The organism is Micromonospora sp. CA-248260 (genome assembly GCF_050942205.1).
In the GTDB taxonomy this organism is placed as follows: domain Bacteria; phylum Actinomycetota; class Actinomycetes; order Mycobacteriales; family Micromonosporaceae; genus Micromonospora; species Micromonospora antibiotica.
Genome location: NZ_CP192021.1, coordinates 5675001 through 5787182 on the forward strand (window position 1 = coordinate 5675001; position 112182 = coordinate 5787182).

Consider the following 112182-nt stretch of genomic DNA (forward strand, 5'->3'; position numbering starts at 1 on the left):
TCGCCGGGGTACTGCTGAGCTGACCCGACACACACCCCGCCCCGGACCCGGCGGATCGTTAACCGGCAGCCGCACCGCAGCGAGGCACCGCCGGACCAACAGGGCCAGAACAGGCCGGTGCTCGTCGACCAGGTCGGTCGGCGACCGGTCCAGATGCCAGCAGGCGCAGGGCGGCGTCGCCGGGGCGTCGAGGTCGGTCAGAGACGACGGTTCGCCAGGCTGGGCAGCTCGGCCCGGATCGTGCGCAGCCGATCGAGGTCCAGGTCGACCACGGTCAGGCCCGGCCCGTCCGGCACCTGGCCGAGGACCGTGCCCCACGGGTCGATCACCATGCTGCGCCCGAAACAGGTCCGACCCGGCTCGTGGTCGCCGGTCTGCCCGGCCGCGGCCACGAAACACTGGTTCTCGATCGCCCGGGCCCGCAGCAGGACCTCCCAGTGGTCCCGCCCGGTGTGCATCATGAACGCCGCCGGAACGACCAGCAGATGCGCGCCCCCCTCGACGGCGAGCCGCCGGTAGAGCTCCGGGAAACGCAGGTCATAACAGATGGACAGGCCCACCCGCAGCCCTTCCACGTCGACCACCACCGGCTCGTGTCCCGGCGCCACCGTGGCGGATTCCCGGTAGGACACCCGGCCGGGGATCTCCACGTCGTACAGATGGATCTTTCGGTAGCTGGCGGCCAGCCTGCCGGACCGGTCGAAGACCAGCGAGGTGTTCCAGGTGTGCGCCGGGTCCGGCCCGACCTCGTGGAAGGAACCGGCGACCAGCCAGATCCCCAGCCGGCCGGCTACCTCGGCGAAGAAGGTCCCCACCGCGCCGTCGGCCCCCTCCGCCGCCGGCATCCCGTCGGACCGGCCGAGATAGTCGACGTACTCGGGAAGGACCGCCAGGTCGGCACCGGCCGCCGCGGCCCTGACCAGCAGGGCCTCGGCGGCGGCCAGGTTGGCCGCCCGGTCGTCGCGGGCGTTGAGCTGGCAGACGGCGACGCGCATGATGCCAGGGTACGGGCGGACGGCGACCCGGGACAGCGGACAGCCTGCGGCGGACAGCGGACGCGCACGGCAGACCCGGACAGCGGGCCGGCGCTGCGACCCACCACACCGGCGAAGACCGCTCCCGGTCCCCCGTGAACGCCCACAGCACGGCGGTGGGCGGACGGCACACGCCGTGGCTCCCCCGGGCACCACGTGGGGCGTCCCCGGCCGGTGGTGACCGGCTACAGCCCGTCAGCGACGCCGCCCAGCAGTTCGGCGGCTGTTGCCCCGCCGTTGCCCGGCGGGGCAACAGCGGCGACATGCCCGTGCCGGCGACGACAGCCAGCAGGCCGGGGCAGGTAGCGAAAACCGGGGGCAGACCCGGACCCGTCACGCGCAGAAGCACGGCCCGGGACAGCGGCCGTGCTTCCGACGGTGTTCGGGGAGGGGTCGGTCAGGCCGACTTCTCCTCGCGGTCGCGGCGGGCCCGGCGGCCGGTGAACTCGCGCGGGACGATGGTCGGGTTGACGTTCTCCAGGACGGCCTCGCGGGTGATCAGCACCCGGGCGGCGTCGGGGTTGCTCGGCACCTCGTACATCACGGAGAGGAGGACCTCTTCCATGATGGCGCGCAGACCCCGGGCACCGGTGCCCCGGAGCATGGCCTGGTCGGCGATCGCCTCCAACGCCGGCGGCTCGAACTCCAGCTCGACGCCGTCCAGCTCGAAGAGCCGCTGGTATTGCCGCACGAGGGCGTTACGCGGCTCGGTGAGGATGCGCACCAGGGCGGAGCGGTCCAGGCTGCGGACGTTGGTGATCACCGGCAGTCGGCCGATGAACTCGGGGATCAGCCCGAACTTGAGCATGTCCTCCGGCATCACCTGGCTGAAGATGTCGTCGGTGGAGCGCTCCGAGACCGACCGGAGCCGAGCGCCGAAGCCGGTGCCGCCGGAACCGGTGCGGGACTCGATGATCTGGTCGAGGCCGGCGAAGGCACCACCGCAGATGAACAGCACGTTGGTGGTGTCGATCTGGATGAACTCCTGGTGGGGGTGCTTGCGTCCGCCCTGCGGCGGCACGTTGGACACCGTGCCCTCAAGCATCTTGAGCAGCGCCTGCTGCACCCCTTCGCCGGAGACGTCCCGGGTGATCGACGGGTTCTCCGACTTACGGGCGATCTTGTCGACCTCGTCGATGTAGATGATGCCGGTCTCGGCGCGCTTGATGTCGTAGTCGGCGGCCTGGATCAGCTTGAGCAGGATGTTCTCCACGTCCTCGCCGACGTAGCCCGCCTCGGTCAGCGCCGTGGCGTCCGCGATCGCGAAGGGGACGTTCAGCATCCGGGCCAGGGTCTGCGCGAGGTGTGTCTTACCGCAGCCGGTGGGGCCGAGCAGCAGGATGTTGGACTTGGCCAGCTCGACCGCGTCGTTGCCGGAGCCCGGCGCGTTGGCCGCCTCGGCCTGGATGCGCTTGTAGTGGTTGTAGACCGCGACCGCGAGCGCCTTCTTGGCCTGGTCCTGGCCGACGACGTAGTTGTCGAGGAACTGGCAGATCTCCATCGGCTTGGGAAGCTCTTCCCACTTCACCTCGCCGGACTCGGCCAGCTCCTCTTCGATGATCTCGTTGCAGAGGTCGATGCACTCGTCGCAGATGTAGACACCTGGCCCCGCGATGAGCTTCTTGACCTGCTTCTGCGACTTGCCGCAGAACGAGCACTTCAGTAGGTCGCCGCCGTCACCGATCCGTGCCACCTACGTTCTCCCTGCACTCGTCGACCGGAACCCGGCCCTGAACCGCGGGCGCCGGGGCACCCGTCCGTGGTGAAATCCGTTCCGCCGGTCCGACCCGGCCACGCCGTACGGACCCGACGTTACCCGCTGGCGGGGGTTTCTCCGACCCCCAAAACGGGTGTGTCAGAGGCCGGTCGGGAACTCCTCGCCCCGACCGACCTCCGATCAGCAGTGCTCAGCGGGCCGCGTTGGAGGCCAGCAGACCCTTCTTGCGGCTGGTCAGGATCGTGTCGACCAGCCCGTACTCCTTGGACTCCTCGGCCGTCATGATCTTGTCACGGTCGATGTCCTTGCGAACCTGCTCGATCGGCCGGTTGCAGTGCCGGGAGAGCATGTCCTCCAGCTGGGTACGCATCCGCAGGATCTCCCGGGCCTGGATCTCGATGTCCGAGCCCTGCCCGTAGCCGCCCTCGGTGGCCGGCTGGTGGATGATGATCCGCGAGTTGGGCAGCGCCATCCGCTTACCGGGGGTGCCCGCCGACAGCAGCACCGCCGCCGCGCTGGCCGCCTGACCCAGGCAGACCGTGGAGATGTCCGGCCGGACGTACTGCATGGTGTCGTAGATCGCCGTCATGGCGGTGAACGAACCACCGGGCGAGTTGATGTACATGATGATGTCGCGGTCCGGGTCGGTGCCCTCGAGCGTCAGCAGCTGCGCCATCACGTCGTTGGCCGACGCGTCGTCGACCTGGACGCCGAGGAAGATGATCCGGTCCTCGAAGAGCTTGTTGTACGGGTTGGACTCCTTGACCCCGTACGAGGTGCGCTCGACGAACGACGGCAGGACGTAACGGTTGTGCACGGCCGCGAACTGGGGCGGCAGGCTCAGATCGGTCATCGTCAGCTCCTCAGCTCAGGGTCCCGGCGCCATCCGGAACCTGCGTGGCCCCGATGATCACCTTGTCGATGAAGCCGTAGTCCATGGCCTCCTGGGCGGTGAACCAGCGGTCCCGGTCCGAGTCGGCCTCGATCTGCGCCTGGCTCTGGCCGGTGTGGTGGGCGACCCGCTCCTGGAACATCCGCTTGGTGTAGAGCATCTGCTCGGCCTGGATCGCGATGTCCGACGCGGTGCCGCCGAGGCCACCGGACGGCTGGTGCATCATGATCCGCGCGTGCGGCAGGGCGTACCGCTTGCCCTTGGTGCCCGCGCAGAGCAGCAGCTGACCCATCGAGGCGGCCATACCCATCGCCACGGTCGACACGTCGTTGTCGATGTACTGCATGGTGTCGTAGATCGCCATGCCGGAGTAGACCGAGCCACCCGGCGAGTTGATCCAGAGGAAGATGTCGCGGTCCGGGTCCTCCGCCGCGAGCAGCAGCAGCTGGGCGCAGATGCGGTTGGCGACCTGGTCGTTCACCTCACTGCCGAGGAAGATGATGCGCTCCTTGAGCAACCGGTTGTAGACCGAGTCGTCGAGGTTGCCAATGGTGTCGCCACCTCGGGCTTCGATCGCCCGGAGCGGCTTCGCTGGGATGTGCATGTCGGTCATGGCAGCCCTTCGCTCTCCGTACCGTCGTACCCGACATTAACCGCTCCACCGGGTGATCGACTCCCGGTCGCGGCACTGTTCGCTCTCAGCGCAGCTGGCTCGGGACGTACCCGCAGAAGTGGTTCGGCCGCCGTTCGCCGCAACGGGCGGACGGCGGCCGACCGGGTCGGATCAGTGCTCGTGGTCGTGGTCGTGCGCCTGCTCGCTCTCGGCCCGCAGCGCATCGAGGGTGACCTCGTTGCCGGCGGTGTCCTTGATCTTGATCTTCTCCATCACGGAGGCGAGCGCCTTGCCGCGCCGCACGTCACCGAAGACGGCGGCGGCAGCGCCGGAGCGGACCAGCTGGTCGTAGTACTGCTGCGGGGCCATCCCGGCGCGCTGCGCCCGGTGGACGATCTCGTGGCCGAACTCGTCGTCGGAGACCTGGGTGTCCTCGGCGTCGGCCAGGGTGTCCAGCAGCAGCTGGATCTTGACACCCTCGGTCGCCGCCTCGGCCAGCTCGGCGTCGATCTGCTCCTCGGTCTTCTCCTCGGCGGCGAGGTACTCCTCCATCGAGGCGCCGATCCGCTCCAGCTGGTCGACCATCGCCTGCTTGCGGCTCTCGACCTCCTCGCGGACGATGCCCTCCGGCGCCGGCACCTCGGCGGCGGCGACCAGCTGCTCCAGGGCCTTGTCCCGGGCGGCGTAGATCTGCTCGACCCGCTTGCCCCGGCTGACCTTCTCCCGCAGGTCGGCACGCAGCTCGTCGATGGTGTCGAACTCGCTGGCCATCTGGGCGAAGTCGTCGTCCAGCTCCGGCAGCTCCTTCTCCTTGACCGTACGGACGGTCACCGCCACCTCGGCGTCGCGGCCGGCGAAGTCGCCGCCCACCAGCTGGGTGGTGAAGGTGGTGTCGTCGCCGGCGGCGAGACCGACCAGGGCCTCGTCCAGCCCCGGCAGGAGCTGCTTGCTGCCGACCTCGTGCGAGATGTTGCTCGCCGAACCGCCGGGCACGTCCTCGCCGTCGACCGTCGCGTTCAGGTCGATCTGCACGTAGTCGCCCTCGGCGGCGGCCCGCTCGACGGTCTTCAGCGTGGCGAACCGCTCGCGCAGGTTCTTGACCTGCTCGTCGATCTCGCTCTCGTCGATCTGCAGCTCGTCGACGGTCACCTCGACGGTGGCCGGGTCCGGCAGGGTCAACTCGGGCCGCACGTCGACCTCGGCGGTGAAGTTGAGCGAATCGCCGTCGTTGAACTCGGTGATCTCCACCTCGGGACGACCGAGCGTCTTGAGGTCGTGCTCGCGGACCGCGGCGAGGATGTTCTGCGGGATGGCCTCCTGCACCGCCTCGTTGAGCACGGTGCCCCGGCCCACCCGCTGGTCGATCACGGCGGCGGGGATCTTGCCCCGACGGAAGCCGGGAACCTGGACCTGCTGGCCGATCTCCCGGTACGCCTTCTTGAGGCTCGGCTCGAGCTCGACGAACGGCACCTCGATGGCGAGCCGCACGCGCGTCGGGCTCAGAGTCTCGACGGTGCTCTTCACAGGCGTACTCCTTGACGGATCTCAGTGGTGGGTCTGGGCGTGATTGCGCGCATCGAGTGTAGGCGAGCCGGGACGCTGCTCCGGCAGCGCCCGGCATACCGCACGGAATCGGCGTCGCCCCCGGGAGGTGCCCCGGATGCGCACGCAGTCGGGGTGGCGGGATTTGAACCCACGGCCCCTCGCTCCCAAAGCGAGTGCGCTACCAAGCTGCGCCACACCCCGTGGCAAAAGAAGTGTAAGCCGTCCCGCCCCGCCGGGAATGCCGGGGCGTCCCCACCACCCCCTCCCCCACCCCACCTCCGGCCCACCCCCGAAAGGCCACCCGCCCCGGTGATCAAGAGGTTTGCGCCAAGTTGATCGCCGCAGGTGACGCAAACCTCTTGATCACCGGGGTCAAGGCGGGGAGGGAATGCCGGTGCGCGGGGGGTGGAGGGAGCGGGTAAGGTGTGGGCGCGTCCTGGTGTACGGGGCGCGATGCGGGCGTAGCTCAATGGTAGAGCTTCAGTCTTCCAAACTGACGGTGCGGGTTCGATTCCCGTCGCCCGCTCCACCCAAAGGACCAGGTGAACCGCCTGATCGCGGCACCTGGGTCGGCTACTTCTCCCTAGTAGGTGACTAGCATCGGCTCCCGGGGTCACGAGCCAGTTCGGGCGGGGTCGCCGGGATTGCGGCCGAGACCTCGGTGATCAGGTCGCGGACCTCGTCACCCCGACCGGTCACCTCACGCTACGACTCATCCGCCTGCGGCTCCGTCGTACCGCCATCAAGGTGCCGCGCCAGCGCGGCGCAGGTCCGCCACGCTCGGTGGATCCGGGTTCGACAGTCAGTCGTCCGCGCCGCCATCGTCTTCGTCGCGCAGCAGGCGATCGAGGTCTTCCGGTTTCATCCGCTTGATCTCAGCTTCGAACTTGTGGCTGTAATTGCGGTCATTGGGATCGCTGCAGTTGCTGGCCGCCACCCGGCCGTACGCCCTCATGAACGATCCGAGTTCGCGTCGAATCCGATCCTGTCGATGCCCCATCCGCCTCACGGTACGAGGCCGGGCGCGTCCCCTCACAGCGATTTACCCGCTGACGACCCGGCGCGTCATCCGAGCCGGTCGATCGCGTCCAGCTTCTCACCGACGGCGGTCCTCGCAGGTGACGCCGTCCGGCCCGCCGCACTCTCCGGCCCGCCGCACCCTCCGGTCGGCGCGGTGCGGTGCGGTGAACGTGGACACGTCGACGATGGAGTAGAACAGCGCCGTGGACCTCGAGACCCTCGGCCGTGCCCTCGACGACGTGTTCGACCACGCGCTGGTCTACCACGGGTTCACCGACTACATGCGGGACTACGAGGCCATCGTCCACGTGACCGCGGATCCCCGCACCGAGATCGCGCCGACCTACCTGCGCTACCTGTTCCGGTACTGCGTCGAGGCGCACTGCCGGACCTCGGTCCCGCCGGTCACCTGGCGGGCGTCCCTGGACGATCGCCTGATCGACCACGAGACAGGCGTCGACCTGGACGGGTACGTGTGGGGGGTGAAGTGGCACGCGCTCTATCCGGGGGCCCGGGTCCAGGCGGAGTCGGCCACCGCGCGGAGCTGGGCCGAGGCGACCGGGCTCGACTTCCACGAGGTGCTGATTGAGACCAACGCCCACGTGCTCACCCTGGTCTTCTCCGACCTGCAGGTCAGCGAGGTGCCACCGGGGTACCGCCCGTTCACGGTCGACCGGGACGGCTAGGTTGGACCGCCGTGCGGGTGCCGGTCGGCAGCGCGCCCGCCACCGTGGGCCGGCGTACCGGCGCGCAGCCGGGCCGGCCCGGGGCGGCTACGCCGGGGCGGACCCGGTTGCGACCTGGGCCTCGGCTGCCGCCAGCCAGCGCCGGTACCAGCGGGCGAAGCCGAGCGGCGTGCCGTCGTCGTCGTGCATGGGCCGGAAACCACCACCCTCGGCGATGTCGTCCGCCCACATCCGACCCCGTGCGGGGCCGCTGACCACGAGCGCCTCCCGCAGCGCGCAGCCGAGATGGCACAGGTACAGCAGGCCCATCGAGTGCTCGGGCGTGAAGACGAGCCTCTCGTACTGCTCCTCGTAGGCGTCCTGCGCGGCGGTGAACGCCTCCTGCGAGTCGTAGTCGTCCTCGTCCGGGTGGGCGGGCAGGCCGTCGGCCGGGTTGAACGCCGCGACGTGGGCGAAGGGACGCCCGAGCGCCTCCGGGGTGGTGAGGTCGGCGCCGTCGCCCTCCCACTGCCACCGGCCGTCGAGCCGTCGCATCGGGAAGAGTCCGTAGGCCGGCCCGGCTCCACCCCGTCCCGCCTCCAGCAGGAACGACCGGTACTCGGCGGGCAGCTCGACCTGGAACTGCGCCTCGGCCTGCGCCAGCTCCTCGGTGGTCAACGGCAGTTCGAGCTGCCACCCGTGGTCGGCGGCACCGAACACCGCGCCGGCACCGGGGGCTGCGGCCAGCAGCGCGAGTCGTCCACGGACGTCTGACCAGTCGGGGCGCGTCACGCCGGGGACGATACAAGCCGACGGGGTCAGAGCCGCCGGCCGGCCGCGTCGCGGGCGACGATGCCGTCGAGACGTACGCCGGGCGTCAGATCGGCCGGGTCGAACCAGAAGATCACCAGGTCCGGGTCCGTGCTCCAGCGGACCAGCCGGGCGTCGACCTGCCGCCCGGCGGCGGTGCCGACGATCCGGGTTGCCGGCCCGACGAAGTAGCCGAAGGTGGGCACCACCGGGCGGACATCCGAGGGGGTCGCGTCGTCGTAGCCGATCTCGTGGAACCCCGGCCTCCGGTCGCTGCCCCGCACGTCGTTGACGACGATGTCGTCGATCAGCTCGCCGGCCGAAGTGCGGCGACCGGCCATCAACCCGATCGTCACCCCGGGTGCCTCCGGCAGGTCGACCGCGACGACATAGAGCACCCGCTCGCCGGAGCCGTACCGGATGCCGGTGTCCACCACGTCGCCGACGGGCTGCTGGCGTTGCTCCCCCCGGGTCAGGCCCGGGTAGGGCGGCGACGTGACCGGGGGTCCCACGGTGGGGGCGGAGAGGGTGGGGGCAGGGAGGGTGGTGGCGGTCGCGGCGGCGGGTGGGCGGTCCGGTGCCGGCGGCCGGGTCCACCGCACGCCGAGCCCCACACCGCCGGCCACCAGCACGGTGACCAGCGCCGTCGCGCCTGCCCCGGCGAGCCGGCGGCGGCGACGCAACCGCCGGCCGTCGCGCATGATCACGGTCAGGTCGAGGTCCTCGGGGTACGGCCGTTCGGTCGCCCGCATCGCCCGGCGCAACTGCTCAGGCTCGGTCATCGGCCGGTCCCCTGGGTCGCCGGGGTCCCGGTGGCGCGCAGCTTCTGCAACGCCCGGGAACCGGTGCTCTTCACCGTGCCGAGCGATACGCCCAGTTCGCGGGCCACCTGTGCCTCCGGTAGGTCGAAGTAGTAGCGGAGCACGACGATGGCCCGCTCGCGAGGGCTGAGCGCGCCGAGGATGTCGAGCAGCCAACGGCGGGTGGCCACGTCGTCGGCGACGTCGCCGCGCCGCTGCTCGGGCAGGTCGTCGGTGGGGTACTCCCGGATCGGCCGCCGCCACCCGTCGACGAGGTGGTTGACCAGCACCGTGCGGGCGTACCCGTAGGCGTCCTCCTCGCGGATCCGGGACCAGGACGCGTACGTGCGGACCAGGGCGGTCTGCGCGGCGTCCTCGGCCTGGTGGTGGTTGCCGGTCATCAGGAACGCGGCGTGTCTGAGCCGCCCGGAGGCGGACCGGGCGAACTCGACGAACTCGGCGTCACCCCGGGCCATGCCCGCTCTTCCCATCTGCCACGCCGGACAGGACGGGCGGGGGCACCGAAAGGTTGAGTCCCGTCGGGATCAACTGTTCCGGCGGACCGCCCGTCCTTCCCGCTGCCCGACGCTGCCCGGCGGTGGGCGGAGGAGGCAGCATGGCGACGAAGGTTAGCCCCCGCACCGGCACCGGCCCACGCGGACGGTCGGTGACGGCGCTGCTGATGGCGGCCTGGCTGACCGGCTGCGGGATGCCGGCGGCAGAGCGTCCCCCGGCGGGGCCGGCGTCCCCGGCCGTCCCCGCCGGGATGTCCGACCGGCCCGGTGACTCCGGCCGGGCGGGCGGGCCGATCGGGCCGGGTGACTCCGGCCCGGCAGGTGGGGCGGGCGGACCTGGCGGGGCGGGCGGACCTGGCGGAGCGGCACCCGCACCGGTCAGTTATCCGGCGGACGGGACCAACCGCTGGCAGGTGGCGACCGGTGAGCCGACGGCCCCGGCGGGAACCGGGCGGCTGCTGCGGTACCGGGTCGCCGTGGAAGGCGACATCCGAGGGCTGCCGGTGGCGCAGTTCGCGGCCGAGGTCGGCGCGACGTTGACCGCCCCGCAGGGGTGGACCACGGGCGGGACGCTGCGGCTGTGGCGGGTCGGCCCCGGCGGCCCGGCCGACTTCACCGTCCACCTGGCCACCCCGGGCACCCGCGACGAGCTGTGCGGGGACGCGGCGGACGGCTACACCTCGTGCCGCAACGGCAACCGGGTGGTGATCAACGTGGCCCGCTGGATGAAGGGGGTGCCGGGCTACGGCGCGAGCCTGGCCGTCTACCGGCGGTACATGGTCAACCACGAGGTCGGGCACCGGCTGGGCCACGGCCACGAGCGGTGCCCGGGGCGGGGCCGACCTGCGCCGGTGATGCAGCAGCAGACGCTGGGCCTGCACGGGTGCACCGCGAACGCCACGCCGTACCGCGACGGGGTGCGCTACTCGGGGCCGGCCGGCTCCTACGCCGACGCGATCCCGCCCCGCGAACCCGGCCGTCGGGGCTGAGCGGACCCGGTGGTCCGGCCCCGGGGTCACGACGGCAGTGAGCACGGCCGACGGCGGGGCGGCACGGGCTGCGTACCATGCGGGACCGGGCATCCCCTCGCCCGGTGGAGGTAGCGACGGATGGCAGGCCAGCAGGACGGATACGCCCTCGGGATCGACCTGGGCACCTCCAACACGGTGGCCGTGTTGCGCTGGCCGGACGGGCGGACCCGACCGCTGCTCGTCGACGGTCACCCGATCCTCCCCTCCGGGGTGTACGCCGACACCGACGGCCGGCTGCACGTCGGCCGGGACGCCCAACGGCTGGCCCAGGCGGACCCGACGCGCTACGAGCCGAACCCGAAGCGTCGGGTGGACGACCCGACGGTCCTCCTCGGCGACCGGTCGTACGCCCCGGCGGAGCTGCTCGCCGCGACCCTGTGGGCGGTCGCCGAGCAGGCGGTGGCGACGGTGGGGTTCCTGCCGCCGGCGGTACTCACCTACCCCGCCGCCTGGGAGGCCCCCCGACGGCAGGTGCTGCACGACGCGCTGGCCCTGGCCGGTTGGCCGTCGGCCGCCGAGCACACCATGTCCGGTCCGGTGCCGGTCGGCACCCGGCTGCTGCGGGAACCGGTCGCGGCGGCCCGCTACTACACCGAGGTGCTGCGCCGACCGGTGCCGGTGGGCGAGGCGGTCGCCGTGTTCGACTTCGGCGGCGGCACGCTGGACGTGGCGGTGGTCCGCAACGAGGGCGCCGACCCCTGGGGCGACTCGGGTTTCACGGTGATCGCCACCGGCGGGATGGCCGACCTCGGCGGACTGGACCTGGACGCGGCCCTGCTCGGACGGCTCGGTGAGCGGCTCGGCGACGCGCAGGCGGCGCTGTGGGCCCGGCTGACCCGGCCGAAGACGACCGGGCAGTGGCGGGACCGGCAGCAGCTCTGGGACAACGTCCGGGGGGCGAAGGAGATGCTGTCCCGGGTCGCGGTGGCACCGGTCGCGGTGCCCGGCCTGGAAACCGCCGTCCCGCTCACCCGGGCGGAGCTGGAGCAACTCGCCACTCCCCTGCTGATCCGGGCGGTCGCCCGGACCCGGGAGGTGGTCGCCGAGGCGGGCCTCACCCCGGACCGGCTCGCCGGGTTGTTCCTCGTCGGCGGCTCGTCCCGGGTGCCGCTGGTGGCCCGGCTGCTGCACGCCGAGCTGGGGGTCGCGCCGACCGTGCTGGAGCAGCCCGAGCTGCCGGTGGCCGAGGGGGCGCTCACCGACCTGCCGCTGCCCCGGCCGGGCCGACGTCCCGGGCCGGCCGGCGCAGCCGGGCCCGCCCCGGCACCGCCGTCGCCCGCCCCGGTGCAGGCCCCGCCCGCTCCGCCCGCTGCGACGCACGACGCCGCGCCGTGGGCACCCGACGCCGTGTCCGCCCCGGTCGGGTCGGATGACGGCCAACCTGCCGGCACGGCCGCCAACCTGCCGGCAGGCGTAGCCGCGGCCGGCGGCACGAGCCACACCCTCCTGCCAGGGCCAGGGGCCACCCTGCCGGCGGGACCCGGCGCGACGCTGGTGGCCGGGGCGGGTACCCCGCTCGGTGGGACACCGGTGGCCGGATCAGGCGGAACGCCGGTGCCGACCCTGGGCGGGATGCCGCCGCACGGGACCGTACCGGGCAGCGCGCCCGCCCAGGCCGGGTATCCGGCGGGCTGGCCGGGCGTACCACCGGGGGTGGTGTCACCACCGGGGACCGGTGTCGGCCCCCCGACGCCGGTGCGGCGCGGGCGTCGCCGGCTGTGGATCGGGCTCGGTGCGGGCCTGGCGCTGCTCGGCGTGCTCGGCGCGGCGGCGCTCTGGTTCACCCGGGACCGCTATCCGGCGCTGGAGTTCCACACCCTCACCCAGGTGGCCCGGCCCGCTGCCGACGGGGACCGGCCGACGGCGATGTTCACCACCGTCCTCGACGACCGCGCCTACCTGGCCTACCAGCTGTCCGACGACCGGCTGACGGTGGTGGCGGTCGACGCCGGCACCGGCAAGCAGGCGTGGCGGAGCACGATCTCGGCGGGCAGCCAGCGGTGGGCCGGTCTGCAGGCGGTGCCGGGCGCGGTGCTGGCCGTCGCCGACGCGGCCGGCGACAGCACCCCCCGCGACGTGGTGGTGCTCGACGCCGGCGACGGCGGGGAACGGTGGCGGCTGCCCGTACACGGGGACGACGCGGTGCACGTCACCCGGGAGACCCTGGTGTGGGTGGACCGCGCCGGCAGCCGCCTGGTCGGGCTGCGGCTGCGCGACGGACGGCAGGGCTGGGCACAGGACAACCCGCGCAGCGAGTACGGCGACACCCGCAGCACGGTGCTGCCGGTCGGCACCGAGCAGGCCGAGGTCGGCCCCGCCGGGTTCGACGGCGTCTCCCGCGCCCCCTGGCTCGGTGACACCGACCGGCTGGTGCAGGTGGGTGCCGACCGCTCGGTCCGGGTGCTCGACATGGACAGTGGCGAGGTGCTGCGTCGCCGCGACGGGGTGGCCGACGTCAGCGACCGGATGGTCGCGTACGGCGACCGGTTCTACGTCGTGGAGGAGGACCAGGGATACAAGCTGCTCGGCTACGACCTGGGCAGCTTCGCCGAGCCGACGGTGCTCTACAGCGCGGGTCAGCAGCGGCGGGTCACCGGGCTGGTGGCCTGCGGCGAGCACCGGGCCTGCCTGTTGGAGGTGCCCGAGGGTGACGCCGAGCGGACCGAGGTGGTCGCCGCCACCGAGGGCAAGGGCAGCCGGCGCTGGGCGACGCCGGGCGGCGCGGACCTGGTGCCGGTGGGTGGGCACCTGCTCGTCCGGCGGCAGTCGCCGAAGACCACGGTGAGCCTGTACGACCCGGCCGGGAAGGCGGTGCTGACCGACCGCCAGGGCACGGCGGCCCGGGTCGACGCCGGCAACCTGCTGCTCTTCGCCGAGACGCCGAGCAGTGTCGAGGACGACCGCAGCCTCGCCGGGGTGTCCAAGGCCGGCGACCTGACCGAGATGGGGCAGCTTCAGGGCGTCCGCAGCGAGTCGTGTGCGTGGAACACCTCGGTGATCGTCTGCGGGGCGGAACGGGACTTCGTGCTGTACCGGTTCGCCGGGGACGGCTGAGCCGGCCACACCCCGGCACGGGGACGGCTGAGCCGGCAGCGCCGTCCGCACCGGGACGGCCGAGCCGGCAGCGCCCCCGCACGTGGGCCCCCGACGGGTCGGACGTGACCGCGCCACCGACGGCCCGGCAGGGCGGTCGGTGGCGCGGTGGTGCGTGGTGCGGGTGGTCCCGGTTGCGGGCCGGCGGGTCAGCCGCCGAGGCTGGCGGCTGCCGAGGCGATCGACGCGGCGAACGTGCTCACCTGGGTGTAGACGCCGGGGGCGTTGGGCCGGGCGCAGCCGTCGCCCCAGCTGACGATGCCCACCTGGATCCAGGCGTTCGCGGCGTCGCGGCGGAACATCGGGCCACCGGAGTCGCCCTGGCAGGTGTCGGTGCCGCCACTGGCGTAGCCGGCGCAGATCTCCTCGGCGGCGACCAGCTCACCGGGGTAGGAGGCGGAGCAGCTGGCGTCGCTGACGAAGGGCACCGTCGCCTTGAGCAGGTAACGCTGCTGCGCACCGCCCTCGCGGGCCGCACCCCAACCGGCGATGGTGAAGGTGCCGCTGTCGTACGCGGTGGTGGTGGCGATCGGCAGGGTGGCCTGTGAGGTGACCGGGGTGGCGAGCCGGATGAGCGCCCAGTCCTTACCGGTGCCGTTGTAGCCGGGGGCCCGGTATACGTAGTTCGACTTGACCTGGATCCGGCTGCTCGACTGGAGGTCGACCGCGCCGAGGGTCGCGGTGATGCTGGTGTTCGTTCCGGTGCGGTTCACGCAGTGGGCGGCGGTGAGCACCAGCCGGGGGCTGTAGAGCGCCCCGCCGCAGCCCATGGAGAGCCGGACCATGAACGGGAACTCGCCCTGCGCCGCCCGGGTGCCGCCGACGACGGACGGGGCCGCGTCGGGGGTCGGCGCGGCGGTGGCCGGGGCGGTCAGGACGAGCGATCCGGCGGTGACCGCCACCAGTGTGGCGGCCATCCGGCCGATGAGACTGCGCCAACGGTTCACTGGGCCTCCAACCCTCGGCGGCGCGCTTGGTGGGGCGCCGGTTCGATGGCGGGAGCCTAGGGCGATAAATTGACACAGCTCAACATCTCGATGAGGTCATACGATCGTGGTCCCGCCGCCGGGGGTCACCCGGCCGGACGGGGATGAAGCCGTCGCGGCGGGGTAAGACAGCCCCCGGCCTGGAGGAGTGTCGACCGGTGTCGCGGGGCGTCCCCGCGACCGGACGCGGGCGGACCGGGTCACACCCGGCCCGCCCGCAGTGCCGTCCGGGGCCGGCCCGGGTGGAAGGCGGTGCCGTCCGGCCCGGGTGGGTGGCGGTGCCGTCCGGCCCGGCCAGGCGGCCGACTCAGTTGCCGGTGAGGAAGTTCCAGGCGTCCATCACCCACTGGGTCTGCTGGAGGTAGGCGATGCCGACCCCGGCCAGGAACACCGCGGTCACCAGGTGCGCGCCGCGCGCGCTGCGGCGTACCCGGCCCAGTTGGCGTTCCAGGACCACCCGGCCGAGCAGCCGGGAGAGCGCGAACAGGCCGGCCGCCACCAGCAGGCTGAGCAGGAAGGTGAGCAGCGGGGTGCCCAGTTCGCCCCGACCGGAGATGGCCCAGATCCCCCAGCAGACGAACGCGAACAACGCGCCGGCCGCGCTCCACTCGCCGCCCCGGCGCAACTGCTCCACGTGCCAGCTCATCGGCCGGCGCGGCGTCGCCGGCTCGGACCAGCCGGACGTGTCGTGCTCGACCACCGGGAACGGCTCGGTACGCGGAGCCCGGGACTGCCCCACCGAGGCGACGCCCCGACGGAACGGCTCCCGCTGCGGCGGGACCCCGACACCGGGCTGGGGTGGCACCTCGACGGTCCGCTCCGCCCACGGCTGTGTCTGGTCTGCCATCTCGTTTCCTCCCCATGACCGGTGCCGGCCGTCGACCGGTCCACCACCTCCGAGGGTAGCGAGCGGACAAACTGCCTCGACCGGCCCGGCCCGGGGGCCTGTCGGACGGTACGGTCGGGAGATGGCGGATGCGGAGCGGCGGCGACGCCGGTTACGGCACCAGCCGGAGGCGACGGACGGTGGCGGTGAGCTTCCGACGGCGGCGACGGCGCCGGTGCACGACGGGACACCGGCCCCCCGGCCCCGGCGCGGTGGCCCGGGGGCGGAGGACAGCGAGCGAGGGCTGCGCGGGCTGGTCGGTTCCGGCTCGTCCCAGGTCGGGGTGGGTTCCGCGCTGCGGGCCCGGGACGCCGCCCGCCCCACCGAGCAGGATCTGGCCGAGGCCGAGGAACGACTGGTGATCATCCGACGGAACTGGGTGCCCCGGGAGGAGTTGCCCCGCTCGGGCCGGTGACCGGGCCGGCCGGTGACCGGGCCGGCGGCGGCCGGCCCGGTCGAGAGGTCAGGACGAGGCGGGGGTCAGGGCAGCTCGGCGGGGGCGGGCAGCTCGGGCAGCTCGTGGGTGCGCTCGTACTCGGCCACCTGGGCGATCCGCCGGGCGTGCCGCTCGTTGCCCGAGAACGGGGTGGTGAGGAACGCCTCGACGATGGCGGCGGCCTCGTCCAGGGTGTGCTGGCGGGCGCCGACGGCCACCACGTTGGCGTCGTTGTGCTGCCGGCCGAGCTGGGCGGTCTCGACGCTCCAGGCCAGCGCCGCCCGGATGCCGGCGACCTTGTTGGCGGCGATCTGCTCGCCGTTGCCGGAGCCGCCGATGACCACACCCAGGCTGCCCGGGTCGGCCACCACCCGGTCGCCGGTGTGCAGGCAGAAGGTCGGGTAGTCGTCGTCGGGGTCGAAGGCGTGCGGGCCGACGTCGACCAGCTCGTAGCCCTGCTTGGCCAGATGATTGGCCAGGTGCACCTTCAACTCGAAACCGGCGTGATCGGATCCCAGGTAGACGCGCATACCGGGCAGTCTGTCAGGGCCGCGCCCCGGCCCGCCGTGGGGGCGGCGTGCCGGGGCGAATTCGTCACAACCGGGAGCGGGGGTACGCCGGGACGGCGACCACCGCCGGGGGCGCGATCAGCAGCGGGCCGGGATCAGCGGGGCAGCTCGGCGACGACCAGGCCGCCGCGTGCCTTCGGGGTGAACCAGGTGCTCTTGCGGGGCATCTTCTCCCGGGCCAGGTTCACCGCGACGAAGTCGTCCACGGTCACCGGGGCGATCAGGACGGCGAGCTCCGCCCGGCCGGCGTCGACCTCGCCGGTGAGCCAGCTCGCCGGGTAGTCGCCGCCGACGTAGGTGATCCGCTTGTCGCCCGGGTCGAGGCCGAGGGCGTCGCGCAGCAGCAGCCGCTCCACCAGGGCGTGGTCGAGGTTCTCCAGCCGGGCGGCGTCCGCGTCGTGCGGCAGGGTCACCGCGTACCCCTGGCCGGCGAGGCGGAGGTGCACGGTGCCGCCGGCCGCCGGGACCTCGACCGGGCCGTCGACCGGGGCGAGCTGCGCCCCGGCGGCGCGCAGCCGGTCGAGCAGCTCGTCGGGGGTGCAGGGCAGCTCGCTGACCAGCCGGTTGTAGGGCTGGATGGCGACCGACGCCGGGGTGGTGACCACCGCGAGGAAGCGCGGGAAGCCGCCGGTCTGCGCGGCCAGGCTGCGGTGGTTGCCGTCGGCGACCACCAGCTCGCCGCCGCCGGCCAGCGCGGTCAGCGCGTCCTGCTCCGGGCCGGGGCCGACCAGCCAGATGGCGTGCGTGCGGCCGGCCTGGTCGGTGTCGGTGGCGGCCGGCACCCCGGCCTGGTCGGTGGCCGCCGCGAGCGCGGCGTGCAGCTCGTCACCGCGCCCGGTCTGGAGAAGGAGTACGGGGGACAGCAGGTGCCCCAGCGCCTCGGCCAGGGCGACCCGCTCCCGCACCTTGGCGATGAACACGTCCTCGTTGCGGATCACCAGGCCGGGCTCGTCGGCGCTGGTGGAGATCTGGTCGGTGTCGACCATGGCGAACAGCCCGTACGCCGACTCCTCCCCCGGCGCGCTGATCCGGTAGAGGACCACCACCTGCTCGGCCGGGGTGTAGCTGCCGTCGTCCTTGGCCTCGGTGAGCCGGGACACCGCGTCGCCGAGCGCGTCGAGGAAGGACTTCCCCAGGCTTTCCGGCGCCCGGTGGGGCATCTCGATGCCGAGGGCACTGTGCGGGTTCGCCTCGATGATCGCGGTGATCTCCGCGTCGTCGGCGAACTCGTCGTAGTTCTGCGCGCCGGTGCCGCCAGTGGTGATCCAGGCCCGGGCGATCGGATGTACGACCGTCATGGGGGTTGACGCTACCGGCGACGACGGCCCAGGCGACGCCGACCCCGCGCCGGGTCCACCAGATGAACCGTCCCCCGGTCGGGGCCCGGCCCGACCGGACCGGGACCCGACCGGGGTGGGGATCAGTCGAAGATCGGGCCCAGCTCGCGGGACCGCTTCAGCTCGTAGAAGCCGGGGGTGCCGGCGACCAGCAGGACGCCGTCCCAGAGCCGACCGGCGGCCTCCCCCTTCGGCGACGGGGTGATGACCGGGCCGAAGAAGGCGACCTTCTCGCCGTCCGGGCCGGGGGCGTGCACCACGGGGGTGCCGACGTCGGTGCCGACCGGCCGCATCCCGGCCTCGTGGCTGGCCCGCAGCGCCTCGTCGTACTCGGTGGAGTCGGCGGCGTCGGCGAACGACGGGTCCAGCCCGACGTCGGCGAGCGCCGCGGTGATCATCTCCCGGCCGAGCGATTCCTTGCCGAGGTGGATCCGGGTGCCCATGGCGGTGTAGAGCTTCGCCAGCGTCGCGCCGCCGTGCGCCTGCTCCACGGCGATGCAGACCCGCACCGGCCCCCAACCCAGCTTCATCATCTCCTGGTACTGCTCGGGCAGTTCCCGGCCCTCGTTGAGCACGGACAGGCTCATCACGTGGTAGCTGATGTCCACCTCCCGGACCTGTTCGACCTCCAGGAGCCAACGGGAGGTGATCCAGGCCCACGGGCACAGCGGGTCGAACCACATGTCGACGGCGACACGTTCGGTCACGGTGGAGTCCCTTCGTGACATCAGGCACGTCGGCGGACCCGACGCGGCTGATTCGATCCTCACCCCGAACGGCATCGATCGGTAGCGGAATGAGAGCGTGACGTCGACCACCGCAGGGTCGGTGCATGGAAGACTCGGCTCGGGTCGCCGCCACGAGCGGCCGGCAGGGGCTGGCGCAGCCGGAAGGCGGCGAGAGTGGGATGGAGACGAAAGTGCCAGGAGTGCGCAACCTGACCCAGGTCGAGGCCACCGAGCGGGCCCGCCTGCTGGAGGTCACCGGGTACGACATCAACCTCGACCTGTCCACCGCGGTGCAGGCCGAGGGCCGCACCTTCCGGTCGGTGACCGAGGTCAGGTTCCGCTGCGCCGAACCCGGCGCCGGCACCTTCATCGAGACCGCCGCCGAGGCGGTGCACGCGGCCACGCTCAACGGCGAACCGGTGGACCTCGCCGGCTGGTCGGCCGAGAAGGGCCTGGCGCTGACCGGGCTGGCCACCGAGAACGTGCTCGTGGTGGAGGCCGACTTCGGCTACTCCAACAGCGGGCAGGGCCTGCACCGCACGGTCGACCCGGTCGACGGCGAGACCTACCTCTACAGCCAGTTCGAGACGGCCGACGCGCAGAAGGTCTTCGCCTGCTTCGACCAGCCCGACCTGAAGAGCGTCTACACCTGGCACGCCACCGTCCCGGCGCACTGGCGGGTGGTGTCCAACATGCCCGTCGAGCGGGAGGAACCGGCCGGCGAGGGGCTCAAGACCGTCCACTTCACCACCTCGGCGCGGATGAGCACCTACGTCACCGCGCTCTGTGCCGGGCCGTACCACGAGGTGCGCGACAGCCACGACGGCATCGACCTGGGGGTCTTCTGCCGGGCGTCGATGGCCCCCCACCTGGAGGCCGACGACCTGTTCCTGATCACCAAGCAGGGCTTCGACTTCTTCCACGAGCAGTTCGGGGTGCGCTACCCGTTGCCCAAGTACGACCAGCTCTGGGTGCCCGACTTCAACGCCGGCGCGATGGAGAACTTCGGCTGCGTCACCCACGCCGAGTCGCACTACCTGTTCCGCTCGCAGGTCACCGACTTCGAGTACGAGCAGCGGGCCAACACGATCCTGCACGAGCTGGCCCACATGTGGTTCGGTGACCTGGTCACCATGCGCTGGTGGAACGACCTGTGGCTCAACGAGTCGTTCGCCGAGTGGGCCAGCCACTGGTGCAACACCCACGCCACCCGGTTCTCCGAGGCGTGGACGACCTTCCTGTCGATCCGCAAGAACTGGGGTTACCGGCAGGACCAGCTCTCTTCCACCCACCCGGTCTACTGCGAGATGCCCGACCTGGAGGCCGTCGAGGTCAACTTCGACGGCATCACGTACGCCAAGGGTGCCAGCGTGCTCAAGCAGCTCGTGGCGTACGTCGGTGAGGAGCCGTTCCTGGCCGGGCTGCGGGCCTACTTCGCCAAGCACGCCTGGGGCAACGCCACCTTCGACGACCTGCTGTCGGAGCTGGAGACGGCCTCCGGCCGGGAGCTGCGCAAGTTCGCCGCCCAGTGGCTGGAGACCGCCCAGGTCAACACCCTGCGCCCCGAGGTGACCATCGACGCCGACGGCGGCTACGAGCGGGTGCTGGTCCGGCAGGAGGCACCGGCCGGCCACCCGACGCTGCGTACCCACCGGATCGGGGTGGGCCTGTACGACCTGACCGAGGGCCGGCTGGTCCGCCGGGAACGGGTCGAGGTCGACGTCACCGGCGAGGCGACCGACCTGTCGGTGCTGCACGGCCGCCCGGCCGCCGACGTGCTGCTACTCAACGACGACGACCTGACCTACACCAAGCTGCGCCTCGACGAGCGGTCGATGGCGACGGTGGTGCAGCACATCGCCGGCTTCGACTCGTCGCTGGCCCGGGCGCTGTGCTGGACGGCCGCCTGGGACATGGTCCGCGACGCCGAGCTGTCCGCCCGCGACTACGTGGCGCTGGTGCTGGCCGGGCTGCCCGCCGAGACCGACATCAACCTGGTCACCGCCACCCTGCGGCAGGCCAGCACGGCGCTGATCTTCTACGCCGACCCGGCGTGGGCACCGACCGGCTGGGCCGGGCTGTCCCGGGCCGCGAAGGACGCGCTGGCGGCGGCCGAGCCGGGCAGCGGATTCCAGCTCGCCTGGGCCCGCGCGTACGCCTCGGCGGCCCGCGCCGACGAGGACCTGGCGACGCTGCGCGGCTGGCTGACCGGCACCGACGTGCCCACCGGTCTGACCGTCGACACCGAGCTGCGCTGGACGATCCTGCAGTCGCTGGTGGCCAACGGGGCGGCCGGCACCGCCGAGATCGAGGCGGAACTGGCCGGCGACCGGACGGCCTCCGGTGAACGGGAGGCCGCGTACGCGCACGCGCTGGTGCCGACCGAGGCGAACAAGGCGACGGTGTGGTCCCTGCTGACCGGCCCGGACGCGCTGCCGAACTGGCGTAACCGGGCGCTGTTGCAGGGGTTGACCCACCCGGCGCAGGTCGCGCTGGTCGCGCCGTACCGGGAGCGGTACTTCGCCACGGTGGCGCAGGTGTGGGCGCAGCGCGACAGCGAGCCGGCGCAGGAGTTCGTGCAGCTGGCGTACCCGGCGTACCTGGTCGAGGAGGAGACGGTGGCGGCCACCGACGCGTGGCTGGCCGGCGACGGCCACCCGGCGTCGCTGCGCCGGTTGGTGGCCGAGGGGCGCGACGGGGTGGTCCGGGCGTTGAAGGCCCGCGCGCGGGACGCCCGCAACGGCTGATTCTGGCGGCCCGGCCCGGGGCCGGCGCGGGTGGCAGCCCACGCCGACCCCGGCCGTTATCGTGTGTCGAGGAGGTGGACGTGATGGCACAGCCGACGTACGAGTGGCGGCCACCCGGGCGGGACTGGCGCGAACAGGACCTGTTCGACCTGCCCGAGGACGGTAACCGCTACGAGATCATCGACGGGAGTCTGCACGTGACCCCTCCGGCCGGGCCGTACCATCACGAACTCGCCGACGACATCCGGATGGCGCTGCGGCAGAGCGCGCCCACCGGCTGGCGGGTGATCCGGGAGATCGGGGTTCGGGTGCCGGCCGGCAACCTCATCCCGGACGTCACCGTGCTCAGGCCGGGCACCCCCCGGGACCGGATGTGGGCCGACCCCGCGGACGTCGCTTTGGTCGTCGAGGTGGAATCGCCCAACAGCCGCCGCCACGACCGGCTGACCAAACCCGCGCTCTATGCGGAGTCCGGCATTCCCGCCTACTGGCGGGTCGAGCGGGGCGACTTCGGTCCGGTCGTCTACCGGTACACCCTGGTCAAGGGGGTGCACTACAACCTGCTCGGCACGGTCGGCCCGGACGAGCCGGTGCCGGTCGACGAGCCGTGGCCGATGCGACTCGATCCCTCAGGCTGGCCCCGCTGAGCGCTGTCCACGCAGCAGGCCGCTGACCGGACCGGATCCGGTCAGCGGAAGCTGGACTACCGGGAGCACCCGGATGTGCCGGAGCCCGGTCCGCGTGCTGCGGGCCGGGCTCCGGACGGGTCAGCGGGTTGCGGGCGGGCTCAGGCCCGACCGGCGTGGCTGGCGAGCTGGTCGAGGCCCTGGATGATGCCGCCGGCCAGGTCACCGCCGCCGAAGGACGCCACCATGGACAGCGCGGCCAGCTTGACGTACGTGTCGGGGATGCGCTTGCGGGCGTACCGGCCGGTGACGACCTCCAGCTGGCGCTGGTTGGGCGACACGGCGATCAGCACCGACCTGTCCGGCTCGGCGAGCTGCCGGTGCAGCCGCTCGGCGTGCTCCCGGACCGGCTCGTCGAGACCTCCGACATAGACCGAGAAGACCAGGCCGCTGCCCTGGTCGGCCAGGCGCAGCGCCTCGTCGATGCGCAGCAGTTGCCGGGTCGAGAACGGCCCGTCCAGCACCTCGGGCGGGGTGCCCGTACCGGCCTGGTCGACCTGCTCACCAACGGTCACTTGCGCCTCCGGTTCCACCGGCCGGCGCCTCGATGCCGGCCTGCTGCTGCTTGTGGCTGGTCAGCGCCGGTGCCTGGGCGCCGGCGGCCAGGGCGGTGCCGGCCGAGTCGGCCAACTGCTCCGGGCGGCCCAGGAACCAGACCGGCGTGAAGTCGAAGCGTCGGCCCGGCCGGTAGCGCTTGGCGCCGCCGGCGCTGCCGTGGTTGGCGGCGAAGACCAGCCCGACGATCACCAGCACCACCGCCGCCGGGATGCCGACGAAGATCAGCAACGTGTCAGTGACAGACAATCCCAACGCCCCCAGGCGGTAAGAGAGACCAGAGCTTCCGGGTCGGGTGGACGATCGTGACAACGGGCTCCCGACTCCGCTGCCATTCACGTTAGCGGAGCCGACGCCCCGCGAGCCTGCGGGGTGCCGATCCCATCTGTCACTCCAGTGTTCCAGCGGCCCCGCGATGGCGACGAGTCGGGTCGAACCGGTCCCATCCTGCCGGTTCGGCACCCGATCGCGCCGGGACGACACGACCGGCACGGGTGTGGCGTGCGCCCCATATTCCGTCTGACATGACCCGGCCGGGATTGCCGGTCTCGGTGCCGGGACCCGGAGGATGGCCCGTACCGATCGGACGTTTTCGATCGATTCCGGTCCACCCACCCGCAGGGAGCCCCCGTGCAACCCGTGCCCGCCCTCCACGCCCACCCCGCCCGGCCCCGGTCCCGGTCCCGCCGGCCCTGGCCCCGACTGGTCACCCGCCCGCTGCTCGCGCTCGCCCTGGTCGGCGGCAGCGCGGTCGCCGCACCCGCCGCGACCGCCGCACCCGTCGACAGCCGGACGGTCGCAGCGGTCGCCGCCAATCCCTACGAGCGGGGCCCCGCCCCGACGACGGCCAGCATCGAGGCCACCCGGGGCCCGTTCGCCATCGCCCAGAGCACCGTCGCGGCGTCCGCCGTGAGCGGGTTCCGGGGTGGCACGATCTACTACCCGACCAGCACCGCCGAGGGCACCTTCGGCGCGGTGGCGATCTCCCCCGGTTATACCGCCAGCCAGTCCAGCGTCGCCTGGCTCGGCCCCCGGCTGGCCTCGCAGGGCTTCGTGGTGATCACCATCGACACCCTCTCCGTGTACGACCAGCCGGCCTCCCGGGGCACCCAGCTGCTCGCCGCGTTGGACTACCTGACCGGCAGCAGCGCGGTGCGGACCCGGATCGACCGCACCCGACTCGCGGTGATGGGGCACTCGATGGGCGGCGGCGGCAGCCTGTCGGCGGCGAACACCCGGCCCGCGTTGCAGGCCGCCATCCCGCTCACCGGCTGGCACACGGTCAAGAACTGGTCGTCGGTACGGGTGCCGACGCTGGTGATCGGCGCGGAGAACGACTCGACCGCCCCGGTGGCCTCGCACTCGGAGCCGTTCTACACCAGCCTGCCGGCGAGCCTGGACAAGGCGTACCTGGAGTTGAACGCGGCCGGTCACTCCGCGCCGACCTCGCCCAACGTCACCGTGGCGAAGTACAGCATCTCCTGGCTGAAGCGGTTCGTCGACGACGACACCCGCTACGAGCAGTTCCTCTGCCCGGCGCCCCGGGGCAGCGCGATCCAGGAGTACCGGGACACCTGCCCGCACTCCTGACCGCACACCGGCCGGTCCCGTCGCCCCGCCCGGCGGCGGGGCCGGCCCGTGGACCGGACGCGGTGCCGTGGCCCGCCGCGAGCGCGGGCCGCCGGGGTCACATCGCGGTGCGGGCCGACCACAGTTCGGGGAAGACCACCCGGGACATACTGCGCTGCAACCAGGCCAGCCCGGCCGACCCGCCGCTGCCCACCTTGGCGCCCATGGTGCGCTGCACGGCCTTGACGTGGTTCCAGCGCCAGTCGCCGAACTGCTCGGCCACGTCGGCCAGCGCGTCGCCGAGCTGCCGCAGGTGGTTGTCCGGGCCGTCGTCGTCGTAGACCGCCACCCAGGCCGCCTCGACCCGGGGATGCGGCAGGTGCTCGTCGGCGACGTCCCGGTCGAGCAGCTCGGCGGGCAGGTCGTGACCGTGCCGGCCGAGCAGGGCGACCACCTCGTCCCAGAGGCTCGGCTCGGCCAGCGCGGCGTGCAGTTCGTCGTAGACCTGGGTCTGCCGGCGGAAGGGGCGGATCAGCGCCGGTTCGCGCAGCCCGAGCAGGAACTCCAGCTGGCGGTACATCGCGGACTGGAAACCGGAGCCCTCACCGAGCAGGTTGCGGAACCGGTTGAAGTCGGCCGGGGTCATCCAGCGCAGTCCGCGCCAGGCGGCGTTGAGCCCTTCCAGGTGCAGGGCGGCGCGGCGCAGCGGGGCGAGCGCCGGCCAGACCCGGTCGGCCCGCAGGTCGTCCCGGGCCTGGCGTAGCTCGTGGCAGGTCAGCCCGAAGTACAGCTCCATGATCTGGCTGACCATCAGGAAGGACATCTCCCCCGGGTCGCTGCTCAGCGGCTGCTGGAGGGTGTGCAGGGTGCTGGCGTGCACGTACGCGTCGTAGGGCACCCGGTCGGCGAACTCCAGGGTGGGTTCGCCGCCGTTGCGGGCGGCCCGGGCGCTGCGCTGCTGCGGGGTGACCGGGCGCACCGCCGGGGTGGTGGCGCGCGCCCGCAGGTCCGTCTGTTCCACCGTCTCGCCTCCTCCGATGCCTTGTCCGACATGATCTCCCGACGGGCCGGGGCGGTGGAATGCCGCTTTGACGGAGCTGAGCGACTTCCACTTCACGAACGAAAGGCACTTCGGCGGATCAGCCTGCCGAAGATAAGGTCGGTGCGTGGACGAGATGGACTGGGCCCTGCTGCGCGAGTTGCAGGCCGACGCGCGGCTGTCGTACAGCGAGTTGTCCCGGCGGGTGCACCTGTCCCCACCTGCGGTCGCCGAGCGGGTCCGGCGACTGGAGGAGTCCGGCGTGATCACCGGCTACCACGCCCATGTCGACCTGGCCCGCGCCGGCCGACCGGTGGTGGCGCTGATCCGGATGTCCTGTTACGGCTCGCGCTGCATCCTGCACGACCCGCAGGTCGTCGACTGGCCGGAGATCCAGGAGATCCACCGGATCACCGGGGATGCGTGCAGCGTGCTCAAGGTCGCCGCCGGCTCGATCGGGCAGTTCGAGGCGGTCATCGACCGACTCGCCCCGTACGGGCAGCCCTCCAGCACGATGGTGCTGTCCAGCCCGTTGCAGTGGCATCCGGTCACCCCGCTGCCGCCCACCCCCGCCCCCGGGCGGGCCTGAGTCCGGGTTTGCCCCCGGGCCAGCGGGAATGCAGGTCCGCACACCCGTCGCAGGATTCCGGCGAATCGTCGCCGGGAGGGGGGAATCATGCGGGGGCTCACTCTGCACCGTCGTGCCATCCACGCCGTACTCACGATGTTCGCCCTGGTCGGGGCATTCGTCCTGATGGCGGCCCCAGCGGCGCGGGCCGGCGAGAACACCTTCGTCGAGGTCACGCCGAACAGCGCGCAGGCCGGCACCCGGGTCACCGTCCGGGCCAACTGCGACAACGCCAACAACCAGCAGGCCACCGTGCACTCGGACGCCTTCGGGCGGGTGGTGCTGCGCCCCGGCAACGGCTTCCTCACCGGTGCGGTCACCATCCCGGGCAACAAGCAGGCCGGCGACTACCCGGTCGACCTGCGGTGCGCCAACGGCAACACCGCCTCCACCATGCTGACCGTGCTGAACATGGCGCAGCCGAGCAAGGGTCCGGCGACCGGCGGCGGTGGCATGGCGGGCGACCGGGGTGCCGGTTCGCTGCTGCTGGTCGGCGGGCTGGCCGTGGTCGCCGTGGTCGCCGGGCTCGGCGTCTTCGGCGGCAACCGTCGGCGGACCCGGCCGGGTTCCTGACCGCCCGCCGCCATGGCCCGTACCCGTCACCGTCGGCCCCGGCCGAGCGGCAACCGGATGCGGGCGGCGGCCCGGCGGACCGGGCGGGCCGCCACCCGCTGCCGCCGGGCCGCCGGCCGGGCCGCCGCCCGCGCCTGCCGGACCGCACGCCGCCTCCGCCGGGTGGCCGTCCGCTTCCGCCGGGTGGCCGGGCAGGCGTTCTCCGCCAGCGTGACCACCGCCGACCCGGTCACCCAGACCGGTCCGGTACGCCCGGTGCCCCGGCAACCGGCGTTCGGCGGCCGGTTCGCCGGCACCGGGCCGGGCCTTCCGGTGCTGGCGATCGCCGCCGTGATGCTGCTGATCGTGACGATGCTCGGGGTGGAACGGGTCACCGGACTGAGTGTCCTGCCGGACCGGTTCATCGCCGGCCTGCGTCCACCACCGAAGAAGTTCCCCGTGCTGTCGGGGAGCCCTCCGACGCAGATCGCCATCTCCCGGCTCGACCTGCGCGCCCCCGTACACCAGGTCGGCATCGCCGCGGACGGCAGCATCGCCGTCCCGGACGCCACCCGCGCCCAGGAGGCCGGCTGGTACGACCAGGGCCCCACCCCCGGCCAGTACGGCCCGGCGGTGATCGTCGGGCACGTGGACACCACCACCGGGCCGGCGGTCTTCCACGGGTTGAAGGAACTACGCGACGGTGACGAGATCGAGGTGACCCGCGCCGACCGTCAGGTGGCCGTCTTCACGGTCGACGAGGTGCAGCGGTACGGCAAGGAACGGTTGCCGACCGACCAGATATTCGGCGACTTCAGCCGCCCCAACCTGCGGTTGATCACCTGCGGTGGCCGCTGGGTCGGCGGCGCGACGGGCTACGCCGACAACGTCGTGGTCTATGCCACCCTGGTCCGGGCCCACTGACCGGTCGGGCAACCCCGGTCAGGCGGCCTCGGCCTCGCGCAGCGGGTCGCGCAGGTCCAGCCAGTCCGCCCAGCGGGGGTCCGGCGCGCGGTGGCCGAGCACCCGCCAGGCGTTGCCCTTCGGTGCCGCCGGCAGGCTGTGCAGCCGCCAGCCCAGCTCGGCGGGGGTCTTGTCGCCCTTGGTGTGGTTGCACCGGGCGCACGCGGCGACCACGTTCTCCCACGCGTGCCGACCACCCCGGCTACGCGGGAAGACGTGGTCGATGGTCTCGGCCGGCCCTCGGCAGTAGGCACACCGGCCACCGTCGCGGGCGAAGATGGCCCGGCGGGACAGCCCCACGTGGGTGCGGTAGGGCACCCGGACGAAACGGGTCAGCCGCACCACCGAGGGGACCGGTAACGCGTCGTGGGCGCTGTGCAGGATGCCGTCGCCGTCGGCGACACAGACAGCCTTGGCGGTGAGCACCAGGATCGCGGCCCGACGCACGGACACGACGCACAGCGGCTCGTAGGTGGCGTTGAGAACCAGCGCGCCGGAGCCCACCGTGGGTCGTATGTCAGGCATCGTGCTCACCCTCCCGGTCCAGCCGCTCCCACCGCTGGCTGCGCCGGTCGACCCCCGGGCAGCCGAGGGCCACGACCGACTCCGGCGGGATCACCGTCGTCCGTTGACGCCAATCGTCCCTGATCGGACCCCGTAATGCACGCACTAATCCGGGGTACCCGCGGAACCCTCCGCACGGTGTAGGAAGATGTCCGGTTCGACGTCGTACGATCATGGGCCGGGACTCCCCGGTGGGCCGGCCGTCGGCCGCCGCACCCGCTGCGGTACTAAGACAGGGTGAGCGCCCTCAGCCTGTCGACCGTCGTCCCGTCCGCCGCACCGAGCCCGGCGCCGAGTGGCAGCCCGGGGGCCGGGAGCGGCTCGGGTGCCGACTGTCTGGGCAGCACCTCCTGCGAATACCTGTACCGGCTGACCGGGTCGGCCTGGTTCGCCGAGGGCAGCTACTGGATCCTGCTCAAGCCGCTGCGGGTGGTGCTGATCCTGCTGCTGGCGTTCGTGGCCCGCTGGGCGCTGCACCGGACGATCGACCGGCTGGTCCGTACCACCGCGCACGGGTCGGTGCCCACGTTGCTGCGTCCCCTGCGGGAGCGGGTGCCGACGGCCGCGCTCGATCCGACCGAGTTCGTCCCCGAACGGCGTCGCCAACGGGCCGAGGCGATCGGTTCGGTGCTGCGCAGCATGGTCACCGCCTTCGTCTTCGGCATCGCCCTACTGATGATCCTGCGCGAGTTCAGCTTCGACCTGGCCCCACTGCTGGCCAGCGCCGGCATCGCCGGGGTGGCCCTCGGCTTCGGCGCGCAGAGTTTGGTGAAGGACCTGATCGCCGGGCTGTTCATGCTCATCGAGGACCAGTACGGCGTCGGTGACACGGTCGACCTGGGCGAGGCGACCGGGGTGGTCGAGTCGGTGGGGCTGCGGGTCACCACGGTCCGCGACGGGCGCGGGGTGCTCTGGTACATCCGCAACGGCGAGATCATCCGGGTGGGCAACAAGAGTCAGGGCTGGGCGCTGGTCGTGATCGACCTGCCGATCGGGTTCGCCGGCACCGAGGAGGCCAACGCGGTCCTGCGCACGGCCGCCGCCTCGGTCGCGATGGACCCGGACCTGGCCCCGGAGATCGTCGAGCCGCCCGAGGTGCTCGGGGTGGAACAGGTCACGGTCGACGGTGCGGTGCTCCGTACGGTGGTCAAGACCACTGCGGAGGGGCAGTTCGCGGTGGGCCGGGAGTTGCGCCGCCGACTCGCCGAGGCGCTGGAGAACTCGGGCATCACCGCGCGGATCGCCGCCGCCCGGCTCTATCCGGGACTGCCCCCGATGGGCACGACCACCTTCCCGGCGACCCCCGCCGGCTCCGGGCCGGCCGGCACCGGCCCGGCAGCACCCACCACCACCGGCCCGGCAGCACCCACCACCACCGGTCCGGCCGGGTCCGGCGGCACCGGGTCCGGCGACCGGACCTGACGACCACCGGGAAGCCGTCCGGCGGGCCCGGACCGGATCAGGGTCGGGGTCCACAGTGCCGGTCGACCGGTCGGGCAGGTCTCGCGGCACCTGCCCGACGGGGCGGATCGTGGGCTCCGCCCCTGGTGGACACACCTCCACCCGGTCGGCACCACCGTGCACACCGGCCCGAAAGTCGGGGCTCGCCTACCGGCCGGCCCCTCGGGTATCGTCCGTTCGTTCAGTCGGGGATGCGACGATCAATCCGTTCGCCCTAGTCAGTTGTCAGACGATCGGGCAGAATCCGGTGCACGCGTTCCCGGGAGCGTGATCACGTCATCGCTGATCCGCGAATCTGACGACGGGGCCCCGCCGGGCCATCACAAGTGGCCGGTGCCGGGGCCCGATGGAGGCGACGGTGTCCGACGATCGACCGGCCCCGGACCAACCGGCCACCTTCCGTGAGGTGTTCGGGCGGGCCGAGTTCCGAGCGGTCTTCACCGCCAGCATCCTGTCCTGGGTCGGCGACTACGTCGCCAAGGCCGCGGTCACCGTGCTGGTCTACCAGGAGAGCCGGTCAGTCGCCCTCTCCGCCGCCGCGTTCGCGGTCAGCTACCTGCCCTGGCTGGTCGGTGGTCCGCTGCTCGCCGCCCTCGCCGAACGCTACCGGCACCGGCAGGTGATGGTGACCTGCGACGTGATCCGGATGGTACTGACCGCCCTGATCGTGCTGCCCGGTCTGCCGGTCTGGGCGATCCTGGCTCTGCTCTTCGCCGCCACCCTGGCCAATCCACCCGGCCAGGCGGCCCGGTCGGCGCTGCTGCCGGCGATCCTCACCGGCGACCGCCTGGTGCTCGGGCTGTCGCTCAACGCCAGCGCCGGCCAGGCCGCGCAGGTGGTCGGTTATCTGGCCGGCGCGGCGGTCGCCGCGGTCAGTCCGACAGCGGCGCTGCTGCTCAACGCGGCCACGTTCGGCCTGTCGGCCCTGATCGTCCAGTTCGGCGTACGGGACCGTGAGCCCGCACTGAGCGCGGCCCACCGGACCCATCTGCTGCGGGAGACCGGTGAGGGCTTCCGGATCGTGTTCGGCACCCCCGTCCTGCGGGCGATCAGCCTGCTGGTGTTCAGCGCGATGCTCTTCTCGATCGTGCCGGAGGGACTGGCCGCGGCCTGGGCCGGGGAGCGCTCCGGCAACGGCCTGAACTCCGGTGCCGCCCAGGCCGTCATCATGGCGGCCAACCCGGTCGGCTACATCGTCGGCGGGTTGCTGGTGGGGCGGTTGGTGTCACCCGGCGGCCGGCTCGCCCTGATGCGCCCGCTGGCGGTGCTCGCCCCGTTGGCGCTGGTGCCGGCGCTGCTGAATCCTCCGCCGGTGGTGGTCGCCCTGCTCGCGGCGGCCTGCGGCTTCGCGGTCGCCGGGCTGATCCCGACCGCGAACGGCCTGTTCGTGCGGGCCCTGCCCAACGGCTACCGGGCCCGCGCGTTCGGCGTGATGGCGACCGGGATCCAGGTGATCCAGGGCGGTGCGGTGCTCGCCACCGGCCTGCTCGCCGACCGTTTCTCGGTCCCGGTGGTGGTCGGGGTGTGGAGCGCCGCCGGGGTGGTGCTGATGCTGTTCACCGCGTTGCACTGGCCGGACCGCACGACGGTCGACGCCGCCGTGAACGCCGCCGACCGGGCCAACGCCGGCACCGGCAGGCCCGCCGAGGACCGGCCCGACAGCACGGCGACACGGCCCGGGGAGCGGGCCCCCCAACGGCACGCTGTGACGTGATCGGCCGGCGGGCGGCGGCCGTGGCACCGGCACACCTGGCAGGATGAGAGGGTGACCTCCGCAGGCGAATCCCGGCCCGTTCCGCAGGCGACCCTCTTCGACGCGGTCGGTGGTGAGCCCACCTTCCGCAGGCTGGTCGACAGGTTCTATGCCGGTATCGCCGCCGACCCGCTGCTGCGTCCCATGTACCCGGAGGGCGACCTCGGGCCGGCTGCCGAGCGGATGACCCTGTTCCTGATGCAGTACTGGGGCGGCCCGAACACCTACTCCGCCCAGCGGGGGCATCCCCGGCTGCGGATGCGGCACGCACCGTTCCGGATCGGGGCGGCCGAGCGGGACGCGTGGCTGAGCCACATGCGCCGGGCGGTGGACGAGTTGGCGCTGCCACCGGAGCTCGCCGCCACGCTCTGGGACTACCTGGAGCGGTCGGCCTACTTCATGGTCAACGTGATGGAGGACCCGGCCGCCCGGTGAACCGACGGGGGGGCGGGTCCTCCGGTCGCCCGTCAGAGCAGGGCACCCTCGTCGTGCAGCCAGTCGACGAAGGTGGTGGCCACGGCCGCCCCGCAGTCCAGCATCTCCACCAGCAGCGCGTCGTGCGCCCCGGCGCCGAGCGGCACCTGCAACTCGGCGTAGATGGGCAACTGGCCGCGCTCGGTCGGGTCACCGATGTAGGCCTTGCAGAACCGGCGGGTGTGGTTCCACTCGTTGACCACCCGGTAGGCCCGGTCGGCCCAGTCCGGCGGGACGGTCGCGTGCGGACGGGCCCGCATCACCAGGATCTCGTCCTCCGGGCCTTCGAGGGTGACCAGCACCGCGTGCCGCTCCCACATGGCCAGCAGGTTGCCGTCGCCGTCGGCGAGGTAACGCACGTCGAGCAGGTCGAGTGCGTCGCACACCCGGGCCAGGGTGACCGGTGCCACGGAGACGGGTCGGTCGGTCACCACGGGCCGCTCGGTGTTGGGGCAGTCCTCCGCCGGTTGGCGGGGAGCCGGTGGCCCCACCCGGGGGCTGTCCACCGAGATCCCGCTTCGAGTTTCCGTGTCGCCGCCAGCGGCGGGACCAGGGCGCCATGACCACCACGGCATCGCTCGCGCACCTCACTCCCCAGCGGATCCAATCGCCTACGGTGCGTTGGATCCGAGGATGGACGGTACCCGGACAGCCGGGTTGAGACACCCCCCCAACGGCAGCACCAACCCGGAAGAATGAGCCGGGGTCATACTTTCGGCTGATCCCGCGCCGGACGAATTGCGAGATCCGAAACTTTCCGCGACCAGGCGGCTCCATATGGTCCCACCAGGCCGACCCACCGGCCCGCCACCCGCACCTGGACCTCCTGCGCCCCGGTCACCTCGGCCGGGCCGAGGAAGCCCATCCGGACCACACCCTGCACCAACCGCTGGGTCACCTCCACCGGCTCGGTGGGGTCGGCGTCCGGCGTGACGGTCACCGCGACATGGTCGAGCAACGCGTCGCGCAGCACCCGCTGCCCCACCGCTCGGCCGCGTACCCCCTCGGCGGCGGCCGTGCGCAGGGTGCCGGCCGCGGCTTCGGCGATCCGCCGCAACCCGGCCGCGGGCAACACCTCGACCGGTCGACTCGCCCCCGGCGGCAACGGCCAGCGCCACCGGTCGTCGCGGCCGGGAGGCAACGCGGCGTCGGCCGCCGCCAACCGGGCCAGCAACTCGGCCGCCACCACGGTCACGTCGGCGGGGGCCAGGCCGGCCACCGTCCGGACCACCAGCACGTCCCACGGCAACCGGGCCCAGAGGGCGGTACGGCCGACGTCGGGCAGCGGGCGTAACCGGACCACCGTGGCCGGGTCGAGGCGCACCAGCCGGGCCAGGAAGGCTCCCGCGTCGGCGGCACCGGCCAGCCCGTGCCCGGGCCGGACGGTGGACCCGCCGTTCACGCCGCCCCGTCGGTCAGCGCCCACGACTCCAGGAAGGCCCGTTCGTCGTCGCTGATCCGCCGGGGTCGCTTCTCGACCAGGTCGAACGGGACCAGCACCGAGCGGGCGGTGCTGGCCAGCACCTCACCGTCGTACAGCTCGTAGGCGACGGTGAACGAGGCGGCCCGGATGCGCTCCACCCACAGTTCGATCCGGACGGTCGGCGCGGCCTGGGCGGTGGCCCGACCGAGCGCGTAGTCGACCGGGCGCAGGTAGTCGACCTCGTGCCGGCGGATGACGACCCCGTCGGCGAACGAGCCGACCCCCCACGCCTTGCCGCCGGCGAACATCAACGCCACCCGCGCCTCCTCGTACAGGGTGAGGAAGCGCGAGTTGTTGACGTGGCCGTACGCGTCCAGGTCGGACCAGCGCAGGGTGCAGTGGTAGACGAAACGGTCCGCCATGCTCAGTCGCGGGTCAGCTTGCGGTAGGTCACCCGGTGCGGGCGGGCCGCCTCGGCGCCGAGCCGGTCGATCTTGTTCTTCTCGTACGCGTCGAAGTTGCCCTCGAACCAGAACCACTTCGACGGGTTCTCGTCGTCGCCCTCCCAGGCCAGGATGTGGGTGGCGACCCGGTCGAGGAACATCCGGTCGTGGGAGATGACCACGGCGCACCCGGGGAACTCCAGCAGCGCGTTCTCCAGGCTGGACAGCGTCTCGACGTCCAGGTCGTTGGTCGGCTCGTCGAGCAGGATGACGTTGCCGCCGATCTTGAGGGTGAGCGCCAGGTTGAGCCGGTTGCGCTCGCCACCGGAGAGCACCTTGGTCGGCTTCTGCTGGTCGGGCCCCTTGAACCCGAAGGCGGCGATGTACGCCCGGGACGGCATCTCGACCTTGCCCACCATCAGGTAGTCGAGCCCGTCGGAGACGACCTCCCAGACCGTCTTGTCGCCGTCGAGGCCCTGCCGGTTCTGGTCGACGTACGACAGGGAGACGGTGGGGCCCACCCGGACCTCGCCGTCGGTCGGCTGCTCCAGCCCGACGATCGTCTTGAACAGGGTGGTCTTGCCGACGCCGTTCGGGCCGATGATGCCGACGATGCCGTTGCGCGGCAGCGAGAAGGACAGGTCGTCGATCAGCAGCCGGTCGCCGAAGCCCTTGCTGAGGTGGTTGGCCTCGATCACCGTGCTGCCCAGGCGCGGGCCCGGCGGGATCTGGATCTCCTCGAAGTCCAGCTTACGGGTCTTCTCCGCCTCGCTGGCCATCTCGTCGTAGCGGTCCAGGCGGGCCTTGGACTTGGTCTGCCGGGCCTTGGCGTTGGAGCGGACCCACTCCAGTTCCTCGGTGAGCCGCTTCTTCATCTTGGCGTCGCGGCGACCCTCGACGGCCAGCCGGGCGGCCTTCTTCTCCAGGTAGGTGGAGTAGTTGCCCTCGTACGGGTAGGTCCGGCCGCGGTCGAGCTCCAGGATCCAGTTGGCCACGTTGTCGAGGAAGTACCGGTCGTGGGTGATCGCCATGACGGTGCCCGCGTACTTGGCCAGGTGCTGTTCCAACCAGGAGACGCTCTCCGCGTCGAGGTGGTTGGTGGGCTCGTCGAGCAGCAGCAGGTCGGGGGCCTCCAGCAGCAGCTTGCACAGGGCGACCCGGCGACGCTCCCCACCGGAGAGCTGGGTGACGTCGGCGTCCGGCGGCGGGCAGCGCAGCGCGTCCATGGCCAGTTCGAGCTTGGAGTCGACGTCCCAGGCGTCGAGGTGGTCCAGCTCCTCCTGGAGCCGGCCCATCTCCTCCATCAGCTCGTCGGAGTAGTCGGTGGCCATCTGCTCGGCGATGGCGTTGAACCGGTCCAGCTTGGCCTTGGTCTCGGCGACCGCCTCCTCGACGTTGCCGAGCACGGTCTTGCTGTCGTTGAGCGGGGGCTCCTGGGCGAGCATGCCGACGGTGTAGCCGGGCATCAGCCGGGCCTCGCCGTTACTCGGCTTGTCGAGCCCTGCCATGATCTTCAGCAGGCTGGACTTACCGGCGCCGTTCGGGCCGACCACACCGATCTTGGCCCCCGGCAGGAAGTTCAGCGTCACGTTGTCGAGCACGACCTTGTCGCCGTGCGCCTTGCGCGCCTTTTCCAGGACGTAGATGAACTGGGCCACGGTGCGGGCTACCTCCGTCGATTGCTGTCGCCTTGGACGGCGGCGCGGCGCGGGCTGCGACTTCGCCCGCCGCCGCCGGCCGGGGGCCGGCCACGCGCACGCCACCGTCAATCCTGACAGGTACGGCCCGCCGCGCCCACATCACCCCGCCAGGTCGGGTCCACGTCACTTTCGCTACCGCTGAGCTGGTGATGTTGACAAGATCACGGTACGGGTTCAGCGGGCGTGGGAAGGGTAGGTAACTCCGGCACGGGGTCCCAGATGCCGCAGCTACGCTCAGTACGCTCATCGCGGTGGACCCGTCAGCACCCGGAGGTGGCCGATCGTGACCGTCCGTAGCTCCTTTGTCGTTGTGGCCAACCGACTGCCGGTCGACGAGGTGAGCACACCCGAGGGGCGGCAGTGGCGACGCAGCCCGGGTGGGCTGGTGACCGCGCTGCACCCCGTCCTGGCCGAGCACCGGGGCACCTGGGTGGGCTGGGCCGGTGGCACCGGCGCCGCCCCGGAGCCGTTCGACCTGGAGGGCATCCGCCTGCATCCGGTGCCGTTGAGCGCCGAGGAGTTGGAACGCTACTACGAGGGCCAGTCCAACGCGACCATCTGGCCGCTCTATCACGACGCGGTCGAGACCCCCGCCTACAAGCGTCGCTGGCGGGAGGCGTACCGGCTGGTGAACGCCCGGTTCGCGGAGGCGGCGGCGGACGTCGCGGCCGAGGGCGCGACGGTCTGGGTGCAGGACTACCAGCTCCAGCTGGTCCCGGCGATGCTGCGCGAGCTGCGGCCGGATCTCAAGATCGGCTTCTTCCTGCACATCCCGTTCCCGCCGATCGAGCTGTTCATGCAGATGCCGTTCCGCACCGAGATCCTGCGCGGTCTGCTCGGCAGCGACCTGGTCGGTTTCCAGCAGCGGTTGGCGGCACAGAACTTCGTCCGGCTGGCCCGGCACCTGCTCGGGCTGCGCTACGAGGGCCAGATGATCCAGGTCGACGGGCGGCAGGTGAAGGCGGGCGCCTTCCCGATCTCCATCGAGACCAAGGAGATGGAGCGGCTGGCCGAGGACCCGGCGATCCAGGCCCGCGCCAAGCAGATCCGCGAGGAGTTGGGCAACCCGAAGACGATCATCCTGGGCGTCGACCGGCTCGACTACACCAAGGGCATCGAACTCCGTCTCAAGGCCTTCCGGGAACTCCTCTCTGACGGAAAGTTGACAGTTCCGGACGCGGTTATGGTGCAGGTCGCCACGCCCAGCCGCGAGCGCGTGGAGCACTACCAGGCACTTCGGGTCAAGGTGGAACGCGAGGTTGGTCGGATTAATGGCGAATTCGGCAGGGTCGGCGTGCCTGCGGTGCATTACCTGCATCAGTCGTACAGTCGCTCCGAACTGGCCGCGATGTACGTCGCGGCCGACGTGATGATGGTGACCCCGCTGCGAGACGGAATGAACCTGGTGGCCAAGGAGTACGTCGCATCGCGCGCCGACCAGGGCGGTGCGCTCGTGCTCAGCGAATTCGCCGGCGCGGCCACCGAGCTGCGTCAGGCGTTCCTGTGCAACCCGCACGACCCCGACGCCGTCAAGGACGCCCTCCTGCGGGCTGTACACGTAGAGAAGCCGGAGGCCCGCAGACGCATGCGGATCATGCAACGTCATCTGCGCACCCACGATGTGGGGCACTGGGCGAAGTCCTTTCTGACCGAGTTGGGCGCACCGGGAACGGAGGCCGAGTGAACGCCCCCACCGCCGAGATCATCACCCCCGCCGCCGGGACGATGGACCCGGAGCTGCTCGCCGCGATCGGACGCATCGCCCGCGTACCACAGCTCCTGGTCGCCTGCGACTACGACGGCACGCTCGCGCCGATCGTCGAGGACCCGAGCAAGGCGGTGCCGCTGCCCGAGTCGGTCGCCGCCGTCCGGGCGCTGGCCGCGCTGCCGCAGACCACCGTCGCGGTGGTCTCCGGGCGCGCGCTGCGCGACCTGGCCGCGCTGTCCCGGCTGCCCAACGAGATCCACCTCGTCGGCAGCCACGGCTCCGAGTTCGACATCGGCTTCGTCGAGCGGCTCTCCCCCGAGCTGGTCGCGGTCCGCACCCGGCTGCGCGACGCGCTGCGTGAGATCGCCCAGGCCCACCCGGGGGTGCGGCTGGAACGCAAGCCGGCCAGCGTCGCGGTGCACACCCGCGGGGTCGACCCGCAGGTCGCCGCCGCCGCCGTCGAGGCCGTCCGCAACGGGCCCGCGAAGTGGGACGACGTCACCGTCACCCAGGGCAAGGAGGTCATCGAGCTGTCGGTGGTCGCCACCCACAAGGGCACCGCGGTCGACCAGCTACGCACCCAGCTCTCGGCCAGCGCGGTGCTCTTCATCGGCGACGACGTCACCGACGAGAACGCCTTCGGCACCCTGCGTGGCCCCGACCTCGGCATCAAGATCGGCCCCGGGGACACCCAGGCGCACTACCGGGTGGCCGAACCGATCGAGGCGGCCCGGGCGCTCGGCCTGCTGCTGGAGACCCGACGGCACTGGCTCTTCGGCGAGCGGGCGGTGCCGATCGAACGGCACTCGATGCTGGCCAACGGGCGTACCGTCGCGCTGCTCACCCCCGAGGCCAAGGTCAGCTGGCTCTGCCACCCCAAGCCCGACTCGGCGGCGATCTTCGCCGACCTGGTCGGCGGCAGCCCCGCCGGGCACTTCACCGTCGGGCCGGAGCGCGGCGGCATCCCGCTGGGCCAGCGCTACCGCAACGGCACGATGACCGTGGAGACCCGCTGGTCGGGGCTCACCGTCACCGACTGGCTGGACCTGCCGGCCCGGGAGACCACCCCGGACGGCCCGGCCGTCATCACCGGCGACTCCACCCTCGTCCGGGTGCTCACCGGCTCCGGCCGGGCCCGCATCGAGTTCGCCCCCCGCCCGGAGTTCGGTCAGGTCGCCACCCAGCTCCAGCCGTCGGACGACGGCCTGCTGGTGCTCGGCTCCAACGAACCCGTCGCGCTCTACTCCCCCGGGGTGACCTGGCAGGTCCGCAACGACGGCGGCTACGAGACCGCGCACGCCGTGGTCGACCTCTCCGCCACCGGCGGCCAGGTGGTGCTGGAGCTGCGCTTCGGCACGCACAGCCTGGAGGACCACGCGGTCGCCGTCCACGACCGGCAGGCCAAGGCCGAGCAGCCCTGGAAGGACTGGGTGGCCTCGCTGCGGCTGCCCGCCACCGCCCGGGACCTGGTCGCCCGCAGCGCGCTCACCCTGCGCGGGCTCTGCCACGAGGCGACCGGCTCGATCCTGGCGGCGGCGACCACCTCGCTGCCGGAGGAGCTGGGCGGCGTCCGCAACTGGGACTACCGGTACTGCTGGCTGCGCGACGCGGCGATGACCGCGCGGGCCCTGGTCGACCTCGGCTCGATCGAGGAGGCCGAGGCGCTGCTGCGCTGGGTCGACGGCTGCATCGAGCGCACCGGCGGCCACCCCGAGCGGCTGCACCCGCTCTACACGGTGGACGGCTACGAGCTGGGTGCCGAGGCGGTCATCGACACCCTGCCCGGGTACGCCGGCTCCCGGCCGGTCCGGGTCGGCAACCTCGCCAACCACCAGCTCCAACTGGACGTCTTCGGCCCGATCGCCGACCTGATCGCGGCCGTCGCCGACGCCCGCGGTTCGGTCCGCGACGACGAGTGGCGGGTGCTGGACAACATGGTCGAGGCGGTCCGCCGCCGCTGGCACGAGCCCGACCACGGCATCTGGGAGGCCCGCCTCCCACCCCGGCACCACATCTTCTCCAAGGTGATGTGCTGGATGACCGTCGACCGGGCCCTGCACGTGGTGCGTCAGCACGACGGTGAGGACCGGCCGGAGTGGGTGGAGCTGCGCGACCGGATCGGCGCCAACGTGCTGGAGAACGGCTGGCACGAGGAGGTCGAGGCGTACAGCGTCGCGTACGGCGACGAGGACATGGATGCCTCCTCGCTCTGGATCGGGCTGTCCGGCCTGCTCCCGGGCGACGACCCGCGCTTCCTCTCCACCGTGCTCAAGATCGAGGCGGATCTGCGTAGCGGCCCGGTCGTCTACCGCTACCACTGGGACGACGGTCTGCCGGGCCGGGAGGGCGGCTTCCACATCTGCACGGCGTGGCTGATCGAGGCGTACCTGCGCACCGGTCGGCGTACCGACGCCGAGGAGCTGTTCGCCCAGATGGTCGACACCGCCGGCCCGACCGGGCTGCTCCCCGAGCAGTACGACCCGCTGGCCGAGCGGGGGCTGGGCAACCACCCGCAGGCGTACAGCCACCTCGGGCTGATCCGCTGTGCCCTGCTGCTGGACAACATGCTCAAGCAGTAGATCGACTGGTTCGATCGACTCGTCTGGTCGAAGGTAGCGGTGTCCCCGGGCGGGGACACCGCTACCTTCGCGAACGGGAGTCGATCACCCCCCGTGGCCCGGCGGGCGGGGTCAGGTGGCGAGGGCGTCGACCACGTCGCCGATCACCACGATGGCCGGGGGCCGCAGCCCCGCCCCGACCACGTCGGCCGCCACCGCGCCAAGGGTCGACCGCAGGCTGCGCTGACCACCCGTGGTGCCCTCCTGGATCACCGCGACCGGGGTGGCCGCGTCCCGGCCGTGCCGGGTCAGGGTGTCGGCGATGGCGGCCAGGTTCTTGAGCCCCATCAGCACCACCAGGGTGCCCCGCAGGCCGGCGAGGGCCTCCCAGCGCACCAGGGAGACCGGCGAGTCCGGAGCGACGTGGCCGGAGACCACCGTGAACTCGTGCGCCACCGCCCGGTGGGTGACCGGGACACCGACCGACGCCGGCACGGCCACGGCGCTGGTCACCCCGGGCACCACGGTCACCGGTACGCCGGCTTCCGCGCAGGCCAGCAACTCCTCCCCGCCACGCCCGAAGACGTACGGGTCGCCACCCTTGAGGCGTACCACGACCTTGCCGGCGAGCGCCCGGTCGACCAGGATCCGGTTGATCTCCTCCTGGGCGCGGGACGGCCCGTAGGGGATCTTCGCGGCGTCGACCAGCTCGACGTCGGGGCGCAACTCGTCCAGGAGCAACCCGGGCACCAGCCGGTCGGCGACCACCACCTCAGCCTCGGTGAGCAGCCGCCACCCCTTCACCGTGATCAGCTCCGGGTCGCCCGGTCCCGCGCCGACCAGTGACACCCGACCGACCGGGCCACCCGGACGGGTCGCGGCGTCGCCGGACCCGGCCGGCGTCGGCTCCGGCGGGCCCGCGAGGGGCGCGTCCGCCACCGGTTCACCCGGGTCGACCTCCCCCGGGTCGACGAGCGGGCCCGTCCGGGCGGTGAGCAGCTCCCGGACGGCGTCCCGGACCCCCATCGCCCGGTGCGGGTCCCCCCCGCCCAGCACGGCCACCGTCACCGGCCCGTGCCGGGTGACCGCCGGAGTCCACGCGGTGGCCGCCGTCCGGTCGTCGGCGCGGACGCAGAAGATCCGCCGTTCGGCGGCGACCGCGCTGACCGAGGCGGCGGCGAGCGGATCGTCCACCGCGACCTGCACCAGCCACGCCCCGTCGAGGTCGTCGGGGGCGAACCGGCGCGGCCGCCAGTGCAGCCGTCCGGCGTCGACGTGCGCCTGCAGGGCCGGGGTCACCTCGGGGGCGACCAACAGGACGTCCGCGCCGGCATCCAGCAGGGCGGGTACCCGGCGGCTGGCCACGGCGCCGCCGCCCACCACGACCACCCGGCGTCCGGCGAGCCGCAGGCCGAGGGGGTACGGGTTGGTGCTCACTTCTCGGAAACCCCCGCCGCGTCGAACGTCGCCACCTCGTGCAGCACCCGGACCGCTCCGGTGACCACCGGCAGGGCCAGCAGCGCGCCGGTGCCCTCGCCGAGGCGCAGCCCGAGGTCGACCAGCGGGTCGAGACCGAGGTGCCGCAGCGCCACGGTGGCGCCCGGCTCGGCGGAGCGGTGCCCGGCGACCATCGCGCCGACCGCGTCGGGGGCGAGGGCGGCGGCGGCGAGCGCGGCACTGACCGCGATCACCCCGTCGAGCAGCACCGGCACCCGGCGGGCCGCCGCGCCGAGGATCAGCCCGGTCAGCGCCGCGTGCTCCAGGCCACCGACGGCGGCCAGCACCCCCAACGGGTCGGCCGGGTCGGGCCGGTGCCGGTCCAGCGCCGCGCGCACCACGCCGACCTTGCGTCGGTACGTCTCGTCGTCCACCCCGGTGCCCCGGCCGGTCGCCTCGGCCGGGTCCACCCCGGTGAACGCGGCGATCAGCGCGGCGGCCGGCGTGGTGTTGGCGATCCCCATGTCGCCGGTGAGCAGCACGCCCGCCCCGGCGTCGAGCAGCTCACCGGCGACCCGGATGCCGACCTCCACCGCCGCCCGCGCCTCGTCCCGGGTGAGCGCGGCGGTGACCGTCATGTCCCGGGTGCCCCGCCGTACGTTCGCGTCGAGCAGGCGCGGCGGTGCCAGGGTGGTGCCGGTCGGGGCGGGCACGTCGGCGGGCGCGGCGTCGGCGGGCGGGAACGGCAGCGGCGCGGCCACGCCGACGTCGACCACGGTGACCGAGGCGCCGGCCTGTCGGGCGAACGCGTTGACCACCGCCCCGCCGGCCAGGAAGTTCCCGATCATCTGGGCGGTGACCTCCTGCGGCCACGGGGTGACCCGCTGGGCGTGCACACCGTGGTCACCGGCGAAGATCGCCACCGCCGCCGGTTCGGGCAGCGGCGGTGGGCAGGCCCCGGCCAGGCCGGCCAGGCGTACGGACAGCTCCTCCAGGGCGCCGAGTGAGCCGGCCGGCTTGGTCAGCCGGGCCTGGAGGTCCCGGGCTGCGGTCATCGCCGACCCGTCCAGCGGACCGATCGCCGCGATCGTCGTCTCCAGCATCATGCCTCCAGGATCTCCCTCAGTACCTCGATGAACGCGTCGGTGGTCGCCGGGTCGCGGACGGCGATCCGCAGCCAGTCCGGCCCCAGCCCGGGGAAGGTGTCACCGCGTCGGACGGCCCACCCGCGCTCGCGCAGCACCTGGCGCAACCGGTCGGCCCCGGGGCGGTGGATCAGGACGAAGGCGCTGGCCGGTCGGCCCACGACACGTACCCCGGGCAGGGCCGACAGGCGGCGCACCAGGTGGTCGCGGTCGACGGCGAGCCGGGCGGCGATGGCGCGCTCGGCGGCGGCCCCGGTCGGGGACGCGACGGCGGTGGCGGCGGCCAGCGCCGGGGTGGAGACGGCCCAGAGCGGTTGGACGGCGGCCAGCCGCGTCAGCAGCGCGGCCTCACCCAGCAGGTAGCCGATCCGCAGGCCGGCCAGACCCCAGGTCTTGGTCAGGCTGCGCACCACCACCAGGCCGGGCAGGTCGCGGCGGGTGGCGAGCGACTCCGGCTCACCTTCGACGCCGGGTACGCCCGTGGTGTCGGCGAACGCCTCGTCGACGACGAGCACCCGGCCGGGCCGGGCCAGGGCGGCCAGGTCGGCGGCGGGGTGCAGCACCGAGGTCGGGTTGGTCGGGTTGCCGATCATGACCAGGTCGGCGTCGGCCGGCACCCGGGCCGGGTCGAGCCGGAAGTCGTCGTCCGGGTCGAGCAGCACCCGCTCGACCCGGTGCCCGGCGGCCCGCAGCGCGGCCTCCGGCTCGGTGAACTGCGGGTGCACCACCACCGGCCGGCGTACCCCGCCCAGGGCGCGGGCGAGCAGCACGAAGCCCTCGGCGGCACCGGCGGTGAGCAGCACCTCCGCCGGTGGGCGGCCGTGCCGGGCGGCGACGGCGGCCCGGGCCTCCGGGGGTCGGGGTAGCCGGCCAGGTCGGCGAGGGCGGCGGTGAGCGGGCCGGCCAGCCAGTCCGGCATCGGGTCGCGGCGCACGTTGACGGCCAGGTCGACCAGGCCGGGGTGGCCTCGGCGTCCCCGTGGTGCGCGAGATCCGGCTCGGTCCCCGCGGACGGCCCGGTGCCGGCGGACGGCCACGTGCCGGCAGGCCCGGGGCCGGTCGGCGGGCCGGGAACGACGGGCCCCGGGCCGGTCGGCGGCTCGGTGCCGGTCGATTGCCCACGCATGACCGCGATCCTGCCGGGAAGCCGGCGCGGGGGACAGCCGATCCCGGCGTGGGCCACATCACGGCGGGGGGCCGCACCTCGGAGGCGTTCACGAGTTCTTCTCATGGATGAATCGGAAATGTCATAACTTGACCAGGTGAGCAATCGACCCCTTTCCGCCGCAGGCCGTTCCGTTCCCCTCCTCCGCGCCGGGCTGATCGCCGGCGTCGTGCTCGCCGCCGTGGCGTACCCGCTGGCCGCCGTGACCGGCCTGGGCGCCAAGGCCACCGCGCACGCCGTGGAGCACAAGACGAACATCCTGCGCACCGCACTGCCCGCCGAGACGTCCTACCTCTACGCGCCGGACGGCAAGACGATCCTGACGATGTTCTACGAGGAGTACCGGCAATACACCAAGTTGTCGGACATGTCGCCGAACATCCAGCAGGCCATCGTCGCCGCCGAGGACAACCGCTTCTACCAGCACTCGGGTGTCGACCCGAAGGGCGTGGCCCGTGCCTTCGTGGCCAACGCCCGCTCCAGCGGCGTCTCCCAGGGCGCCTCCACCCTGACCATGCAGTACGTCCGGATGGCGCTACGGGACAGCGCACAGACGCCGCAGGAGGTCCAGGAGGCCACCCAGCAGACCAGCCTGCGCAAGGTCAAGGAGATGCGGATGGCGCTGGACATCGAGAAGGAGCTGACCAAGGAGCAGATCCTGGAGCGCTACCTCAACTCGGCGTACTTCGGCCACCGGGCGTACGGCATCTACGCGGCGGCGCAGATCTTCTTCTCCAAGACCCCGGCCACCCTCACCCCCGTCGAGGCGGCCACCCTCGCCGGGCTGGTCAAGTCCCCCTCCGAGTACGACCCACTCAGCTCGGACCAGAAGGAGGCCACCGGCCGGCGCAACTACGTCCTCGACAAGATGACCCAGCTCGGCTACCTGTCCCCCGACGCCGCCGCGGTGGCCAATAACGAACCGATCCGGACCCGGCCCACCACCCCGGCCAACGACTGCGCCGCGATCTCCAGCGCCTACAACGCCTGGGGCTTCGCCTGCGACTACGTGAAGAACTGGTGGAGCGCGCAGCCCGCGTTCGGGGAGAACCGGCTGGAACGGATGGACAAGCTGCGCCGGGGCGGCTACCGGATCGTGCTGAGCCTCGACCCCAAGGTCCAGTCCGCCGCCGAGAAGAACGTCCGCGCCAAGGAGGGCGTCGGCAGCCCCTTCGCCAACGGGATCGTGGTCGCCGAACCGGGCACCGGACGGATCAAGGCGATGGCCGTGAACCGGACCTACTCCCTGGACATCGGCGGCAACGGGCCCAGCTCGAACCCCGAGGCCGATCCGAAGACGAAGGCGAACTACCCGAACACGGTCGCCCCGCTGCTCGGCGGCGGCACCCTCCCGGGCTACCAGGCCGGCTCGACGTTCAAGATGTTCCCGATGCTGGCCGCCCTGGACGCCGGGATGCCGCTGTCCACCGCGTTCGACTCGCCGTACCGCTACCGGTCGTCCGTCTACGACGGGTGGGCACCGTCCAACGCCAGTGGGGCGATGACCGGCCGGCAGACCATGTGGTCCGGGTTCGGCAAGTCGGTCAACACCTACTTCGTGCAGCTGGAGGAGAAGATCGGCGCGGATCGGGGGGTGCATCTCGCCGAGCAGTTGGGTCTGCGCTGGCGTACCGACGTCGACAAGGAACAGGCGTCACCGGCGAAGGCCAAGAAGTGGGGCGCGTTCACCCTGGGCGTCTCCGACGCCACCCCGCTGGAGATGGCCAACGCGTACGCCGCGATCGCCGCCGACGGCCGGTACTGCGAGGCGATGCCGGTCAACTCGATCACCAACCGGGACGGCACCCCGGCCACCTACAAGACCGCCGGTGGCATCGAACGGGAGGTCGCCAAGCCCCGCTGCCGGCAGGTGGTCAACGCCGACGCGGCCCGTGCCGCCACCGACGCCGCCCGCTGCCCCACCGGCGACACCCCGGCCAAGGGCACCTGCGGCGGCTGGTCGACGGCGGACAGCGTCCGCCGCACGGTGGGCCGCCCGGTCGCCGGCAAGACCGGCACCACGGACAGCACCCGGTCGGCCTGGTTCGTCGGCTACACCCCGGAACTGGCGGCGGCGAGCTTCATCGCCGACCCGGACAACCCGTTCAACGCCGTCGGCGACGGGCAGTCCCAGGTGCCGGTCAACGCGGTCGCCCAGACCCTGCGCGACGGTCTCAAGGGCACCCCGACCCGCCAGTTCACCCCACCGTCGGACGCCATCGTCGGCTGAAACCCGGGCCGACGGGTGCCGTCAGGCCGGGGCGGCGACGCCCTCGACCGGCGACGGCAGCGCCGCCGCCGTCACCAACCGGGTCGCGATCTCGGGGTACGCCACCCAGTGCAGGCCGAGCTGGGAGGCGTGCACCCCCCGCCAGACGAAACCCTCGGGCGTGCCACCCTCCCAGCTCCAGGCCGCCCGTGGCCCGGACCGGGGGGTGAGCACCGCGCCGTGCTGCTTGTAGCCCACCACCGTCGCACCCGCCCGGGCGACCACGCTGTCGGACTGGGCGGTCGCCTCTCGGTAGCCCACCACCAGACCGTCCCGGCTCGCGCCGATCGCGTCCAGCACCCCGCACATCGGCAACCCGTCCAGTTCCCGGGCCAGCCACAGTAGGCCGGTGCCCTCGGCGAGCACCGGGCGGCCGGTACGGGCCAGCTCGGCCACCGCGATGCAGAGCCGCCGGTTGGCCGACAGGTCCCGCGCGTACGACTCGGGTAGCGCACCCCCGACGACAAGCGCGCGGGTCCCGGCGGGCAGCGCCTCGTCGCGCAGCGGATCGACGGTGACCACCTGCGCCCCGACGGCCCGCAGCAGCTCGGCGGTCTCCGGGTGGCCGTAGCTGCCGCCGGGCCCCCCGGCCAGCGCCACCACCGGCGCGTCCGCCACCGGGGTCCCGGTGGCCGGCGACCAGGCCGCGACGGACAGCGCCGGAGCAGAGCGGGCCAGCGCGAGCAGGCGCTCCAGATCGACCGTGCCGGCGACCGCCTCACCGAGCCGGCGGACCGCCCGGGTCGCCTCCGCGTCGCGGGCGAGGACCGGCACCACGCCGTGCCGGCGCGCAGGCAGCACCGGGGGCAGCTCGTGGCGGCGCAACGCCCCGTAGACCGGCACCCCGACATCGTCGAGCGCCTCCCGCAGCATGGACTCGTGCCGGCCGGAGGCGACCTGGGTGAGGATCACCCCACCCAACCAGAGCTGCTCGTCGTACGAGCGGAAACCGTGCACCAGGGCCGCCACCGACTGCCCCATCGCCGCCACGTCGACCACCAGCACGACGGGGCTGCGCAGGGCGGTCGCGACCGCGGCGGTGGACTCCGCCTCGGGGCGGCCGGCGACCGAGTCGTACAGCCCCATGGTGCCCTGGACCAGGGCCAGCGCGGCACCCTGCGCGCCGTGGGCGAAGAGCGGCCCGAGGCGGTCGGCCCCGATCAGCCGGGGATCGAGGTTGCGACCGGGACGGCCGGCCGCCAGGCCGAGGTACGCGGCGTCCACGTGGTCCGGGCCGACCTTGAAACCGGCGACGTCGAGCCCCCGGTCGGCCAGCGCCGCCAGCAGGCCGACGGAGAGCGCATTGGTGCCGTGACCGGAGGACGGCGCGCTGAACACGAGGCGCGGCACGGCAGTCATCATCGACTCCTCGGTGGTGACGGACGGTGACCCGGACGGCCGCCAGGAACACCGGCGGCGATCCGCTCGCGTGACCATACCCGCCCGCATCAACAGGTGGGACCGCCGATCCGGTGCCACCCGGGCCGGTCCCGGGCCGTCGCGGAGGGTGGCCCCGGTCATACGGGTAGCCTCGTGCTGTGTACCGGTTCCTGCTGACCCCACGCTGGCTGGGCATCCTCGCGCTGACCCTGGTCGCCGCCGCCGTCATGGTGCTGCTCGGCAACTGGCAGCTGGACCGCTACCGGGAGCGCACCGCCGTCAACGAACGCATCGACGCCGGCACCGCGGGCACCCCCGCACCGCTACGGTCGACGCTGCCCGCCCCGACCGGCGGCGCGGGCACCGTCGGCCCAGCCCCCGCCGAGCAGGACGAATGGAGCCGGGTCACCGTCAGCGGCCGGTACGACGCCGCGAACGTCGTCCTGGTCCGGGGCCGCACGGTGGAGAGCAGGGTCGGCTTCGAGGTGCTCGCCCCGCTGGTGCTCGACGACGGCACGGCGGTGCTGGTCGACCGGGGTTGGGTCCCCCCGGCACCCGGCGGCGCGCTGGCGATGCCCGAGGTGCCGGCACTGCCGACCGGCACGGTGACCGTCGTCGGCCGGGTGCACCCCACCGAGAGCGGCGGCAACGGGGTGGACCGGCGCGACGGCCGGTTGGAGACCCGCCGGGTGACCGTGGACAAGCTGGCCCGGGAGTTGCCGTACCCGCTGCACGGGGCGTACCTGCTGCTCGACGAGCAGACCCCGGCGAACGACCCGACGTTCCGGGCGGTGCCGATCGGGCACACCAACAACTGGCAGAACTTCGGCTACGTCGTCCAGTGGTGGTTGTTCGCCGCGATGACGCTCTTCGGCTACGGCTGGGTGGCCCGGCGGGAGGCCCGCCGCGCCGCCGGCCTGGACGCCCCGAAGCCGCCCGTCGACCGAGCCGCCGAACCCGTCACCCCCGCCTGACCGCCCGACCAGCACTTTCGCCCGACCGGCACCCCCGCCTGGCCGCGATCCCCGCTGAACGGTCCCCTCCCGCAGCGCCAGGCACTTCACTGCCGACCAGGCTTGGCCGACCGGGTCGGTTCCCCCGGACGGACGGTACGGGTCCCAGCCGACCCGCGCCGCCCCACCGCCGGCGGACCTGGCACCAGCCGGGGCGGCGCATCATGGGTGCGCGTCCTTTCGAGCTGATGACGTCACAGCATCAACCGGTCGACCGCCGGGACCGTGCGACTCGGCCCATCACGCCCCGGTAGGCCTGACTCGTTCTCGTCATCACCTCGAAAGGGCGTACGACAGGCATCTACCCGGCCGGGCCGACAGGCCGGCACCACGCCGGAACACGGGGCGACGCCGAAACGCGGGGCGGGGCCGGGACATGGCACCACGCCGAAACGCGGCACCACACCGGGACGCGGGGCGACGCCGGACGCTGTATGGTCCGCAGGATGTTCAACGCGCGTGAGGTGTCGCGGTGACCTCCGACCCCGCCCCGTCGTACCCGTCCGATCCGCCCACGCCGGCGAACCCCGCCTACGATCCCTGGGCGCCGTCGCCGGACGTGCCCCCGGCCCCGGCGCAGCAGACACCTCCCACGGCCCCGTTCCCGACCGCACCTCCCCCGGCGGCGCCGGTCGACCTCTCCACCCCGTCGATGGGCGGCGGACCGTACTCGGCCCCGCCCGCACGGTTCTCCGCATCGCCAGACCAGTTCTCGGCCCCACCGGCCCAGTTCGCCACGTCACCGGCGCCGTTCCCGGCGCCGGCCGGGGTCGACCCGTACGCCGCGTCGATGGGCCAGCCGGGGCCGTACCCGCCGCGCTTCACCCCGCCGCCGGGGGCGATGGGTGGTCAGCAGCCGGTGGCGGTGCAGATCGGCGAGATCATGGTCACCCCGCCGGTGATCCGCACCCCGACCGGCGTGCTGCCCCTGGCTGGCGCCACCTGGTACGTGGCCGACTACTGGCAGCGGGAGGAGAAGATCGCCAGTTGGGCGATCGTCTGCGCCATCCTCGGCTTCTTCTGCCTGACCATCTTCAGCCTGCTCTTCCTGCTGATCAAGGAGACGCGGCACCACGGCACCGTGCAGGTGACGGTGACCAACGGCGGACACCAGTACGTGGCCCGCATCCCGGTCGTCGACCAGGCGCAGGTCCAGCAGATCAACAACCAGGTCAACTACGCCCGGTCGCTGTCCACGCTCTGACCGGCGTCCCACCGGGTACGGCTCAGCCGGTGAGCCGTCCGGCGTGCAGTGCCCGGACCGTGTCGATGGTGTCGGCCTCGGCAGCCGACTTGTCGTCGCGGTAACGCAGCACCCGGGCGAACCGCAGCGCCACCCCGCCCGGGTAGCGGGTGCTGGCGAGCACCCCGTCGAAGGCGATCTCGACCACCTGCTCGGGGCGGACCCGCACCACCCAGTCGCCGCGCTCCACGGCCAGCCCGAGGAAGCGTTCGGTCTGCCAGCGCAGCAACTCGTCGGTGAGCCCCTTGAAGGTCTTGCCGAGCATGACGAACTCACCGGTGCGCGGATCCCTCGCCCCGAGATGGAGGTTGGACAGCCAACCCTCCCGCCGGCCGCTGCCCCACTCCACCGCCAGCACGACCAGGTCGAGGGTGTGCCGGGGCTTGACCTTGACCCAGGCCGTGCCCCGGCGACCGGCGTCGTAGGGGGCGTCCGGAGACTTGACCACCACCCCCTCCTGACCGGCGTCGAGCGCGGCGGCGAACGCCGCGCCGGCCTGCTCGGGATCGTCGACCTCGACCCGACCGACCAGCAGCGACCCGTCGACCACGTCGGCGAGCCGGGCCCACCGCTGCCGGCCGGGCAGGTCGATCAGGTCGTCGCCGTCGAGGTGCAGCAGATCGAAGAAGTACGGCGTGAGCGCGGTCGCCTCGGCCAGCGGGGCCACGTCGGCCGCAGCGCTGGCGGCGGGGGCACCGTCGGCGGAGGTCGCAGCGTCGGCGGAGGTCGCAGCGGTCGCGGCGGCGGTGGCCCGGCGGGCCGCCCGGCTGGAGGTCTGCGGGAACGGCAACGGGCGGCCTGCGGTGTCCAACCCGATCGCCTCGCCGTCGAGCACCAGCTCCCGGGCCGGCAACGCACGCACGGCGGCCACCACGCCGGGCACCCGGTCGGTGATCTCGTCGAGGCTGCGGGTGAAGACCGCGACGTCGTCGCCGTTGCGGTGCACCTGGATGCGGATGCCGTCGAGTTTCACGTCGACCACCGCCGGGACCCCGGTGGCCTGGAGCGCGGCATCGACCGAGGGTGCGCTCTGGGCCAACATCGGCGCGAGCGGCCGGCCCACCTGGAGCCCGAACCCGGCCAGTGCGGCGGCCCCGCCGGTGCGGGCGGCCAGCGCGACGGCCCGCAGGTCACCGGCGAGCAGCAGGGCGCGGCGGACCGCCGTCACCGGCACCTCGGCGGCCCGGGCGATGGCGTCGGCGAGCAGGCCCGCCTGGGCGCCCTGGCGCAGCTCGCCACGGAACAGGTCGACCAACAGCCGCTGCTCGTCGGCGGTGGCGGCACCCAGGAGGGCGGCGAGCAGGTGCCGGCGGCGGGCCTGGGAACCGGGGCCGTGCACGGCCGCGATCTCGTCGATCGCCGCGTCGACAGCGGTCACGGTCAGGGTCGGCCCGGCGGCCGGTGGCGGCAGTTCGCGCAGGCTGGCCCAGCCCACGCCGGTCTGCCGCTGGCGCAGCTCACCGGCGAGATAGCCGGAGCCGACCGACACCTCGGACGGGTCGAGCGCCCGCAGCGCGCCAGCCAGCAACTCCACCTTGGCGCGTCGGCCGGAGGTGGCCGCGACGGCCGCGGAGGTGGCTGCCAGGTCGAGGAACCGCACGCACCTCATCCTGCCAGCCACCCCCGACATCACCCGGGTATTGCCGTACCCGGGCCGTCCCGATCGGGCCGTCCTCCCCAACGGCACCGGGTGTGACCACCCGGACCACGGCTCAGGCCGAGACGGGCTCCTCGATGCGCAGACCCCGGGCGCGGACGCCGTCGGCGACCCGGGACAACACCCCGTCCAGGGCGACCAACACCGCCGAAAGCTCGCCGAGCTGTTCCTTGAGCGTGTCCTCGGGCCACGCGGAGACGTCGACGTCTCCCAGAGCGCTCACGGCGGCTTCCAGCCGCGTCATCACGTCGTTCGTACGCATGTTCGAAAGGCTATACCAGCCTGCCGTCCGACACGCCGCAAACTCCGACAACGACCCCGAAATTTGTGGTTCCGCGGCCTAACCGGCCTGCCGCCCCTGCTCGGCCACCCCGGCCAGCAACAGCGCCTCGGCCAGGCAGACCCGGGCGAACTCACCGAGGTGCAGGCTCTCGTTCGGGCCGTGCGCCCGCGCGTGCGGGTCCTCCACCCCGGTGACCAGGATCGCCGCCTGCGGGAACATCTCCTGGAAGGTGGCGATGAACGGGATCGAACCGCCGACGCCGATGTCCACCGGCTCGGTGCCGTCCCAGGCGGCCCGGAACGCCGCGCGGGCCGCGTCGAACATCGGCCCCGACGCGTCGATGACACACGGGTCACCGTCGTGCTCCAGGGTCACCGCCACCCGGGCACCCCACGGGGCGTGCTGCTCCAGATGGGCACACACCGCGTCGTACGCCCGCTTGGGGTCGTCACCCGGCGCCAGCCGTACGCTCAGCTTGGCCTTCGCCGCCGGGACCAGAGCGTTCGGTGCCTCACCGGTGGCCGGGGCGTCGATGCCGAGCACGGCCAACGCCGGCCTCGTCCAGAGCCGGTCGGTGATCCGGCCGCTGCCGATCAGCGACACCCCCTCGACCAGCCCGGCCTCGGCCCGGAACCGGTCCTGCGGATAGTCGACGGCGGCACCGGTCCGGCTGGTCAGGCCCGCGACGGCCACGTCTCCGGCATCGTCGTGCAGGGTCGCCAGCAGACGCACCAGCGCGGTCAGCGCATCCGGCACGGCACCGCCGAACATGCCGCTGTGCACCGCGTGGTCCAGGGTGCGCAGCTCGACGAACAGGTTGACCACGCCGCGCAGCGAGGTGGTCAGGGCCGGTACGCCCACGTCCCAGTTGGTGGAGTCGGCGATCACGATGACGTCCGAGGCGATCTCCTCCCGGTGCTCGGCGAGCAGCCGCTCCAGCGAGTCGGAGCCGTACTCCTCCTCACCCTCGATGAACAGCACCACGCCGACCGGGAGTCGGTCACCGAAGGCGCGCAGGGCGGCGACGTGCGCCATGATGCCGGCCTTGTCGTCGGCCGCGCCGCGCCCGTAGAGGCGGCCGTCCCGCTCGACCGGCTCGAACGGCTCGGACTCCCACAGCGACAGGTCGCCGACGGGCTGCACGTCGTGGTGGGCGTACATCAGCACGGTGGGTGCGCCGGGCGGGGCGGCCCTCGTCCCGATCACGGCGGGTTGGCCGCCCGACCGCACGATCCGCACGTCGAGGTCGCAGCCGCGCAGCAACTCGGCGACCGCCTCGGCGGAGCGCTCGACGTGCGAGTGGTCGAAGCCCTCGAACGCGATGCCGGGGATGCGGACGAGGCGTTCGAGGTCGGCACGGACACCGGGCAGCTCCCGCGCGACGGCGGCCCGTACCTCGGACTCGGACATGATCGGTGAGGTCATGACCGGCATCGTATGCCGGCCTTACCGGGAGGTACCCGGCGAGCCGGAACCGGCAGCGACCGTCCCCTGCACGGGCGTCAGACCGGGGTCAGCGGAGTCAGGCCGGGTCGACCGGGGCGGCGGGCGGCGGACGTAGTAGTGGTCCCGGTCGTGCGGCAGCGTCGGTGCCCCGTCGACCACCAGGTCCACGGCGGCGGCCGTCCGGTCGGCGGCGAAGTGGGTCTCCTCCCCGGCGTGCCAGCGCCGCAGCTCCGGCAGGAGCTGCACCCCGTCCCGGTCCAGCGCGCGGCGCAGCCGCAGCCCGGCCGGGGCGGTGACCTGCACCGACAGGGTCAGCTCCGGCCGGATCGCCGCCCGCGCCGCGCTCACCCCCTCCAGCAGCAGCACCGGCGCGACCGGCACCGGCACCGCGCGGGGCAGGAACGACCGCCGCACCCAGCTGTACCGCTGGTAGGACCCCGGTCGGCCGGCCCGCAGCGGGGCGAGCACCCGTCGCTCCAGCCGGGTCCAGAAGGTGAACTGGTCGTCCCAGCCGTCGAGCAGGTCGTCGGTGTGCACCACCGGTGGCCGCCCGCCGTCGGGCAGGGCGGCCAGGGCGTCCGCGAGGCGCGCGGTGAACACGCTCTTGCCCGCGCCGCTGGGCCCGTCGACGGCCACCAGTCGGGTACGCCCCAACCGGGCGGGTCCGCCGAGCACCCGGCGGGCCAGCGTCGCGTACGCCTCCACCAGGGCCACCGTCACACTGGTGACGCTAGCGGGTGTCCCCCGTGAGCCTGGTTCCGCCGTGGGGAGTGCTGTTCGTCAGGCGGGGGTGCGGGGGCCGGGGCATGATCTGGACGTGCTCAATGACGTGATGAGTCCCGGTGTGGACGCCCTGCTGGAACAGGCCCGAGCCGGGCTGCGGCGGCTGAGTCCTCAACAGACGGTCGAGGCGGTACGGGCGGGTGCGCTGCTGGTCGACACGCGTACCGAGGGTCAACGCCACGAGCAGGGGGAACTGCCCGGCGCGATCGTCATCGACCGGACGGTGCTGGAGTGGCGGCTGGACCCGGCCAGCGACTGGCGCATCCCCGAGTCGACCGGCTACGACCGGGAGATCGTGGTGGTGTGCCGGCACGGCTACAGCTCCAGCCTGGCGGCGGCCAGCCTCCAGGCGTTGGGCCTGCGCAACGCCACCGACATGACGGGCGGTGTGCAGGCGTGGCGGGAGGCGGGGCTGCCCCTGTCCGACCGCCCCGCCGACGTCCGGCTCTGAGCGGGCCGGTGACGGCGAGGCCCGCCTCTGAAAGGTGCCCGGCGGGGGCCGCCGACGTCCGGCTCTGACGACCCGCCGGTGGCCGGGCCACGGGCGGCACGATCGCCGCGACCGGCCGGTGCGGGCGGGACGGTCAGTTCGTCGGTGGTGCGCCGGGCGGGATGAACGGGAGGCCGGCGGGGGCGCCGGTCTCGACGAGCCGCCACAGCGCGGCCGTGTCCAGGTGCTCCTCGACCAGGTCACCGAGCAGGTCGAGGGAGCGTTCGCGGGCGGCGGCGAAGCTGGTGTCGGGTGCGACCGTGAAGCCGTGCCGCCCGGCCGACCGGGCCACCTCGGTGAGGAACCGGCGGCGGAACCCGTCGGACTCGAACGCACCGTGCCAGTGGGTGCCGTGCACCGCGCCGAGCCGGGCGCCTTCGGGACGGCCGTCGGCGTGGTGCAGCAGCGGGGGCAGCGCCGGATCGGCGGCGGAGACGAACCCGTGGTGGATCTCGTAGCCGCGCACCGGGACGTCGGCGGCGGTGCCGACGGCGGGCCGGACGGTCTTGCCCGGATCGAAGGTGATCTCGATGGGCAGCAGGCCCAGGCCGGGGACGCTGCCCTGCCGGCTCTCCACCGGGTCGTGGATGGCCGTGGCCAGCATCTGGAACCCGCCGCAGATGCCGAGCAGCGGCCGGCCGGCGGCGGCGTGCGCGGTGACCGCCTCGGCGAGCCCGGTCTCCCGCAGCCAGGCCAGGTCGGCGACGGTGGACTTGGAGCCGGGCAGGACGACCAGGTCGGCGGCGGCCAGCTCGGCGGGTTCGACGGTGAGCCGGACCCGGACCCCCGGCTCGGTGGCGAGGGCCTCCACGTCGGTGGCGTTGCTGATCCGGGGCAGCCGGACCACCGCGACGTCGAGCCATTCGGTGCCGTACGGGGCGGCGGGCCGGCCGAGCACCCGCCCGTAGGCCAGCGAGTCCTCGGCGTCGAGCCACAGGTCGAGCTGCCAGGGCAGCACCCCGTAGGTGGGCCGGCCGGTCACCCGGTGCAGCATGTCGAGCCCGGGGCGGAGCAGACCCAGATCGCCCCGGAACTTGTTGATCACGAAGCCGGCGATCAGCGCCTGGTCGGCGGGGTCGAGCAGGGCGACCGTGCCGAACATCGAGGCGAACACGCCGCCCCGGTCGATGTCGCCGACCACGATGGTGGGCAGACCGGCGTGCCGGGCGAGCCCCATGTTGACGTAGTCGCCGGCCCGCAGGTTGATCTCGGCGGGGCTGCCGGCCCCCTCACAGATCACCACGTCGTACGTTGCCCGCAGTTCGGCCAGAGCCGCGTACGCCGTCTCGGCGAGCCTGGGTCGCATGGTACGGAAGTTGCCGGCGGTGACCGTGTCGACGGCCTCCCCGAGCAGCACCACCTGACTGGCCAGGTCGCTGCCCGGTTTGAGCAGCACCGGGTTGAACCGCAGGTCGGGGGTGAGGCCACAGGCGGCGGCCTGCATCGCCTGGGCCCGACCGATCTCACCGCCACGCCCGTCGGGGCCGACCACCACGGCGGAGTTGTTCGACATGTTCTGCGCCTTGAACGGCGCGACGGCGACCCCCTGCCGGTGCAACCAGCGGCAGATGCCGGCGGTCAGCACGCTCTTGCCCGCGTCGGAGGTGGTGCCCGCGACGAGCAGCCCTCCGCTCACCGTCCGCTCACCCGGCCGGCGGTGCCGAGACGGGCGACGATCTGCCGGGCCGGTCGACGCAGCAGGGTGCGGCCGGCGGCGGTGGCCAGCGGGCGGCCGGTCAACGGCCAGGCGGCAGCCAGCGCGAGGGCGGCCAGGCCGACCGTCCCGGACAGCCGGCCGGCCCGTTCCAGGTGCCGGGCCTCGGGGCGTGGGCCGTCACCGAGGAACGGTCGCACCTCGGACCGCCCGAAGTAGACGTTGCGGCCGCCCAGCCGGACGCCCAGCGCGCCGGCCATGGCCGCCTCGCACTGCCCGGCGTTGGGGCTGGGGTGGTCGTGGCGGTCCCGTCGCCAGACCTGCCAGGCCCGCTCCCGGTCGCCGTACACGGTGGGCGCGGCGGCGACGGTGAGCAGCCCGGTCAGTCGGGCCGGCACCAGGTTGAGCAGGTCGTCGAGCCGGGCGGCCGGGGTGCCGAACCGGGCGTAGCGGGGTGAGCGGTGCCCGACCATCGCGTCGAGGGTGTTGGCCGCCCGGTAGCCGAGCAGCCCGGGCAGCCCGGCGAGGGCACCCCAGACCAGCGGGGCGACCACCGCGTCGGAGGTGTTCTCGGCGACCGACTCGACGGTGGCGCGGGCCAACTCGCTCTCGTCGAGCCGGGACGGGTCCCGGCCGCAGAGGTGTCCGAGCCGGTGCCGGGCCGTCGGCAGGTCACCGGCGCGCAGGGCGGTGCCCATCACCGTCGCCTCGTGGCGCAGGGTCCGACCGCCGAGCACGGTCCAGGTGCCGGCGGCCACGACCAGGGCCCGGGCCACCGGGTGTCGCCGGGTGGCCCGGCTGGCGACCGCACCGAGCAGCACCGGCGCACCCACGGCCACGGCGGTGAAGACCGTTCCCGCCCGACGATCGGCGCGGTAGACCCGACGTTCCAGGGCACCGGCGGCCCGACCGAAACCGGCCACCGGATGCCAGCGCCGTGGATCGCCGAGCAGGCTGTCCAGCGCGTACCCGGCCACCAGGCCGACCGCGTCCGCCGCCGCTGTGCGCCGCCCCACCCGCACCACCTCCGGCCGGCCAGCCTAGTCGTACGCGGGGTGGCCACGTCGCCGTCGCCACCCCGCCCCCGTTCGTACGCACCGCGACCCGCGCCCCTTCCCCGGCGCGGGCCGGCGGCTCAGGCGGGGGCCGGCACCCGACCCCGGCCACGTCGGGCCCGACCCGCCGGACCGAGGGCCACCTCGCCCGGCGTCGCCACCGCACCACTCGACCGGCCCGCGCCACCGGACCGGTCCCCGTCGCCCGGCTGCCCCCGTCGGTCGGCTGCTCCGCGTCGTCGGGCTGCCCCTCGCCGCCCAACCGCCCCGCGCCGCCGGGCACGCCCGGCCCGTCCGACCGGCTCTGTTCGCCCGACCGGTGCGGCTCGGCCCAGTCGCCGGACCGGGCCGTCGGGTCGTCACCGGTGTCGGTCCCGTCGTCGGGCAGCGGGGTGAGGTCGTCGTCGGGCTCGTCGTCGAACGGGTCGGTCGCCGGGGCGTACCCGCTGCCGGGCAGGTCGTGGCCGGGCAGGTCGTGGCCGGCGCGCGGGAAGCCGAAGCCGGACAGCTCGAAGTCGTCGTCGAGGGGCCGGTCGTCGGGCCCGGCGGGAGCCTGCCCGACCGGGACCGGCTCGGTCGGCTCACCCTGCACCCGCTGGGCCGCCTCGTCGTCCTCCACCGCGCTGGTGGCCATGCTCGGCCGGTTGCGCAGGAAGCGGGACCGGCCCCGGGACAGGTCGTGGCCGACCGCGACCGCCTCCAACTCGTAGAGGACCCGGTGGTTGCCGGCGTCGTCGGTCCAGTCGCGGGTGTAGAGCCGCCCGGCGACCACCACCGGGTCGCCGACCATGACGGAGGCCGCCACCCCCTCGGCCAGCTTGCGCCAGCAGTTGACCCGGACGCGGAGGCTGTTGCCGTCCACCCACCGGCCGCTGTCCCGGTTGAGGCGGCGGGCGGTCGAGGCCACCTTGAAGTTGGCGACCAGGGTGTTGCTCTGCGCGGTACGACGCCACTCCGGCGCGGTCAGTACGTTGCCGACAATAGTTACATAAGTGTCAAACATCGTTCCCCCTCCCAGGGGTCCTGCGGATGCGGTGGCGAGTCGACTCGGGACCGAGCCTGACCCGCGCGGCGCGACGATGCGAGCCCCGCGCCCCGCCCTGTGGACAACCGGAGCGCCTGTGGACGACGACCTGATCAAGGTCCCGTCGTGCTAGGTCGACCGGCCCTGGAGGACCCTGCCGGGCCGGGACCAGGATGGGACCAGAGGCCACCGCAGGGGCGGGGCGACGACCGGCATCGAAGGGAACGACCGGCATCGAGCGACAACGACACCGAGAAGACGGCGTTACCCGGAGTGAGGTCGACCCCGACTGGGTAATGAGTTGATCAACCAGGTACCACCAGGCACGACGTCCGAAGAGAAAGGCAGTGCTGATGATTCGGACCCCGCTCCGTACCACCGGTTCCGTCCGCACCGAGCGGGAGGTGCGGCGATGAGCGCGGTGACGAACCCGGCGACCGTGGCCGAGTGCCTGCGGATGGGCGCGGGCTTCTCCCAGGGCGACCGGAACTGGATCGTCGAGCAGTTCGGCACCCTGGACGCCCGGCTGGCCGCCTTCCACGCCGACGCCACCGAGCTGGAGGTGTCGGTCAAGGACCGGGAGGCGCGCGGGCAGAAGGTCACCCTGGAGTGCTGGATCGCCGGTCGGCAGAAGATCGTCACCACGTCGAGCGAGGAGGATCTGCGGGCCGCCCTCAACGACGCCCGGGACGACCTGCGCCGCAAGCTCAACGACGCCAAGACCAAGCAGGAGCCCCGGCACAACAAGCACATCCGGGAGATGGCCCAGCCCGTCCCCGCGCCGCTGCCGGACCTCGACGCCGACAACGACACCCACCGGGTGGACGCCGAAACCGCCTGACCGGTCACCGGGTCGCCCCTGCCCAGGCGTTACGCCAGGCGGGGGCGACCCGTCGCGTCGACGTGGGGTTCGGCCACCCCGGCACCGGGGCTACCGCCGGGTAGTCGGCGGGCGTAGCGTCGCGGTCGTGGAACAGGACGTGCTGGGGCCGCCGTACGAGCGGCAGACGATCGACCTGGGCACCGACGACGAGGGGCCGGTGGTCGCGACGCTGGTCCGGCGGCGTGCCGAGCGCCCGACCAGGCGTGCGGTGCTCTACGTGCACGGCTTCGTCGACTACTTCTTCCAGACCCACCTGGCCGACTTCTACGCCGAGCGCGGTTGGGACTTCTACGCCCTCGACCTGCGCAAGTACGGCCGCAGCCTGCTACCCCACCAGACCCCGAACTTCTGCCGCGACCTGAGCGACTACTTCCCCGAGCTGGACGCCGCCGCGAAGATCATCCGCGACGAGGACGGGCACGACACCCTGCTCGCCATGGGCCACTCCACCGGCGGCCTGATCATCTCGCTCTGGGCGCACGCCCGCCGCGACGCCGGCAGAGTCGACGGGCTCGTCCTCAACAGCCCCTTCTTCGACCTCAACGCCCCCTGGGTGGTCCGTCGACCCCTCGCGGCGGCCGTCGCCCGGCTGGGCCGTCGCGCGCCGCACCGCATCCTCCCCTTCGGCCTGGGCACCGTGTACGGCGAGAGCCTGCACGCCGAGCATCGCGGCGAGTGGACGTACGACCTGGCCTGGAAGCCGCTCGCCGGGTTCCCCGTCCGGGCCGGCTGGCTGACCGCGATCCGTACCGCCCAACGGCAGCTCCGCGCCGGGCTGGACATCCCCATCCCGGTACTGGTGGCCTGCTCGACCCGGAGTTTCCGGGGCACCCGCTGGCACGACTCGGCGGCGCTGGCCGACGCGGTGCTGGACGTGGAACACATGGTCCGCTGGGCGCCCCGACTCGGCCGGCACGTCACCGTCACCCGCTTCGACGGCGGCAAGCACGACCTGGTGCTGTCCGGCCCCGCCGTCCGCGAGCAGGTCTTCACCGAGGTCGGTCGCTGGGCCGACGCGTTCCTCGGTGCCGGCCCGACGCCTTCCGCGGCCGGGTCGACGACCACGCCGCCTGGTTAGGCGGGCGCGGCGGCGGGTCAGGTGGCGGGGAGGGCGGCTAGCACGCGGTCGAGGGTCGCCACCGGATGCCCGTCCCCGGGTGCACCGTCCCCGGGCAGGACCACGCCGAGGCAGCGCAGGCCGATCTCCCCGTCGGCGTCGGGGCGTACCCCGAAGACGGGGGCGCCGACGTAGCCGGCGGGGAGGGCGGCGGCGATGCGCAGCGCGTCGCCGTCGCGGACGGCACGCTCGACGGCGACCTCCAGCGGTCGGGCGCCGTCGACGCCGACGCCGAGGGCCAGCACGATCGCGGTGACCGGCCCGGCACCGAAGCCGGCCAGGTCGTCCGCCCGGACGGCGACCGCGGCCGGCACCGGCTGCACCCGCCACCGCCAGCCCTGCCCGGCGGCGAACCCGTGCAGGGCGGCGGCCGGCAGGACGGCCACCCCGAGCCGGGCATCGCGCACCCACCGCGCCGGCAGGTCCGTAAGCGTCAGCGACTCCCCGGCCGTGCCGGTCGGCTCCGTGACGCTGGGCCGCAGGCCGAGCCACCGCGCCTGCGCGGCGACCACGTCGGCGGTCAGCAGGAAACCGCCCCCGGGGTGGTCGAGGAAGAAGGCCGTGCCCGGGTCACCTGCCGTATGGACCGGCAGGATGGCCCGACCCAGGAGCTGGCACAGCTCGTAGGCGACCTCGTTCTCGGTGTCCGGTTCCAGCAGCACGGACCGAGGGTACGGGCCGACGCGCCGGCCGGAAGCCGGGTGCCCGGATGGGGGGTGTCGTGCGACGCTGATCACGCCTGTCCGGACGCGACCCGTGCCCCCGGATGGCAGGGGGTCGGCGGTACCCTCTTGGCGCGACACGTACGCCGCGCGCCCGTAGCTCAGCGGATAGAGCAGGGGACTTCTAATCCCAAGGCCGCAGGTTCGAATCCTGCCGGGCGCACAGATACTCCTCCCTCAGTCGATGGGGCGCGTCGCAGCCACCGCCCACCTTTGCGGCCCGGCCGGGCAGGCCAACGACAACCGCTCCGCAGCGGCCGGTGCCCGCCGCACGCTGTGGCAGAATCGCCCGGTACGGCCCGATGGGGATGTGGACGCCGCTCGGAAAGGGGGGCCGTGGCAAAGCTGGCGGAAAGCAACAATCCCGTCGGGCGGGTGGGGAACGCAGGAGACACGGTAGTGGGAGCCACTGCGGGGATTCGCCTGCGGAAGTCGCTTCCATGTTGGACGGCAGCAATTCTCGGCCTTGTGGGTGTCGTCTACCGGGCGATTCTGATAGCTGTGGACGTCCCGCCGGCCAACAGCGACGAGGGCACCGCCGGCCTGGCCGCTCTGCACATCGGAGAAGGCCGGGATTGGCCGACCTTCTTTTACGGCCAGGACTACATGGGCACCTTCTATTCCTATCTTGCGGCTCCGTTGGTGCAGGTGTTCGGCACGCACTGGTGGACCCTCCGGCTGCCGGCACTCGTCATGTACGCCGTGTTCCTCCTCCTCGTTTTCCGGTTGACGCGTACCCTTTATTCTTCCTGGTTCGCCGTCTTCGTCACGGGAGTCTTGGCGTTCGGGTCTGATCGGGTGGTGAAAGATCAGATCATCGGCGCCGGCGGCTATTCCGACGTCGCCACCGCCGTCGCCGGCCTCATGCTGGCGTCCGCACTGCTGGTCCTGCGGCCGGAGAAGCCGAGGACGATGCTCGTCGTGTGGGGCGGGTTGGCCGGCTACATCGTCTGGACCCACTGGCTCGCCCTGCCGTACGTTGCCGCCGCCGTCCTGCTCGTGGCATGGGTGGGACGGGCGGGGATGACGCTACGTCGGGTGTCCCTGGCGGTCTGTGGATTCCTCCTCGGCGCGGCGCCACTGATCGTGTTCAACCTTCGCCTGGACCGTCCCGATTCGTTTTCGGTGTTGCTTTCCCTGAGTGGTGCGACCGAGCCGGCCGCCTGGTCGGACAGGTTGCACGGCGCGGTCCTGGTCGGCCTACCGCTCAGCTCCGGGTTGTGTGCGCCGAGCCACTGTGCCACCTGGCAACTGTGGTGGGGGCCGACCTATCTTGTCCTGCTGGTGGCGGCAACGGCCGTCGCGGTCGCCGCATTTCGTCGCGCCGACGGCGGTGAACGTCGTGTGCACGCCGGCCGGCTGGCGCTCGTCGCCGGTGCCGCGATGACCCTCGCCGCGTATGTCGCGAGTTCCTCGTCGGCGATGACCCCCGTCGAGAGTGCCCGCTACCTCCACTATGGGCTGGTGTCGCTGCCAGCCGTTCTCTGGCCGTTGTGGGTCGGTGCGGCCTCCGTGGTCGCCAGGGTGGGGTCCGGCACCTCTGGCGACCATGGTGGAATCCGACGACGGGTGACCGGCCCGAGCCTGGGCGGTGCATTCCTGGCCGCTGGTTGTATCGCACTCGCTGGTGCGTTCTTCGTCGGTCTGTCGGTCGCCACCGGGCAGTTGATCGCCCACCGGTCCGACTACGCCGCTCAGGCCGACGACGAACAGCGGCTTGTGGACGGTCTGCGAACGGCCGGCGTCAGCCATGTCTATTCCGGGTACTGGACGTGCAACCGGCTCGCTTACCGCAGTCGGGAGCAGGTGCGGTGCGCCGTCCTCGATGAGGACCTGTCGCCCGGTCTCGATCGGTACCGACCGTACCGGGACCAGGTCCGTGGGTCCGCTCGGGTGGCCTACGTCCTTCCCTCGTCGGGCGCGATGTCGGTCAACTTCGCCCGGTCCACCCAGGCGCTCGGCGTCGACGTGGTTTCTCGGTACGAGCTCGGCGGCTACGACGTGTACCTCTGCCGCCAGCGGCCGGAGCGCGGCTGACAGCAACGCCTCGCGGGTGGGAATCCACCGCCCCGCGGAGCGGTGGTCGAAGATCGGGCAGGTCGGGGTGGCCCGCGTGAGTCGACTCCGCCGCCGACGCCCATCGTGACCGGTTGCTCACTGCACGTTATGTGCGCCAGGACAAGCATCTACCCAGGACCTGGGAATGACCTTGCTCACCATTCATTTACATTGATGTATGTCATGCCACTCGGTTTGGATGGAAAGCGCTGCCCACCGGCAGTGTCCCCACCAATCGAGGAGCACCCTTGCCCCGGTCCCCGTTCCGGACCCGACGGCCGCGTACCCTCACCGCCGTCGTCACCGCCGCCCTGGCCACCGCTCTCGCGGTGGTCTCCACCCCCACCGCTGCCCTGGCCTGGGGGCCAGGCACCGAGGCGGCCCAGCCGTACGCGCAACCGAGCATGCCCACCGTGCCCAAGCGCGGCTGCCAGTCCACCGTCGCCAACCCGGCCGCACCGACGGGGGCGACCCCCGCCGTCCAGGTGATCTACGCCTGGCACGACGGCGTCGGCAACAACTACGAGGCCAACGTCGAGTACATCGCCAAGGTGGTGGACCGGATCGACTGGGCGCTCGACGAGTCGACCAACTACGACCAGCACTACAACTTCAGCTGCCGCACCGGGTACGACACCAGCACGTACGCCGGCTACGCCCGCTCCCTGGTCGTCCCCGAGAAGATCGACGCCGGGGCGAACCCGAACACCCCCGCCAGCACCGTCCGCAGCGACCTGGTCTCCGCCGGATACCAGGACAGCAACCGGATCTACCTGGTCTTCACCGATTTCGCGTCGAACTCGGACGCCTACCAGTGCCCGACCGGCGGCAACTCCAGCGGCGTGCACTGCTCGGCGGTCACCGAGTCGTGGACCACCGGTGTCGCCGGGCACGAACTGCTGCACGTCCTCGGCGCGGGGCACGCCTGGATGGCCGAGACGGGGGCCTCCTACGTCCCCGACATCATGTACGGCTGGTGGGACAACTGGAACACCGACCCGGGGTTCCGCAGCTACTACGACCCGAGTGAGCTGTCGGCCAGCTTCTACATCGACCCGAGCCCGTCGACGGCGAAGGTGAACGTCGCGAACCATCCGATGCTGACCGCCCCGGTCTGCTGCGACGTGGGCGCGAACAACGACCTGCTCACCGCCGAACAGCGCACCGTCGAGGCCGCCACCCCGAGCAGCAGCACGTCGACGTTCACCACGTCGGGCGGCTGGCACCAGGTGACGCCCGCCTGCGGCATCTCGACGAACTCCTGCACCTACTTCGACGGCCGCCGGTCGGTCCAGCTCAACACCTACACCGGGCCGTCCAACACGTCGTCGATCTCGCTGACGAACCGGGCAACGGTCACCGCCGGCCGGACGTACAAGTTGTTCACCCGGTTGCGCAGTGGCGTGGCGGTCAACACCCAACTCCAGCTCGCCTGGTACAACTCGGGCGGCACCCTGCTGTCGACCAGCACCGGGGCGACCGAGACGCTCGCCAGCAACTGGCTGGAGTACCGGACGACCGCCACCGCCCCGGCGAACGCCGCCAGCGTGCGGATCACGGTGAACGTGCCGACCCAGTCGACCACCGGCAACCAGGCCATCAACCTGGACAGCCTCCAGCTCAACGACTGCACGGCGAACACCAGCGGCACCTGCCGCTACGACACCTGAGCCATCGGCGGGGTACGGGCAGCCACGAGCGTCCCGTACCCCGCCCCGGCCTCCTGTGCGGCCCGCGTTCCCCCGCCACCAGCGGTAGGGGCGCGGGCCGCACTCATCGCGCCGGTGGGCGCAGGCCGGCGAGGACGAGGGTGATCACCCCGTCCGCGTCAGGTCGGTAGGCGGGGTGGCCGTAGGCCGCGCAGACGCCCTGGAGGGCCATCATGATCGCGCCGGCTCCCACGTCGTCGCGGGCGGTCCCGGCCCGGACGGCGGCGGCCAGCAGGTCGGCGACGGCCCGGCCCAGAGCCTCGGCGCCCTCGGCCAGCACGCCTGAGTGGGTGGCCATCAGCGTGGAGAGGGTACGGGCGAGGCCCTCGTGGGCGTGCAGGTGCGCCACGAAACCCCGCAGGAAGGACGCCAGCGCCTCGTCGGCGGGGAGGGTGGCCTGCAACTCCCGGGCCCGGTCGCACATCGCGCCGAGTTCCTCCCGGTAGACCGCTTCGGCCAGGGCCTCCCGGGTGGGGAAGTGCCGGTAGAGCGTGCCGGTGCCGACCCCGGCCAGCTTGGCGAAGTCGTCGAAGCGCAGGTCGAAGCAGCCGTCGGCGAAGAGTGCGCGGGCCCTGGCGATCAGGGCGTCACGGTTGCGACGGGCGTCGGCACGCAGCGGCTTGGCGTCCGCGCGCGGCGGTTTGGCGTCGGCACGCAGCGGTTTGGCGTCGGTCATGTGGGGCCTCGCGTTGACAAGTGGAGACTGTCTCCATATTTTGGAAGTGGAGATGGCCTCCGATTATAGCCCTTGAGGTGCGCGTGAAGATCTTGATGTTCGGCCGGGGCGTGATCAGCGCGACCTACGGATGGGCCCTGGAACGGGCCGGGCACCACGTCGAGTTCTACGTCCGGCCGGGCCGGGCGGCGGCGTACGGGGAAGCGATCGACCTCGACCTGCTCGACGCCCGGCGGCGGCCCTGGGGTCGGCGGGTCGTCGAGACGTGGCCGGTGCGCTACCGCGACACGTTGGAGCCCGACCACGACTTCGACCTGATCGTGCTGAGCGTGCAGCACTACAACTTCGCCGAGGCGGCGGCCTTCCTCGGGCCCCGGGTGGGCGGGGCCACGGTGCTCGTCTTCAACAACCTGTGGGTCGAGCCGTCGACCGCGACGGCACACCTCCCCGCCGACCAGCTGGCCTGGGGCTTTCCTGGAGCCGGCGGCGGTTTCGGCGACGACGGCGTGCTGCGCGCGTCCCTGCTGCCGGTGGTCTTCCTCGGCACGCTCGACCGGCCGCCGACCGACCGCGAGCGGGCCGTCCGCCAGGTGTTCCGGGGAGCAGGGTTCAGGGTCCGGGAGAATTCCGACTTCCGTGGCTGGCTGTCGGTCCACTTCGTCCAGAACGCCGGCCTGCACACGCAGAGCCTGCGGCGGGGCTCACTGTCCGGTCTGACCACCGGGGACATCAGCGAGGCGATCCTCGCCACCCGCGAGCTGCTGCCGCTCGTCGAGGCCCAGGGCGTCGATCTGCGGCGGCACCGCGGCGAGTTGCTGCCTTTCACCGCGCCTCTCTGGCTGGCGGCACCGGCCATGTCCTGGCTGATGGGGCATTTCCCGCCGATGCGCCGGGTGACGCAGGCGCACGCCAACCCCGAGGAGCTGCGCGCGGTCTGCCGCGACACCCTGGCGGAGGCACGCCGGCTGGGTGTGCGGGTGCCCCGGCTGGAGGCGGCCGAGCCCTACTTCGCCGCCACGACGACCCCCTGACACCCGTCACCCACGACTCCCTGACCGCACGTCACCTCCGACAGTGATCACGTCACCCACGACCGGTCGTCCGACGCCCCGGGGTCCGCCCGACGCGGCACCGGCGGCACCCCTGCCGGCCGAGGCCCCCGCCGCACGTTCGACGCCCTCCCCGCCGGGCTCGGGGTCCGGGGCGTCGGCGCGGGCCGCGACACCTGCAACCCCGCCGGCTGTACGAAGATCGACCGCCGGGCCACCGCGTCCCCCTTCGCGTCCAGTTGGTAGACGTCGAGCCAGCACCATCCGTCGTAGGTGATCCAGTCCAGCACCCGAATGACCCGGCAGGTGATCGGCGCGACAAACTGCACACTGGCCGCCCGGCCGACGACCACCAGGTCACCCGCCTTCGGCGGTGGGGCGATCACCGCCGTCCCCAGACGTGCCGGAACCTGCGCCACTGCCTGATCCGACCACGGGCGGCCTCCACCAACGGACAGAACCCGGTCTCGGCGCACCTCCCGCAGCGACCGCGCCGGTGCCGGTCCAGGCACTCCCACGCCGACCGGACCAGCAACGGCAGCTCACCGGCAGCAGGCCGGCCCGCCCGGCTGATCGAAACGTGGCACCACGCCCGGCAGGGTAGTTCCGCGCCGCAGTGGCACACCCTGCGCCAGCGCCGCCAACTCCAGACCGGTCGGTGTCGGCTGGCCAACGTCACTGCGGCGGTCAACAGGTAGTCGTCACGGTGGATCCGGCCCATCGCGTGACTGTCTTGCATCACTTGCTGACGTTGGTCGGCTCGTGGTCAGATGGCAGGGCCGAACCAAGGGACCGAAACCATGCCCTCTGCACCTGCCGAATACCGACGCATCGCCGACACGCTGACCACGAAGATCAAGAGCGGCGAGCTCACACCGGGAACGAAGCTGCCCAGCACCAGCGAGCTTGCCGAACAGTTCGACGTCAGTGTGGCCACCGCATACCGCGCCGTCTCGCTCCTGCACGACCGTGACCTGGTCGTGGGCCAACCCGGGCGTGGGGTCTACGTGACAGGAAGCAAGTAGGCCCCAGCTATGCGAGCGCGTACCCCTACTGTCGCCGGGGACGATCATCGAGGAGCGAGCATGACTGACCTGGCCGGGGCCGTCTGGCGCAAGAGCACCCGCAGCGGCGGGAGCGGCGGCGACTGCGTCGAGGTGGCCGACAACCTGCCCGGCCTGATCGGCGTACGGGACAGCAAGGACCAGTCCGGCCCGGCGTTACGGTTCACCCCGGCCGCCTGGTCCACCTTCGTCCGCGCGGTACCTCGCGGACCACGCTGAACGCTCGCGGGGCCGCCCGCCCGGGTGGGCGGCCCCGACGTCCGCAGCACCTGCACGCGGGGATGCCCGGAGAACGTCGGTGCGGCCCGCTACGGTGCTGCTCATGAGCGACACGGAAACCGCGAACCGGCTGCCCACGGCCGAGGAGGAGGCCCGGTTCTGGGGCCTGGTGGAGGCCGCCTGGGAGCGGCTCGGCCCCGAGCCGGCCGCGCTGCGCCGGGCGCTGCTCACCCGCGACCGGGCCGCCGACGACGACAGCGTGTACGCGATCGACGGCTGGCTGGACGCCTTCCTCGACCAGCTGGGCCAGCTCTGCGCCGACCTGTCCGGTCCCGAGCTGACCGCCCTCGACCGGGTCGTCGAACGCAAGCTGTACGACATCGACCGGGCCGACGTGCACGCGGTGATCGACGGTTCCGACGACGGCTTCCTCTATGGCCGGGGCCACGTGGTGGCGCTCGGGCGGGAGTTCTACGAGGCGGTCCGGGCCGACCCGACCTGGGCGTTGCCCGACGGCTACCTCCAGGGCATGGGCTACTTCTTCGCCCGCCTGCACCAGCAGCGCTTCGGCGGGTCGCCCCAAACCGGCTCCGGCATTTCCCGGGAGTCCTGCATGAACCCGACCGGCTGGGCCGACCGGTGAGCCGCCCACCCGTCGAGGAGTCGTCGTGCTGACCGAGCGTGACGTGCCGCTGCCCGACGGCGGCACCCTGCACGTCTACGACACCGGCGACGACGGCACCGGCCGGCTGCCGGTCGTCTGGCACCACGGCACCCCCAACATCGGCGCACCGCCGGCACCGCTGTTCGCCGCCGCCGACCGGCTCGGCCTGCGCTGGGTGTCCTACGACCGGCCCGGTTACGGCGGTTCGACCCGACGCCCCGGGCGGGACGTGGCCTCGGCCGCCGGTGACGTCGCCCGGGTCGCCGACGTGCTGGGCCTGCCCCGGTACGCCACGGTGGGTCACTCCGGCGGGGCACCGCACGCGCTGGCCAGCGGCGCGTTGCACCCCGACCGGGTGGTCGCCGTCGTCGCCGTCGCCGGCCTCGCCCCCTATGGTGCGGCCGGGCTCGACTGGTTCGCCGGGATGACGCCGTCCGGGCAGGAGTCACTGCGGGCCGCCACCCAGGGCCGGGCGGTCAAGGAGCGGCACGCGGCGTCCGACACCGACTACGACCCGGAGTTCACCCCGGCCGACCTGGACACCCTGGCCGGGCCGTGGGCCTGGCTCGAAGAGGTGGTGGGTCCGGCGGTGCGGGGCGGCCCGGACGGCCTGGTCGACGACGACCTCGCCTACGTCACCCCGTGGGGTTTCGACCCGGCCCGGGTGACCGTCCCGGTGCTGCTGCTGCACGGCGGGCGCGACCGGGTGGTGCCGGCCAGCCACAGCCGCTGGTTGGCCGGGGTCTGCCCGGCGGCCGAGCTGCGGATCACCGACGACGACGGGCACCTGTCGGTGCTGGGTGGTGCGCCGGCCGCCCTGGAGTGGCTCCGCCGCTGATCGGCACCGGATGCTGACCGACATGTTCACCGAACGCAACGCGACACGCCGCACACCAAAGGTGAACAGTTAGAGCTGCTCATGTTATTCTCCGGCGTCGATGCACCGCCGAGCAGACCCGGACGGGTCACCGCCCGAAGGACGCACTCCCTCCGATGTCGGCCCTGCCCGCTCCGACCTCGTCACCGTCGTTGCTGGACCGGCCGGCCGGTGGCGCGCTCCAGCTCATCTTCACCACCCTGCCGGCGCTGCTGCGGCTGACCTGCGGGCTGTTCGGTGCGGTGACCGCGCTGGCGGTGCGTACCCCACCGGTGCGGGTGCCGCTGCTGCTGGCCGCCGTGGCCGCACTCACCGGCTGGTCGCTGTGGTATTCGGCGCGCGCCCTGCGGGTCGGCATCGGCCCGGGGCTCGTCGCCGGGGACGTCACGTTCACCGTCGCGGCAAGCCTGCTGGCCCCGCTGCTGGTCGCCCCGGAGGTGCTGCCCGGCGAGGGTAGCTGGCTCGCCGTGCTGGCCAGCACCACCGTGATCAACGCGCAGGCCACCGCGCCGGCCCGCTGGTCGGTGCCGGCCGGCCTGCTGGTCACCGCCGGATACGCGGCCGGCACCTCGGCCGCCGGCAACACCGTCGAGGCCGGCGCGCACGCGGCGACCCTGCTCATGCAGACGGCCTGCACGGCGATGATGGCGGCGGTGATGCGCCGCTGGATCGGCCGCGCCGACACCGCTTTCGCCGACTTCCAGCGCCTGCGCCGGCACGTGGTGCTGGCCCGCACGGCCCGCGAGGTCGAACGGCGGCAGAACCGGGACCTGCACGACACCGTCCTGGCCACGCTCACCATGGTCGGATTGGGTGCCCTACCGGCCGGCTCGGCGGCGTTACGCGACCGTGCCGCCGCCGACCTGCGTACCCTGGTCGGCCTCGCGCACGCCCGGGCCGGCCCGGTGGGCGATCCGACCGACGCCGGCCCGGTCGACGCCGACGCCGGCCTGCGCGCGCTGCTCGCCACCCACCCGCAGTTGCGGGTGACCGCCACGCTGCCGCCCTGCGCGGCACCCGCCGGGGTGACCGCCGCCCTCGTCGACGCCACCGCCGCCGCGCTGGCCAACGTGGCCCGGCACGCGCCGGACGCCACCGTAACCGTGCGGCTGGGCCGCAGCCACGGCGGCATCGTGGTCGAGGTGGTCGACGACGGTCCCGGTTTCGACCCGGCCACCATCCCCCTGCACCGGTACGGGGTACGCGAGTCGATCCGGGGCCGGATGGCCGAGGTCGGTGGCCGGGCGGTGGTGACTTCCGCCCCTGGCATGGGCACCCGGATCACGCTGGAGTGGCCGCATGTCGACTGACCTCAACGCGACCGGTCTCGGCGCGACTGACCTCGGCACGACCGAACTCGGCACGACCGAACTCGGCACGACTGACCTCGGCACGACCGCCTCGGCCCGCGTACCCCGGCCGGAGCAGAGGGCGACGGACCCGGCGGCGGCCGACGGCCCGGCGGTCGACGTGGCCCGTGCCTCGGACCGGGGGGCCCGGATCGCGGCGGTCGCCATCGCCCTGGTGTGGCACGTCGCGATCGGGCTACCGGCGGTGCTCGGCGCCTGGCCCACGCTGGCCGCCCCCACGGTGGTGGCGGCGGGTTGGCTGGCCGCCTGCGCCATCGGCTGGTACGCCGCGCACCGGCTGCTGCACGGCCTGCTGCCACCGGCGCTGCCACTGGCGGCGGCCCTGCTGGTGGTCGACGCGGCGGTCTTCGCGGCGGCCGGCCGCGAGCAGCTCTTCGCCGCCGCGAACTGGGCGTGGACGGGGCTGGCCTGGTTCTTCGTGGTGGTGCTGTGGGGCCGGCGGATCCGCTGGATGATCGTCCTGCTGGCCGGGCACGCGGTGATCGCGCTCACCGCGCTGGTCGGTGACGGGGCGACCGCCCCCGCCGACCTGACCCGCTACGCGATGTACGTCTACGGCACCTCGTCGCTGCCGGTGGCGGTCTTCACCGGGGCCGCGGTGATCGCCACCCTCGCCCGGGAACGCGCCGACACCGCCACGGCGACCTTCGCCGTCCGCGCCGAGCGGGACGCCGCCGAACGGGCCTGGGCGGACCGGCGGGCCCGGCTGGCGCTGGTCGGCGGGGCCGCCGAACAGGTGCTGGCGGAGTTGGCCGACGGCCGCGCCGACCCGACCGACCCGCTCGTGCAACGCCGGTGCGTGCTCGCCGCGACCCGGCTGCGTCGGCTGATCGCCGAGTCCGACGACGTGCCGGACCCGCTGCTGCACGAGCTGCGGGCCGCCGCCGACCTGGCCGAACGCAACGGGCTGCCGATCGAGTTGATCGCCATCGGCACGCCGCCACCCCTGCCGGTCGAGATCCGCCGACGGCTGGCCGACCCGCTGGCCGCCGCGCTCGCCGACGCCACCCGCTGGGCCCGGCTGACGGTGGTGGCCAACCCACAGGAGGTGGTGATCAGTCTGGTGACGCCGGACGTTAACGGTCCAGCGGCCGTCGATGCGCCAGCCGACCCGGTGGGCGAGCAGGTGGAACACGTACTCGAACGGGACGGGGAGATCAGGTGGACGCAGACCCGATGGCGTCGGCCATGAGCGGGGAAGCCCCGATCGGGGTGTCGATCGTCGACGACCATCCGGTGGTGATCGACGGGGTCCGGGCCTGGCTGACCACCGAGCCCCGACTGCGGGTGCTCGCCACCGGCGACGACCCGGACCTGGTGCTGCGGGCCGCGCCGGAGGCCGACGTGATCCTGCTGGATCTGCGACTGCACGGGCGGATGATGCTCGACAAGCTGGCCGAGCTGAGCGCCGCCGGCCGACGGGTGGTGGTCTACTCCGAGCACACCGACCCGGCGACCATGCTCGCCGTGCTCGACGCCGGGGCGACCGCGTTCCTGGCCAAGCACGAGGGGCGGGAACACTGCGTGGCGACGGTGCTGGCCGCCGCCAGCGACCGCCCGTACGTGCCGCCGGCGCTGGCCGGGGCGATGGTGGGCGATCCGCGCCCGGACCGACCGGCCCTGTCGGACAAGGAACGGGAAGCGCTGCTGCTGTGGTTCCAGTCGATGTCGAAGGCGTCGGTGGCCCGCCGGATGCAGATCAGCGAGCACACCGTCAAACAATATGTGGACCGGGCACGGATCAAGTACACCCGGGCGGGCCGACCAGCCGCCACGAAGGCCGCGTTACTGGCCCGGGCGATCGAGGACGGCCTCGTCCGGCCGGAGGAGATCGGCATCTACCGGTCACAGGCGTCGTACGACCGGCCGACCCCCTAACGGGTGTCATGACAGCACACCAGGGGTCGACAAGGCTGAACGCCCGAAGACCACTGCGCGGGGGAGGTCGTGACCATGCGCGAGGACAAGTCCCCGTTCTTCATCGCGCCACACCGGTTCGACGCACCGGAGGACGACGCCGCCCCGGTGCTCGACCGCCGTTACGAGCTGGTCCCGGAACCCGGCGAACGGGTGCTCGGCCGCTATCCGACGTCGGTGGCCGGCTGCCTGGTCAGCCCGACCGGGGCCCGGGGGCACTGGGTGCTCCCCGCCCCCGCCTCGGTCACCGTCACCGACCGCCGGCTCGCCTACGTCTGCCTCGCCGGTGACCTGGCCCTGGTCGCCGGGAAGATCGACTCGACGGGTGTCCGGCACCGGCGCAACGTCCGGCTGCCCCGCCTGGTCAGCGGACAGATCCGCTGGCAGTGGCCGTCCCGGCTGGAGCTGCGGACGACCGGCCCCACCCAGGACGCCACTGCGGAGGCGGAACTGCTGGTGGTCTGCGACGCGCTGCGTACGATCCAGCAGCCGGCCCTGGCGCTGGGCGGCACGGTCGGCACGGTGACCGAACTGGCCCGGCTGATCCGCCGGACGGTGGCCTGCTTCCGGGTCACCCGACCCGAGCTGGTGGAGTTGGCGCCCCCGGAGCGGGACGTGCTGATCCGGCGGGCCACCGCCGCACCCGTGACCGGCGAGGGGCGGGTGACCCTGCCCGGATCACTGCCGGTGGAGTTCCTGTCCCGCGAGGACTACTACCGCGTCCCGGAACGGGCCGGCAAGGACGCGGTCGGCAGCTGACCCCACCCTGACCTGGGCCTGCTGTGGGCCTGGTCTGGGCCTGCTGTGGGCCCGGGCTGGGCCTGCTGTGGGCCCGGGCTGGGCCTGCTGTGGGCCCGGGCTGGGCCTGCTGTGGGCCCGGGCTGGGCCTGCTGTGGGCCCGGGCTGGGCCTGGGCTGGGCTGGACCGGGCCTGGATCTGGCCCATCTGCCTGGCCGGGACGGCCGGTAGGTGTACCTCTCAGCGTCCTTTCGACCTGATGACGTTGACGAATCGCCGACGATGCCCGTCCCCCGGGTACCGGACCGGCGGGCGGCGGTTGCGTCGCAAAGCTCTCAGTGGTGGGGCGTGTATCGGCTTCCCCCACAGATGTCGAGCCACCGCGTCGACCAACCTGGCCGGGTCGGAACCCGCCAGCCGCGTCGACCAACCCGGCCAGGTCGGCCCAGCGAGCCAGGTTGTCCGGCCCGGCCAGGCCGGGACCAGCGAACCGGGTAGTCCGGCCCGGCAAGGTCCGCCCAGCGACCCGGGTTGTCCGGACCGACCAGGCCGGGACCAGTCGGCCGGGTCGGCCGGGTCGGTCGGGTCGGTCGGGTCGGTCGGGTCGGTCGGTCATGACTGAATCGCTGACGTCATCAGCTCGAAAGGACGCGAACACCACCCTCTCCCCCCGACCCGCCGACCTCCGTCCGCCCGGAATGTCCGCACCGCCCCCAGCACCGCCCGCACCGCGCCCGCGCCCGCGCCTGCGGCAGCGGCAGCGGCAGCGGCAGCGCACGAGGCCCACCCGAACGCCGGCCGGAAGGACGGCCAGGACAGCCGTCAGGGAAGGGTCGAGGGGCAGGACGACCGGCCGAGCGGCGGGGAGACCGGGCAGGGAAGGCGACCGGCAGTCAGGAGGCGGTCGAGCGGCGGGGGCGGCGGTCCAGTTCGGCGGCCTCCTGCGGGTTGGGCGCGGTCCCGCCCAGGTGGGCCGGCTGCCACCAGGTGTCGTCCGGGCCGGACGGCTTGTCCGGGTACTCCTGCTGGGCCCGGTCGACCAACGCTGACAGCCGGGTCTTCAGCTCCGCCGTCATCGTGTTGGCGTCCGGGTACGCACCCGGGTCCATCGGCTCACCGAGCAGGATGGTGATCGGGGTGTGCCGCCGGGTCAGGGTCTTCGGCCGCCCCTTGGTCCACAGCCGCTGGGTGCCCCACAGCGCCACCGGCACCAGCGGCACCTCCGCCGCCTGCGCCATCCGGGCCGCCCCGCTCTTGAGCTCCTTGACGGTGAACGAGCGGCTGATCGTGCCCTCCGGGAAGAGACCGACCGCCTCGCCGCGACGCAGCGCGTCCACCGCCGTGTTGTACGAGCCGACGCCCGCCGACCGGTTGACCGGAATGTGCTTCATGCCGCGCATCAGCGGGCCGGAGACCTTGTGCGCGAAGACCTCGTGCTTGGCCATGAACCGCACCAACCGCCGGGAGGCGTGCGCCCCGTACCCGCAGAAGATGAAGTCGAGGTAACTGACGTGGTTGCTGGCCAGCACCACCCCACCGGTCCGGGGGACGTGGTGGTTCCCGTCGACGGTCAGGCGCAGGTCGAGGACCCGGAACAGCGTCTTGGCGGCGGTGATCACGGGCGGGTACACGAGTTCCGGCATCCGGTGACTTTACCCCGCGAGGGTTGCGCGACCGTCGGACGGAGCCGCCGCAGCGGGACCCCCGGCCGACCCCGGCCGACGGGCGCAACCCCGGTCAGTCGGCCAGCCTGTCCAGGTCGAGGCGGCCCCGGGCGAAGGCGTCCACCCGCCCCCAGCGACCCGGGATGTCCAACACCTCGATGCGGCCCATCCCGACCGGCAGCACCGGCTCCACCGCCAGGTGCCCCTCGTGCGGCTCCAACCCGAGCATGGTGCGCAGCAGCAGCAGCGGCGCCCCCGTCGACCAGGCCTGCGGGCTGCACGCCGTCGGGTACTCGACCGGGAACTTGGTCTGCTCCCGGGGGTAGCCGCCGAACGCCTCGGGCAGCCGCCCGTCGAAGTAGGTGGCCGCGTCGAGGATGCCGCTGGCGATGGTGGCGGCCTCCTCGGCGAAGCCGTACCGGCGCAGGCCCCAGGCGATGAAGGAGTTGTCGAACGGCCAGATCGTGCCGTTGTGGTAGCCGATCGGGTTGTACCGCACCTCCCCCTCGGCGAGGGTCCGCACCCCCCACCCGGTGAACAGCCGGGGCCCGACCATGTGCTCGGCGATCTTCTCGGCCCGGTCGTGGTCGACGATCCCGCTCCACAGCAGGTGCCCGATGTTGGAGCTGAGCACGTCGCACTGTCGGCCGTCCGGGTCCAGGGCCAGCGCGTAGTACTCCCCGTCGGCCACCCACCAGTCCCGGTTGAAGCGTTCCTTCAGCGCCGCCGCCTCCTGCTCCAGCCGGTCGGCGAACGCCGGGTCACCCCAGAACTCCCGGGCCATCCGGGCCGCCCGCACCTTCGCGTCGTACGCGTAGCCCTGCACCTCGCAGGTGGCCCGGGGGAACGGCGGCAGGCTGCCGTCGGCGTACGAGATGGAGTCCCAGGAGTCCTTCCAGCACTGGTTCTCCAGGCCGGTCTCGGTGTTGCGCCGCTCGTACCAGATGTAGCCGTTGCCGGCCAGGTCGGCGTAGTCGTCGATCCACCTCAACGCAGCCCGGCACTCCCGTTCCAGCTCCCGGACCAGCGCGGCGTCCCCGCTCCACCGCTCGTACTCGTCGAGCAGCACCACGAACAGCGGGGTGGCGTCCACCGAGCCGTAATAGGGCGAGTGCGGCTGCTCCTCGAACGCGGCCGTCTCGCCGTAGCGCATCTCGTGCAGGATGCGGCCCGGGTCCTCGTCGCGGAAGTCGTCGAACCGGCTGCCCTGCAGCGACGCCAGGATGCGCAGCGTGGTCTTGGACAGTTCCGGGGCGAACGGCAGCACCTGTAGGCAGGTCAGGATGCTGTCCCGCCCGAACATGGTCATGAACCAGGGCAGGCCGGCGGCGGGCAGGGTCTGGCCGCCCAGCGACAGCGGCGCGAACCGCAGCGCCGCCAGGTCGACCAGGCTGCGCCGGTAGATGGCGGCCAACTTGTCGTGCTCGCTGTTGACCTTGGGTGCCTTGGCGATCCACTCCTCCAGGTCGTGCTGGAGGGCGAGCCGCTCGTGGCCGTGCGCCGTCACCCCCAGCCGCAGGTCCCGGCCCCCGGGGCCGAGCGCGAAGGTCTGCACGTCGATCTCGGCGTTCCACTGCTCGTTGGGCTCCAGGTGCACCGAGTACACGAAACCGTTGCGGTCGTATCGGGCCGGCCGGGACGACGAGATGACCGTCTCCCGCACGAAGTTGCCCCGCCGGTAGCCCAATCGCAGCCGGTCGGACTCGGCCTCGGCGTACAACTCGCCCTTCTTGTTGAGGATCTCGTCCTTGACCTGGAAGAGATCCGCGAAGTCGGCCCCGGCGTCCATCCGGACCTCCAGGTCGACCGCCTTCTCGTCGTGGTTGAGGATGGTCAACTGTTCGCGGAAGCTACCGCCGACCGCGCGTTCCCGGATGATCGACAGCTTGGCGTCGACGTAGTGGGTGGCCATCCCGGGCACCAGGAAGAACCGCGCCTCGTAGTACTGGAGGTCGTCGTAGGACAGCGCGTTGAGTCGTTCCCCGTTGACCGTCAGCACCCAGCGGGACAGGAACCGCATGTCCAGGGAGAACAGGCCGGTCGGCTCGCTCGGCGTCGCCTCGATGTCACCGGTCTCCTCCGAGACGACGAACGTGTTGCCGTCCAGGATCCGGATCGTGTTGCTCTGTCCCATCACCGCACCTCCCGCTGGTGGCGGCCGCGGGGCCCCCGGGCGTCCGGGGAGCCGGGGAAGATCCGCTCGATCTGGACCACCAGCCGGGCGTCACCGGTCACCGTCATGTCGCCGCGCAGCACCGCCGCCAGTCCGTTCTCCCGGCCGGCGGCCATCTCCTCGAACAGCGCCGGAGTGGTGCCGACGACGGTGTCCGCCTCCCGGTCCTCCTGGCTGACCGTCAGGTCTCCCCGGTCCACCCGGAGCAGCCAGTGGGTGGTCTGCGCCCCCTCGTGCAGATCGAAGCGCAGCGTCCCGACCGCCTTGTTCAGCAGCGGCTCGTGCTCCCGCCGGTCCAGGCTCTCGAAGAACCTCGTGGTCGCGTCCACCATCGGGCCCTCTCCCCCGTCGTCCATGCGCCTGCCAGTACCCGCACCGGGTGCCCGCCGGGCCCGCCGCCAACCTCGCCCGGATCGGGTGAGGACCCGCCCGCCCGGCGGCCGGCCCGGCCCCACCCGGCGGAGGGCGGCCAGCGGCACCCGCAGACAGCGACGACGCCGGGCCCCCGGAGGTTCCCGGGGGCCCGGCGTCGTGGCCGTGGCGGCAGGTCAGTTGTTGGGGTCGTCGGCGCTGATGTCCGCGAGCACCGACTGGGGTTCCCGCTCCACCGCGAGATCACCCATCGACACCAGGCCCACCAGCCGACCGTCGTCCACCACCGGCAGCCGGCGTACGGCGTAGGTGCGCATCAGGTCGGCGGCGGCGACCGCGTCGTCGTACTGGCTGACCGTGATCACGTCCCGGCTGGTGATCTCGCTGAGCCGGGCCCGGTTCGGGTCCAGATCCTGGGCCACCCCCCGGACCGTGATGTCCCGGTCCGTCACGATCCCCACCACATCGTCACCCCTGGTCACCACCACGTCACCGATGGCGCTGTCCCGCATCTCCTGCGCGGCGGCGGCGAGGGTGTCGTTGCCGTCCATCGTCACCAACCGGGTCGTCATGAACTCTCCGACCGTTGTCATGGTGCTCCCCTCTCGGTGTCGGCACGGCGGTCTACCCGCCGGCCCCGAGCAGGTAACACCCCGCTCAGCGCAGCCCGGCAGCCGTCAGTCCAGCCCGGCGACCATCAGCGCAGCCCGGCGACCGTCAACGCAGCTCGGCGGCGACCAGCTCGGCGAGCTGCACCGCGTTCAACGCGGCACCCTTGCGCAGGTTGTCGTTGGCGCAGAACAGCGCGAGGCCGTGCTCGACGGTCTCGTCGGCGCGCAGCCGGCCGACGAAGGTCGGGTCCTGGCCGGCCGCCTGCAACGGCGTCGGGATGTCCGACAGGGCCACCCCGGGCGCACCGTCGAGCAGCTCCCGGGCCCGCTGCGGGGTGATCGGCCGGGCGAACCGGGCGTTGATCTGCAACGAGTGGCCGGTGAACACGGGCACCCGGACGCAGGTGCCGGAGACCTTCAGCTCGGGGATCTCCAGGATCTTGCGGCTCTCGTTGCGCAGCTTCTGCTCCTCGTCGGTCTCGAACGAGCCGTCGTCGACGATCGAACCGGCCAGCGGGAGCACGTTGAAGGCGATCGGCCGGGCGAAGGAGCGCGGCGCGGGGAACTCCACGGCAGACCCGTCGTGGGCCAGTGCGGTGGCCCCCTCGACGACCTTGCGGACCTGCTCGTCCAGCTCGGCGACCCCGGCCAGGCCGGCCCCGGAGACCGCCTGGTAGGTGGCGACGACCAGGCTGATCAGCCCGGCCTCGTCGTGCAGCGGGCGCAGCACCGGCATCGCGGCCATCGTGGTGCAGTTCGGGTTGGCGACGATGCCCTTCGGCCGGTCGGCGAGCGCGTGCGGGTTGACCTCGGCGACGACCAGCGGCACCTGCGGGTCGGTGCGGAACGCCGACGAGTTGTCGATCACCACCGCGCCGGTAGCGGCGACCCGGGGGGCCAACTCCTTCGCGGTGCCCTTGCCGGCGGAGAAGAGCACGATGTCCAACCCGGAGTAGTCGGCGGTCGCCGCGTCCTCCACCGCGACCTCGCCGTCCCGCCAGGGCAGAGTGCGCCCGGCCGACCGGGCCGAGGCGAACAACCGCACCTGCTCCGCCGGGAACTCGCGTTCCGCCAGCACCTGCCGCATGACCCCACCGACCTGGCCGGTGGCTCCCACAATGCCGATCCTCATGCCCGCGAGGCTACCCAGCCGCAGGCCCACGGCGGGAAACGTTTCCCACCGCCCGGATCGCCGCCCGCCTGTCGGGCCGCCGCCCCGGCCGGCCACCGGACCGCAAACCACCCGACGGTACGCCCCGAACTCCCGCAGGATCGGCCGCGACCGGGCCGTCCGGCCGCAGCATCCGCGCCGCCGGCCGGGCCCGGCCGGCCCGGGGCGACGCGACCGGAATCACACCGCCCCGGGCACCACCCGGTCCTCACCCCCGTGGCCACGCACCCGCCGGACGCCATCCCACCGGCATGGCCGTTCACCCCGCCGGACGCCGGTCAACCGGCGTGGTCGGTCACCTCGCCGAGGCCGGAGGCGACCAGTTCGTCGCGGATCAGTGCCGCGTCGCCCTCGATGACCAGGGTCAACGCCTCCGGGTGCAGGTGGGTGGCGGCAGCCGCGGAGACCTGCGCCACGTCGGCGGCGAGCAACGCCTCCCGCAACCGGGCGTGGTAGTCGTCGGGCAGGTCGTGCACGACCAGGGTGGTCAACGCCGAGGCGATCGCCCGCGGGCTCTGCAACTCGACCGAGAGCTGGCCCGCCCGCCAGGACCGGGCCACCGCCAGCTCGTCCTCGGTCACCCCACCCACCCGGGTACGGGTGATCTCGCCGACCGCCTCGACCAGGGCCGGCGCGGTCACCGCCGTCTGCACCCCGGAGCTGACCGCGAACCGGCCGAACCGGCGGGACGAGGCGAAGTCGCCCCGGATGCCGTACGTGTAGCCGCGTACCTCGCGGATCAGGTGGTTGAGCCGGGAGGTGAACGCCCCACCCAGCACGGTGCCGGCGAGCGTCATCGGCACGTGGTCGGGGTGGGCGCGGTGCGGCGCCGGGTGCCCCAGCCGCAGCGTGGACTGCACCGACCCGGGCCGGTCCACCAGGATGATCCGCCGGCCGGTGGGCAACGGCACCTCGATCGGGCCGCCCCGCTCGACGGGACCGCCGCCGGTGCCGGCGAAGGCCGCCGCGCCCAACGCGTCCAGGTCGAGCCGGTCCAGGTCACCGGCGACGACCAGGGTGCCGGGGCGCAGGAACCACTCGGAGTGGAAGACGGTGACGTCCTCCACGTCCAGTCCGGCCACCGAGTCGGGGTCGCCGTACAGCGGACGGCCCCACCGGTGCTGCGCACCGAACAGGTCGGCGCGCAACACCGCGTCGGCGCGCGGGCCGGGGTTGGCCCAGTCCATCCGCAACGCGGTCGCCTCGTCGTCGCGGACCCGACGCACGTCGTCCGGGTCGAGCCGGGGCGTCCGCACCGCCTCGGCGAGCAACTCCACGGCCGCGCCGAGCCGGTCCACCGGCACCTGCACGCTGACCTGGAAGGTGTCCCAGTCCAGGCCGGTGGCCAGTTCGGTGCCGAGGCCCTCGACGGCCAGCGCGAAACCGGTGGCGTCCCGGTGCGCGGTGCCCTCCTCCAACGCCTTGGCCAGCACCGCGCCGAGCCCCTCCTTGCCCACCGGTTCCCGGCCGGCGCCCGCGTCGAGCAGCAGCAGCGCCACGGCGAGATTCTGGCCGGGCAGGTGCGCGGCGACCACCCGGCCACCGGCGACGTCCCGCCGGACCACCGTCGGGAACCGGTACGGGCGGGCGGTGCCCGGGCCCGGCCGGGTGGTGATCAGCGTCATGAGGTCTCCTCCGGCAGGTAGGTCAGGGTCACCCGGTCGGTGGGGGTGAACAGGTCGGCGGCCAGCTCGGCGATCTGCCCGGCGGTCACCGACAGCCAGCCGGGCAGCCGGTCGGCGGTCTTCGCCGGGTCGCCGAACTGGGTGGCGTACCGGCCGAGGGCGTCGGCCCGGCCGTCCACCGTGGCCATCTGCCGCCACCACGCGGTGCTGAGCAGCGCCTTGGCCCGGTCCAGCTCGGTGGCGGTGACCGGCACGGTGGCGAGTTCGTCGACCACCTCGGCGACCCCTGCGGCGAGCCGTTGCGCGCTCACCCCGGGGCGGGCGGTGGCGGTGGCGATCACCGGTGCCGGGGCGTGCGCCAGATCCACCCCGTACGCGCCGACCAGGTCCGGTTGGGCGAGCCGTTCGCCGTCGGCGAGCCGCTGGTAGAGCCGGCTGCCCCGGCCGCTGCCGAGCACGGTGGCGGCCACCGTGGCCACGTCGTAGCCGGGGCTGCCGAACGGGTGGGTGCGGTGCGCGACGTACACCCGGGCGGCCGGTACCTCGGCGGTGACCGTCTCGACGGCGGGCCGACCGGTGCGGGCGACGGTGTGGCCGTCCGGCGCGGCGGGGATGTCCCCACGGGCCGGGATCGCCCCGAAGTACCGCTGCGCCAGCGCGAACACCTCGGCGGCGGTGGCGTCGCCGACCACGGTGAGCACGGCGTTGTCCGGCGCGTAGTAGGTCTGGTGGAACGCCTGGAAGGTGGCCAGGTCGGCGGCGTTCAGATCGGCCATCGACCCGATCGTCGCGTGGTGGTAAGGGTGCCCCGGCGGATAGAGCAGCGGGAGCAGCCGCAGCCACGCGTCGCCGTACGGGACGTTCTCGTAGCGCTGTCGACGCTCGTTCTTGACCACGTCCCGCTGGTTGTCCAGGGTGTGCTGGGTCAGCGCGGGGACCAGCCCGCCCATCCGGTCGGCCTCCAGCCACAGGGCCAGTTCCAGGTGCTCGGCCGGGACGGTCTCGAAGTAGTTCGTGCGGTCCGGGTTGGTGGTGGCGTTGAGTGAGCCACCGGAACCCTGGATCAGTTTCATGTGTTCGGTCTTGGCGACGTTGACCGAGCCCTCGAACATCAGGTGCTCGAAGAGGTGGGCGAAGCCGGTCTGGCCCGCCGGCTCGTGGCGGGAGCCCACGTCGTACCAGAGGTTGACCGCGACCGCCGGGGCGGTGCGGTCCTCGCTCACCACCACGCGCAGGCCGTTGTCCAGTCGGGTCGTCTCGATGGGCCAGGGGTAACCGCTGTCGGGCATGACCCGACGCTATCCGATCTCCAGGTCGCGATGGCGACGTGTCGTCACCCGGCCACGCCGCGCCGCCACCCCACTCCTGACCACCTCTTGCCCTGACCATCTCTTGCCCGACCGCCCTCGCCCCCGCCGCCCCGCACCCCGGCCATCCCGCTCCTGACCGCCCGGCCGCCCCTCGCCCCGGCCATCCCGCTTCCGATCAGGACGGGACTGGAACGGGCCAGCGCGATACGGAATGGATCAGGACGGGACTGGACTGGTGAGCCGTGGACAGGAACAGGGCAGCGGCCGGGGCGGGGCGGGTCAGTCGGACGGGTCAGTCGGGGGGTTCGATCGGGGGGACGGTCTCTTCGGAGGTGCGGTGTTCCAGCACCGTGTCGGGGGCGGCCCCCTGGTCGGCCTCGCGGAGATCCGACTCGGCGAGGATCGCCTCGGCCTGGGCCTGCGGGTCGTCGCTGCCGACCGCCGCCTCCTCGGGCAGCAGGTGGGCCCGGGACTCCACCCGTTCCTGGTCGCTCTGCTCGTGGGTCATCATGTCGATGTCGATACCCCATCGACGCCCCCGCCACGCCACAAACTCCCCCACCCGCAACGAACCTTCACACATGCCACCCGGGAGGCGGGGCGGGGGTGGGTGTGGTCAGGAACGGAACGGGCCGCGCACCTCGTAGGTGATGCCACCGGCGGAGATGCCGGCCGTGCCGCGCTGGGAGGAGAAGTAGAGCCGGCTGCCGTCGGGGGAGAACGCCGGCCCGGTGATCTCCGAGGAGGACTGCCCGGTGATCCGCAGGAACGGCGTCACCACCCCGCTCGGGGTGATCAGGTTGATCTCCATGTTGCCGCCGTCCTCGGCGACGTAGAGGTCACCGGAGCGGGTGCCGGTGATGTTGTCCACCCCGGTCAGCGGGGCGGCGCCGCCGGTCACCAGCGAGTCGTCGTACGCGAGGTCGATGCGCTGGCCGACCGCGTCGTACGCCCAGACCCGGTTGTCGCCCTTGGTGGTGAACCAGCAGGTGCCGTCGGCGTACCAGCAGCCCTCGCCGCCGGTGAACCGCTTCGCCCCGGCGACCTGGTTGCGGGTGGCCGTCGGCGAGCCGTCCGGGTCGGGTACCCGGGCCCAGCTCACCGGGCCGCTGGTGGCGGTGCCGGCGACCAGCACCTCCAGGGTGCCGGCGGAGAGGTCACCCCAGACGGTGGGGCGGAACCGGTAGAAGCAGCCGTCGGTCTCGTCCTCGGTCAGGTAGATCACCTGGCGGACCGGGTCGGCCGCCGCCGCCTCGTGTTTGAACCGGCCCAGCGCGGGGCGCTGCACCGCGGCGGTGCCGCCCTGCGGGTAGGTCTCGTAGACGAAGCCCCGGCTGGTCTCCTCGCAGGACAGCCAGGTGCCCCACGGGGTCGCGCCACCGGCGCAGTTCTGGTTGGTGCCGGACAGGATGCGGTACGCGGAGGTGACCGTGCCGTCGGCGGCGAACCGCACCGCCGACGCGCCGCCGCTGGGGGTGACCTCCGAGTTGGAGACGTAGATCCAGCCGGTGCCGGCGGCGAAGCAGGCGCCGCCGTCGGGCGCGGGATGCCAGGCGTACGAGGTGCCCGGCACCGTCTGCCGGGAGCGGGCGATCACCCGGCTGGTGAAGCCGGCGGGGAGTTGGAGGCCGTTGCCGTCGGCGCTGCCGAGCGGCCCGTAGGGGCCGGTGCCGGGCTGGGCCGGTGCGGCGGACGCGGCGCCGGACCAGAGGCTGCCGGCGAAGGCGGCGGCCCCACCGGCGACGGTGGCGCGCAGGACGGTACGACGGTCCATCGGAACCTCCGGGGGATGCGAGCGGTGCCGCCGAAGTTACCGACGGTGGCAGTGCCGGAGATGAACGTCAGACGAGGGTTGGCCGACGGGCGGATGAGTCCTTGCCTCCGCCTCGGGTACGCTTGCCGGCGTGACGCGTACGTATCGATGGTTTAGGCAGCCGGCTGCGGAGCCGGTGACCTCACCATGAGCTGACGTCACCGCGTTTCGAGCCGGCCGGGCAGGAGCCTTGAGCTTCCTGCCCTTCTGTTTACGAGCAGCCGGCTCGACCCGGGCACCGGCCCCGGGCACGGTCGGCGGAAGGACTCCCACCGTGACGACCCCGGACAACGGGCCCACCCCGGACAACGGCGCGGTCATCGACCAGCGGATCGACCGTGTCGTGCCGCTGACCACCCCCGCCCTGCTCCTGCACGAGCTGCCCCTGGACCCGCCGCTGGCCTCGGCCGTGCTGGCCGGTCGGCGTGACGTCGGCCGGGTGCTGGACCGGGCCGACGACCGGCTGCTGGTGGTGGTCGGCCCGTGCTCGGTGCACGACCCGGCGGCGGCACTGGAGTACGCGCACCTGCTGCGCGAGGCTGCCGACCGGCACGCCGACGATCTGCTGGTGGTGATGCGGGTCTACTTCGAGAAGCCGCGTTCCACGGTGGGTTGGAAGGGCCTGATCAACGATCCGGCGCTTGACGGTTCCGGCGACGTGAACACCGGCCTGCGTACCGCGCGGGCGCTGCTGCGCGACGTGGTCCGGTTGGGGCTGCCGGTGGGCTGCGAGTTCCTCGACCCGATCACCCCGCAGTACATCGCCGACACGGTGGCCTGGGGCGCGATCGGGGCCCGGACGGTGGAGAGCCAGGTGCACCGGCAGCTCGCCTCCGGCCTGTCCATGCCGATCGGTATGAAGAACCGCCCCGACGGCAGCATCGGCACCGCCGTGGACGCGATCCGGGCCGCCGGGGTGCCGCACGTCTTCCCCGGCATCGACGTCTCCGGCACCCCGGCGATCATGCACACCCGGGGCAACGCCGACGGGCACCTGGTGCTGCGCGGCGGCGGGGGCCGACCCAACTACGACGCCGAGTCGGTGGCCGGGGCGTTGGACCTGCTGCGGGCGGCCGGGCTGCCGGAGCGGCTGGTGGTCGACGCCAGCCACGCCAACAGCGGCAAGGACCACCGCAACCAGCCGAGGGTGGCCGCCGACGTGGCCGCCCAGCTCGCCGCCGGTCAGCGCGGCATCGTCGGCATCATGTTGGAGAGTTTCCTGCTGGAGGGCCGCCAGGACCTGGACCCGACCCGGGAGCTGACCTACGGCCGGTCGGTCACCGACGCCTGCATCGACTGGGACACCACCGCGGAGGTGCTGGAGCACCTCGGGGCCGCCGTCCGGGCCCGCCGGGCCACCCTGCCCACCCCGGCCTGACGGGTTTGACCGTTTCGGCCCCGGGTAGCAGGGCGGGGTGACCGACGACGCGCCCATGACCGGCGACCTGCCCGGGACCGACCAGCCGGACCTCCGGCAGCTCGACGAGCTGCTGGACGAGATCTACCACGGCCAGGAACGGCTCAGCCAGGCCGACATCTACCGCTCGGCGGTCAGCGCGGACCTGCCGGCGGAGCTGCTCACCCGGGTCGCCGCCCTCCCCGAGGGGGAGTACGCGGTGGACGAGGTGGCCGACCTGCTGGGTGGGTCGGCAGGCTGACCGGCCGTCACCGGGGTGAGCCGGATGCCGGGGTCACGCCGCCGGCTGCCGAGAGGAGATCGAGATGTCCGACCATGAGGAACACCACGAGCGGGTGCCGGCCCTCGGCCAGCCCCCCGAAGGACTGGACACCCTGCCCGAGCCGGATTTCGCCAACGAGCACGACCGGACCGCCGTCGACCGGGACGTGATCACCGGCGCGGACGCCGACGAGCGGGAACCGGAGGCGTCGCGCGGTTGGGCGGGCGAGGACCACGGCACCACCCCCACCTGAGCGGGCGGCGACGGATGACGGGAAGGGGCCGGCGGACACGATCCGCCGGCCCCTTCCGCGTACGGGTCACCCCTCGTCGTGCCGGCCGCCCTCGGCGGCCTGCTGTGCCACCGCGTACCCCATCTGGAGGAAGTCGGACGCGGCGACGGCGGTCAGCGCGGTCGCCACCAGCCGGGTCAGCCGGGGGGCCAGCACCAGGCCGCCGGTGAGCCCGGTGGCCACCCACACGGCCAGGCAGAACGGGCAGCTGAGCAGCTCACCGATCGCGTGCCGGGTGGAGCTGCCCTGGTCGCGGACCTGCTCCATCACCTCGCCGCTGCCGATCGGGCGGTCGTAGCGGGTGAACGGGGCCCGTAGCGGGCTGGTCACCGCGTCCTTGGACAGCAGCCGGCTCAGCTTGTGGGTGGCGACGGCCAGCAGCACCACGTCGCCCGGGGCGGGCCGTTCGGGCACCGGCCGGCCGGTCACCTTCACCAGTGCCGCGATGGACGCGGTCACCCCGGCGTAGGTGCCCATCGCGGCCAGGTAGCCGCCCAGCGGCCGGTGCTCGTGCGGCGCGTACGCCTGGCGCAGTCGCGCCACCTTCTGCTTCAGACCACCGTCGGTCACCGGGGCTCCTCGCTCGTCGTTCGCATCAGTGGGCGGTTCGTGGCATCCGTCGGATCAACCCGCGGTGAGGTTCTCGGCGACCTCGCGTTCGAGGTTGGCCAGGGACTCGTCGGCCAGCCCGGCGGCCGACCCGGCGGGCAGTTCCAGCCGCACCCGGGCACCGCCGGAGTCGCCCGGGGTGACCTCCAGTTCGGCCGCCCCGTCCGGGCCGTCCCAGCGGGCCCGCAACTCGTGGTCGTACCGACTGGTCGGGGCCGCGCCGTCGGCCCGCAGCGGCGCGGGCAACCAGGCGTCGATCCGGTCGGGGTCGGTGGCGGTGCTGAACACCACCTCGGGCGGCGCGGACATGCCGCGCTCGGCGGGGGTGGCCATCACGCCCCCCGCAGCCGGTGCGGGTCCACCTCGCGGCCGGGGTGCCGGGCCAGGTACTCGGTCTCCAGTTCGGCGGTGCGCCGCAGGTGGTTGGCGAGCGCCGAGTCGGCGGCGTGCCGGAGCGTGTCGAGCCGGGTGCGGTGCAGGCTCTGCAGTTCGCGGATCAGGTCGTCGTCGCCGAGTTCGGCCGGGTCCACCCCGATCAGTTCGCCGTCGGTTTCGGAGAGCACGGTGGTCGGGTGGTGGACGTGGTCGCCGTCCCACTCGGGCATGCGCTGCTCCGGGCTGCCGTCGCCGGACCGGTGCGCTGATGCGGTCATGTCGCCCCCTCGGGTTCGACTGGGCTGGTGTCTAGACGGTTGCCCAGACCAGGTGTCACCAAACCCGTCGGCGCGCTGGCTACGACGCCGCGTCGGAGACGGCGTGCCGTCCCGGTACCCTCGACGGCATGAAGCGGCTCTGGACACCGGCGTGGATCCTCCGCCACGTGGCCCTGGTCGTCCTGGTGACGGGCTTCCTGGCGCTGGGCTGGTGGCAGATCAGCCGGGCCGCTTCCGGCAACACGCTGAGCTGGGCGTACGCGGTGGAGTGGCCGATCTTCGCCGGCTTCGTGGTCTTCGTCTGGTGGCGTGAGGTCCGGCACACGCTGCGTGGTCCGCGCGCCGGGTCGCCGTCGACCACCGCGCCGGACCCCAGCGGGGCGGCCTCCCCCGGACCGGCCACCCCGACGGTACGCCGCCCGGTGCGGGTCACCCGGGTGCCGGCCACCCCGGCCGACGGTGCGGACGACGCCGACCTGGCCGCGTACAACCGCTATCTGACCTGGTTGAACGACAATCCGGGCGCGAGGCCCGGCGACTATCCCGGCTGAGGCCGGTCGGAAGGACGGACGACGGTGGGCGGAGCCCTTACCCGGTACCGCGTGATCGCCTGGATCGTGGGCGTGGCGCTGGCCGTGCTGGTGCTGATCGGCATGCCACTGAAGTACGCGTTCGACGAGCCGATCGTGGTGGCGGTCGTCGGCACCGCACACGGCTGGCTCTATCTGCTCTACCTGGCCGCCACCTTCGATCTGGGGCGTCGGGTGGACTGGCCGTTGAAGCGGATGCTGCTGGTGATGCTCGCCGGCACGGTGCCGTTCGTGTCGTTCGTGGCGGAGCGGAAGGTGACCCGCGAGCTGGCGGCCACCGCGCACCCCCGTACGCCGGAGCCCGCGGCTCTCTGACGGCGGCCGGTGTCAGCGGGTCGGTCGCCAGTGGCGGGTGGTGGGTGACGGGTCGTCGGCGTCGGGGTAGCGGTGTTGTTCGCGGGCCTGGTGCAGGGCGTCGACCACCTGGTCGAACTGCTCCCGGTCGTCGCTGCTGAACAGCAGCAGCTCGGTGCCGTGGCAGTGGGCGTGCAGTTCGTGGGCCGGTGGCCGCCAGCGGTCCCCGAGCAGCACCAGCAGCACGGGCAGCAGGCACACCACGCCCAGCCCCAGGTACGCCCCGGCGGTGAGCCGCTCCAGCCCTCCGGTGAAACCGAGCAGCACACCGGCCGTGCCCGCGCCGACGGCGGCGAGCGTGACGATCCGGGCGGCGAGCCGGTCGTGCGGCCCCCGTCCGGTCCGTAGGTGGGTGAGGTCGGCGACGGCGTAGCTGCTCCGGCCGGCGGTGAACCGTTCGGTGGTCACCACGATCCCGGGCCGGGCGTACAACAGGGTGGTCGGTCGGGACCAGCGTGGCGGCGGTCGGGTGCTGGTGCGGTCTGCCTGCACGGCGTCCTCCCAGGGGGCCGGCGGGGCCGGTGGACCCCACCGCGACGCCATCTGCGCACGGCGGGATTCCCGGCCGGGGCTCCATTCTGTTGCCGGCACGCCCGGCCCGCGCTCCGATTTCCGACAGTTCCGACGAGCGCCACCTACCCGACCGCCGGCATCTGACCACCAATTCGGTTTTATCCGGCTTTACCGTCTCGATCCACGCCGGCATCCGTCTGGAACGACGAATGGGACCTTCCTCGCCAACCACTCAGAAGTCGATGCCCGGTCGTCCGCCGGGCACCACCGGCGCCACCTGCCACAACGACCCGCCGCAGCGCTCCGCCAACATTCGCCGCGGCTTTGTCTGCGCGTCACTCCCGCCACAGGTTAGGTTGATCGGGCCGGCACGGTAAACGGCCGTCCATCCGGACGGGCCCGGCCGGTGTCACCGGGGGCTCAGCATCCTCCGGTGACCGGTGGGAGAGGAGTCTTCCGCTCTTGTCGTCCTTACGGATGCTGCTGCGAACCCTGGCGGTCGCCGGCCTGTCGGCCGCGCTGATCGCCCCGTCGGCGCCGGTCCGGGCCGAACCGTCGGTCGCCGACCTCACCGCCCGGATCGAGAGGTCCTCGGCGGAGCTGGAACGGATCGTCGAGTCGTACAACAAGCTCAACGAGGAGATCAAGACGAACCAGGCCACCGCAGCCGGTCTGCACGCGCGGATCGGCCCGCTGGAGGCCCAGGCCGCGCAGAGCCGCGCCGCCGTGGGGCAGATCGCCGCCACCGCCTACAAGACCGGTGGGCTGCGCACCGCCGAGGCGATCCTCGACCCGGCCGGAGGCTCGCTGGTCGACCGGCTCGGCACCCTCGACCAGCTCACCCGGCACCGCCAACAGCAGATCGACGGATACACCGCCGACCAGCGGGCGCTACTCGACCAGAAGGCCCGCCTCGACAGCACCCTGGCCCGGCAGGCCGCCCAGTCCCGGGCGGTCGCCAAGACCAAGAAGCGCATCGAGCAGGACCTGGCGGAGCTCTACGAGATGCGCCGGGCGGCGTACGGTCGGGCGACCGAGGCACCGGTGAAGAAGCCGAAGAGTTCCGCCTCCGCCGACACCCCCGACGCACCGGCCGTCTCCGGCAGCGCCGGAGCCGCCGTCCGGTACGCCTACGGCGCGATCGGCAAGCCGTACGTCTGGGGGGCCGAAGGACCCAACGGGTACGACTGCTCCGGCCTGACCCTGGCCGCGTGGCGGTCCGCCGGCAAGCGGCTGCCGCACAACGCGGCGATGCAGTGGAACGCGACCTCCCGGGTCAGCCGTGGCGAGCTACGCCCCGGCGACCTGGTCTTCTATTCGGGGTTGGGGCACGTGGCCCTCTACGTCGGCGACGGTCAGGTGATCGACGCGCCGAGCGCGGGCCGCAACGTGCTCAAACGCAAGATGAACATGATGAGCATCGCCGGCTACGGTCGGGTCCGCTGACCGTTACGGCAACGGCGAACGGCCGGCGTCCCCCTATCGGACGCCGGCCGTTCGCCGTCATTACTACCAGCTCATACCGTTGACGGGCCGCTCGGTTCGGGGTCGGGTGGTACGCCCGACCGGGCCGACTCAGGCCGCCTGGAGGCCCTCCGCGCGGGCCAGCTCGCGTAGCCGGCCGAGCGCCTGGATCTCCAACTGCCGGATCCGCTCGCGCGAGAGCGAGAAGCGCGACGCGACCTCGGTCAGCGAGTGCTCCCGCCCGTCCTCCAGGCCGTACCGGGCCCGCATGATGCCGGCGGACCGGTCGTCGAGGTGGTTGAGCAGGCCCTCGATGCGCTGCCGCTCCAACCCGGTGAGGACGATGTCCTCCGGCGACGGGGCGTCACTGTCGGCGACCAGGTCACCGAGGTTGGTGTCGCCGTCGTCGCCGACCGGGGTGTCCAGCGAAACGGTGTCCTGCGACCAGCGCCGCAGCTCGTTGACCCGCTCCACGGTGACGCCCAGTGCCGTCGCGATCTGCTCCGGCTCCGGGTCGCTGCCCAGCTCACGGGTGAGTTGGCGGGCCACGTTGCGCATCCGGTTGACGTCCTCGACCAGGTGCACGGGCAGCCGCACCGTACGCTCCTGCTGAGCGATCGCCCGGCTGATCGCCTGACGGATCCACCAGGTGGCGTAGGTGGAGAACTTGTAGCCCCGCTCGTAGTCGAACTTCTCGACCGCGCGCACCAGACCGGTGTTGCCCTCCTGGATCAGATCCAGCATGGGCATCCCGGACCGCACGTACCGGCGGGCGATCGACACGACCAGCCGCAGGTTGGCCCGGATGAAGAGATCCTTCGCCCGTTCCCCCTCGACGACCAGCCGCTCCAGGTCGTCCCGGTCGGCCCCGTCGGGAACCCGGTCCTCGCCGAGCAGGTGCTCGGCGTAGAGCCCGGCCTCGATCGCCTTGGAGAGGTCGACCTCCTTGGCGGCGTCCAGCAGTGGCGTCCGGGAGATCTCGTGAAGGTAGACGCCGACCAGGTCACGCTCCTCGGCGACCTCGTCGGTTCGCATGCCGATGTTCTTGTCCACGGTGTCCACGGTCCCCTCGCTCGCGCCGGTTGCCCGGTTCCTTGCCATCCCCACGTCCATCAGCCCTCCCCCGCTGCCCAGCCGGTGCTGACACCTGCACAACAGTTCGGACGGGTCGGGGATTCCATGTCGTGAGTCGAAAGTGTCACGAATGCCTGAGTGCCAGCTGAAAGCCCGGTCCACGTTTGCTGTCAGCCTCCCCGTGGGACTGCTGACGTCCTCCGGGTCGGCGCTGGTGGGACGTGGTGTCGCCGACCGAATTCCGAGTGTCGCGCCATTGCGACACTCCGACCCGGAGCGACCCTCGTCACCGTCCGACGGCGATCCCGGTCACTGCCAGATACGGGCCGGTGGACCGGTTGGTTCATCCGGCACTCCTGGATTACCCCACGCCCCGAACAACAATCGGCGTCGTGACGGACGTCCCGGTGGCACGGTGTTCTCCATCACTACGGCCCGGCGTCCGGGCCGGTGGGACGCCACGGCAGGGGTCGGGAACCGCACCGCACCGGGCGGCTCGGGGGTGGGAACCGGGACGGATCAGGACGCGAGCAGGGCGATCGCGCCACGGACCTGGTGCGCGGTACGGGCCAGCGCGGCCCGTGCCACGGCGATCTCGGCACCGGAGAGCAGCGAGACCAGTGCGGTCTTGAGGTCGCCGTCGGCCTCGTGCAGGGCCCGCCGGGAGACCTCCTCGGTGCACCCGGTCGCCTCGATCAGGATGGAGATCATGCGGCCCCGCAGCTTGGCGTTGGTGGCCACCATGTCGATCATCAGGTTGGAGTAGACCCGACCCAGTCGCACCATCACCGCCGTGGAGAAGGTGTTCAGCACCAGCTTCTGCGCGGTGCCCGCCTTCATCCGGGTCGAACCGGTCACCACCTCGGGGCCGGTGTCGACCCCGATGACCACGTCGACCTCGCCGGCTGCCCGGACCTCCGGATTGGCACAGAGCAACACGGTCGAGGCGCTGCGCTCCCGGGACGCACCGAGCGCACCGAGGACGTACGGTGTGCGCCCGCTGGCCGCCAGTCCGACCACCAGGTCCCCGGCGGCCACGCACCGGGCGGCCTCCGCCGCGCCGCCGCGCAGGTCGTCCTCGGCGTCCTCCACGGCCTGCCACATCGCGTCCGGGCCACCGGCCAGGTGCGCGCAGAACCAGCCGCGCGGCGAGTTGAAGGTGGGGGCCAGCTCGGCGGCGTCGATCACACCGAGCCGGCCGGACGTGCCGGCGCCGAAGTAGTGCACCCGGTGCCCGCCGCGCAGCGCGGTCACCGCGAGGTCGACGGTCACCGCGATCTCGTCCAGCACGGCCGCCACCGCCGCGGGCACCCGCCGGTCGGCGTCGTTGATGACGGTGAGCACGTCGCGGGTCGACATCAGGTCGAGATCGGTGCTGTACGGGTTGCGCCGTTCGGTGGGCGCACCGACCCGGACCACCGGCCGCAGGTCGACCACACCCTCGGTGCCCTGCTGCTCCACCGTGTCGTCCGGCCCGGTCGGGCCGGTGGTCACGAACGCCTCCGACTGCCGCCCACCCGGTGTGTCCGCACCGCCTCGGCGGTGACCTCGAGCGCCCGGCGGGCCCGTGCCCGGTTCCGGGCGGCCACCCCCACGAAGAGGCAGTCGACCACGGTGAGCTGCGCCAGCCGGCTTGCCATCGCGCCCGAGCGGTACGTCGTCTCGCGGGCGGCGGTGGTGAGGACGAAGTCGGCGACCTCGGTGATCGGCGAACGGGGGAAGTTGGTCAGCGCGACGGTGACCGCGCCCCGGGTGCGGGCCTGTTCGAGCACCTCGATCACGTCGGAGGTGGTGCCGGTGTGCGAGATGCCGACCGCCACGTCGCCCTTGCCGAGCAGCGCGGCGGAGGTCAGCGCGGTGTGCACGTCCGGGAAGGAGAAGGCGATCCGGCCGATGCGGTGCAGCTTCTGCTGGAAGTCGGAGGCGACGAACCCGCTCGCGCCGGCACCGTAGACCTCGATCCGGCCCGCGCCGACGATCGCCTCGACGACCTGCTCGCAGACGGCCGGGTCGAGCTGCTGGGCGGTCTCCTCGACGGCCCGGGCGTCGTTGAAGGCGATGGTGGCGATGATCTGGGCCAGGTCGGCGCCGGGCGGGATGTCCCCACCGACCACCCGGGCGTCCGGCGGCTCGATCCGGCGGGCGGCCTCGGCGGCGAGCCGGATCCGCAGCTGCGGATAGCCGTCCATGCCGACGGACCGGCAGAACCGGATGACGGTGGCCTCGGAGGTCTCGGCGGCGGTGGCGAGGTCGGTGATGGTCCGTCGGGCGGCGTCGGCGGGGTCGGCGACGACCAGGCGGGCGACCCGCTGCTCGGCGGGGGACAGCGACGGGAGCAGGCCGCTGATGTGGACGATCAGCCCACCCGGCTCGTGACTCACAGAAATCTTCGGACTCTTCGCCACGGATGAAACTTACTTTCATGAGCCGCGAGCCGTCAACCATGACCGCGCGTATCCGACAGGAAGTATCCCCCGGCACCGGGGGCGTTCCGGCACAGACTCCCATTTGCGCAGCCTGACGCACCTCGGCCGGTCCGGTGGAATCGCCTCGGTCTACGGTCGGGCCTGGGCGGCGACCGGCTCCCGCCCGACGCCGTCGGTCGCCGGGGCGGACGGTCCGGTGTCGTCCGGCGGATCAACGGCCACCGGGCCGGCCCCCTCCTCCGGCGGCAGCCAACGCGCCAGGTGCGCCCGGATCCGCCGGGACACCTCGTCCGGCCCGCCTCCCGCGTCGACCACCACGAAACCCGGGTACTCGGGCAACGACCGGTAGGCCGCGTCGGCGGCGGTCAACCAGCCCATCGTCTCGTGGTCCTCACCCCGTCGCTCGATGCGCCGGTACGCCTCGACCGGGTCGACGGTGAGCAGAAAGGTGACCTGCGGCGCGGGAAAGACCCGGTAGCCAGCCCGCGCCAGCCGCTCCCACCGCTGCCCACCGTGCGCCCGGATGCTGGCGTACTGGCAGGCGGAGTAGCGGTCCATCACGGCGGTCCGCCCGGTCACCAGGCAACTGAGCAGCGCGGCGGCGATCGCCAGCCAGCGCAGCACGGACTCCACGGCGAGCATCCCGTCCCGGCCCACCAGCCCCTGTGCGTCGGAGCGGCCGAACCGGTGGGCGACCCGGCCGAGCCAACGCCGACCGCTCGCGTTGCGGTGGTAGGTGGCCGGCAGCCCGGCCGAGGTCAGCGCGGCGGCGAGCCGGTGCGCCTGGGTGGTCTTGCCCGAACCGTCGATGCCGATCAACGCGACGCGACGCAGTCGGGGCCTACCGTCGGTCGCGCGCCGTGATCTGGCCACCCTGCACAGACTATCCGACCCGCGCACACCCGCTGCCCGATCGGGTCCCCGATGGGGGCGATGACCGCATCGGTCCACCGGCCCAGGTGTGGGCGGGCGGGCAGCCGGGTACGCAACGTCATTTCCCACCGACCATCCACCGACGGGAGAGACCAGATGGCCGAGCGCGGGGACGTCAGCCTCCTGCACACCCTCAAGCGGGTCGCCGCCGTGCTCAAGCAGAACGAGATCCCCTTCGCGCTCGGCGGCAGCTTCGCCGTCTATGCGCACGGCGGCCACTCCAGCGAGCACGACGTGGACTTCCTGCTCCCCGAGGAGCATGTCGAGCGGGCGTTGGAGGCGCTGACCGACGAGGGCTTCACCGCCGAACGCCCGCCGGAGGACTGGCTGGTCAAGGTCTACGACGACGGGCGGATGGTGGACCTGATCCACCGGCCGGTGGAGACCCCGGTGACGCACGAGACCCTCGCCGACACCGTGATCCGCCCGGTGGACGCCATCCGGATGCCGGTGCTGTCGGCGACCCGGCTGATGGTGCACAAGCTGCTCAGCTTCTCCCAGCACTACTGCGACTTCGCCCGGGGCCTGCCGCTGGCCCGGTCGCTGCGCGAACAGATCGACTGGGAGCGGGTACGCAAGGAGACCCAGCACTCGCCGTACGCCGAAGCGTTCCTGATGTTGCTGGACCGGCTCGACGTCGTCCCGTACGGGGGGACGCCGGTGCCGTACGCCCGTATCCCCGAGGAGAGGGAGACCCCGTGACCGAGCACAGCGCCGGCCCGCCGGACGAGTACGTCGAGGCGGCGATCCAACGGCTGCTGACCGAGGACCCGGACGTCGCCGAGCAGGGCATCACCGTGGCCCGTCGGGAACGCGGCCTGGTCCTCACCGGCGAGGTGGAGAGCCCGCAACGGCGGGCCGAGATCCTGCGTCGGGTGGCCGAACGGTTCCCGGACGAGGCGATCACCAGCGACATCGGGGTGATCCGCGCCCAGGCGCCGGCCCAGGTCGAGGAGCTGCCGTGAGGAGGACCCGATGATCCGGATCGCCGCCGTCGGCGACGTCCACCTGGACGCCGACGTGCTGGGCCGGTTCCGCCCGGCCCTGGAGGAGCTGCCCGACTGCGCCGACGTGCTGCTGCTCGCCGGTGACCTGACCCGGCACGGCACCGAGGCCGAGGCGCGCTGCGTCGCCCAGGAGTTCGGCGGCCTCGGGGTGCCGGTGGTCACCGTGCTCGGCAACCACGACCACCAGTGCGACCAGGTGCCGCAGGTGGTCAAGGTGCTCCAGGACGCCGGGATCACCGTGCTGGAGGGGACCGGCACGGTGCTGGAGTGCCCCGGCGGCCGGCTCGGGGTGGCCGGCGTCAAGGGCTTCGGCGGCGGGTTCGCCGGCCGGTGCGCCAGCGACTTCGGCGAGCCGGAGATGAAGTCGTTCGTCCGGACCAGCAACGAGAGCGCGGCGGCGTTGGGTGAGGCGCTGCGCGGGCTGGACTGCGACCTGCTCGTCGCGCTGACCCACTACGCCCCGGTGCCGGACACCCTGGCCGGTGAGCCGTTGGAGATCTACCCGTTCCTCGGGTCGTACCAGCTGGGTCAGGCGATCGACTCGGCGCCGACGGCGCTCGCCCTGCACGGCCACGCGCACGCCGGCACCGAACGCGGTGTCACCCCCGGCGGGGTGCGGGTACGCAACGTCGCCCATCCGGTGATCAAGCAGGCGTACAGCGTCTTCCACCTGGGAGATCAAATCGACTGAGGAGCAGGTTTTCGGGCTCGGGCAGCCGGGTATTCAGCAGCCATGGAGCTGATTCTCTGGATTCTCGCAGTCGTACTCGTGGTCGCCGGCATCCTCGCGCTGTTCCGCCGGCAGATCCTGTGGGGCATCGTCCTCATCGTGGTCGGCCTTCTGGTCGGCCCGGGTGGTGTCAGCATCTTCAATTGACGCCGGTACCCGCACCTGACCCGCCGGGGTCGTCGCCCCCGGAAGCCCCGTCCTCCCAGACAGGGGCCTCCGGCACCGACGACCCCGGCGTCCTGCTGTGCGGGGGTGGTGCCCCGCCCGGAGCGACCGCTGCCCGGTGACGCGACCGGGCCGGCCCCCGCCGGGCCGGGGGCGGGTTTTTGCCGGGGCGTACCGGGGAAATATCTTGACCATGGAGACAACCCGGAGCGACCGGCGGACCGGCACCGCGCGGACCTGGTGGATGCTGCTCGCCTTCGGCGCGGCCGTCACCGTCGCCGCCGCGATCGGCGGGCTGGGGGTGTCCGGCACCAGCGACGAGTACGCCGCCCTGCGCCAGCCGGCCTGGGCCCCACCCTCGTGGCTGTTCGGCCCGGTCTGGACCCTGCTCTACGCGTTGATCGCGGTCGCCGGCTGGCTGGTCTGGCGGCGGGTCGGCTTCGGCCCGGCGGTCTGGGCCTGGGTGGTCCAGCTGGTGCTGAACGCGATCTGGACCCCGCTCTTCTTCGGCGCGGGCCGCTACGGGCTGGCCTTCGCCGAGATCGTGCTGATGTGGCTGGCGATCGCCGTGACGGTGGTCGCCTTCTGGCGGATCTCCCGGCCGGCGGCGGCCCTGCTGCTGCCCTACTGGGCCTGGGTCACCTTCGCCGCCGCGTTGAACTTCTCGATCTGGCAGCTCAACAGCTGACGTCGCCGCCCCGGGGCGGCCCGGGGGTCGTCGTCGGGCCGGGGGCGGACCCGCCCCCGGCCCGACGGGTCCGGTCTCAGCAGCGGGGCACGTTCGGGATGTAGCCGTCGTGGCCGGTGTAGACGTAGGCGTCGGCGATGAACCGGCCGGAGCCGATCCGGTCCCAGATCGCGCTGGTGCCGTAGGTGCCGGTGACCGTGGTGCCGCTGGTCTGGCAGCCGATGGTGACGTTGGTGCCGTCGGCGACCGTGCCGACCGACGCGTAGCCGGTGCCCGGCCCGGACCGCACGGTCAGGGGCGTGCCGGCGGTGTCGACCGTGCCCGACCCGGTGCCGCTGGAGCAGCCGTTGCCGCTGGTGTACGTCTTGGTGCCCCAGTACAGCGCGACCGTGCCGTTGAACTTGACCTTGATGTCGTCGCCGTTGAGGCGCTGCTCGTAGTGCAGGTGCGGGCCGGTGGAGCCGCCGGTGGAGCCGACCCAGCCGATCACCTTGCCGTAGCCGACCTGCTGCCCGACCGAGACGTTGAAGCCGTTGAGGTGGGCGTAGTAGGTCGTGTAGCCGCCGCCGTGGTCGATCCGGACGTACTTGCCGTAGCTCGTACCGCCGAGGTCGGTGACCCGGTCGACGGTGCCGGGGGCGCTGGCGACCACCGGGTCACCGACGTCGTCGGTGCGGTTGAAGTCGATCGCGTTCGCCGGGCTGTGGTCCGACCGGGTCTGGCCGGACCAGGACTGGTTGCAGGGGAAGGGCACCTTGAACGTGGGCGCGGCCCACGCCGGGCCGGCCGGCACCAGGATTCCGGTGGCCAGCAGGAACGCTGCCAGCAGACTCCACCACCGTTTACGCATCCAGCACCTCCGATGTAGAGATTCTTCGATGTCCTGCCCTGAGGGTGGCAGATATCGCCATCAATGGGAAGCGGTACGGACCCCTGCCCACCCCTATTCGGTGACCACGGGTGGGAGCGCGCCCACCAGCGGTGAGAGGGTTTCGTGATTGTTACCGGGCCGTGTCCACCAGGGGGGTGGACCGATCGGGATGCAAGCGCTTACATGTGGGGACGACTCATCGGACCGGCGTCGGGTTCCCCCACCTGTGGGCGCGCCGGCAAGGAAGGAGAACGGCATGGCGTTTGCCAGATCACGCCAGGCTCTCGCGATCGCCGGCGTGCTGGGGCTGGCCCTCGGCGCCGCCGCCTGTGGCACCGGCAACGACAAGAAGAGCAGCAACGCGGGCTCCGCCGAGTGCGCCGCATTTGAGAAGTACGGCGACCTCGACGGCAAGAAGGTCACCGCCTACTCGTCTATCCGGGACATCGAGGCCGACCGGCTGGCCCAGTCCTGGAAGCAGTTCGAGGACTGCACCGGCATCGAGATCGACCACGAGGGCTCCGGCGAGTTCGAGGCCCAGATCACCGTGCGGGTCGACGGTGGCAACGCCCCCGACCTCGCCTTCATCCCGCAGCCCGGCCTGATCAAGCGGTTCGCCGACGCCGGCAAGCTCAAGCCTGTCGCCGCCGCCACCAAGACCGAGGCCGAGGCGAACTACTCCCCCGACTGGCTGAAGTACAGCACCGTCAACGGCCAGTTCTACGGCGCCCCGCTGGGCTCGAACGTCAAGTCGTTCGTCTGGTACTCGCCGAAGACCTTCAAGGAGAAGGGCTGGGCGCCCCCGACCACCTGGGACGAGCTGATCAAGCTCTCCGACACCATCGCGGCCAGCGGCACCAAGCCGTGGTGCGCCGGCATCGAGTCCCAGGACGCCACCGGCTGGCCGGCCACCGACTGGATCGAGGACGTGCTTCTGCGTACAGCCGGCCCCGAGGTCTACGACCAGTGGACCACCCACGGCATCCCGTTCAACGACCCAAAGGTGGCCGACGCGCTCAACCGGGCCGGCACCATCCTCAAGAACGAGAAGTACGTCAACGGCGGCTTCGGCGGCGTGAAGAGCATCGCCACCACCTCCTTCCAGGAGGCGGGCGTCCCGATCACCACCGGTAAGTGCGCCCTGCACCGGCAGGCGTCCTTCTATGCCAACCAGTGGCCGAAGGGCACCAAGGTGGCCGAGGACGGCGACGTCTTCGCGTTCTACTTCCCGTCCATCGACCCGGCCAAGGGCAAGCCGGTGCTGGGCGCGGGCGAGTTCGTCGCGGCCTTCACCGACCGCCCCGAGGTCCAGGCGGTGCAGACCTACCTCGCCTCCGGCGAGTACGCCAACAGCCGCGCCAAGATCGGTGACTGGGTGTCGGCGAACAAGAAGCTCGACCTGGCCAACGTCCCGAACCCGGTGGACAAGCTCTCCGTGGGCATCCTCCAGGACCCGAAGACCGTGTTCCGCTTCGACGGCTCCGACCTGATGCCGGCCGCCGTGGGCACCGGCACCTTCTGGAAGGGCATGATCGAGTGGATCAACGGCAAGGACACCGCCACCGTGCTGGGCAACATCGAGAACAGCTGGAAGTGAGCTGAGACGGTGGCCCGGTCCGTACCCACGGGCCGGGCCACCGTCTGATACCGAACCCTTGAGAGGGAGGGTCGATGGAGTTCGACTTCGCTGAGGAACAGCCGAAGTTCCTCATGCTGATGTACGGGCTGATCGCTTTCGTCGCGGTGGTGGGCGGTCTGCTCCTGCTCCTCGACGTGGTGCCGGCCTGGTTCGCCCGCCGTCGGGAGGCGCAGTTGGTCGCCGCCTCGACCGGCGGTGGTCCACTGCCCCGCCGACGCAAGCCGCGGGAGGGGCTGTTCGCGCTGTTCTTCCTGTTGCCGACGTTGCTGCTGCTCAGCATCGGGTTGGTGGTGCCGGCGCTGCGGACCGTCCTGCTCTCCTTCATGGACGCCGGCAGCAAAGACTGGGTGGGGCTGAGCAACTACAGCTGGATGTTCTCCGAGGACTCGATCGTCCGGGTCCTGCTCAACACCCTCATCTGGGTGCTGCTGGTGCCGCTGGTGGCCACCAGCTTCGGCCTGCTCTACGCCGTGATGGTGGACAAGGCCCGGTTCGAGTCCATCGCCAAGTCACTGATCTTCCTGCCGATGGCGATCTCGTTCGTCGGCGCCAGCATCATCTGGAAGTTCGTCTACGCCTACCGCAGCGAGGACCAGGACCAGATCGGCCTGCTCAACCAGGTCGTGGTCAGCCTCGGCGGAGAACCCCGGCAGTGGCTGCTCGACTCACCGCTGAACACCTTCCTGCTCATCGTCATCATGGTCTGGATCCAGGCCGGTTTCGCCATGGTGGTGCTCTCCGCGGCGATCAAGGCGATCCCGGCGGACATCGTGGAGGCGGCCCGCCTCGACGGGGTCAGCCCGTGGCAGATGTTCTGGCAGATCACCATGCCGAGCATCCGTCCGGCGCTGATCGTGGTGGTGGTGACCCTGTCGATCGCCACGCTCAAGGTCTTCGACATCGTCCGGACGGCCACCAACGGCAACTACGACACCAGCGTGATCGCCAACGAGATGTACAACCAGGCGTTCCGGTACGGCGAGAACGGGCAGGGCTCCGCCCTGGCGGTCTTCCTCTTCATCCTGGTGATCCCGATCGTGATCTACCAGATCCGCAACCTGCGTCAACAGCGGGAGGGCTGAGATGACCACCGCCACGCCCACCGTCGGAGCCGGGGCCCAGGCCGCCGGGAAACCGACCACCACCGCCGGCCGGGTCCGTAACCGGCTCAACAGCCGCACCGCCACCCTGGTCTCGATCGTGATCGCGCTGCTCTGGACGATCCCGACCTTCGGCCTGTTCATCTCCTCGTTCCGCCCCGAGGCGGAGATCAAGTCCACCGGCTGGTGGACGTTCTTCACCGACCCGCAGTTCACCCTGGAGAACTACCAGGACGTGCTCTTCGGCTCGTCCTCCTCGTCGGGGCAGCTGGCCAGCTACTTCATCAACTCGCTGGCCATCACCATCCCCTCGGTGCTGTTCCCGTTGGCCTTCGCCTCACTCGCCGCGTACGCACTGGCCTGGATCAACTTCCGGGGGCGGGACTGGCTCTACATCGCGATCTTCGCGATGCAGATCGTGCCGTTGCAGATGGCCCTGGTGCCGCTGCTGAAGTTCTTCTCGACCGGGGTCACCGTGGCCGGTGTGCAGCTGATGCCGGCCTGGAACCTGGTGGACGAGCAGAAGTTCGCCCAGGTGTGGTTCGCGCACACCTGCTTCGCGCTGCCCTTCGCGGTGTTCCTGCTGCACAACTTCGTCTCGCAGCTGCCCCGGGACCTGATGGAGGCGGCCCGGGTCGACGGGGCCACCCACCCCAAGATCTTCCGCACCATCGTGCTGCCGCTGATCACCCCGGCCCTGGCGGCCTTCGGCATCTTCCAGTTCCTCTGGGTCTGGAACGACCTGCTGGTCGCACTGATCTTCGCCGGGGGCGGCAACGAGACCGCCCCACTCACCGTGCGGCTGGCCGAGATGGCCGGCACCCGGGGCAACGAGTGGCAGCGGCTCACGGCCGGCGCGTTCGTCTCGATCGTCGTACCGCTTGTCGTGTTCCTGTCGTTGCAGCGCTTCTTCGTGCGCGGTCTGCTCGCCGGCAGCGTCAAGGGTTGAGGTCCATTCGCCGCCGCCCGGCAGCACCGGGCGGCGGCGGAGGGCGGCGCGGAGCGGGGGAACCACAGCGTGACCAGGATCGACGACGTGGCCCGGCTGGCCGGGGTCTCCACCGCCACCGTCTCACGGGCGTTGCGCGGCCTGCCGACGGTGTCGGCCGCGACGCGCCGCCGGGTGCTCGCCGCCGCCGAACAGCTCCAGTACGCGGTGTCGCCGAGCGCCTCCCGACTGGCCGGCGGCCGGACCGGCACCGTCGCCGTGGTGGTCCCCCGGATCACCCGCTGGTTCTTCGGCACCGTCGTCGAGGCGGTCGAGGAGTTCCTCCACGACTCCGGTTACGACCTGCTGCTCTACAACCTCGGCGGGCGGGAGCAGGTGCGGCAGCGGGTGCTGCGCACCGCCAACCTGCACAAGCGGGTCGACGCGATCGTGCTGGTCGCCACCCCGCTACGGCCGGCCGACCTGACCGCCCTGGCCGAGCTGGACCTGCCCGGCATCACCATCAGCTCCGGCAGCACGGTGCCGGGTTGGCCCTGCGTCCGGATCGACGACGTCGCGGCGGCCCGGACCGCCACCCGGCACCTGCTCGACCTGGGCCACCGACGGATCGCCCACATCTCCGGCGACCCGACCGACGAGTTGGCCTTCACCACCCACACCGACCGTCGTCGGGGCTACCGGGAGGCGCTGCGCCGCGCGGGTCTGCGCCCCGATCCCAGCCTGGACATGGAGTCGCAGTTCACCATCGACGGCGGCAACCAGGCCACCGTCGAACTGCTGGCCCGGGGCGAACCACCCACGGCGATCTTCGCCGCCTGCGACGAGATCGCGATGGGCGCGATGACCGCGCTGCGCGACGCCGGGTTGCGGGTGCCGCAGGACGTCAGCGTGATCGGCGTGGACGACCACGACCTGTCCGGCGTGCTCGGGCTGAGCACCATCGCCCAGCCCGCCGCCGAGCAGGGCCGGCTCGCCGCCCGGCTGCTGCTCGATCCGCTGGGCACCGGCACCGTCGAGCCGTACGCCGGACGGGTGCCGGCTCCCCGCGGGGCCGACGGCGACGGCACCACGCCGACCCCGCCGGTGATCCTGCCCACTCGGCTGGTGGTACGGGAATCGACCGCCCCTCCCCGGGCACACTGAACGGATTCACCCCCGCACGGCACGGCACGCTCGACACAGGGAGAAGGCTCTGAACACCGACGCGAGGCAGCAGGACCAGTCCATGGGCGTGGCCCACGGATGGTGGACCGAAGCCGTCATCTACCAGATCTACCCGCGGTCCTTCGCCGACTCCGACGGCGACGGCATCGGTGACCTGCCCGGCATCACCGCCCGGCTCGGGCACCTGGCCGAGCTGGGTGTCGACGCCGTCTGGCTGTCGCCGTTCTACCCGTCGCCGCAGGCCGACGCGGGCTACGACGTCGCCGACTACCGCGACGTCGACCCGCTGTTCGGGAGCCTGGCCGACGCCGACGCGCTGATCGCCGAGGCCCGCGCGAAGGGCCTCAAGGTGATCGTCGACCTGGTGCCCAACCACACCTCGTCGGCGCATCGCTGGTTCCGGGCCGCCGTCACCGCCGCCCCCGGCAGCCCCGAGCGGGCCCGGTACATCTTCCGCGACGGCCTCGGCCCGGACGGCGCGACGCCGCCCAACGACTGGCAGAGCGTCTTCGGTGGCCCCGCCTGGACCCGGCTCGTCGAGCCCGACGGCCGGCCCGGCCAGTGGTACCTGCACCTGTTCGACACCGCCCAGCCCGACCTCAACTGGGACAACCCGGAGATCCGCGCCGAGTTCCTGGACGTGCTCCGGTTCTGGCTGGACCGGGGGGTCGACGGCTTCCGGGTGGACGTGGCGCACGGCCTGATCAAACAGGCCGACCTGGCCAACTGGGAGGAGCCGCAGGAGATCCTCTCCGGCAACGAGGCGGACAAGCCGCGCCCACCCATGTGGGACCAGGACGGCGTCCACGAGATCTACCGGGACTGGCGGCAGGTGCTCGACTCCTACGACGGCGCGCGGATCCTGGTCGCCGAGGCATGGGTGGAGCCGGCCGAACGGATCGCCCGCTACGTCCGCCCCGACGAGATGCACCAGGCGTTCAACTTCGAGTACCTGCTCGCCGCCTGGACGGCCCCCGCCCAGTACGCGGTGATCACCCGCTCACTGGAGGCCACCGACGCCGTCGGCGCCCCCACCACCTGGGTGCTGTCCAACCACGACGTCATCCGGCACGCCTCCCGGATGGGCCTGTCCGCCCAGGGCGGCCGACCCAACGGCATCGGCATCGGCGACCCCCAGCCGGACGCCGCGCTGGGCCTGCGCCGGGCAAGGGCGGCCACCCTGCTGATGCTGGCCCTGCCCGGCTCGGCCTACCTCTTCCAGGGCGAGGAGTTGGGGCTGCCGGAGCACACCACGCTGCCCGACGAGGCCCGGCAGGACCCGACCTGGGAGCGCAGCGGCCACACCCAGCGGGGCCGGGACGGCTGCCGGGTGCCGATCCCGTGGGAGGCCGACGCCCCGTCGTACGGCTTCGGCCCGACCGACGCCAGCTGGCTGCCGCAACCGCCGCTGTGGGCCGAGTACGCCCTGGACCGGCAGCAGGGGGTGGCCGGTTCGACGTACGAGACGTACCGGACCGCGTTGCGGCTGCGGCGCGAGCACGGCCTGGGTCGGGGCACCCTGGAGTGGCTCTCCTCCGGCGACGAGACGCTGATCTTCCGCAACGCCGGGCTGACCGTGCTGACCAACTTCGGCACGGCCGCGGTGCCGCCCCCGGCCGGGGAGCTGCTGCACAGCAGCGCGCCGCTGGACGCCGACGGCCGGGTTCCCACCGACGTCACGGTCTGGGTCCGGCACTCCTGACCCACTCCGGCACCGCCGGGCGCTGCATCCACCCGTTGGTGCAGCGCCCGGCGGTGCCCGGCGCTCGGGCGGCTTCACTCCCGACGGTGCCCGGCGCTCAGGCGGTGCAGTTCCCCGGCGGTGCCGACGCTCGGGCTCACCGGTGACACCTGCCGGGCGGGACGGGACCGGGGCCCGGGTACTGCCGGTCGCGTCCTTTCGAGCTGATGACGTCAGCGACTCACCGACCCGGATGACACGCACCCACCAAAGTGACGACAGCAGCTCAGCGGCGGAAGACCCGCCCCAAGCCGATCGGCCGGGAACGTCCCGTCCCGCCCACACCGGCCTCTCAGCCACGATGGCGGGCCACGGACGGCGACGCGTTCGGGCTGGCTGGTGATCCGTCAACGTCATCAGCTCGAAAGGACGCGACGGGGTGTACCTGCCCGGCCCGACCGAGCGGGAGCGACACGGCCCCGGCAGGCAGGCCCCGGCAGGCAGGCCCCGGCAGGCAGGCCCCGGCGGGCAGGTCAGCGGCGGGCTGCGCGGTCGTGCAGCAGGTCGCGAACCGCGGTGATGTCGCGGGGTGAGGTGCGCGAGGCCAGCCAGTACATCAGCCCGGTAGGGATGAAGAAGAGCTGGAACGCGGCGAGCCCGACCGCGTAGTTCAACGGCGGCGGGAAGGCCACCCGCAACGCGTGGAAGGCCGCCCCGACCAGCCCGTTGCCGGCTGCCCGGCCGACCCCGTTGACCAGGTTACCCAGGCTGTAGACGGTGCCCCGGTGCTCCGGCGGGTTGACGTCGGCGATCAGGGCGAACCAGTTCGGCGAGTTCGCCGAGGTCAGCGCCAACGCCACCAGGGCCGTCAGCAGGCTCAGCCCGACCGTCGGCTCGGTCACCACGCTGGCCAGCACCGCACCCACCACCGCGCCGGTGCCGCCGCCGTCGGGCACGTCGATCCGGATCGGCACGAAGAACAGCACCAGGTAGAACGGCAGCGCCGCGAGGATGCCGACCGCCGCGACCAGGGCCCGCCCCCGGGGGGTACGCCGTTGCAGCGCGTCCCCGGCCAGCCCGCCGACGATGGAGAACACCCCGCCGAGCTGGAACAGGGTGGCGAAGACGCTGCCCACCACGACCGCCGTCGCCGCCGAGTAGCCCTGCCCCTGCGCCCGCTCGGCGAACAACACCGGCAGCCACACCAGCGAGCCGAACGCCGCCTGCGCGGTGAGGCCCTGCATGATCAACCAGCGGTTGGTCCGCCGGCCCAGGATGCGCGGCAGGTCGGCCCGGGTGATCCGGTAGTCGTACTCGACGCCCGCCTCGATCGCCCCGGCCAGCTCCGGTTCGCTCTGCCCGCGCCGGATGTCGTACGTCAGCAGGTAGGCCACCGTGGCGGCCAGACCGACCACGGTGAGCAGCAGGAACGGGCGTCGCCAGTCGGTCGCGCCGAGCAGCCCGCCGGTGAGCGTGCCGGCCAGGGTGCCGACCCCCTGGGACAGCCCCCAGAAGCTCATCACCAGCCCCCGGCGACGCGGGGAGATCAGGTCGGTCACCACAGAGAACCCGACCGAGCCGACCGCACCCAACCCGACCGCGGCGACCAGTTGCGCGGCGAGGAACGTCGGGAAACCGGTGGCGAACGCGCTGCCGCCGGTGCCGGCCGCCCAGACCAGTGTGCCCACCATCAGCAGCGGCTTGCGGTTGGTCCGGTCGCCGACGTACGCCCAGGCCACCGCCGCGACCGCGCTGACCAGGAAGCTCACCGCCGTGACCAGGCCGAGCATCCGCTGCGGCACCCCCAGCGCCCCGGAGATCGGCCCGTACAGCGGGGGCACCAGGCCGATCGCCACGTTGTCCAGCGAGGCGAGCACCACGAACACCACGACGCTGTAGAGGCGGTGCGCCGTGTTTCCGCGCCGGGGCATCCTGCTGCCGGTCATGTCCGGCAGCCAACCAGGTGGGTCTCCCGGCCCGACGGGCACCCCCGCCGGGGCGGCACCGCCGACCCCGTCCCTGCGGGATCACCACGCCCGACAGGTGGCCGGGCCCTCGTCGGAGGTGACCGGCAGGACCACGGGGGACCCGGTCGTCGACCGGTGACCGGCCCCCGTGCGCCGGTCACCGGTCGACGTCGCCGGTCGGGTGGATCACTCCCCGGTCGCGGCCACCCGGTCGAGGGTGTGGTCGCGGGCCTCGGCGTACCGCTGCCGGATGGCGGGGACGGGCTCCGCCGCGTACTCCTCGGTGTCCTTCGGCGCCCAGGTGGGCGGGGTCGCGCCACCCAGGGCGAGCCAGGCGGCCTGGCGGGCCGCGCCGTCGGCGACGTACTCCCCTGGCGGGGGCACCAGCACCGGGCGACCGAAGACCTGGGGCGCGATCCGGCGGACCGCCGCCGAGCGGGCCCCGCCACCGACCAGGATCACCCGCTCGACGGTGGCCCCCTGGGCGACCAGCGCGTCGAGGCCGTCGGCCAACGCGCAGAGCATCCCCTCGACCGCCGCCCGGGCCAGGTGGGCCGGGGTGGCGGTGCGCAGGGTGAGGCCATGCACCGAGCCGGTGGCGGTGGGCCGGTCCGGGGTCCGCTCCCCTTCCAGGTAGGGCACCATGACCAGGCCGTCCGCCCCGGGTGGGGCGCTCAACGCCAACTCGGACAACGCGTCGAGGTCGACGCCGAGCAGCGTCGCCGCCGAGTCGAGCACCCGGGCCGCGTTGAGCGTGCAGACCAGCGGCAGGAACCGGCCGGTGGCGTCGGCGAAGCCGGCCACCGCGCCCCCGGCGTCGGCGGCGGGGGTGTCCGCCACCGCGAAGACCGTGCCGGAGGTGCCGATCGAGACGACCACGTCGCCCGGACCCGCGCCGACGCCCAGCGCGGCGGCGGCGTTGTCCCCGGTGCCGGGGCCGAGCAGGACGTCCCCGCCCGGCGTGGGCGAGCCCGCAGCGCCGTCGGGCCGGCCGGCGGCACCGCCCAGCACGCCCGGGTCGAGCACCCCGGCCTGCTCGGCCGGGCCGAGCACCGTGGGCACCTCGACGACCCGACCGAACGCCTGTTCCAGCAGGTCGGGTCGGTACTGCCCGGTGGCCGGCGACCAGTAGCCGGTGCCGCTGGCGTCACCCCGGTCGGTGCGCAGCGCCGCCAGGCCCGGGGCGCCCGCCAACCGCCAGGTCAACCAGTCGTGCGGCAGGCAGACGGCGGCGACCCGGGCGGCGTGCTCCGGCTCGTGCCGGGCCAGCCAGCGCAGCTTGGTGGCGGTGAAGCTGGCCACCGGGACCAGCCCCACCGCGTCGGCCCAGAACCGGCGGCCGGTCTCCCCGCCGCCGGCCTCGGCGATCAGGTCCCGGGCCGCGTCGGCGGACCGGGTGTCGTTCCACAGCAGCGCCGGCCGGACGACCTCGCCCGCCTCGTCCAGGCAGACCATGCCGTGCTGCTGACCGGCGACCGCCACGGCCGCCACGTCGGCCAGCCCGCCGGCCGCCTCGACGGCGGCCAGCAGGGCATCCCACCAGGCCCGTGGGTCGACCTCGGTGCCGTCCGGGTGCGGCGCGCGGCCCTCACGGACCAGCGCGCCGGTCTCCGCGTCCCGGATCACCACCTTGCAGGACTGGGTGGACGAGTCCACCCCGGCGACGAGCGGCATGCCGGGCCGCCTCAGCGCGCGCCGAGCAGGTGCTCGACGGCGAGCTGGTTGAGCCGGACGAAGCCGAAGCCCTTCGCGGCCGTCGCGTCCACGTCGAACTCCTCGAACGCGGACCGGTCGGCGAGCAGCCCGGCGTAGCCCTCACCGTCGCCCAGCGTCGGGCTGGCCAGCTCGCCGACCTTGCTGGCGGCGAGCGCCTCCACGACCTCCGGGTCGGCCCGGAACGCCGCCGCCCGCTCCTTGAGCAGCAGGTAGGTCGCCATGTTGGCCTCGGCCGACGCCCACACCCCGGCGATGTCCTCGGTGCGGGAGGGCTTGTAGTCGAAGTGGCGCGGGCCGTCGTACGCCGGACCACCGTTGGGGCCGCCGTTCTCCAGCAGGTCCACCAGGGCGAACGCGTTCATCAGGTCGCCGTGGCCGAAGACCAGGTCCTGGTCGTACTTGATGCCGCGCTGGCCGTTGAGGTCGAGGTGGAACAGCTTGCCCTGCCAGAGCGCCTGGGCGATGCCGTGGGCGTAGTTGAGGCCGGCCATCTGCTCGTGCCCGACCTCCGGGTTGAGGCCGACCATCTCGGGGCGGGCCAGCTCGGAGATGAACGCCAGCGCGTGCCCGACGGTGGGCAGCAGGATGTCGCCGCGCGGCTCGTTCGGCTTGGGCTCGATGGCGAACCGCAGGTCGTAGCCCTGGTCGACGACGTACTGGCAGAGCACGTCAACGGCCTCGCGGTAGCGGTCCAGCGCGGCCCGGATGTCCTTGGCCACGTCGTACTCGGAGCCCTCCCGGCCGCCCCACATGACGAAGGTCTTGGCACCCAGGTCGGCGGCGAGGTCGACGTTGCGCAGCACCTTACGCAGCGCGTAGCGCCGGACGTCACGGTCGTTGCTGGTGAAACCGCCGTCCTTGAACACCGGGTGGGTGAAGAGGTTGGTGGTGACCATCGGCACGACCAGCCCGGTCTCGTCCAGCGCCTTGCGGAACCGGGCGAGCTGGGCCTCCCGGGCGGCGTTGTCGGCGCCGAACGGGATCAGGTCGTCGTCGTGGAAGGTGATGCCGTACGCGCCCAGCTCGGCGAGCCGGTGCACGGCCTCGACGGCGTCCAGCTCAGGGCGGGTGGCGTCGCCGAACGGGTCACGGGCCTGCCAGCCCACCGTCCAGAGCCCGAAGGAGAACTTGTCGGCGGGGGTGGGACGGGGTGCCATGGCAGACCTCCGGTGGGGATGATGGTGGTGGCGGTGGGTGTGTCGCCCGCAATTTGTTCAGTGGTTGAATTAAATGGCCGTGCTGTGGCACTGTCAAGGGGTGACCGAGACCCGGACCGTCGGCGCGGTCCGCCAGGGAAGCCTGCGCGAACTCAACCTCGCCGTGGTGCTGCGGCGGATCGCCGACACCGGCCGGCCGCCCTCCCGGGCCGAGATCGCCGCCGACACCGGCCTGACCCGGGCCACCGTGTCCGCGGTCGTCGACGACCTGATCGCCGGCCGGCTGGTCACCGAGGCCGATCCCGCGCCCCGCACCGGTGCCGGCCGGCCCGCCCGAGGGCTGCTGCTCGGCGACACCGGCCCGGCCGGGCTCGGCCTGGAGGTCAACGTCGACTACCTCGCGGCCTGCGTGGTCGACCTCACCGGCGCCGTCCGGCACCACGAGGTACTCCGGATCGACCTGCGCCCCCTCTCCCCCGCCGACGCGCTCACCGCCCTGGTCGCCCTGGCCCGCCGGGCGCGTACCGTCGCCGACGACGCCGGACTCGGCCTGGCCGGGGCGGCCCTGGCCGTGCCGGGGCTGGTCGACGCGCGGGGCCTCGTCCGGCTCGCCCCCAACCTCGGCTGGCGGGACGTGGACGTGCCGGCCCTGCTCGCCGGTCACCCCGCCCTCACCGACCCGGTCGACGGGGTGCCCCCACTGGTGGTGGAGAACGAGGCGAACCTCGCCGCGCTCGGCGAACTGCACGCCCGCCCCGGCGGCCCACAGAGCTTCCTGCACGTCTCCGGCGAGATCGGCATCGGTGCCGGGATCGTGCTCGACGGGGCGCTGTTCCGGGGTTCCCGGGGCTGGAGCGGCGAGTTGGGCCACGTACCTGTCGATCCGGGTGGTCCCACCTGCCGCTGCGGCGCCCGGGGCTGCCTGGAGACGTACGCCGGGCAGGAGGCCGTGCTGGCGGCGGCCGGGCTGGCGGGCGCGGACCTGCCCGCCGACACCGCCGCCCGCCGGCTGGCCGACCTGGCCTGCTCCGGTGACCCGGCCACGCTCGCCGCGCTGAACGCCGCCGGCACCGCCCTCGGGGTCGCCGTCGCCGGGGTGGTGAACCTGCTCGACCTGGACACCGTCGTGCTCGGCGGCGGATACGCGACCCTCGCGCCGTGGCTGTGCCCACCGGTGCTGGCCGAACTCGACGACCGGGTGCTCACCAGCGGCTGGTCCCCGGTGACGGTGCGCCCGGCGGCGCTCGGTGCCGAATCCGCCGCCGTCGGCGGGGCCGGTTCGGTCGTCCGCCGGATCATCGCCCGGCCGTCCGGGTGGCTGTCCCACCCGCGCTGACCCCCGGTTGTCGGCTGGGCGATCGTCACCCCACCTCGGTACGCTTTCCCTGAGGCAACGATTCCTACCGAGGAGAGCACTCCCAGCATGCGCAGAGGTCGACAGACCGACGCGCCCGGCGACCGACGGTGACGACCACCCGTCGGGACGGGCGCGCCGGTCCGGTCAGCGGGGATGGCCCGGTGTCGCACGCGCCGGCCCGGCCGCCGGCGGACCAGTCGCTGCCGGCCGACCCCCAGCTGGCCCGGGAGCTGCTCGACGGTCTCGCCGAGGCCGTGGTCACCACCGACCCTGCCGGGCGGGTCACCCTGGTCAACGCGATGGCCGGGCAGCTCCTGCCCGAACTGGCCCCCGGCGTCGACCTGGCCGCGCACACCGTGCCGGCGCTGGCCCGGGCGGTCGTCGAGGGCACCGGGACGTTCGACGCCGAACACCACGGCCGCCGGCTGCGCGGCGTCTGCCGCCCCCTCGCCACCGGCGGCTGCGCCTGGTATGTCCGCGACGTCACCGACGAACAGGCCCGCACCGACGCGCTGCTCGCCGAGCGCTCCCGCACCGCCTTCCTGGCCCGCGCCGGCAGCCGACTCGGGCTGTCCCTGCACCGCGAGCAGACCCTGCGGGCCACCGTCACCCTGCCGGTGCCCTACCTCGCGGACGTCGCGCTGGTCGTGCACCGGTCACCACAGCCCGGCGAGGACCTCCCGCACTGGTTCCGGTACGCCGACGGCGAACCCGGCCCGGTCGGCGGGGTCGCCAGCCGGCAACTGGCCGGCGCGGTCCCCGGGCTCGTCGAGGCGCTCGACGGCGAGTCCACCGACCCCAGCCCCTGGCTCGACGCCGAGCTGGCCGACCTGACCGCCGTCCTGCCGGAGACCTTCGGCCGCCCCGGGACCGTGCTGATCAGCCCGATGCTCAGCGCGGGTGGGCCGGCTGGCGCGTTGATCCTGGTCCGGCGGGCGGGGCGGGCCGGTTTCGACCCGCGCGACATCGAGCTGACCAGGGAGTTCGCCGCCCGCGCCGGGTCCGCGATCGCCGCCGCCGAACTCTACGGCGAACAGGCGCACCTGGCCCGGGTGCTCCAGCACAGCCTGCTCCCCCCGCAGCTGCCCCCGGTGCCCGGCGTCACCCTCGCCGGTGGTTACCGCTCCGCCGGGGACAGCCTGCGCATCGGCGGCGACTTCTACGAGGTCTTCCCCACCGCCACCGGCGCCCTGTTCGCCCTCGGCGACGTCTGCGGCAAGGGGGTCGGCGCGGCCGTGCTCACCGGCCGGGTACGCCAGTCGTTGCAGACCCTGCGACTGGTCGAGCAGCGCCCCCACGAACTCGTCCAACTGCTCAACCGGGCACTGTTCGACTCCCCCGACGCCGCCCGGCGTAGCCAGTTCACCACCCTGCTGCTGGGCACCACCGAGCCGGGGTCCGACGGCGGGGTCCGGGTCCGGATCGCCGGCGGCGGGCACCCGTCCCCCCTGGTGGTACGCGCCGACGGGAGCATCGTCGAGGTGCGGGTGGGCGGGATGCCGATCGGTGCGTTCGCCACGGCGACGTTCGCCGAGGTGGAGGTGCGGCTCGCCCCGGGGGAACTGCTGCTGGCGTACACCGACGGGGTGACCGAGGCACGCGGTGGATCGGCGGCCGTCGAGATGTTCGGCGAACACCGGCTGCGGCAGGCGCTCGCCTCGGTGGCCGGGCTGCCACCGTCCGCCGTGATCGACTGGTTGCTCCAGCTCGTCGACGAGTGGCTCGACGGCGAGAGCCACGACGACATCGCGATGCTGGCCGTCTGCGCGGCGGAACCTGCGTGACCCGACCGACCCCGGACGAACCCACCCGGGAGGAACCGGGCCGGGCGACCGGCGAGGAACCGGCCGGTACGCGCCGACCGCCACCGGAAGATCCTGGGCGGGTCACACCGGACGGACCGGGGCGGGTGGCCCCGGGTGTCGTCCAGGCCTACCTCGGCTGCCTGGACCGGGCCGACCTGGTCGGCGCCATCCGGCTCGCGACCGGGCTGCTGGACGCGGGTGCCTCGGTGGCCGACGTCCTGGTGGACCTGGTCGCCGTCGCGCAGCGCGAGGTG

The 112182-nt window shown here is 72.9% G+C and carries 106 protein-coding genes, 3 tRNA genes and 3 pseudogenes (2 of these 112 running past the window's edge); 54 read left to right on the plus strand and 58 right to left on the minus strand.

The window, feature by feature from the left end; translation table 11 throughout:
• On the plus strand, positions 1-23 hold the end of the coding sequence (locus tag ACQP2H_RS24390) for a hypothetical protein (protein WP_208570477.1). The gene continues 202 nt to the left of window position 1, outside the view; the window shows 23 of its 225 coding nt (coding positions 203-225); its start codon lies beyond the left edge, outside the window; the stop codon is at positions 21-23.
• A 174-nt stretch (positions 24-197) separates the two neighbouring features.
• On the opposite strand, the gene ACQP2H_RS24395 is transcribed toward ACQP2H_RS24390, so the two are convergent.
• The 6 genes from ACQP2H_RS24395 to ACQP2H_RS24420 all read right to left on the minus strand — a co-directional run bounded on the left by ACQP2H_RS24395 (position 198) and on the right by ACQP2H_RS24420 (position 6002).
• On the minus strand, positions 198-995 hold the full coding sequence (locus tag ACQP2H_RS24395; RefSeq protein WP_208570476.1) for a carbon-nitrogen hydrolase family protein: 798 nt from the start codon (positions 993-995) through the stop codon (positions 198-200).
• Positions 996-1431: 436 nt separating this feature from the next.
• On the minus strand, positions 1432-2727 hold the full coding sequence (gene clpX, locus ACQP2H_RS24400) for an ATP-dependent Clp protease ATP-binding subunit ClpX (protein ID WP_067310644.1): 1296 nt from the start codon (positions 2725-2727) through the stop codon (positions 1432-1434).
• A gap of 214 nt (positions 2728-2941) precedes the next feature.
• Positions 2942-3604 (minus strand): ATP-dependent Clp protease proteolytic subunit, encoded by a 663-nt coding sequence (locus tag ACQP2H_RS24405; RefSeq protein WP_091250718.1) that lies wholly within the window; start codon positions 3602-3604, stop codon positions 2942-2944.
• Positions 3605-3614: 10 nt separating this feature from the next.
• Positions 3615-4256, minus strand: coding sequence for an ATP-dependent Clp protease proteolytic subunit (locus tag ACQP2H_RS24410; RefSeq protein ID WP_067310650.1), 642 nt, complete (start codon positions 4254-4256; stop codon positions 3615-3617).
• A 171-nt stretch (positions 4257-4427) separates the two neighbouring features.
• A complete protein-coding gene (gene tig, locus ACQP2H_RS24415) occupies positions 4428-5780 on the minus strand; it encodes a trigger factor (protein ID WP_208570475.1) in 1353 nt (450 codons plus the stop codon).
• Positions 5781-5928: 148 nt separating this feature from the next.
• A tRNA-Pro gene (locus tag ACQP2H_RS24420) sits at positions 5929-6002 on the minus strand.
• A gap of 254 nt (positions 6003-6256) precedes the next feature.
• Here ACQP2H_RS24420 and ACQP2H_RS24425 point away from each other — a divergent pair.
• Positions 6257-6330: transfer RNA gene (locus tag ACQP2H_RS24425), tRNA-Gly, on the plus strand.
• Between the two features lie 273 nt (positions 6331-6603).
• Here the strand turns inward: ACQP2H_RS24425 and ACQP2H_RS24430 are convergent.
• The gene (locus ACQP2H_RS24430; protein ID WP_219464330.1) at positions 6604-6801 is read right to left on the minus strand and encodes a hypothetical protein; all 198 of its coding nucleotides are present in this window, start codon (positions 6799-6801) and stop codon (positions 6604-6606) included.
• A gap of 223 nt (positions 6802-7024) precedes the next feature.
• On the opposite strand from ACQP2H_RS24430, the gene ACQP2H_RS24435 reads away from it, so the two are divergent.
• Positions 7025-7507, plus strand: a complete 483-nt coding sequence (locus tag ACQP2H_RS24435; protein WP_219464332.1) for a YxiG-like protein — start codon at positions 7025-7027, stop codon at positions 7505-7507.
• 87 nt (positions 7508-7594) lie between these two features.
• Here the strand turns inward: ACQP2H_RS24435 and ACQP2H_RS24440 are convergent, their stop codons facing one another.
• Genes ACQP2H_RS24440 through ACQP2H_RS24450 form a run of 3 tightly spaced genes read right to left on the minus strand, consistent with a single transcriptional unit; the run spans position 7595 to position 9572 of the window.
• Complete coding sequence (locus tag ACQP2H_RS24440) at positions 7595-8278, minus strand: SMI1/KNR4 family protein (protein WP_433229031.1); 684 nt, start codon at positions 8276-8278, stop codon at positions 7595-7597.
• A 26-nt stretch (positions 8279-8304) separates the two neighbouring features.
• Positions 8305-9078, minus strand: a complete 774-nt coding sequence (locus ACQP2H_RS24445) for a hypothetical protein (RefSeq protein ID WP_219464335.1) — start codon at positions 9076-9078, stop codon at positions 8305-8307.
• The gene (locus tag ACQP2H_RS24450) at positions 9075-9572 is read right to left on the minus strand and encodes a SigE family RNA polymerase sigma factor (RefSeq protein WP_219464336.1); all 498 of its coding nucleotides are present in this window, start codon (positions 9570-9572) and stop codon (positions 9075-9077) included. Before ACQP2H_RS24450 ends, ACQP2H_RS24445 begins: the two co-directional genes overlap by 4 nt.
• A 140-nt stretch (positions 9573-9712) precedes the next feature.
• Here ACQP2H_RS24450 and ACQP2H_RS24455 point away from each other — a divergent pair, with 140 nt between their 5' ends.
• Together ACQP2H_RS24455 and ACQP2H_RS24460 are read left to right on the plus strand one after the other, a co-directional pair.
• Positions 9713-10600, plus strand: coding sequence for a DUF3152 domain-containing protein (locus ACQP2H_RS24455; protein ID WP_433229034.1), 888 nt, complete (start codon positions 9713-9715; stop codon positions 10598-10600).
• 120 nt (positions 10601-10720) lie between these two features.
• The gene (locus ACQP2H_RS24460; RefSeq protein ID WP_433229036.1) at positions 10721-13696 is read left to right on the plus strand and encodes an Hsp70 family protein; all 2976 of its coding nucleotides are present in this window, start codon (positions 10721-10723) and stop codon (positions 13694-13696) included.
• A gap of 188 nt (positions 13697-13884) precedes the next feature.
• Here the strand turns inward: ACQP2H_RS24460 and ACQP2H_RS24465 are convergent, their stop codons facing one another.
• Both ACQP2H_RS24465 and ACQP2H_RS24470 read right to left on the minus strand, forming a co-directional pair.
• A complete protein-coding gene (locus ACQP2H_RS24465; protein ID WP_219464337.1) occupies positions 13885-14682 on the minus strand; it encodes a S1 family peptidase in 798 nt (265 codons plus the stop codon).
• Between the two features lie 346 nt (positions 14683-15028).
• On the minus strand, positions 15029-15568 hold the full coding sequence (locus tag ACQP2H_RS24470; RefSeq protein WP_219464338.1) for a hypothetical protein: 540 nt from the start codon (positions 15566-15568) through the stop codon (positions 15029-15031).
• A 121-nt stretch (positions 15569-15689) separates the two neighbouring features.
• Here ACQP2H_RS24470 and ACQP2H_RS24475 point away from each other — a divergent pair, with 121 nt between their 5' ends.
• Positions 15690-16022 carry a hypothetical protein gene (locus ACQP2H_RS24475; RefSeq protein ID WP_208570465.1) on the plus strand — a complete coding sequence of 111 codons (333 nt, stop codon included), beginning with the start codon at positions 15690-15692 and terminating at the stop codon, positions 16020-16022.
• A 65-nt stretch (positions 16023-16087) separates the two neighbouring features.
• On the opposite strand, the gene ACQP2H_RS24480 is transcribed toward ACQP2H_RS24475, so the two are convergent.
• From ACQP2H_RS24480 to ACQP2H_RS24490, 3 genes are all read right to left on the minus strand, one after another.
• The gene (locus ACQP2H_RS24480) at positions 16088-16573 is read right to left on the minus strand and encodes a ribose-5-phosphate isomerase (protein WP_208570464.1); all 486 of its coding nucleotides are present in this window, start codon (positions 16571-16573) and stop codon (positions 16088-16090) included.
• Positions 16574-16707: 134 nt separating this feature from the next.
• A complete protein-coding gene (locus tag ACQP2H_RS24485) occupies positions 16708-17910 on the minus strand; it encodes a DUF1015 family protein (RefSeq protein ID WP_357015113.1) in 1203 nt (400 codons plus the stop codon).
• Positions 17911-18032: 122 nt separating this feature from the next.
• A complete protein-coding gene (locus tag ACQP2H_RS24490; RefSeq protein ID WP_357534900.1) occupies positions 18033-18656 on the minus strand; it encodes a mycothiol-dependent nitroreductase Rv2466c family protein in 624 nt (207 codons plus the stop codon).
• A gap of 221 nt (positions 18657-18877) precedes the next feature.
• Between ACQP2H_RS24490 and pepN the strand changes: the two genes are divergently transcribed.
• A complete protein-coding gene (gene pepN / locus ACQP2H_RS24495; protein ID WP_357535254.1) occupies positions 18878-21424 on the plus strand; it encodes an aminopeptidase N in 2547 nt (848 codons plus the stop codon).
• An 83-nt stretch (positions 21425-21507) separates the two neighbouring features.
• The gene (locus ACQP2H_RS24500; RefSeq protein ID WP_219464340.1) at positions 21508-22071 is read left to right on the plus strand and encodes a Uma2 family endonuclease; all 564 of its coding nucleotides are present in this window, start codon (positions 21508-21510) and stop codon (positions 22069-22071) included.
• A gap of 140 nt (positions 22072-22211) precedes the next feature.
• On the opposite strand, the gene ACQP2H_RS24505 is transcribed toward ACQP2H_RS24500, so the two are convergent.
• Complete coding sequence (locus ACQP2H_RS24505) at positions 22212-22625, minus strand: DUF5130 family protein (protein ID WP_145921345.1); 414 nt, start codon at positions 22623-22625, stop codon at positions 22212-22214.
• The gene (gene ctaJ / locus ACQP2H_RS24510; RefSeq protein WP_433229041.1) at positions 22612-22914 is read right to left on the minus strand and encodes an aa3-type cytochrome oxidase subunit CtaJ; all 303 of its coding nucleotides are present in this window, start codon (positions 22912-22914) and stop codon (positions 22612-22614) included. The genes ACQP2H_RS24505 and ctaJ overlap by 14 nt, the downstream gene beginning before the upstream one ends.
• A 453-nt stretch (positions 22915-23367) precedes the next feature.
• Between ctaJ and ACQP2H_RS24515 the strand changes: the two genes are divergently transcribed.
• The gene (locus ACQP2H_RS24515) at positions 23368-24255 is read left to right on the plus strand and encodes an alpha/beta hydrolase (protein ID WP_374197578.1); all 888 of its coding nucleotides are present in this window, start codon (positions 23368-23370) and stop codon (positions 24253-24255) included.
• Between the two features lie 97 nt (positions 24256-24352).
• Here ACQP2H_RS24515 and ACQP2H_RS24520 read toward each other — a convergent pair whose 3' ends face one another.
• Positions 24353-25255 (minus strand): tryptophan 2,3-dioxygenase, encoded by a 903-nt coding sequence (locus ACQP2H_RS24520; RefSeq protein WP_219464344.1) that lies wholly within the window; start codon positions 25253-25255, stop codon positions 24353-24355.
• Positions 25256-25400: 145 nt separating this feature from the next.
• Here ACQP2H_RS24520 and ACQP2H_RS24525 point away from each other — a divergent pair, with 145 nt between their 5' ends.
• The 3 genes from ACQP2H_RS24525 (at position 25401) to ACQP2H_RS24535 (ending at position 27377) form a co-directional block, all read left to right on the plus strand.
• Positions 25401-25862: an Lrp/AsnC family transcriptional regulator gene (locus ACQP2H_RS24525; protein WP_208570459.1), complete on the plus strand. Its 462-nt coding sequence runs from the start codon at positions 25401-25403 to the stop codon at positions 25860-25862.
• 87 nt (positions 25863-25949) lie between these two features.
• Positions 25950-26474: a hypothetical protein gene (locus tag ACQP2H_RS24530; protein ID WP_255597709.1), complete on the plus strand. Its 525-nt coding sequence runs from the start codon at positions 25950-25952 to the stop codon at positions 26472-26474.
• A 57-nt stretch (positions 26475-26531) separates the two neighbouring features.
• The gene (locus ACQP2H_RS24535; protein ID WP_433233665.1) at positions 26532-27377 is read left to right on the plus strand and encodes a class F sortase; all 846 of its coding nucleotides are present in this window, start codon (positions 26532-26534) and stop codon (positions 27375-27377) included.
• Positions 27378-27395: 18 nt separating this feature from the next.
• On the opposite strand, the gene ACQP2H_RS24540 is transcribed toward ACQP2H_RS24535, so the two are convergent.
• Entirely contained in the window at positions 27396-27941 is a 546-nt protein-coding gene (locus ACQP2H_RS24540) for an HNH endonuclease (RefSeq protein ID WP_208570457.1), read from the minus strand.
• A 276-nt stretch (positions 27942-28217) separates the two neighbouring features.
• On the opposite strand from ACQP2H_RS24540, the pseudogene ACQP2H_RS24545 reads away from it, so the two are divergent.
• The 3 genes and pseudogenes from ACQP2H_RS24545 to ACQP2H_RS24555 form a co-directional block, all read left to right on the plus strand.
• Positions 28218-29285, plus strand: a pseudogene (locus ACQP2H_RS24545) (mechanosensitive ion channel family protein); the annotation flags it as partial.
• A gap of 502 nt (positions 29286-29787) precedes the next feature.
• Positions 29788-31155 carry an MFS transporter gene (locus tag ACQP2H_RS24550; protein WP_208570456.1) on the plus strand — a complete coding sequence of 456 codons (1368 nt, stop codon included), beginning with the start codon at positions 29788-29790 and terminating at the stop codon, positions 31153-31155.
• 51 nt (positions 31156-31206) lie between these two features.
• Positions 31207-31629, plus strand: a complete 423-nt coding sequence (locus ACQP2H_RS24555) for a globin (RefSeq protein ID WP_357534907.1) — start codon at positions 31207-31209, stop codon at positions 31627-31629.
• A 32-nt stretch (positions 31630-31661) separates the two neighbouring features.
• Here the strand turns inward: ACQP2H_RS24555 and ACQP2H_RS24560 are convergent, their stop codons facing one another.
• The 4 genes from ACQP2H_RS24560 to ettA all read right to left on the minus strand — a co-directional run bounded on the left by ACQP2H_RS24560 (position 31662) and on the right by ettA (position 35192).
• On the minus strand, positions 31662-32243 hold the full coding sequence (locus ACQP2H_RS24560; protein WP_208570454.1) for a YbjN domain-containing protein: 582 nt from the start codon (positions 32241-32243) through the stop codon (positions 31662-31664).
• Between the two features lie 131 nt (positions 32244-32374).
• Positions 32375-33094: a hypothetical protein gene (locus ACQP2H_RS24565; RefSeq protein WP_219464346.1), complete on the minus strand. Its 720-nt coding sequence runs from the start codon at positions 33092-33094 to the stop codon at positions 32375-32377.
• Entirely contained in the window at positions 33067-33513 is a 447-nt protein-coding gene (locus tag ACQP2H_RS24570) for an acyl-CoA thioesterase (protein ID WP_208570452.1), read from the minus strand. The genes ACQP2H_RS24565 and ACQP2H_RS24570 overlap by 28 nt, the downstream gene beginning before the upstream one ends.
• Positions 33514-33515: 2 nt before the next feature.
• A complete protein-coding gene (gene ettA, locus ACQP2H_RS24575) occupies positions 33516-35192 on the minus strand; it encodes an energy-dependent translational throttle protein EttA (protein ID WP_219464347.1) in 1677 nt (558 codons plus the stop codon).
• 325 nt (positions 35193-35517) lie between these two features.
• Between ettA and ACQP2H_RS24580 the strand changes: the two genes are divergently transcribed.
• On the plus strand, positions 35518-36918 hold the full coding sequence (locus tag ACQP2H_RS24580) for an alpha,alpha-trehalose-phosphate synthase (UDP-forming) (protein ID WP_208570450.1): 1401 nt from the start codon (positions 35518-35520) through the stop codon (positions 36916-36918).
• Between the two features lie 41 nt (positions 36919-36959).
• A complete protein-coding gene (otsB, locus tag ACQP2H_RS24585; RefSeq protein WP_208570485.1) occupies positions 36960-39521 on the plus strand; it encodes a trehalose-phosphatase in 2562 nt (853 codons plus the stop codon).
• Between the two features lie 111 nt (positions 39522-39632).
• Here the strand turns inward: otsB and cobA are convergent, their stop codons facing one another.
• The 3 genes and pseudogenes from cobA to cobC all read right to left on the minus strand — a co-directional run bounded on the left by cobA (position 39633) and on the right by cobC (position 43207).
• Positions 39633-40937 carry a uroporphyrinogen-III C-methyltransferase gene (cobA, locus tag ACQP2H_RS24590; protein WP_433229046.1) on the minus strand — a complete coding sequence of 435 codons (1305 nt, stop codon included), beginning with the start codon at positions 40935-40937 and terminating at the stop codon, positions 39633-39635.
• On the minus strand, positions 40934-42040 hold the full coding sequence (gene cobT / locus ACQP2H_RS24595) for a nicotinate-nucleotide--dimethylbenzimidazole phosphoribosyltransferase (protein WP_357535256.1): 1107 nt from the start codon (positions 42038-42040) through the stop codon (positions 40934-40936). Before cobT ends, cobA begins: the two co-directional genes overlap by 4 nt.
• Positions 42040-43207 (minus strand): annotated as a pseudogene (cobC, locus tag ACQP2H_RS24600) (Rv2231c family pyridoxal phosphate-dependent protein CobC). The gene cobT and the pseudogene cobC overlap by 1 nt, the downstream one beginning before the upstream one ends.
• A gap of 136 nt (positions 43208-43343) precedes the next feature.
• On the opposite strand from cobC, the gene ACQP2H_RS24605 reads away from it, so the two are divergent.
• Positions 43344-45476, plus strand: a complete 2133-nt coding sequence (locus tag ACQP2H_RS24605; protein WP_433229048.1) for a transglycosylase domain-containing protein — start codon at positions 43344-43346, stop codon at positions 45474-45476.
• A 21-nt stretch (positions 45477-45497) separates the two neighbouring features.
• Here the strand turns inward: ACQP2H_RS24605 and ACQP2H_RS24610 are convergent, their stop codons facing one another.
• Complete coding sequence (locus tag ACQP2H_RS24610; protein ID WP_208570446.1) at positions 45498-46874, minus strand: cobyrinate a,c-diamide synthase; 1377 nt, start codon at positions 46872-46874, stop codon at positions 45498-45500.
• 179 nt (positions 46875-47053) lie between these two features.
• Between ACQP2H_RS24610 and ACQP2H_RS24615 the strand changes: the two genes are divergently transcribed.
• Together ACQP2H_RS24615 and ACQP2H_RS24620 are read left to right on the plus strand one after the other, a co-directional pair.
• On the plus strand, positions 47054-47869 hold the full coding sequence (locus ACQP2H_RS24615; RefSeq protein WP_219464349.1) for an SURF1 family cytochrome oxidase biogenesis protein: 816 nt from the start codon (positions 47054-47056) through the stop codon (positions 47867-47869).
• Between the two features lie 511 nt (positions 47870-48380).
• Positions 48381-49112 (plus strand): hypothetical protein, encoded by a 732-nt coding sequence (locus tag ACQP2H_RS24620; protein WP_433229051.1) that lies wholly within the window; start codon positions 48381-48383, stop codon positions 49110-49112.
• Between the two features lie 22 nt (positions 49113-49134).
• Here ACQP2H_RS24620 and ACQP2H_RS24625 read toward each other — a convergent pair whose 3' ends face one another.
• The 4 genes from ACQP2H_RS24625 to ACQP2H_RS24640 form a co-directional block, all read right to left on the minus strand.
• Positions 49135-50760, minus strand: a complete 1626-nt coding sequence (locus ACQP2H_RS24625) for an ATP-dependent DNA ligase (protein WP_433229053.1) — start codon at positions 50758-50760, stop codon at positions 49135-49137.
• A gap of 103 nt (positions 50761-50863) precedes the next feature.
• Entirely contained in the window at positions 50864-51070 is a 207-nt protein-coding gene (locus tag ACQP2H_RS24630; protein ID WP_208570443.1) for a hypothetical protein, read from the minus strand.
• Between the two features lie 78 nt (positions 51071-51148).
• Positions 51149-52501, minus strand: coding sequence for a dipeptidase (locus tag ACQP2H_RS24635; protein WP_208570482.1), 1353 nt, complete (start codon positions 52499-52501; stop codon positions 51149-51151).
• 36 nt (positions 52502-52537) lie between these two features.
• A complete protein-coding gene (locus tag ACQP2H_RS24640; RefSeq protein ID WP_363823044.1) occupies positions 52538-53257 on the minus strand; it encodes a uridine kinase family protein in 720 nt (239 codons plus the stop codon).
• A 112-nt stretch (positions 53258-53369) separates the two neighbouring features.
• On the opposite strand from ACQP2H_RS24640, the gene ACQP2H_RS24645 reads away from it, so the two are divergent.
• Positions 53370-53771: a rhodanese-like domain-containing protein gene (locus tag ACQP2H_RS24645; protein ID WP_219470309.1), complete on the plus strand. Its 402-nt coding sequence runs from the start codon at positions 53370-53372 to the stop codon at positions 53769-53771.
• 133 nt (positions 53772-53904) lie between these two features.
• On the opposite strand, the gene ACQP2H_RS24650 is transcribed toward ACQP2H_RS24645, so the two are convergent.
• From ACQP2H_RS24650 to ACQP2H_RS24660, 3 genes and pseudogenes are all read right to left on the minus strand, one after another.
• Positions 53905-55446: a cobyric acid synthase gene (locus ACQP2H_RS24650; protein WP_219464352.1), complete on the minus strand. Its 1542-nt coding sequence runs from the start codon at positions 55444-55446 to the stop codon at positions 53905-53907.
• Positions 55443-56480 carry a cobalamin biosynthesis protein gene (locus ACQP2H_RS24655; protein ID WP_433229056.1) on the minus strand — a complete coding sequence of 346 codons (1038 nt, stop codon included), beginning with the start codon at positions 56478-56480 and terminating at the stop codon, positions 55443-55445. Before ACQP2H_RS24655 ends, ACQP2H_RS24650 begins: the two co-directional genes overlap by 4 nt.
• Before the next feature lie 208 nt (positions 56481-56688).
• Positions 56689-57522: pseudogene (locus ACQP2H_RS24660) on the minus strand (single-stranded DNA-binding protein); the annotation flags it as partial.
• A gap of 433 nt (positions 57523-57955) precedes the next feature.
• Here ACQP2H_RS24660 and ACQP2H_RS24665 point away from each other — a divergent pair.
• Together ACQP2H_RS24665 and ACQP2H_RS24670 are read left to right on the plus strand one after the other, a co-directional pair.
• Positions 57956-58384, plus strand: a complete 429-nt coding sequence (locus ACQP2H_RS24665) for an HPF/RaiA family ribosome-associated protein (RefSeq protein WP_219464356.1) — start codon at positions 57956-57958, stop codon at positions 58382-58384.
• Positions 58385-58511: 127 nt separating this feature from the next.
• On the plus strand, positions 58512-59504 hold the full coding sequence (locus ACQP2H_RS24670; RefSeq protein ID WP_357534923.1) for an alpha/beta hydrolase: 993 nt from the start codon (positions 58512-58514) through the stop codon (positions 59502-59504).
• A 17-nt stretch (positions 59505-59521) separates the two neighbouring features.
• Here ACQP2H_RS24670 and ACQP2H_RS24675 read toward each other — a convergent pair whose 3' ends face one another.
• Positions 59522-60205 carry a hypothetical protein gene (locus ACQP2H_RS24675; protein WP_219464358.1) on the minus strand — a complete coding sequence of 228 codons (684 nt, stop codon included), beginning with the start codon at positions 60203-60205 and terminating at the stop codon, positions 59522-59524.
• Between the two features lie 150 nt (positions 60206-60355).
• On the opposite strand from ACQP2H_RS24675, the gene ACQP2H_RS24680 reads away from it, so the two are divergent.
• The 3 genes from ACQP2H_RS24680 to ACQP2H_RS24690 all read left to right on the plus strand — a co-directional run bounded on the left by ACQP2H_RS24680 (position 60356) and on the right by ACQP2H_RS24690 (position 63993).
• Positions 60356-60428 (plus strand) — tRNA-Arg (locus ACQP2H_RS24680).
• Positions 60429-60733: 305 nt separating this feature from the next.
• A complete protein-coding gene (locus ACQP2H_RS24685; protein WP_433229058.1) occupies positions 60734-62302 on the plus strand; it encodes an ArnT family glycosyltransferase in 1569 nt (522 codons plus the stop codon).
• 269 nt (positions 62303-62571) lie between these two features.
• Positions 62572-63993, plus strand: coding sequence for a hypothetical protein (locus ACQP2H_RS24690; protein WP_433229059.1), 1422 nt, complete (start codon positions 62572-62574; stop codon positions 63991-63993).
• A 103-nt stretch (positions 63994-64096) separates the two neighbouring features.
• Here the strand turns inward: ACQP2H_RS24690 and ACQP2H_RS24695 are convergent, their stop codons facing one another.
• A complete protein-coding gene (locus ACQP2H_RS24695; protein WP_433229061.1) occupies positions 64097-64708 on the minus strand; it encodes a TetR/AcrR family transcriptional regulator in 612 nt (203 codons plus the stop codon).
• 77 nt (positions 64709-64785) lie between these two features.
• Here ACQP2H_RS24695 and ACQP2H_RS24700 point away from each other — a divergent pair, with 77 nt between their 5' ends.
• Positions 64786-65739: a ketopantoate reductase family protein gene (locus tag ACQP2H_RS24700; protein ID WP_433229062.1), complete on the plus strand. Its 954-nt coding sequence runs from the start codon at positions 64786-64788 to the stop codon at positions 65737-65739.
• 47 nt (positions 65740-65786) lie between these two features.
• Here the strand turns inward: ACQP2H_RS24700 and ACQP2H_RS24705 are convergent, their stop codons facing one another.
• The gene (locus tag ACQP2H_RS24705) at positions 65787-66140 is read right to left on the minus strand and encodes a hypothetical protein (RefSeq protein WP_357535261.1); all 354 of its coding nucleotides are present in this window, start codon (positions 66138-66140) and stop codon (positions 65787-65789) included.
• Between the two features lie 417 nt (positions 66141-66557).
• Between ACQP2H_RS24705 and ACQP2H_RS24710 the strand changes: the two genes are divergently transcribed.
• The 8 genes from ACQP2H_RS24710 to ACQP2H_RS24745 all read left to right on the plus strand — a co-directional run bounded on the left by ACQP2H_RS24710 (position 66558) and on the right by ACQP2H_RS24745 (position 72627).
• Complete coding sequence (locus ACQP2H_RS24710; protein WP_219464364.1) at positions 66558-66782, plus strand: winged helix-turn-helix domain-containing protein; 225 nt, start codon at positions 66558-66560, stop codon at positions 66780-66782.
• A 60-nt stretch (positions 66783-66842) separates the two neighbouring features.
• A complete protein-coding gene (locus ACQP2H_RS24715) occupies positions 66843-67040 on the plus strand; it encodes a DUF397 domain-containing protein (protein WP_219464365.1) in 198 nt (65 codons plus the stop codon).
• 103 nt (positions 67041-67143) lie between these two features.
• On the plus strand, positions 67144-67683 hold the full coding sequence (locus ACQP2H_RS24720) for a DUF4240 domain-containing protein (RefSeq protein WP_219464366.1): 540 nt from the start codon (positions 67144-67146) through the stop codon (positions 67681-67683).
• A gap of 25 nt (positions 67684-67708) precedes the next feature.
• Positions 67709-68542 (plus strand): alpha/beta fold hydrolase, encoded by an 834-nt coding sequence (locus tag ACQP2H_RS24725; protein WP_433229065.1) that lies wholly within the window; start codon positions 67709-67711, stop codon positions 68540-68542.
• Between the two features lie 155 nt (positions 68543-68697).
• Positions 68698-69891: a sensor histidine kinase gene (locus ACQP2H_RS24730; protein WP_357534933.1), complete on the plus strand. Its 1194-nt coding sequence runs from the start codon at positions 68698-68700 to the stop codon at positions 69889-69891.
• Positions 69881-71143, plus strand: coding sequence for a hypothetical protein (locus ACQP2H_RS24735; RefSeq protein ID WP_433229067.1), 1263 nt, complete (start codon positions 69881-69883; stop codon positions 71141-71143). The genes ACQP2H_RS24730 and ACQP2H_RS24735 overlap by 11 nt, the downstream gene beginning before the upstream one ends.
• The gene (locus tag ACQP2H_RS24740; protein ID WP_208570427.1) at positions 71113-71829 is read left to right on the plus strand and encodes a response regulator; all 717 of its coding nucleotides are present in this window, start codon (positions 71113-71115) and stop codon (positions 71827-71829) included. The genes ACQP2H_RS24735 and ACQP2H_RS24740 overlap by 31 nt, the downstream gene beginning before the upstream one ends.
• A gap of 75 nt (positions 71830-71904) precedes the next feature.
• On the plus strand, positions 71905-72627 hold the full coding sequence (locus tag ACQP2H_RS24745) for a hypothetical protein (protein WP_208570426.1): 723 nt from the start codon (positions 71905-71907) through the stop codon (positions 72625-72627).
• 872 nt (positions 72628-73499) lie between these two features.
• Here ACQP2H_RS24745 and ACQP2H_RS24750 read toward each other — a convergent pair.
• The 9 genes from ACQP2H_RS24750 to ACQP2H_RS24790 all read right to left on the minus strand — a co-directional run bounded on the left by ACQP2H_RS24750 (position 73500) and on the right by ACQP2H_RS24790 (position 83306).
• Entirely contained in the window at positions 73500-74249 is a 750-nt protein-coding gene (locus ACQP2H_RS24750) for a lysophospholipid acyltransferase family protein (protein WP_219464374.1), read from the minus strand.
• A 94-nt stretch (positions 74250-74343) separates the two neighbouring features.
• Entirely contained in the window at positions 74344-76404 is a 2061-nt protein-coding gene (locus tag ACQP2H_RS24755; RefSeq protein ID WP_357534938.1) for an amylo-alpha-1,6-glucosidase, read from the minus strand.
• Complete coding sequence (locus tag ACQP2H_RS24760) at positions 76404-76775, minus strand: SCP2 sterol-binding domain-containing protein (RefSeq protein WP_208568487.1); 372 nt, start codon at positions 76773-76775, stop codon at positions 76404-76406. The genes ACQP2H_RS24755 and ACQP2H_RS24760 overlap by 1 nt, the downstream gene beginning before the upstream one ends.
• A gap of 216 nt (positions 76776-76991) precedes the next feature.
• Entirely contained in the window at positions 76992-77408 is a 417-nt protein-coding gene (locus ACQP2H_RS24765) for a CBS domain-containing protein (RefSeq protein ID WP_363823062.1), read from the minus strand.
• Between the two features lie 124 nt (positions 77409-77532).
• A complete protein-coding gene (locus ACQP2H_RS24770; protein WP_219464379.1) occupies positions 77533-78558 on the minus strand; it encodes an aspartate-semialdehyde dehydrogenase in 1026 nt (341 codons plus the stop codon).
• Between the two features lie 317 nt (positions 78559-78875).
• Complete coding sequence (locus ACQP2H_RS24775) at positions 78876-80222, minus strand: M16 family metallopeptidase (protein WP_219464380.1); 1347 nt, start codon at positions 80220-80222, stop codon at positions 78876-78878.
• Positions 80219-81511, minus strand: coding sequence for a M16 family metallopeptidase (locus ACQP2H_RS24780; RefSeq protein ID WP_219464381.1), 1293 nt, complete (start codon positions 81509-81511; stop codon positions 80219-80221). Before ACQP2H_RS24780 ends, ACQP2H_RS24775 begins: the two co-directional genes overlap by 4 nt.
• Positions 81512-81824: 313 nt before the next feature.
• Positions 81825-82094, minus strand: coding sequence for a hypothetical protein (locus tag ACQP2H_RS24785; RefSeq protein WP_307799436.1), 270 nt, complete (start codon positions 82092-82094; stop codon positions 81825-81827).
• A gap of 54 nt (positions 82095-82148) precedes the next feature.
• Entirely contained in the window at positions 82149-83306 is a 1158-nt protein-coding gene (locus ACQP2H_RS24790; RefSeq protein WP_433229070.1) for an alkaline phosphatase PhoX, read from the minus strand.
• A gap of 313 nt (positions 83307-83619) precedes the next feature.
• On the opposite strand from ACQP2H_RS24790, the gene ACQP2H_RS24795 reads away from it, so the two are divergent.
• The 3 genes from ACQP2H_RS24795 (at position 83620) to ACQP2H_RS24805 (ending at position 85277) form a co-directional block, all read left to right on the plus strand.
• Complete coding sequence (locus ACQP2H_RS24795; protein WP_208568481.1) at positions 83620-84723, plus strand: 3-deoxy-7-phosphoheptulonate synthase; 1104 nt, start codon at positions 83620-83622, stop codon at positions 84721-84723.
• A gap of 37 nt (positions 84724-84760) precedes the next feature.
• On the plus strand, positions 84761-85003 hold the full coding sequence (locus ACQP2H_RS24800) for a hypothetical protein (RefSeq protein WP_208568480.1): 243 nt from the start codon (positions 84761-84763) through the stop codon (positions 85001-85003).
• Between the two features lie 64 nt (positions 85004-85067).
• Complete coding sequence (locus ACQP2H_RS24805) at positions 85068-85277, plus strand: hypothetical protein (RefSeq protein ID WP_219464383.1); 210 nt, start codon at positions 85068-85070, stop codon at positions 85275-85277.
• Between the two features lie 66 nt (positions 85278-85343).
• Here ACQP2H_RS24805 and ACQP2H_RS24810 read toward each other — a convergent pair whose 3' ends face one another.
• Genes ACQP2H_RS24810 through ACQP2H_RS24820 form a run of 3 tightly spaced genes read right to left on the minus strand, consistent with a single transcriptional unit; the run spans position 85344 to position 86578 of the window.
• Positions 85344-85886 carry a DUF1360 domain-containing protein gene (locus ACQP2H_RS24810; protein WP_219464385.1) on the minus strand — a complete coding sequence of 181 codons (543 nt, stop codon included), beginning with the start codon at positions 85884-85886 and terminating at the stop codon, positions 85344-85346.
• A gap of 54 nt (positions 85887-85940) precedes the next feature.
• Positions 85941-86258 carry a hypothetical protein gene (locus ACQP2H_RS24815; RefSeq protein ID WP_219464387.1) on the minus strand — a complete coding sequence of 106 codons (318 nt, stop codon included), beginning with the start codon at positions 86256-86258 and terminating at the stop codon, positions 85941-85943.
• Complete coding sequence (locus ACQP2H_RS24820; RefSeq protein WP_208568476.1) at positions 86258-86578, minus strand: DUF6158 family protein; 321 nt, start codon at positions 86576-86578, stop codon at positions 86258-86260. The genes ACQP2H_RS24815 and ACQP2H_RS24820 overlap by 1 nt, the downstream gene beginning before the upstream one ends.
• Before the next feature lie 128 nt (positions 86579-86706).
• On the opposite strand from ACQP2H_RS24820, the gene ACQP2H_RS24825 reads away from it, so the two are divergent.
• Positions 86707-87129 carry a hypothetical protein gene (locus ACQP2H_RS24825; RefSeq protein WP_433229075.1) on the plus strand — a complete coding sequence of 141 codons (423 nt, stop codon included), beginning with the start codon at positions 86707-86709 and terminating at the stop codon, positions 87127-87129.
• A 24-nt stretch (positions 87130-87153) separates the two neighbouring features.
• Positions 87154-87483, plus strand: coding sequence for a DUF3817 domain-containing protein (locus ACQP2H_RS24830; protein WP_208568474.1), 330 nt, complete (start codon positions 87154-87156; stop codon positions 87481-87483).
• 12 nt (positions 87484-87495) lie between these two features.
• Here the strand turns inward: ACQP2H_RS24830 and ACQP2H_RS24835 are convergent, their stop codons facing one another.
• Positions 87496-88014, minus strand: a complete 519-nt coding sequence (locus ACQP2H_RS24835; protein ID WP_363823078.1) for a DUF6232 family protein — start codon at positions 88012-88014, stop codon at positions 87496-87498.
• 483 nt (positions 88015-88497) lie between these two features.
• On the opposite strand from ACQP2H_RS24835, the gene ACQP2H_RS24840 reads away from it, so the two are divergent.
• Positions 88498-89481: a C40 family peptidase gene (locus ACQP2H_RS24840; RefSeq protein WP_208568472.1), complete on the plus strand. Its 984-nt coding sequence runs from the start codon at positions 88498-88500 to the stop codon at positions 89479-89481.
• Between the two features lie 129 nt (positions 89482-89610).
• Here ACQP2H_RS24840 and ACQP2H_RS24845 read toward each other — a convergent pair whose 3' ends face one another.
• The 4 genes from ACQP2H_RS24845 to ACQP2H_RS24860 form a co-directional block, all read right to left on the minus strand.
• Entirely contained in the window at positions 89611-90600 is a 990-nt protein-coding gene (locus ACQP2H_RS24845; RefSeq protein WP_208568471.1) for a sigma-70 family RNA polymerase sigma factor, read from the minus strand.
• A gap of 492 nt (positions 90601-91092) precedes the next feature.
• Positions 91093-91992, minus strand: coding sequence for an N-acetylmuramic acid 6-phosphate etherase (locus ACQP2H_RS24850; protein ID WP_433233668.1), 900 nt, complete (start codon positions 91990-91992; stop codon positions 91093-91095).
• 71 nt (positions 91993-92063) lie between these two features.
• Positions 92064-92978: a MurR/RpiR family transcriptional regulator gene (locus ACQP2H_RS24855; protein WP_208568470.1), complete on the minus strand. Its 915-nt coding sequence runs from the start codon at positions 92976-92978 to the stop codon at positions 92064-92066.
• A gap of 150 nt (positions 92979-93128) precedes the next feature.
• Positions 93129-93872: a thymidylate kinase gene (locus ACQP2H_RS24860; protein ID WP_219464391.1), complete on the minus strand. Its 744-nt coding sequence runs from the start codon at positions 93870-93872 to the stop codon at positions 93129-93131.
• Positions 93873-94028: 156 nt separating this feature from the next.
• Here ACQP2H_RS24860 and ACQP2H_RS24865 point away from each other — a divergent pair, with 156 nt between their 5' ends.
• The 5 genes from ACQP2H_RS24865 to ACQP2H_RS24885 all read left to right on the plus strand — a co-directional run bounded on the left by ACQP2H_RS24865 (position 94029) and on the right by ACQP2H_RS24885 (position 96522).
• Positions 94029-94634 (plus strand): nucleotidyltransferase, encoded by a 606-nt coding sequence (locus ACQP2H_RS24865; protein ID WP_208568468.1) that lies wholly within the window; start codon positions 94029-94031, stop codon positions 94632-94634.
• Positions 94631-94897, plus strand: coding sequence for a hypothetical protein (locus tag ACQP2H_RS24870; protein ID WP_208568467.1), 267 nt, complete (start codon positions 94631-94633; stop codon positions 94895-94897). The genes ACQP2H_RS24865 and ACQP2H_RS24870 overlap by 4 nt, the downstream gene beginning before the upstream one ends.
• Positions 94898-94907: 10 nt before the next feature.
• Positions 94908-95630, plus strand: a complete 723-nt coding sequence (locus ACQP2H_RS24875; protein WP_219464393.1) for a metallophosphoesterase family protein — start codon at positions 94908-94910, stop codon at positions 95628-95630.
• 42 nt (positions 95631-95672) lie between these two features.
• Positions 95673-95816, plus strand: a complete 144-nt coding sequence (locus ACQP2H_RS24880; protein WP_007464364.1) for a GPGG-motif small membrane protein — start codon at positions 95673-95675, stop codon at positions 95814-95816.
• A gap of 211 nt (positions 95817-96027) precedes the next feature.
• On the plus strand, positions 96028-96522 hold the full coding sequence (locus ACQP2H_RS24885) for a TspO/MBR family protein (protein WP_219464394.1): 495 nt from the start codon (positions 96028-96030) through the stop codon (positions 96520-96522).
• A 76-nt stretch (positions 96523-96598) separates the two neighbouring features.
• Here the strand turns inward: ACQP2H_RS24885 and ACQP2H_RS24890 are convergent, their stop codons facing one another.
• A complete protein-coding gene (locus ACQP2H_RS24890; protein WP_219464395.1) occupies positions 96599-97372 on the minus strand; it encodes a M23 family metallopeptidase in 774 nt (257 codons plus the stop codon).
• A 277-nt stretch (positions 97373-97649) separates the two neighbouring features.
• Here ACQP2H_RS24890 and ACQP2H_RS24895 point away from each other — a divergent pair, with 277 nt between their 5' ends.
• From ACQP2H_RS24895 to ACQP2H_RS24915, 5 genes are all read left to right on the plus strand, one after another.
• On the plus strand, positions 97650-98990 hold the full coding sequence (locus ACQP2H_RS24895) for an ABC transporter substrate-binding protein (RefSeq protein WP_219464396.1): 1341 nt from the start codon (positions 97650-97652) through the stop codon (positions 98988-98990).
• 74 nt (positions 98991-99064) lie between these two features.
• Positions 99065-100114, plus strand: a complete 1050-nt coding sequence (locus ACQP2H_RS24900) for a carbohydrate ABC transporter permease (protein ID WP_208568462.1) — start codon at positions 99065-99067, stop codon at positions 100112-100114.
• Between the two features lies 1 nt (position 100115).
• The gene (locus ACQP2H_RS24905) at positions 100116-101081 is read left to right on the plus strand and encodes a carbohydrate ABC transporter permease (protein ID WP_208568461.1); all 966 of its coding nucleotides are present in this window, start codon (positions 100116-100118) and stop codon (positions 101079-101081) included.
• A 69-nt stretch (positions 101082-101150) separates the two neighbouring features.
• The gene (locus ACQP2H_RS24910; RefSeq protein WP_219464397.1) at positions 101151-102224 is read left to right on the plus strand and encodes a LacI family DNA-binding transcriptional regulator; all 1074 of its coding nucleotides are present in this window, start codon (positions 101151-101153) and stop codon (positions 102222-102224) included.
• 82 nt (positions 102225-102306) lie between these two features.
• On the plus strand, positions 102307-103947 hold the full coding sequence (locus ACQP2H_RS24915; RefSeq protein WP_357534951.1) for a glycoside hydrolase family 13 protein: 1641 nt from the start codon (positions 102307-102309) through the stop codon (positions 103945-103947).
• 512 nt (positions 103948-104459) lie between these two features.
• On the opposite strand, the gene ACQP2H_RS24920 is transcribed toward ACQP2H_RS24915, so the two are convergent.
• From ACQP2H_RS24920 to xylA, 3 genes are all read right to left on the minus strand, one after another.
• Entirely contained in the window at positions 104460-105872 is a 1413-nt protein-coding gene (locus tag ACQP2H_RS24920) for an MFS transporter (RefSeq protein WP_219464399.1), read from the minus strand.
• Positions 105873-106079: 207 nt separating this feature from the next.
• A complete protein-coding gene (xylB, locus tag ACQP2H_RS24925; protein ID WP_219464400.1) occupies positions 106080-107567 on the minus strand; it encodes a xylulokinase in 1488 nt (495 codons plus the stop codon).
• A gap of 11 nt (positions 107568-107578) precedes the next feature.
• A complete protein-coding gene (xylA, locus tag ACQP2H_RS24930; RefSeq protein WP_208568456.1) occupies positions 107579-108766 on the minus strand; it encodes a xylose isomerase in 1188 nt (395 codons plus the stop codon).
• Between the two features lie 73 nt (positions 108767-108839).
• On the opposite strand from xylA, the gene ACQP2H_RS24935 reads away from it, so the two are divergent.
• The 3 genes from ACQP2H_RS24935 to ACQP2H_RS24945 form a co-directional block, all read left to right on the plus strand.
• Entirely contained in the window at positions 108840-110102 is a 1263-nt protein-coding gene (locus tag ACQP2H_RS24935) for an ROK family protein (protein ID WP_433229083.1), read from the plus strand.
• Positions 110103-110284: 182 nt separating this feature from the next.
• Positions 110285-111907, plus strand: a complete 1623-nt coding sequence (locus ACQP2H_RS24940; RefSeq protein WP_357534954.1) for a PP2C family protein-serine/threonine phosphatase — start codon at positions 110285-110287, stop codon at positions 111905-111907.
• Positions 111908-112032: 125 nt separating this feature from the next.
• Positions 112033-112182: the 5' end (the start) of a cobalamin B12-binding domain-containing protein gene (locus ACQP2H_RS24945; protein ID WP_219464403.1), read on the plus strand. It continues 834 nt past the right edge of the window; the window shows 150 of its 984 coding nt (coding positions 1-150); the start codon lies at positions 112033-112035; the stop codon falls past the right edge of the window.

What these genes read in the sequence shown, in the direction of transcription:
- ACQP2H_RS24825 (WP_433229075.1), top strand. Translation starts at nt 86,707, where the DNA reads ATGAAGCGGCTCTGGACACCGGCGTGGATCCTCCGCCACGTGGCCCTG.
- ACQP2H_RS24480 (WP_208570464.1), bottom strand. Translation starts at nt 16,573, where the DNA reads ATGCGCGTCTACCTGGGATCCGATCACGCCGGTTTCGAGTTGAAGGTG.
- ACQP2H_RS24395 (WP_208570476.1), bottom strand. Translation starts at nt 995, where the DNA reads ATGCGCGTCGCCGTCTGCCAGCTCAACGCCCGCGACGACCGGGCGGCC.
- ACQP2H_RS24455 (WP_433229034.1), top strand. Translation starts at nt 9,713, where the DNA reads ATGGCGACGAAGGTTAGCCCCCGCACCGGCACCGGCCCACGCGGACGG.
- xylB (WP_219464400.1), bottom strand. Translation starts at nt 107,567, where the DNA reads ATGCCGCTCGTCGCCGGGGTGGACTCGTCCACCCAGTCCTGCAAGGTG.
- ACQP2H_RS24445 (WP_219464335.1), bottom strand. Translation starts at nt 9,078, where the DNA reads ATGACCGAGCCTGAGCAGTTGCGCCGGGCGATGCGGGCGACCGAACGG.
- ACQP2H_RS24630 (WP_208570443.1), bottom strand. Translation starts at nt 51,070, where the DNA reads ATGCGTACGAACGACGTGATGACGCGGCTGGAAGCCGCCGTGAGCGCT.
- ACQP2H_RS24885 (WP_219464394.1), top strand. Translation starts at nt 96,028, where the DNA reads ATGGAGACAACCCGGAGCGACCGGCGGACCGGCACCGCGCGGACCTGG.
- ACQP2H_RS24485 (WP_357015113.1), bottom strand. Translation starts at nt 17,910, where the DNA reads ATGACGGTCGTACATCCGATCGCCCGGGCCTGGATCACCACTGGCGGC.
- ACQP2H_RS24880 (WP_007464364.1), top strand. Translation starts at nt 95,673, where the DNA reads ATGGAGCTGATTCTCTGGATTCTCGCAGTCGTACTCGTGGTCGCCGGC.
- ACQP2H_RS24915 (WP_357534951.1), top strand. Translation starts at nt 102,307, where the DNA reads ATGGGCGTGGCCCACGGATGGTGGACCGAAGCCGTCATCTACCAGATC.
- ACQP2H_RS24820 (WP_208568476.1), bottom strand. Translation starts at nt 86,578, where the DNA reads ATGACCGCATCAGCGCACCGGTCCGGCGACGGCAGCCCGGAGCAGCGC.
- ACQP2H_RS24750 (WP_219464374.1), bottom strand. Translation starts at nt 74,249, where the DNA reads ATGCCGGAACTCGTGTACCCGCCCGTGATCACCGCCGCCAAGACGCTG.
- ACQP2H_RS24715 (WP_219464365.1), top strand. Translation starts at nt 66,843, where the DNA reads ATGACTGACCTGGCCGGGGCCGTCTGGCGCAAGAGCACCCGCAGCGGC.
- ACQP2H_RS24460 (WP_433229036.1), top strand. Translation starts at nt 10,721, where the DNA reads ATGGCAGGCCAGCAGGACGGATACGCCCTCGGGATCGACCTGGGCACC.
- ACQP2H_RS24405 (WP_091250718.1), bottom strand. Translation starts at nt 3,604, where the DNA reads ATGACCGATCTGAGCCTGCCGCCCCAGTTCGCGGCCGTGCACAACCGT.
- ACQP2H_RS24730 (WP_357534933.1), top strand. Translation starts at nt 68,698, where the DNA reads ATGTCGGCCCTGCCCGCTCCGACCTCGTCACCGTCGTTGCTGGACCGG.
- cobT (WP_357535256.1), bottom strand. Translation starts at nt 42,040, where the DNA reads ATGCTGGAGACGACGATCGCGGCGATCGGTCCGCTGGACGGGTCGGCG.
- ACQP2H_RS24450 (WP_219464336.1), bottom strand. Translation starts at nt 9,572, where the DNA reads ATGGCCCGGGGTGACGCCGAGTTCGTCGAGTTCGCCCGGTCCGCCTCC.
- ACQP2H_RS24890 (WP_219464395.1), bottom strand. Translation starts at nt 97,372, where the DNA reads ATGCGTAAACGGTGGTGGAGTCTGCTGGCAGCGTTCCTGCTGGCCACC.
- ACQP2H_RS24430 (WP_219464330.1), bottom strand. Translation starts at nt 6,801, where the DNA reads ATGGGGCATCGACAGGATCGGATTCGACGCGAACTCGGATCGTTCATG.
- ACQP2H_RS24745 (WP_208570426.1), top strand. Translation starts at nt 71,905, where the DNA reads ATGCGCGAGGACAAGTCCCCGTTCTTCATCGCGCCACACCGGTTCGAC.
- ACQP2H_RS24535 (WP_433233665.1), top strand. Translation starts at nt 26,532, where the DNA reads ATGCGGGCGGCGGCCCGGCGGACCGGGCGGGCCGCCACCCGCTGCCGC.
- ACQP2H_RS24765 (WP_363823062.1), bottom strand. Translation starts at nt 77,408, where the DNA reads ATGACAACGGTCGGAGAGTTCATGACGACCCGGTTGGTGACGATGGAC.
- ACQP2H_RS24695 (WP_433229061.1), bottom strand. Translation starts at nt 64,708, where the DNA reads ATGACCGACGCCAAACCGCTGCGTGCCGACGCCAAACCGCCGCGCGCG.
- ACQP2H_RS24530 (WP_255597709.1), top strand. Translation starts at nt 25,950, where the DNA reads ATGCGGGGGCTCACTCTGCACCGTCGTGCCATCCACGCCGTACTCACG.
- ACQP2H_RS24470 (WP_219464338.1), bottom strand. Translation starts at nt 15,568, where the DNA reads ATGGCAGACCAGACACAGCCGTGGGCGGAGCGGACCGTCGAGGTGCCA.
- ACQP2H_RS24760 (WP_208568487.1), bottom strand. Translation starts at nt 76,775, where the DNA reads ATGGTGGACGCGACCACGAGGTTCTTCGAGAGCCTGGACCGGCGGGAG.
- ACQP2H_RS24560 (WP_208570454.1), bottom strand. Translation starts at nt 32,243, where the DNA reads ATGCCGTGGTGGTCATGGCGCCCTGGTCCCGCCGCTGGCGGCGACACG.
- ACQP2H_RS24720 (WP_219464366.1), top strand. Translation starts at nt 67,144, where the DNA reads ATGAGCGACACGGAAACCGCGAACCGGCTGCCCACGGCCGAGGAGGAG.
- ACQP2H_RS24790 (WP_433229070.1), bottom strand. Translation starts at nt 83,306, where the DNA reads ATGGACCGTCGTACCGTCCTGCGCGCCACCGTCGCCGGTGGGGCCGCC.
- ACQP2H_RS24865 (WP_208568468.1), top strand. Translation starts at nt 94,029, where the DNA reads ATGGCCGAGCGCGGGGACGTCAGCCTCCTGCACACCCTCAAGCGGGTC.
- ACQP2H_RS24500 (WP_219464340.1), top strand. Translation starts at nt 21,508, where the DNA reads ATGGCACAGCCGACGTACGAGTGGCGGCCACCCGGGCGGGACTGGCGC.
- ACQP2H_RS24625 (WP_433229053.1), bottom strand. Translation starts at nt 50,760, where the DNA reads ATGAGGTGCGTGCGGTTCCTCGACCTGGCAGCCACCTCCGCGGCCGTC.
- ACQP2H_RS24710 (WP_219464364.1), top strand. Translation starts at nt 66,558, where the DNA reads ATGCCCTCTGCACCTGCCGAATACCGACGCATCGCCGACACGCTGACC.
- ACQP2H_RS24845 (WP_208568471.1), bottom strand. Translation starts at nt 90,600, where the DNA reads ATGGCAAGGAACCGGGCAACCGGCGCGAGCGAGGGGACCGTGGACACC.
- ACQP2H_RS24735 (WP_433229067.1), top strand. Translation starts at nt 69,881, where the DNA reads ATGTCGACTGACCTCAACGCGACCGGTCTCGGCGCGACTGACCTCGGC.
- ACQP2H_RS24475 (WP_208570465.1), top strand. Translation starts at nt 15,690, where the DNA reads ATGGCGGATGCGGAGCGGCGGCGACGCCGGTTACGGCACCAGCCGGAG.
- ACQP2H_RS24665 (WP_219464356.1), top strand. Translation starts at nt 57,956, where the DNA reads ATGAGCGCGGTGACGAACCCGGCGACCGTGGCCGAGTGCCTGCGGATG.
- ACQP2H_RS24920 (WP_219464399.1), bottom strand. Translation starts at nt 105,872, where the DNA reads ATGACCGGCAGCAGGATGCCCCGGCGCGGAAACACGGCGCACCGCCTC.
- ACQP2H_RS24905 (WP_208568461.1), top strand. Translation starts at nt 100,116, where the DNA reads ATGACCACCGCCACGCCCACCGTCGGAGCCGGGGCCCAGGCCGCCGGG.
- ACQP2H_RS24645 (WP_219470309.1), top strand. Translation starts at nt 53,370, where the DNA reads ATGAGTCCCGGTGTGGACGCCCTGCTGGAACAGGCCCGAGCCGGGCTG.
- ACQP2H_RS24770 (WP_219464379.1), bottom strand. Translation starts at nt 78,558, where the DNA reads ATGAGGATCGGCATTGTGGGAGCCACCGGCCAGGTCGGTGGGGTCATG.
- ACQP2H_RS24875 (WP_219464393.1), top strand. Translation starts at nt 94,908, where the DNA reads ATGATCCGGATCGCCGCCGTCGGCGACGTCCACCTGGACGCCGACGTG.
- ACQP2H_RS24540 (WP_208570457.1), bottom strand. Translation starts at nt 27,941, where the DNA reads ATGCCTGACATACGACCCACGGTGGGCTCCGGCGCGCTGGTTCTCAAC.
- ACQP2H_RS24815 (WP_219464387.1), bottom strand. Translation starts at nt 86,258, where the DNA reads ATGGCCACCCCCGCCGAGCGCGGCATGTCCGCGCCGCCCGAGGTGGTG.
- ACQP2H_RS24410 (WP_067310650.1), bottom strand. Translation starts at nt 4,256, where the DNA reads ATGACCGACATGCACATCCCAGCGAAGCCGCTCCGGGCGATCGAAGCC.
- ACQP2H_RS24900 (WP_208568462.1), top strand. Translation starts at nt 99,065, where the DNA reads ATGGAGTTCGACTTCGCTGAGGAACAGCCGAAGTTCCTCATGCTGATG.
- ACQP2H_RS24805 (WP_219464383.1), top strand. Translation starts at nt 85,068, where the DNA reads ATGTCCGACCATGAGGAACACCACGAGCGGGTGCCGGCCCTCGGCCAG.
- xylA (WP_208568456.1), bottom strand. Translation starts at nt 108,766, where the DNA reads ATGGCACCCCGTCCCACCCCCGCCGACAAGTTCTCCTTCGGGCTCTGG.
- ACQP2H_RS24895 (WP_219464396.1), top strand. Translation starts at nt 97,650, where the DNA reads ATGGCGTTTGCCAGATCACGCCAGGCTCTCGCGATCGCCGGCGTGCTG.
- ACQP2H_RS24610 (WP_208570446.1), bottom strand. Translation starts at nt 46,874, where the DNA reads ATGACTGCCGTGCCGCGCCTCGTGTTCAGCGCGCCGTCCTCCGGTCAC.
- ACQP2H_RS24755 (WP_357534938.1), bottom strand. Translation starts at nt 76,404, where the DNA reads ATGGGACAGAGCAACACGATCCGGATCCTGGACGGCAACACGTTCGTC.
- ACQP2H_RS24635 (WP_208570482.1), bottom strand. Translation starts at nt 52,501, where the DNA reads ATGTCCGAGTCCGAGGTACGGGCCGCCGTCGCGCGGGAGCTGCCCGGT.
- ACQP2H_RS24775 (WP_219464380.1), bottom strand. Translation starts at nt 80,222, where the DNA reads ATGACGCTGATCACCACCCGGCCGGGCCCGGGCACCGCCCGCCCGTAC.
- ACQP2H_RS24935 (WP_433229083.1), top strand. Translation starts at nt 108,840, where the DNA reads ATGGCCGTGCTGTGGCACTGTCAAGGGGTGACCGAGACCCGGACCGTC.
- ACQP2H_RS24550 (WP_208570456.1), top strand. Translation starts at nt 29,788, where the DNA reads ATGGAGGCGACGGTGTCCGACGATCGACCGGCCCCGGACCAACCGGCC.
- ACQP2H_RS24780 (WP_219464381.1), bottom strand. Translation starts at nt 81,511, where the DNA reads ATGCCCGACAGCGGTTACCCCTGGCCCATCGAGACGACCCGACTGGAC.
- ACQP2H_RS24570 (WP_208570452.1), bottom strand. Translation starts at nt 33,513, where the DNA reads ATGGCGGACCGTTTCGTCTACCACTGCACCCTGCGCTGGTCCGACCTG.
- otsB (WP_208570485.1), top strand. Translation starts at nt 36,960, where the DNA reads ATGGACCCGGAGCTGCTCGCCGCGATCGGACGCATCGCCCGCGTACCA.